Origin of the sequence: Rhizobium fabae (genome assembly GCF_003985135.1) — a bacterium.
Taxonomy (GTDB): Bacteria; Pseudomonadota; Alphaproteobacteria; order Rhizobiales; family Rhizobiaceae; genus Rhizobium; species Rhizobium pisi.
In genome coordinates this window covers 274,044-386,599 of the sequence record NZ_ML133650.1, presented here as the reverse complement: position 1 = coordinate 386,599, position 112,556 = coordinate 274,044, and the positions used below count along the sequence as shown (strand labels likewise).

General features: G+C 61.6%; 108 protein-coding genes and 2 pseudogenes (2 of these 110 cut by a window edge). 57 read left to right on the top strand and 53 right to left on the bottom strand.

Annotation, left to right across the window (positions count from 1 at the left end):
* Positions 1-622, bottom strand: the 5' portion of a protein-coding gene (gene glyS, locus EFB14_RS15415; RefSeq protein WP_126826594.1) for a glycine--tRNA ligase subunit beta. It extends 1,562 nt beyond the left edge of the window; the window shows 622 of its 2,184 coding nt (coding positions 1-622); the start codon lies at positions 620-622; the stop codon falls past the left edge of the window.
* Between the two features lie 218 nt (positions 623-840).
* Between glyS and EFB14_RS15410 the strand changes: the two genes are divergently transcribed.
* The 5 genes from EFB14_RS15410 (at position 841) to ubiA (ending at position 7,220) form a co-directional block, all read left to right on the top strand.
* Complete coding sequence (locus EFB14_RS15410) at positions 841-3,150, top strand: Tex family protein (RefSeq protein WP_126826590.1); 2,310 nt, start codon at positions 841-843, stop codon at positions 3,148-3,150.
* Between the two features lie 133 nt (positions 3,151-3,283).
* Positions 3,284-4,543: a cyclopropane fatty acid synthase gene (locus EFB14_RS15405; protein WP_126826587.1), complete on the top strand. Its 1,260-nt coding sequence runs from the start codon at positions 3,284-3,286 to the stop codon at positions 4,541-4,543.
* A gap of 49 nt (positions 4,544-4,592) precedes the next feature.
* Entirely contained in the window at positions 4,593-5,174 is a 582-nt protein-coding gene (locus EFB14_RS15400) for a histidine phosphatase family protein (protein WP_125843939.1), read from the top strand.
* Positions 5,175-5,285: 111 nt separating this feature from the next.
* Entirely contained in the window at positions 5,286-6,098 is an 813-nt protein-coding gene (locus tag EFB14_RS15395; RefSeq protein ID WP_126826584.1) for a MipA/OmpV family protein, read from the top strand.
* Between the two features lie 162 nt (positions 6,099-6,260).
* On the top strand, positions 6,261-7,220 hold the full coding sequence (gene ubiA / locus EFB14_RS15390) for a 4-hydroxybenzoate octaprenyltransferase (protein WP_125843941.1): 960 nt from the start codon (positions 6,261-6,263) through the stop codon (positions 7,218-7,220).
* Positions 7,221-7,336: 116 nt separating this feature from the next.
* Here the strand turns inward: ubiA and EFB14_RS15385 are convergent, their stop codons facing one another.
* Complete coding sequence (locus EFB14_RS15385; protein WP_125843942.1) at positions 7,337-7,903, bottom strand: DUF6101 family protein; 567 nt, start codon at positions 7,901-7,903, stop codon at positions 7,337-7,339.
* A 299-nt stretch (positions 7,904-8,202) separates the two neighbouring features.
* Here EFB14_RS15385 and EFB14_RS15380 point away from each other — a divergent pair, with 299 nt between their 5' ends.
* On the top strand, positions 8,203-11,538 hold the full coding sequence (locus tag EFB14_RS15380; protein WP_126826581.1) for a DUF1217 domain-containing protein: 3,336 nt from the start codon (positions 8,203-8,205) through the stop codon (positions 11,536-11,538).
* Positions 11,539-11,556: 18 nt separating this feature from the next.
* Here the strand turns inward: EFB14_RS15380 and EFB14_RS15375 are convergent, their stop codons facing one another.
* From EFB14_RS15375 to EFB14_RS15365, 3 genes are all read right to left on the bottom strand, one after another.
* The gene (locus tag EFB14_RS15375; RefSeq protein ID WP_126826578.1) at positions 11,557-12,993 is read right to left on the bottom strand and encodes an FAD-binding oxidoreductase; all 1,437 of its coding nucleotides are present in this window, start codon (positions 12,991-12,993) and stop codon (positions 11,557-11,559) included.
* Between the two features lie 34 nt (positions 12,994-13,027).
* On the bottom strand, positions 13,028-14,002 hold the full coding sequence (locus EFB14_RS15370; RefSeq protein ID WP_125843945.1) for an L-threonylcarbamoyladenylate synthase: 975 nt from the start codon (positions 14,000-14,002) through the stop codon (positions 13,028-13,030).
* Positions 14,003-14,172: 170 nt separating this feature from the next.
* Positions 14,173-14,781 (bottom strand): DUF6656 family protein, encoded by a 609-nt coding sequence (locus EFB14_RS15365; RefSeq protein WP_125843946.1) that lies wholly within the window; start codon positions 14,779-14,781, stop codon positions 14,173-14,175.
* Positions 14,782-15,196: 415 nt separating this feature from the next.
* Between EFB14_RS15365 and EFB14_RS15355 the strand changes: the two genes are divergently transcribed.
* Both EFB14_RS15355 and EFB14_RS15350 read left to right on the top strand, forming a co-directional pair.
* Entirely contained in the window at positions 15,197-16,441 is a 1,245-nt protein-coding gene (locus EFB14_RS15355) for an aromatic ring-hydroxylating oxygenase subunit alpha (protein WP_125843947.1), read from the top strand.
* Positions 16,442-16,585: 144 nt separating this feature from the next.
* Positions 16,586-17,026 carry a BA14K family protein gene (locus tag EFB14_RS15350; protein ID WP_126826576.1) on the top strand — a complete coding sequence of 147 codons (441 nt, stop codon included), beginning with the start codon at positions 16,586-16,588 and terminating at the stop codon, positions 17,024-17,026.
* A gap of 53 nt (positions 17,027-17,079) precedes the next feature.
* Here EFB14_RS15350 and EFB14_RS15345 read toward each other — a convergent pair whose 3' ends face one another.
* Positions 17,080-18,075, bottom strand: coding sequence for a transporter (locus EFB14_RS15345; RefSeq protein ID WP_125843949.1), 996 nt, complete (start codon positions 18,073-18,075; stop codon positions 17,080-17,082).
* Between the two features lie 262 nt (positions 18,076-18,337).
* Between EFB14_RS15345 and EFB14_RS15340 the strand changes: the two genes are divergently transcribed.
* Entirely contained in the window at positions 18,338-20,116 is a 1,779-nt protein-coding gene (locus tag EFB14_RS15340; protein WP_126826573.1) for an acyl-CoA dehydrogenase family protein, read from the top strand.
* Between the two features lie 9 nt (positions 20,117-20,125).
* Positions 20,126-20,878 carry a crotonase/enoyl-CoA hydratase family protein gene (locus tag EFB14_RS15335; RefSeq protein WP_126826570.1) on the top strand — a complete coding sequence of 251 codons (753 nt, stop codon included), beginning with the start codon at positions 20,126-20,128 and terminating at the stop codon, positions 20,876-20,878.
* Positions 20,879-20,892: 14 nt separating this feature from the next.
* On the opposite strand, the gene EFB14_RS15330 is transcribed toward EFB14_RS15335, so the two are convergent.
* Positions 20,893-22,143 carry a class I SAM-dependent RNA methyltransferase gene (locus EFB14_RS15330; RefSeq protein WP_126826567.1) on the bottom strand — a complete coding sequence of 417 codons (1,251 nt, stop codon included), beginning with the start codon at positions 22,141-22,143 and terminating at the stop codon, positions 20,893-20,895.
* The gene (locus tag EFB14_RS15325; protein WP_126826564.1) at positions 22,140-22,886 is read right to left on the bottom strand and encodes a TlyA family RNA methyltransferase; all 747 of its coding nucleotides are present in this window, start codon (positions 22,884-22,886) and stop codon (positions 22,140-22,142) included. Before EFB14_RS15325 ends, EFB14_RS15330 begins: the two co-directional genes overlap by 4 nt.
* A gap of 132 nt (positions 22,887-23,018) precedes the next feature.
* Here EFB14_RS15325 and EFB14_RS15320 point away from each other — a divergent pair, with 132 nt between their 5' ends.
* Positions 23,019-24,023, top strand: a complete 1,005-nt coding sequence (locus EFB14_RS15320) for a DUF4424 domain-containing protein (RefSeq protein WP_126826561.1) — start codon at positions 23,019-23,021, stop codon at positions 24,021-24,023.
* Between the two features lie 220 nt (positions 24,024-24,243).
* Positions 24,244-26,181: a methyl-accepting chemotaxis protein gene (locus tag EFB14_RS15315; RefSeq protein ID WP_126826558.1), complete on the top strand. Its 1,938-nt coding sequence runs from the start codon at positions 24,244-24,246 to the stop codon at positions 26,179-26,181.
* Between the two features lie 262 nt (positions 26,182-26,443).
* On the opposite strand, the gene dxs is transcribed toward EFB14_RS15315, so the two are convergent.
* The 5 genes from dxs to EFB14_RS15290 form a co-directional block, all read right to left on the bottom strand.
* On the bottom strand, positions 26,444-28,360 hold the full coding sequence (gene dxs, locus EFB14_RS15310; RefSeq protein WP_126826556.1) for a 1-deoxy-D-xylulose-5-phosphate synthase: 1,917 nt from the start codon (positions 28,358-28,360) through the stop codon (positions 26,444-26,446).
* A 165-nt stretch (positions 28,361-28,525) separates the two neighbouring features.
* Complete coding sequence (locus EFB14_RS15305) at positions 28,526-29,449, bottom strand: pirin family protein (protein ID WP_126826553.1); 924 nt, start codon at positions 29,447-29,449, stop codon at positions 28,526-28,528.
* A gap of 130 nt (positions 29,450-29,579) precedes the next feature.
* Positions 29,580-30,347: an SDR family NAD(P)-dependent oxidoreductase gene (locus tag EFB14_RS15300; RefSeq protein ID WP_126826550.1), complete on the bottom strand. Its 768-nt coding sequence runs from the start codon at positions 30,345-30,347 to the stop codon at positions 29,580-29,582.
* Between the two features lie 89 nt (positions 30,348-30,436).
* Entirely contained in the window at positions 30,437-30,688 is a 252-nt protein-coding gene (locus EFB14_RS15295; RefSeq protein WP_126826546.1) for an exodeoxyribonuclease VII small subunit, read from the bottom strand.
* A 2-nt stretch (positions 30,689-30,690) separates the two neighbouring features.
* Positions 30,691-31,626: a histone deacetylase family protein gene (locus EFB14_RS15290; protein ID WP_126826543.1), complete on the bottom strand. Its 936-nt coding sequence runs from the start codon at positions 31,624-31,626 to the stop codon at positions 30,691-30,693.
* Positions 31,627-31,845: 219 nt separating this feature from the next.
* Between EFB14_RS15290 and EFB14_RS15285 the strand changes: the two genes are divergently transcribed.
* On the top strand, positions 31,846-32,247 hold the full coding sequence (locus EFB14_RS15285) for an acyl-CoA thioesterase (RefSeq protein WP_126826677.1): 402 nt from the start codon (positions 31,846-31,848) through the stop codon (positions 32,245-32,247).
* A gap of 804 nt (positions 32,248-33,051) precedes the next feature.
* Here EFB14_RS15285 and EFB14_RS15280 read toward each other — a convergent pair.
* From EFB14_RS15280 to EFB14_RS15270, 3 genes are read right to left on the bottom strand one after another with little or no spacing between them, the layout of a single operon-like run.
* Positions 33,052-33,615, bottom strand: a complete 564-nt coding sequence (locus EFB14_RS15280) for a biotin transporter BioY (protein ID WP_125843962.1) — start codon at positions 33,613-33,615, stop codon at positions 33,052-33,054.
* A gap of 24 nt (positions 33,616-33,639) precedes the next feature.
* Positions 33,640-34,248, bottom strand: coding sequence for an energy-coupling factor transporter transmembrane component T family protein (locus EFB14_RS15275; protein WP_126826539.1), 609 nt, complete (start codon positions 34,246-34,248; stop codon positions 33,640-33,642).
* Positions 34,248-34,922: an energy-coupling factor ABC transporter ATP-binding protein gene (locus EFB14_RS15270; protein WP_126826536.1), complete on the bottom strand. Its 675-nt coding sequence runs from the start codon at positions 34,920-34,922 to the stop codon at positions 34,248-34,250. Before EFB14_RS15270 ends, EFB14_RS15275 begins: the two co-directional genes overlap by 1 nt.
* A 117-nt stretch (positions 34,923-35,039) precedes the next feature.
* On the opposite strand from EFB14_RS15270, the gene EFB14_RS15265 reads away from it, so the two are divergent.
* A complete protein-coding gene (locus EFB14_RS15265; RefSeq protein ID WP_126826532.1) occupies positions 35,040-36,230 on the top strand; it encodes a winged helix-turn-helix domain-containing protein in 1,191 nt (396 codons plus the stop codon).
* A 216-nt stretch (positions 36,231-36,446) separates the two neighbouring features.
* On the opposite strand, the gene ribB is transcribed toward EFB14_RS15265, so the two are convergent.
* The 3 genes from ribB to EFB14_RS15250 all read right to left on the bottom strand — a co-directional run bounded on the left by ribB (position 36,447) and on the right by EFB14_RS15250 (position 42,033).
* Positions 36,447-37,550 (bottom strand): 3,4-dihydroxy-2-butanone-4-phosphate synthase, encoded by a 1,104-nt coding sequence (gene ribB / locus EFB14_RS15260; RefSeq protein ID WP_125843966.1) that lies wholly within the window; start codon positions 37,548-37,550, stop codon positions 36,447-36,449.
* Between the two features lie 9 nt (positions 37,551-37,559).
* Complete coding sequence (gene aroC / locus EFB14_RS15255; RefSeq protein WP_125843967.1) at positions 37,560-38,657, bottom strand: chorismate synthase; 1,098 nt, start codon at positions 38,655-38,657, stop codon at positions 37,560-37,562.
* A 208-nt stretch (positions 38,658-38,865) separates the two neighbouring features.
* The gene (locus tag EFB14_RS15250; RefSeq protein ID WP_125843968.1) at positions 38,866-42,033 is read right to left on the bottom strand and encodes a bifunctional diguanylate cyclase/phosphodiesterase; all 3,168 of its coding nucleotides are present in this window, start codon (positions 42,031-42,033) and stop codon (positions 38,866-38,868) included.
* Positions 42,034-42,281: 248 nt separating this feature from the next.
* On the opposite strand from EFB14_RS15250, the gene EFB14_RS15245 reads away from it, so the two are divergent.
* Positions 42,282-42,542 carry a DUF1344 domain-containing protein gene (locus EFB14_RS15245; protein WP_018449305.1) on the top strand — a complete coding sequence of 87 codons (261 nt, stop codon included), beginning with the start codon at positions 42,282-42,284 and terminating at the stop codon, positions 42,540-42,542.
* Between the two features lie 74 nt (positions 42,543-42,616).
* On the opposite strand, the gene EFB14_RS15240 is transcribed toward EFB14_RS15245, so the two are convergent.
* From EFB14_RS15240 to EFB14_RS15225, 4 genes are all read right to left on the bottom strand, one after another.
* Positions 42,617-43,207 (bottom strand): histidine phosphatase family protein, encoded by a 591-nt coding sequence (locus EFB14_RS15240; RefSeq protein WP_125843969.1) that lies wholly within the window; start codon positions 43,205-43,207, stop codon positions 42,617-42,619.
* A 25-nt stretch (positions 43,208-43,232) separates the two neighbouring features.
* Positions 43,233-44,051 carry an enoyl-ACP reductase FabI gene (fabI, locus tag EFB14_RS15235; RefSeq protein ID WP_125843970.1) on the bottom strand — a complete coding sequence of 273 codons (819 nt, stop codon included), beginning with the start codon at positions 44,049-44,051 and terminating at the stop codon, positions 43,233-43,235.
* A 121-nt stretch (positions 44,052-44,172) separates the two neighbouring features.
* Positions 44,173-45,351 (bottom strand): DnaJ C-terminal domain-containing protein, encoded by a 1,179-nt coding sequence (locus EFB14_RS15230; RefSeq protein ID WP_126826528.1) that lies wholly within the window; start codon positions 45,349-45,351, stop codon positions 44,173-44,175.
* 286 nt (positions 45,352-45,637) lie between these two features.
* A complete protein-coding gene (locus EFB14_RS15225; protein ID WP_125843972.1) occupies positions 45,638-46,096 on the bottom strand; it encodes an RT0821/Lpp0805 family surface protein in 459 nt (152 codons plus the stop codon).
* Positions 46,097-46,161: 65 nt separating this feature from the next.
* On the opposite strand from EFB14_RS15225, the gene pdxH reads away from it, so the two are divergent.
* The gene (pdxH, locus tag EFB14_RS15220; protein WP_125843973.1) at positions 46,162-46,782 is read left to right on the top strand and encodes a pyridoxamine 5'-phosphate oxidase; all 621 of its coding nucleotides are present in this window, start codon (positions 46,162-46,164) and stop codon (positions 46,780-46,782) included.
* Positions 46,783-46,785: 3 nt separating this feature from the next.
* On the opposite strand, the gene EFB14_RS15215 is transcribed toward pdxH, so the two are convergent.
* Positions 46,786-47,823, bottom strand: coding sequence for a polysaccharide deacetylase family protein (locus EFB14_RS15215; RefSeq protein WP_125843974.1), 1,038 nt, complete (start codon positions 47,821-47,823; stop codon positions 46,786-46,788).
* A gap of 221 nt (positions 47,824-48,044) precedes the next feature.
* Here EFB14_RS15215 and EFB14_RS15210 point away from each other — a divergent pair, with 221 nt between their 5' ends.
* Together EFB14_RS15210 and EFB14_RS15205 are read left to right on the top strand one after the other, a co-directional pair.
* Positions 48,045-49,358 (top strand): D-alanyl-D-alanine carboxypeptidase family protein, encoded by a 1,314-nt coding sequence (locus EFB14_RS15210; protein WP_126826525.1) that lies wholly within the window; start codon positions 48,045-48,047, stop codon positions 49,356-49,358.
* 67 nt (positions 49,359-49,425) lie between these two features.
* Positions 49,426-49,743 carry a nucleoside triphosphate pyrophosphohydrolase family protein gene (locus tag EFB14_RS15205; protein ID WP_125843976.1) on the top strand — a complete coding sequence of 106 codons (318 nt, stop codon included), beginning with the start codon at positions 49,426-49,428 and terminating at the stop codon, positions 49,741-49,743.
* Between the two features lie 111 nt (positions 49,744-49,854).
* Here EFB14_RS15205 and EFB14_RS15200 read toward each other — a convergent pair whose 3' ends face one another.
* Together EFB14_RS15200 and tldD are read right to left on the bottom strand one after the other, a co-directional pair.
* Entirely contained in the window at positions 49,855-50,346 is a 492-nt protein-coding gene (locus tag EFB14_RS15200; RefSeq protein ID WP_125843977.1) for a GNAT family N-acetyltransferase, read from the bottom strand.
* A 15-nt stretch (positions 50,347-50,361) separates the two neighbouring features.
* Entirely contained in the window at positions 50,362-51,777 is a 1,416-nt protein-coding gene (gene tldD, locus EFB14_RS15195) for a metalloprotease TldD (RefSeq protein WP_126826522.1), read from the bottom strand.
* A 218-nt stretch (positions 51,778-51,995) separates the two neighbouring features.
* On the opposite strand from tldD, the gene EFB14_RS15190 reads away from it, so the two are divergent.
* Positions 51,996-52,547 (top strand): hypothetical protein, encoded by a 552-nt coding sequence (locus tag EFB14_RS15190; protein WP_126826519.1) that lies wholly within the window; start codon positions 51,996-51,998, stop codon positions 52,545-52,547.
* A 7-nt stretch (positions 52,548-52,554) separates the two neighbouring features.
* On the opposite strand, the gene EFB14_RS15185 is transcribed toward EFB14_RS15190, so the two are convergent.
* Entirely contained in the window at positions 52,555-53,229 is a 675-nt protein-coding gene (locus EFB14_RS15185) for an invasion associated locus B family protein (RefSeq protein WP_183604857.1), read from the bottom strand.
* 316 nt (positions 53,230-53,545) lie between these two features.
* On the opposite strand from EFB14_RS15185, the gene coxB reads away from it, so the two are divergent.
* The 6 genes from coxB (at position 53,546) to EFB14_RS15160 (ending at position 58,852) form a co-directional block, all read left to right on the top strand.
* On the top strand, positions 53,546-54,430 hold the full coding sequence (coxB, locus tag EFB14_RS15180) for a cytochrome c oxidase subunit II (RefSeq protein WP_125843981.1): 885 nt from the start codon (positions 53,546-53,548) through the stop codon (positions 54,428-54,430).
* Positions 54,431-54,448: 18 nt separating this feature from the next.
* The gene (gene ctaD, locus EFB14_RS15175) at positions 54,449-56,149 is read left to right on the top strand and encodes a cytochrome c oxidase subunit I (protein ID WP_125843982.1); all 1,701 of its coding nucleotides are present in this window, start codon (positions 54,449-54,451) and stop codon (positions 56,147-56,149) included.
* 67 nt (positions 56,150-56,216) lie between these two features.
* Positions 56,217-57,167, top strand: a complete 951-nt coding sequence (locus tag EFB14_RS15170; RefSeq protein WP_125843983.1) for a heme o synthase — start codon at positions 56,217-56,219, stop codon at positions 57,165-57,167.
* Positions 57,167-57,307, top strand: coding sequence for a hypothetical protein (locus EFB14_RS32915; RefSeq protein WP_164737535.1), 141 nt, complete (start codon positions 57,167-57,169; stop codon positions 57,305-57,307). The genes EFB14_RS15170 and EFB14_RS32915 overlap by 1 nt, the downstream gene beginning before the upstream one ends.
* A complete protein-coding gene (locus tag EFB14_RS15165) occupies positions 57,304-57,912 on the top strand; it encodes a cytochrome c oxidase assembly protein (protein WP_125843984.1) in 609 nt (202 codons plus the stop codon). Before EFB14_RS32915 ends, EFB14_RS15165 begins: the two co-directional genes overlap by 4 nt.
* Positions 57,913-57,973: 61 nt before the next feature.
* Positions 57,974-58,852 carry a cytochrome c oxidase subunit 3 gene (locus EFB14_RS15160; RefSeq protein WP_125843985.1) on the top strand — a complete coding sequence of 293 codons (879 nt, stop codon included), beginning with the start codon at positions 57,974-57,976 and terminating at the stop codon, positions 58,850-58,852.
* Between the two features lie 97 nt (positions 58,853-58,949).
* Here EFB14_RS15160 and EFB14_RS15155 read toward each other — a convergent pair whose 3' ends face one another.
* On the bottom strand, positions 58,950-59,591 hold the full coding sequence (locus EFB14_RS15155; protein ID WP_126826513.1) for a chloramphenicol phosphotransferase CPT family protein: 642 nt from the start codon (positions 59,589-59,591) through the stop codon (positions 58,950-58,952).
* A gap of 246 nt (positions 59,592-59,837) precedes the next feature.
* Between EFB14_RS15155 and EFB14_RS15150 the strand changes: the two genes are divergently transcribed.
* From EFB14_RS15150 to EFB14_RS15125, 6 genes are all read left to right on the top strand, one after another.
* On the top strand, positions 59,838-60,218 hold the full coding sequence (locus EFB14_RS15150; RefSeq protein WP_126826510.1) for a DUF983 domain-containing protein: 381 nt from the start codon (positions 59,838-59,840) through the stop codon (positions 60,216-60,218).
* A complete protein-coding gene (locus EFB14_RS15145) occupies positions 60,211-60,966 on the top strand; it encodes an SURF1 family protein (protein ID WP_126826507.1) in 756 nt (251 codons plus the stop codon). The genes EFB14_RS15150 and EFB14_RS15145 overlap by 8 nt, the downstream gene beginning before the upstream one ends.
* A 63-nt stretch (positions 60,967-61,029) precedes the next feature.
* On the top strand, positions 61,030-62,031 hold the full coding sequence (gene ispH / locus EFB14_RS15140; RefSeq protein ID WP_126826504.1) for a 4-hydroxy-3-methylbut-2-enyl diphosphate reductase: 1,002 nt from the start codon (positions 61,030-61,032) through the stop codon (positions 62,029-62,031).
* 75 nt (positions 62,032-62,106) lie between these two features.
* Positions 62,107-63,072: a homoserine kinase gene (locus EFB14_RS15135; protein WP_125843990.1), complete on the top strand. Its 966-nt coding sequence runs from the start codon at positions 62,107-62,109 to the stop codon at positions 63,070-63,072.
* Positions 63,069-63,524 carry a ribonuclease HI gene (gene rnhA / locus EFB14_RS15130; protein WP_017959271.1) on the top strand — a complete coding sequence of 152 codons (456 nt, stop codon included), beginning with the start codon at positions 63,069-63,071 and terminating at the stop codon, positions 63,522-63,524. The genes EFB14_RS15135 and rnhA overlap by 4 nt, the downstream gene beginning before the upstream one ends.
* 155 nt (positions 63,525-63,679) lie before the next feature.
* Positions 63,680-63,901 (top strand): hypothetical protein, encoded by a 222-nt coding sequence (locus EFB14_RS15125; RefSeq protein WP_126826501.1) that lies wholly within the window; start codon positions 63,680-63,682, stop codon positions 63,899-63,901.
* Here the strand turns inward: EFB14_RS15125 and EFB14_RS15120 are convergent.
* From EFB14_RS15120 to EFB14_RS15105, 4 genes are all read right to left on the bottom strand, one after another.
* Positions 63,890-64,408 (bottom strand): NUDIX hydrolase, encoded by a 519-nt coding sequence (locus tag EFB14_RS15120; protein WP_126826498.1) that lies wholly within the window; start codon positions 64,406-64,408, stop codon positions 63,890-63,892. The genes EFB14_RS15125 and EFB14_RS15120 overlap by 12 nt on opposite strands.
* Positions 64,409-64,580: 172 nt before the next feature.
* Positions 64,581-65,660 (bottom strand): zinc-binding metallopeptidase family protein, encoded by a 1,080-nt coding sequence (locus EFB14_RS15115; RefSeq protein ID WP_125843993.1) that lies wholly within the window; start codon positions 65,658-65,660, stop codon positions 64,581-64,583.
* A 95-nt stretch (positions 65,661-65,755) separates the two neighbouring features.
* Positions 65,756-65,947 carry a CsbD family protein gene (locus EFB14_RS15110; RefSeq protein ID WP_125843994.1) on the bottom strand — a complete coding sequence of 64 codons (192 nt, stop codon included), beginning with the start codon at positions 65,945-65,947 and terminating at the stop codon, positions 65,756-65,758.
* Between the two features lie 86 nt (positions 65,948-66,033).
* The gene (locus EFB14_RS15105) at positions 66,034-66,639 is read right to left on the bottom strand and encodes a YqgE/AlgH family protein (RefSeq protein WP_125843995.1); all 606 of its coding nucleotides are present in this window, start codon (positions 66,637-66,639) and stop codon (positions 66,034-66,036) included.
* 141 nt (positions 66,640-66,780) lie between these two features.
* Here EFB14_RS15105 and EFB14_RS15100 point away from each other — a divergent pair, with 141 nt between their 5' ends.
* The 6 genes from EFB14_RS15100 to EFB14_RS15080 all read left to right on the top strand — a co-directional run bounded on the left by EFB14_RS15100 (position 66,781) and on the right by EFB14_RS15080 (position 71,131).
* On the top strand, positions 66,781-67,620 hold the full coding sequence (locus EFB14_RS15100) for a protein-disulfide reductase DsbD domain-containing protein (RefSeq protein ID WP_126826495.1): 840 nt from the start codon (positions 66,781-66,783) through the stop codon (positions 67,618-67,620).
* A 95-nt stretch (positions 67,621-67,715) separates the two neighbouring features.
* Positions 67,716-68,201, top strand: coding sequence for a peroxiredoxin (locus EFB14_RS15095; RefSeq protein WP_126826492.1), 486 nt, complete (start codon positions 67,716-67,718; stop codon positions 68,199-68,201).
* A 270-nt stretch (positions 68,202-68,471) separates the two neighbouring features.
* Positions 68,472-68,600 carry a hypothetical protein gene (locus EFB14_RS33765; protein ID WP_281015409.1) on the top strand — a complete coding sequence of 43 codons (129 nt, stop codon included), beginning with the start codon at positions 68,472-68,474 and terminating at the stop codon, positions 68,598-68,600.
* On the top strand, positions 68,597-69,346 hold the full coding sequence (locus tag EFB14_RS15090; RefSeq protein ID WP_126826490.1) for a metal ABC transporter ATP-binding protein: 750 nt from the start codon (positions 68,597-68,599) through the stop codon (positions 69,344-69,346). The genes EFB14_RS33765 and EFB14_RS15090 overlap by 4 nt, the downstream gene beginning before the upstream one ends.
* Positions 69,343-70,215, top strand: coding sequence for a metal ABC transporter permease (locus EFB14_RS15085; RefSeq protein WP_126826487.1), 873 nt, complete (start codon positions 69,343-69,345; stop codon positions 70,213-70,215). The genes EFB14_RS15090 and EFB14_RS15085 overlap by 4 nt, the downstream gene beginning before the upstream one ends.
* Positions 70,216-70,231: 16 nt before the next feature.
* Positions 70,232-71,131, top strand: a complete 900-nt coding sequence (locus EFB14_RS15080) for a metal ABC transporter substrate-binding protein (protein WP_126826484.1) — start codon at positions 70,232-70,234, stop codon at positions 71,129-71,131.
* 37 nt (positions 71,132-71,168) lie between these two features.
* Here the strand turns inward: EFB14_RS15080 and EFB14_RS15075 are convergent, their stop codons facing one another.
* The 7 genes from EFB14_RS15075 to EFB14_RS32910 form a co-directional block, all read right to left on the bottom strand.
* Positions 71,169-71,477 (bottom strand): Dabb family protein, encoded by a 309-nt coding sequence (locus EFB14_RS15075; protein WP_125844109.1) that lies wholly within the window; start codon positions 71,475-71,477, stop codon positions 71,169-71,171.
* Positions 71,478-71,589: 112 nt separating this feature from the next.
* The gene (locus tag EFB14_RS15070) at positions 71,590-72,015 is read right to left on the bottom strand and encodes a hypothetical protein (protein WP_126826481.1); all 426 of its coding nucleotides are present in this window, start codon (positions 72,013-72,015) and stop codon (positions 71,590-71,592) included.
* A gap of 123 nt (positions 72,016-72,138) precedes the next feature.
* Complete coding sequence (locus EFB14_RS15065; RefSeq protein WP_125844002.1) at positions 72,139-75,051, bottom strand: sensor domain-containing phosphodiesterase; 2,913 nt, start codon at positions 75,049-75,051, stop codon at positions 72,139-72,141.
* Positions 75,048-75,662 carry a GNAT family N-acetyltransferase gene (locus EFB14_RS15060; RefSeq protein WP_125844003.1) on the bottom strand — a complete coding sequence of 205 codons (615 nt, stop codon included), beginning with the start codon at positions 75,660-75,662 and terminating at the stop codon, positions 75,048-75,050. The genes EFB14_RS15065 and EFB14_RS15060 overlap by 4 nt, the downstream gene beginning before the upstream one ends.
* Positions 75,663-75,691: 29 nt before the next feature.
* The gene (locus EFB14_RS15055; RefSeq protein WP_126826478.1) at positions 75,692-76,987 is read right to left on the bottom strand and encodes a M16 family metallopeptidase; all 1,296 of its coding nucleotides are present in this window, start codon (positions 76,985-76,987) and stop codon (positions 75,692-75,694) included.
* 3 nt (positions 76,988-76,990) lie between these two features.
* On the bottom strand, positions 76,991-78,415 hold the full coding sequence (gene thrC, locus EFB14_RS15050; protein WP_126826475.1) for a threonine synthase: 1,425 nt from the start codon (positions 78,413-78,415) through the stop codon (positions 76,991-76,993).
* Entirely contained in the window at positions 78,412-78,606 is a 195-nt protein-coding gene (locus EFB14_RS32910) for a hypothetical protein (RefSeq protein WP_164737534.1), read from the bottom strand. Before EFB14_RS32910 ends, thrC begins: the two co-directional genes overlap by 4 nt.
* Positions 78,607-78,677: 71 nt before the next feature.
* On the opposite strand from EFB14_RS32910, the gene EFB14_RS15045 reads away from it, so the two are divergent.
* Both EFB14_RS15045 and EFB14_RS15040 read left to right on the top strand, forming a co-directional pair.
* Entirely contained in the window at positions 78,678-79,322 is a 645-nt protein-coding gene (locus tag EFB14_RS15045; RefSeq protein WP_126826673.1) for a hypothetical protein, read from the top strand.
* Positions 79,323-79,507: 185 nt separating this feature from the next.
* Entirely contained in the window at positions 79,508-80,257 is a 750-nt protein-coding gene (locus EFB14_RS15040; RefSeq protein ID WP_126826472.1) for an MBL fold metallo-hydrolase, read from the top strand.
* A gap of 105 nt (positions 80,258-80,362) precedes the next feature.
* Here the strand turns inward: EFB14_RS15040 and EFB14_RS15035 are convergent, their stop codons facing one another.
* Both EFB14_RS15035 and EFB14_RS15030 read right to left on the bottom strand, forming a co-directional pair.
* Positions 80,363-81,052 carry an HAD family hydrolase gene (locus EFB14_RS15035; RefSeq protein ID WP_126826470.1) on the bottom strand — a complete coding sequence of 230 codons (690 nt, stop codon included), beginning with the start codon at positions 81,050-81,052 and terminating at the stop codon, positions 80,363-80,365.
* Positions 81,053-81,207: 155 nt separating this feature from the next.
* Positions 81,208-83,040, bottom strand: coding sequence for a methyl-accepting chemotaxis protein (locus EFB14_RS15030; RefSeq protein ID WP_126826467.1), 1,833 nt, complete (start codon positions 83,038-83,040; stop codon positions 81,208-81,210).
* 290 nt (positions 83,041-83,330) lie between these two features.
* On the opposite strand from EFB14_RS15030, the pseudogene EFB14_RS15025 reads away from it, so the two are divergent.
* A pseudogene (locus EFB14_RS15025) lies at positions 83,331-83,542 on the top strand (hypothetical protein).
* Positions 83,543-83,660: 118 nt separating this feature from the next.
* Here EFB14_RS15025 and EFB14_RS15020 read toward each other — a convergent pair.
* Both EFB14_RS15020 and EFB14_RS15015 read right to left on the bottom strand, forming a co-directional pair.
* Positions 83,661-83,747 (bottom strand): annotated as a pseudogene (locus EFB14_RS15020) (transcriptional regulator); the annotation flags it as partial.
* 78 nt (positions 83,748-83,825) lie between these two features.
* Positions 83,826-84,890 (bottom strand): MarR family transcriptional regulator, encoded by a 1,065-nt coding sequence (locus EFB14_RS15015; protein WP_126826464.1) that lies wholly within the window; start codon positions 84,888-84,890, stop codon positions 83,826-83,828.
* 10 nt (positions 84,891-84,900) lie between these two features.
* Here EFB14_RS15015 and EFB14_RS15010 point away from each other — a divergent pair, with 10 nt between their 5' ends.
* A complete protein-coding gene (locus EFB14_RS15010) occupies positions 84,901-88,515 on the top strand; it encodes an autotransporter domain-containing protein (protein WP_126826461.1) in 3,615 nt (1,204 codons plus the stop codon).
* Between the two features lie 27 nt (positions 88,516-88,542).
* Here the strand turns inward: EFB14_RS15010 and EFB14_RS15005 are convergent, their stop codons facing one another.
* Positions 88,543-89,229, bottom strand: coding sequence for an ArsR/SmtB family transcription factor (locus tag EFB14_RS15005; RefSeq protein ID WP_126826458.1), 687 nt, complete (start codon positions 89,227-89,229; stop codon positions 88,543-88,545).
* 70 nt (positions 89,230-89,299) lie between these two features.
* Here EFB14_RS15005 and EFB14_RS15000 point away from each other — a divergent pair, with 70 nt between their 5' ends.
* The 3 genes from EFB14_RS15000 to EFB14_RS14990 all read left to right on the top strand — a co-directional run bounded on the left by EFB14_RS15000 (position 89,300) and on the right by EFB14_RS14990 (position 91,239).
* A complete protein-coding gene (locus EFB14_RS15000; RefSeq protein WP_126826455.1) occupies positions 89,300-89,629 on the top strand; it encodes an NIPSNAP family protein in 330 nt (109 codons plus the stop codon).
* Positions 89,626-89,976 (top strand): antibiotic biosynthesis monooxygenase family protein, encoded by a 351-nt coding sequence (locus EFB14_RS14995; protein WP_126826452.1) that lies wholly within the window; start codon positions 89,626-89,628, stop codon positions 89,974-89,976. Before EFB14_RS15000 ends, EFB14_RS14995 begins: the two co-directional genes overlap by 4 nt.
* Before the next feature lie 120 nt (positions 89,977-90,096).
* Positions 90,097-91,239 carry a site-specific DNA-methyltransferase gene (locus EFB14_RS14990; RefSeq protein ID WP_126826449.1) on the top strand — a complete coding sequence of 381 codons (1,143 nt, stop codon included), beginning with the start codon at positions 90,097-90,099 and terminating at the stop codon, positions 91,237-91,239.
* A 112-nt stretch (positions 91,240-91,351) separates the two neighbouring features.
* On the opposite strand, the gene EFB14_RS14985 is transcribed toward EFB14_RS14990, so the two are convergent.
* The 3 genes from EFB14_RS14985 to mutY are packed head-to-tail and all read right to left on the bottom strand — an operon-like array spanning position 91,352 to position 93,431.
* Positions 91,352-91,717 (bottom strand): nuclear transport factor 2 family protein, encoded by a 366-nt coding sequence (locus EFB14_RS14985; RefSeq protein WP_126826446.1) that lies wholly within the window; start codon positions 91,715-91,717, stop codon positions 91,352-91,354.
* Between the two features lie 5 nt (positions 91,718-91,722).
* Complete coding sequence (locus EFB14_RS14980) at positions 91,723-92,337, bottom strand: HAD family hydrolase (RefSeq protein WP_126826443.1); 615 nt, start codon at positions 92,335-92,337, stop codon at positions 91,723-91,725.
* 2 nt (positions 92,338-92,339) lie between these two features.
* Positions 92,340-93,431: an A/G-specific adenine glycosylase gene (gene mutY / locus EFB14_RS14975; protein WP_126826440.1), complete on the bottom strand. Its 1,092-nt coding sequence runs from the start codon at positions 93,429-93,431 to the stop codon at positions 92,340-92,342.
* 109 nt (positions 93,432-93,540) lie between these two features.
* Between mutY and EFB14_RS14970 the strand changes: the two genes are divergently transcribed.
* Positions 93,541-94,029 carry a DUF721 domain-containing protein gene (locus EFB14_RS14970; RefSeq protein WP_126826436.1) on the top strand — a complete coding sequence of 163 codons (489 nt, stop codon included), beginning with the start codon at positions 93,541-93,543 and terminating at the stop codon, positions 94,027-94,029.
* A 189-nt stretch (positions 94,030-94,218) separates the two neighbouring features.
* Here the strand turns inward: EFB14_RS14970 and EFB14_RS14965 are convergent, their stop codons facing one another.
* Entirely contained in the window at positions 94,219-94,662 is a 444-nt protein-coding gene (locus EFB14_RS14965; protein ID WP_126826670.1) for an RbsD/FucU family protein, read from the bottom strand.
* A gap of 237 nt (positions 94,663-94,899) precedes the next feature.
* On the opposite strand from EFB14_RS14965, the gene EFB14_RS14960 reads away from it, so the two are divergent.
* The 9 genes from EFB14_RS14960 to ppdK all read left to right on the top strand — a co-directional run bounded on the left by EFB14_RS14960 (position 94,900) and on the right by ppdK (position 107,843).
* Entirely contained in the window at positions 94,900-95,904 is a 1,005-nt protein-coding gene (locus EFB14_RS14960; RefSeq protein ID WP_126826433.1) for a LacI family DNA-binding transcriptional regulator, read from the top strand.
* Position 95,905: 1 nt separating this feature from the next.
* Positions 95,906-97,393 (top strand): sugar ABC transporter ATP-binding protein, encoded by a 1,488-nt coding sequence (locus tag EFB14_RS14955; RefSeq protein ID WP_126826430.1) that lies wholly within the window; start codon positions 95,906-95,908, stop codon positions 97,391-97,393.
* A gap of 13 nt (positions 97,394-97,406) precedes the next feature.
* On the top strand, positions 97,407-98,339 hold the full coding sequence (locus EFB14_RS14950; RefSeq protein WP_164737533.1) for an ABC transporter permease: 933 nt from the start codon (positions 97,407-97,409) through the stop codon (positions 98,337-98,339).
* A 26-nt stretch (positions 98,340-98,365) separates the two neighbouring features.
* Positions 98,366-99,367, top strand: a complete 1,002-nt coding sequence (locus tag EFB14_RS14945) for a substrate-binding domain-containing protein (RefSeq protein ID WP_126826427.1) — start codon at positions 98,366-98,368, stop codon at positions 99,365-99,367.
* A 171-nt stretch (positions 99,368-99,538) separates the two neighbouring features.
* Positions 99,539-99,814 (top strand): type II toxin-antitoxin system ParD family antitoxin, encoded by a 276-nt coding sequence (locus tag EFB14_RS14940; RefSeq protein ID WP_126826424.1) that lies wholly within the window; start codon positions 99,539-99,541, stop codon positions 99,812-99,814.
* A complete protein-coding gene (locus tag EFB14_RS14935) occupies positions 99,807-100,106 on the top strand; it encodes a type II toxin-antitoxin system RelE/ParE family toxin (protein ID WP_245438248.1) in 300 nt (99 codons plus the stop codon). Before EFB14_RS14940 ends, EFB14_RS14935 begins: the two co-directional genes overlap by 8 nt.
* A 154-nt stretch (positions 100,107-100,260) precedes the next feature.
* Complete coding sequence (locus EFB14_RS14930; protein WP_376772342.1) at positions 100,261-101,031, top strand: DsbA family protein; 771 nt, start codon at positions 100,261-100,263, stop codon at positions 101,029-101,031.
* A gap of 96 nt (positions 101,032-101,127) precedes the next feature.
* Positions 101,128-104,589, top strand: a complete 3,462-nt coding sequence (locus EFB14_RS14925) for a chromosome segregation SMC family protein (protein WP_125844024.1) — start codon at positions 101,128-101,130, stop codon at positions 104,587-104,589.
* Between the two features lie 587 nt (positions 104,590-105,176).
* Positions 105,177-107,843 carry a pyruvate, phosphate dikinase gene (gene ppdK, locus EFB14_RS14920; RefSeq protein WP_125844025.1) on the top strand — a complete coding sequence of 889 codons (2,667 nt, stop codon included), beginning with the start codon at positions 105,177-105,179 and terminating at the stop codon, positions 107,841-107,843.
* A gap of 49 nt (positions 107,844-107,892) precedes the next feature.
* Here the strand turns inward: ppdK and EFB14_RS14915 are convergent, their stop codons facing one another.
* Complete coding sequence (locus EFB14_RS14915) at positions 107,893-108,174, bottom strand: hypothetical protein (protein WP_125844026.1); 282 nt, start codon at positions 108,172-108,174, stop codon at positions 107,893-107,895.
* Positions 108,175-108,431: 257 nt separating this feature from the next.
* The gene (locus tag EFB14_RS14910) at positions 108,432-108,629 is read right to left on the bottom strand and encodes a hypothetical protein (protein WP_125844027.1); all 198 of its coding nucleotides are present in this window, start codon (positions 108,627-108,629) and stop codon (positions 108,432-108,434) included.
* A gap of 104 nt (positions 108,630-108,733) precedes the next feature.
* Here EFB14_RS14910 and EFB14_RS14905 point away from each other — a divergent pair, with 104 nt between their 5' ends.
* Positions 108,734-108,979 carry a hypothetical protein gene (locus EFB14_RS14905; protein ID WP_126826415.1) on the top strand — a complete coding sequence of 82 codons (246 nt, stop codon included), beginning with the start codon at positions 108,734-108,736 and terminating at the stop codon, positions 108,977-108,979.
* Between the two features lie 185 nt (positions 108,980-109,164).
* Here the strand turns inward: EFB14_RS14905 and EFB14_RS32905 are convergent, their stop codons facing one another.
* On the bottom strand, positions 109,165-109,305 hold the full coding sequence (locus tag EFB14_RS32905; RefSeq protein WP_164737532.1) for a hypothetical protein: 141 nt from the start codon (positions 109,303-109,305) through the stop codon (positions 109,165-109,167).
* Positions 109,306-109,327: 22 nt separating this feature from the next.
* Here EFB14_RS32905 and EFB14_RS14900 point away from each other — a divergent pair, with 22 nt between their 5' ends.
* On the top strand, positions 109,328-109,711 hold the full coding sequence (locus EFB14_RS14900) for a phosphotransferase (RefSeq protein WP_164737531.1): 384 nt from the start codon (positions 109,328-109,330) through the stop codon (positions 109,709-109,711).
* 121 nt (positions 109,712-109,832) lie between these two features.
* Here the strand turns inward: EFB14_RS14900 and EFB14_RS14895 are convergent, their stop codons facing one another.
* Positions 109,833-110,222 (bottom strand): hypothetical protein, encoded by a 390-nt coding sequence (locus tag EFB14_RS14895; protein ID WP_126826408.1) that lies wholly within the window; start codon positions 110,220-110,222, stop codon positions 109,833-109,835.
* A 218-nt stretch (positions 110,223-110,440) separates the two neighbouring features.
* On the opposite strand from EFB14_RS14895, the gene EFB14_RS14890 reads away from it, so the two are divergent.
* A complete protein-coding gene (locus EFB14_RS14890; RefSeq protein ID WP_125844031.1) occupies positions 110,441-111,352 on the top strand; it encodes a DUF1499 domain-containing protein in 912 nt (303 codons plus the stop codon).
* Between the two features lie 360 nt (positions 111,353-111,712).
* Here EFB14_RS14890 and EFB14_RS14880 read toward each other — a convergent pair whose 3' ends face one another.
* Positions 111,713-112,556, bottom strand: partial view of a saccharopine dehydrogenase family protein gene (locus EFB14_RS14880; RefSeq protein ID WP_126826403.1) — the end only. 881 nt of this gene lie beyond the right edge of the window; only the last 844 of its 1,725 coding nucleotides appear in the window; its start codon lies beyond the right edge, outside the window; the stop codon is at positions 111,713-111,715.

Sequence of the window (112,556 nt, the reverse complement as noted above, 5' to 3'; positions counted from 1 at the left end):
AGTCGTCGAAGCGCCGCACGGTGATTGCCTCGGGCGCGTGAAAGCGATGGCCGTAAGTGACATTGGAGGCGGTGATGCCGTCGATCTCGAAGGGGATGACGACGGTCTCTTCATGCTCCGGGCCGAAGGTGCAGACGATCGATTGCAGCGGCCGCACCCAGCGCAATGCGCCGGGCTTGGAGGAGGCCTTGCCCCAGCGCATGGATTTCGGCCATGGGAAATCGCGGATGATGCCGGGCATCACCTCGGCGATGATCTCTTCCGTCGCGCGGCCCGGCTTGGAGATGACTGCGACATAGAAATCGCCCTTCTTCGGATCGCTCACCACCTGCGCCTCGGCCACCGAGGAAAGGCCGGCGCCGCGCAGGAAACCTTCGATCGCCTTCTCGTTGGCGTCGGTGCGCGGTCCCTTGCGCTCCTCGCGCACGTCGGCGGAACGCGCCGTCAGGCCGTGAATGTCGAGGGTTAGCCGCCGCGGCGTCCAGTATTCGCGCGCGCCCTCATAGGACAGGCCGGCTTCGACAAGCGCATCGGTGACGAGTTTCTTCAGATCGCCGGCAGCCTTGCGCTGCATGCGGGCCGGAATCTCTTCGGAGCGGAGTTCGAGAAGAAGGTTTGGCATGTCGAATTTCCTTGCCTCCCGCGAGAGGGGAGGGATGGCTTGGGCGCCGGGTCAAAACGTTGCTTCTGCTAGCAAAGAATGCCGCATCTGCACAACCGCAAAATCGCCGCCTTTCCGGCATGCTTTCCTGTGGATCGGCGCCGGGCAGCAAACTCCAACATTGCCTTGCCGCTTTTCGCCGTTATGGTCCCGCCACCTCAGTCGAAACAGGAAATCCCATGGCCGCTGACCTCCGTTTCCTCGCAGCCCGCATCTCTGCCGAAATCAACGCCCGGCCCGACCAGGCCAAAGCCGCGATCGAGCTGCTGGACGAGGGCGCCACCGTGCCCTTCATCGCGCGCTACCGCAAGGAAGTGACGGGCGGGCTGGATGATACGCAGCTGCGCAATCTGGCCGAGCGGCTGGTGTATCTCCGCGAACTCGAAGCCCGCCGCGATGCGATCGTCGAATCGATCACCGGTCAGGGCAAGATGACGGACGAGCTGATGGCCAAGGTCGCCGGCGCCGAAACCAAGGCCGAGCTCGAAGACCTCTATCTGCCCTACAAGCCGAAGCGCCGCACCCGCGCCGAGATCGCCCGCGAACGCGGCCTCGGCCCGCTCGCCGAGGCAATCCTCGCCGAGCGCGCCAAGGAACCGGCCGTGCTGGCCGAAGGTTTCATCACTGCTGATGTGCCCGACGTGAAGACGGCGCTCGAAGGCGCCCGCGACATCGTCGCCGAAGGCATTGCCGAAAATGCCGATCTGCTTGGCAGGCTGCGCGCCCATATGCGCCAGGCCTCGTTGCTTAAGGCCAAGGTCGTCGACGGCAAGCAGGCGACGGGCGAGAAGTTTTCCGATTATTTCGACCATTCCGAACGCTGGGCGACCGCACCCGGCCACCGCGCGCTCGCCATGCTGCGCGGCTGGAACGAAGAGGTGCTGACGCTGACGATCGAGGCGGATGCCGAGACCGTCTCTCCGAACAAGCCGGTCGAACGCATGATCGCGGCCGCCTATGAGATCGGCGCAAGCCGCCCCGGCGACCGCTGGCTGATGGAGGTCGCAAGCTGGAGCTGGCGCGTGAAGCTTTCCATGTCGCTTTCGCTCGACCTGATGCGGGAGCTGCGTGAGAGGGCGGAGGAAGAGGCGATCCATGTCTTCGCCCGCAATCTCAAGGATCTGCTGCTGGCGGCACCCGCCGGCTCGCGCGCGACGATGGGTCTCGATCCCGGCATCCGCACCGGCGTCAAGGTCGCTGTCGTCGACGGCACTGGCAAGGTGGTAGCGACATCGACCGTCTATCCCTTCCAGCCTCGGAACGACGTGCGCGGCGCCCAGATCGAGCTCGCATCGCTGATCCGCAAGCACAATGTCGAGCTGATCTCGATCGGCAACGGCACCGGCAGCCGCGAAACGGAAAAGCTGGTGGCCGACATGCTGGCCGAACTGCCGGCGCCGAAGCCGACCAAGGTCATCGTGTCGGAAGCGGGCGCCTCGGTCTATTCCGCCTCAGCAACGGCGGCCGCCGAATTCCCCGATCTCGACGTCTCGCTGCGGGGCGCGGTCTCCATCGCGCGCCGTCTGCAGGATCCGCTGGCCGAACTCGTCAAGATCGAGCCGAAGTCGATCGGCGTCGGCCAGTATCAGCACGATGTCGACCAGCAGAAGCTGTCGCGCTCGCTCGATGCCGTGGTGGAAGATGCCGTGAATGCCGTCGGCGTCGATTTGAACACCGCGTCCGCGCCGCTGCTCGCCCGCGTCTCCGGGCTCGGGCCTTCGATTGCCGACGCAATCGTCCGCCACCGCGACAGCGAGGGCCGTTTCGAAACACGACGCGATCTGATGAAGGTTGCTCGCCTCGGCGGCCGCACCTTCGAGCAATGCGCCGGCTTCCTGCGCATCCCCAATGGCAAGGAGCCGCTCGATGCCTCCTCGGTCCACCCGGAAGCCTATGGCGTCGCCAAGAAGATCGTCGCTGCCTGCGGCCGCGATCTCAGGGCGCTGATGGGCGACAGCGCCGTCCTGAAATCGATCGATCCGCGCCAGTTCATCGACGAGAAATTCGGCCTGCCGACGGTCAAGGACATCATCTCGGAACTGGAGAAGCCCGGTCGCGACCCGCGCCCGAGCTTCAAGACCGCGACCTTCGCAGAGGGCGTCAACGAAATTTCCGACTTGAAGCCCGGCATGGTGCTGGAAGGCACAGTGACCAATGTCGCCGCCTTCGGCGCCTTCATCGATATCGGTGTGCACCAGGATGGTCTGGTGCATGTATCCCAGCTCGCCGATCGCTTCGTTAAGGATCCCCACGAGGTCGTCAAGGCGGGCGATGTTGTCAAGGTGCGGGTCGTTGAAGTCGATGCCAAGCGCAAGCGCATCGGTCTTTCCATGCGGCGCGATGACGGTTCTTCAGCGCCGCCGCCGCGTGGTGATTCTCGCGGGAATTCCGGTTCCCGGCCGCAGAACGAGCGTCGGCCCGCCACACCGAAGCCGGAAAGTCAGGGTGCCTTCGGCGCGGCACTTGCCGAAGCCATGAAGCGAAAATAATGGCTTAGCCACCACATCGGCAAAAATGCAACAGTTTGGCAGCGTTCTGAACGGAGTGCTAAATCCGGCGCTTGTAAGGCGAAAGAGATCGCCTAAGTTGATGTGACCATCCTGTCACATTTGCGAGGCGTCAATGGCGTCGGCATTCTTATCGATCGTCCAGCAAATCATCCGCAAGGGTTCTTTGAAACTTACCCTTGCCAATGGCGAGACTCACGTGGTCGGCGACGGCACGGGTGAAACCGTTGTGGCCCGCCTTGCCGATCAGGAGGCGGAAGACGCCATCCGGCGCGACCCGACCATGAAGCTCGGCGAAATGTACATGCAAGGCCGGTTCATTCTCGAACAGGGTAACATCTACGATTTCCTGTCGCTGGTGAAGCAGAACACCACCAACGAAATCTTCGATTTCAAGATGGCGGCACTACTCCTCGGCCGCATTGCCTGGCAGCAGCTGAAAAGCCGCGTGCCTGTCAATCGCAACAAGCACAATGTCGCCCATCACTACGACCTGTCGGCCAAGCTCTTCGACCTTTTCCTCGATGAGGACTGGCAATATTCCTGCGCCTATTTCGAGCCGGCTGGTATCGGCCTTGACGAGGCGCAGCTTGCCAAGAAACGGCATATCGCCGCCAAACTCCTGCTCGAGCCGAACCAGCGCATCCTGGAGATCGGTTCCGGCTGGGGCGGCATGGGCATGTACCTGACGGAGGCAACGGAAGGGGCTGACTTCACCGGCATCACGCTCAGCGAGGAACAGCTCAAGGTTTCCCGCGCGCGCGCCGAAAAGCGCGGCCTTGCCGACCGCGTGCGTTTCGAGCTGCAGGACTATCGCAGCATGACTGGCAGGAAGTTTGACCGCATCGTCTCGGTCGGCATGTTCGAACATGTCGGTATCGGCAACTACGGCAATTTCTTCCGCAAAGTATTCGACCTGCTCGACGACAACGGCGTCATGGTCCTGCACTCGATCGGCCGTCCGAAGCCGAGCTTCGCCACCAATGCCTTCATCGAGAAGTATATCTTCCCCGGCGGCTATATTCCCTCGGTGGGCGAGGTCGTTCCGCCGCTCGAAAAGGCGGGGCTCCTGGTCAAGGATATCGAAATCCTGCCAATGCACTATGCCTATACGCTGCGCCACTGGCGCGAGCGTTTCGTAGCGCGCAAAGCTGAGGCCGTAGCGCTTTACGACGAACAGTTCTTCCGCATGTGGGAATTCTATCTGGCGGGTTCCGAAATGGGCTTCCGCTGGGACGAGCTCTTCATCCTGCAGATCCAGATCGCCAAGAACCAGTTCGCCGTTCCCGACAATCGCAATTACATCGCGCGCAACGAAGCCAAGCTGAGGGAATTCGAGGCGAGGCGTGCGCCGCTCGAGAAGGTGACGTTCTGATCCAGCAACGCCTTCGCCGAGAGACCGGCCATCATGAAAGGACGTGTCGATGAGCAGCCCATTTCCCGAGATCTATCTGGTTCGTCATGGTGAGACCGAATGGAGCCTGTCCGGGCGCCATACCGGACGCAGCGATATTCCCTTGACGGCGAACGGCGAGGCCGCTGCCGGCAAGCTTACCGAACGGCTGGCGGGCCTCTCCTTCTCCGCCGTCTGGTCGAGCCCCTCCGAGCGGGCCCGGAAGACCTGCGCGCTTGCCGGATTCGGCTCGGGTGCGGTGATCAAAGGGGATCTCGCCGAATGGAATTACGGCGCGTATGAAGGCATCACGACGAAGGAGATCCTTGCGGGTCGCCCCGGCTGGCAGCTTTTTCGCGACGGCTGCCCGAGTGGCGAAACGGCAGCCGATGTCGGCGCACGGGCGGATGCTGTCATCGATGCGCTTCGCGCGGAGGCCGCTACCATCCTGATCTTTTCGAGTTCGCATTTCCTGCGTGTGCTCGCCGCCCGCTGGCTCGGCCTGCCGCCGCAAGACGGCGCGCGTTTCGTGCTCGATACCACAAGCATCAGCGTGCTTGGCTACGAGCACGACCTGAGCGAACCGGTCATCCGCCGCTGGAACCAGCGTTAGAAAGCCGTCCTCATCTCGCTGCCGTGGTTAACATTGGGGTAACGAGATCGGGATAAGTGTAGCGGCTGCCGCCCTCCGCGGCTTTGTTTTTGCGTTTTCTGGAGTGCGGACGTGTTTCATCGATCAGTCGTATCGATTTCTTTGGCTATTGCCCTTTCTTCTTTTGGATCAGCCGCCGCGCAGGAAAGCGGCCAACATTTCTGGTCCGGCGACTGGTATCTGAACGTCGGCGTCGCCGGCTTCTCCGCTCCGAAATTCGAGGGCTCGTCGCGTAACGAATTCAAGTTCAGCCCGCTGATCTCAGTTGGCCAGCAGGGCTCCGGCCCGCGGTTTTCCTCGCGCAACGACAATCCTTCCTTCGCTCTCATCGACAACGGCGCCTTCCGCGCCGGCATTGTCGGCCGGTTCGTACCGTCGCGTGACGACGGCGATGGCCATGAACTGAAGGGTATGAAGAAGGTAAAGTGGGGGGCGGAAGCCGGCGGATTCGTCGAGGTCTATCCGACCGATTTCCTTCGCGCCCGCGCCGAGGTTCGCCAGGGCATCCGCGCCCATGACGGCGTCGTCGCCGATCTCGCCGTCGATGCCTTCACCGATATTGCCCCGGACCTGCAACTATCCGGCGGCCCGCGCGCGACATTCGCCACCAGCGGCTATTACGACGCTTATTACGGCGTCAACGCCAAGCAGGCGGCGGCAAGCGGGCTTGATCCTTATAAGCCGTCGTCGGGCATCCAGTCCTACGGTGCAGGTACGGCGCTCACCTGGAAGGCGACGGAAAACCTCTCGGCGAGTTCCTTCCTGGAATATAAGCGGCTGGCCGGTCCCGCCGCCGACAGCAGTCTCGTGCGCGAGCGCGGCTCCAAGAACCAGGTCCTGATCGGCGTCTCGGCGACTTACAAGTTCAATTTTTCGCTGCAGTGATTGACACCGCTTGCGCGTCCCTTTGGGCGCGCAAGCGGCGCTGTATCGCTTTGAATTGCCACGGGATATGCCCTTGGATTGATTCCGATTTAAGGAATTATGCGGTCGCGGCGCGGTGATCGCTTCTTGACCGGATTGCCGGCCCATCGCTAGATGGGCGGCATGGAAGATACCGACAACTTCAATGACCGCGTCTCCGACGCGCCTTCCGACAACTGGGTCTACCGGATCCTGCCGCAATGGCTCTGGCCCTATGCGCAGCTTGCGCGCTGGGATCGCCCTATCGGCTGGCAACTCCTGATGTGGCCGTGCTTCTGGTCGGCGACACTTGCCGCCAATGCGGCGATTGACGAGGGGCTTTATTCCGGCAGCCTGCTAGTGTCCCATCTTTTCCTGTATTTCATCGGCGCGGTCGCCATGCGCGGCGCCGGCTGCACCTACAACGATCTCGTTGACCACAAGATCGACATGGAAGTGGCCCGCACGCGCTCGCGTCCGCTCCCCTCCGGCCGCGTCACGCGCGCCCGGGCGAAGATCTTCATCGGCCTGCAGGCGCTGGTCGGCCTTTTCGTGCTGCTGCAGTTTAACTGGCTCACCGTCTTCCTCGGCGTGCTTTCGCTGGGCATCGTGGCGCTTTATCCCTTCGCCAAGCGCTTTACCGACTGGCCGCAATTCTTCCTGGGACTTGCCTTCTCCTGGGGCGCGCTGATGGGCTGGGCCGGCATTTTGGGCGGCCTCTCCTTCGCCGCCATCCTGCTCTACGCCGCCTCCGTCGCCTGGACAATCGGTTACGATACGATCTATGCGCATCAGGACAAGGAGGACGACGAGCTGATCGGCGTGCGCTCCACCGCCCGCCTCTTCGGCGACAAAACGCGGCAATGGCTGATCTGCCTTTACGGGCTGACGTTGGTGCTAATGTTCCTGGCTTTCGCGCTCGCGGGCGCCAACCTGATTGCCTTCCTGGGCCTCATCGGTGCGGCTGGCATGTTCGGCTGGCAGATCATCCGGCTCGATATCAACGATCCGGCCCAATGCCTGGCGCTCTTCAAGTCGAACAACCGCGTCGGCCTCATCATCTTCTTCGGCCTTTTCCTCTCGCTGCTCTTCGCCATTCCCTGAATGGGACGATGCATGAAACGATAAACCCGGCGCAGGCGCCGGGTTTCAAAATGGTTCCGAAGCATGTCGCCCGGAAGTGCGCAGCGTTGCGCGCATCAAGTTCGATGCGTGGCGCTTTAGTTGCGGGCGATGATTTCCTTGCCTTCGATCTTCATGGCGACGCCCAGCCGGCCGGTGGTGCGGCGCACGAGGAAGCGCGGACGGCGGTTGGCGAAGTAGGAATGGCGGCGGCGCGGCTTGAGGTCGCTGGTGCGCAAGGCCCCGATATGGTCTTCGAGCGGACGGGCGACGCCGTCGGCCTCGACCATCAGCATCGGGATGCGGAAGGCTTCGGACCAGCTGCGCCAGTCGGCGGCGATATCGCTGAGATCATGGGCGACAAGCAGTGGAACGCAGAGTTCCGGGTCTGCGTGGTGGAGTTCGAGCGTCACGGTGACCTCGCCGTCACCATGGTCGATGGCGCGGGCGGCGACACCCTTGAAGACGCGCTTCGGCAGCGCAATCGAGAGTGGTAGGCCGCTGGAGGGAAGGACCTTGCGCAGGACTGCGCCGCGCTCGTCTATGGTGATGTTGACGTCATCCGAACAATCATGGATGGCGTAGCTGACCTGCTGGGGAAAGCGGGACGGATCGAGGCGCAACGTCGTACCAGCCCATGCGGGCTTCATAACGGGATTGTTCATTTCATTCTACCCTTGTCTTACCTGAGAGCCGTTTCCGGTCTTCTCCTTGGGACTTTTCGTCCTCTATGGCCGACAATAGGCGTGCCCCGTTCCGTACAGCTTAAAAATTGCGGTTAAGAAAACTTTGCCTCCTGCGATGGTTATCAAAACCGAATCCGGCAGGGTTTCCGGAAGGTGAACGGTGTGGTGTCCTGAAGCGGCACATCCTGGGGTAAGCCTCAGGTAAGTTTTTCGTGGCAAAATGCCGTCACCAGCAGTGCGTGATTCTCTTAAAGAATTTGCCGAAAAGGGCGCTTTTCATGATTACGGCTTCCCTCGCATATTCGATTTTGTCGAAGGATATGACGTCCAGCCTCGCCAAGGTTGCGTCGCAGTCGACCGTCAAGAAGGAAGCCCAGTACTATGCGGACAATATCAATAAGGTCAAAACCGTCGACGACTTCCTCGGCGATTACAAGCTCTACAGCTATGCGATGAAGGCCTATGGCCTCGAGGATATGACCTACGCCAAGGCCTTCATGAAGAAGGTGCTGGAAAGCGATCTCACCGATCCCAACAGCTACGCCAACAAGCTCTCCGACACGCGTTACCGCGAATTCGCCGCTGCCTTCAATTTCAACTCGCCTGAAAAGGATGTGCAGACGGATGCGCAGGAGGACGATCTCATCGGCCTCTACAAGCAATCCTTTGTCGATGCCGACAACGCCGCCACTGCCGAAAGCACCTATTACAGCAACAATATCGACTCCGTGCAGACCGTTGACGATCTCGTCAACAACACCCGGCTGCGCACCTATGTGCTGAAGACCTTCAAGATCGATCCCACCTATGCGTCGAAGGATTTCCTGCGGCAGGTGCTGACGAGCGATCTCAGCGACCCCTCGAGCGTGGTCAATACGCAAGGCGGCGACAAATACAAGGCGCTGGCCGCCCAGTTCAGCTTCAACGCCGACGGCACGGTCACCGGCACGGCGCAGACCGCCGCGCAGAAGTCCTCGGTCATCGAGACCTACACGTTGAACTCCCAATCGGTCATCATCGACAATTCGGTCGGTTCGGATGTCTACTACGTCAGCAAGACGGCGGCCGACTACAACAAGGCCTATTACACCGCCAAGATCGGCACGATCACCAATGTCGACGATCTGGTCGCGGACAACCGTCTGACCTCCTACATCAAGACCGCCTACAGCATGGGGGCTGACTTTACGGCCCCAGCGCTGCGCATGGTGCTCACCGATCCAAGCTATGCCCAGCTGATGGGCTTTACCAATGTCTATAACGCCTTCAATTTCAAGGCTGACGGCACGACCTCGAACACCGTGCGTGTTCAGTCGATCGACCAGGCGAACAAGCTGCAGTCGGCTGCCTCAAGCACGAACAAGTATTACACCGTCACCTCGCAATCGAGCAGCATCACCAATGTCGACGACCTGCTCGCGGACAACGTGTTGGCGCGCTACATCAAGGATGCTTACGGTCTCGGCACGAGTTTCAGCAATGCCGATTTGAAGAACATCCTGACTGATCCATCCTATGCCGCGGCTCAGGGACATGCCAACATCAACGCTGACTTCAACTTTCAGGCGGACGGCTCGATCAACGGATCCGCGATCCAGACGGCGGCGCAACAGAAATCGACCACCGACAAGTCGGCGGCGAACGCAGCACACTTCAACAGCATGATCGGCAATGTTACCAATGTCGATGACATCATGTCCGATCCGGTTTCGGTGAGCTACATCCGAAACAGCATGCAGATCGCAGACAGCGTCTCCGATGCGACGTTGAGGACCTTCCTGGTCGATCCTTCGGCCGCTGCCGCGCAAGGCTATGGCGACGTTCACGACCTCTTCAATTTCAAGGCGGACGGATCGGTTGCGACCCTTCATGCCTCCCAGAGCGCCTCTCAGAGCGCGAGCACTGCCAGCAAGGCCGACAGTGCAGCAGTCTACTACCAGTCGACGATCGCGGGCATCTCCAACGTTGATCAGTTGCTGGCGGATCGCAAACTGAACAATTTCGTGCGGAACGCCTATGGCATCCCGTCGACGGTCAGCGACGTCGCTCTTCGCGCTATCCTGACCGACCAGAGCGGCACCGGCACTTATGCCGACGTCGCCGCCGCCTTCAATTTCAAGGCGGATGGCTCGCTCAAGGACGGCATGGCTGCGCAGACCGCCAGCCAGATCAACAGCACGAAATTCAGCGCCTCGGCACGCACGGACGACTATTCTGCCCGGATGACGTCGATCGGCAACGTCGACGAGCTGCTAGCTGATCCCGCCATCACCAATTTTCTGAAAAGCACCTACGATCTGCCTTTCGATATCTCGGACGCCGATCTGAAGAGTATTCTGACCGATCCCACGGCAGCTGCCGCGGCCGGCCATGCTGATCTCAACGCGGACTTCAACTTTGCCGCCGACGGATCGCTTCCGGCTCTCAGCTCGGTTCAGAACGCCGATCAGGCCCAGGCCACCAACGACAACTATGCTGCACGCTACGACGACGAGCGCGACGAGGCGATCAACGAGGTAGCGTCCAACTATAAAAGCATGCTGGCCCCCAGCAACAGCCTGCTGGACTTTTCCGATATCAAGACCGTCAATGATTTCCTGCGCACCAATGCGACGGCTGATTTCACTAAGAGCAATGATAATCTGCCGGATCCCTATCACGTGGCGCTGCAGGCCTTCGGCCTGACGGAGCAGGACGTGCCGCGGTCGATGATGCGCAAGATCCTGACCAGCGATGCCTACGATCCGAAGGGATATATCGCGTCCCTCAAGGATGACCGCATCACCAAGATGGCCCGCGCCTTCAACTTCGGTCCCGACGGCAAGGCGGCCTCACCCTTCCAGGCGCTGCCCGACGCGACCATGGCCAAGTACGCCACCGACTACAAGTCGCATATGACCATGCTGCTGAAGGCCGGGCCGGTGAAGGACAAGGCATCGAAGGATGCGACGGCCGAAGTCGATTATTTCGCCAAGGGCATGGCGAAAGTGAAGTCGCTCGACGATTTCCTGAACGACAGCCGACTGACTGGCCTGGTGCTGAAGGCGAACAACCTCGACCCGAAGAATTACGACAGGGCCACGCTGAAGAAGATCTTCACCTCGGATCCCGATGACAAGAAGAGCTACCTCAACACCAAGGCTGACGCGCGCTTCAAGGATATTGTCGCTGCCTTCAACTTCGACAAGGACGGCAACCTCACCCGCGCCAAGATCGGCGCCATCCAGAACAAGGCGGCCGAGGACCACACTCAGCAGCTTTTCGTCCAGCAGACGATGGAAAGCCAGCAGGGCCAAAGCAATGACGGTGTCCGTCTCGCCCTCTATTTCAGCCGCAAGGCCCCGAGCATCACCTCGATCTATTCGATCCTCGGCGACAAGGCGCTCTACCAGGTGATCACCACCGCCTACAGCCTGCCGACGCAGATATCGGGCATGGATGTCGCCAAGCAGGCCGATCTCGTTGGCCGCTTCGTCAAGCTCGAGGATCTTCAGGATCCGAAGAAGGTCGACAAGCTGTTGCGGCGGTTCACCGCGATGTACGACGTCAAGAACAATACGCAACAGTCACCGGCACTACAGCTCCTGACCGGCGGCGGTACGCAGAAAAGCTGATCGTCCTGACCGTCGGCCTCAAGGATCGAGGCGGACCACTTTTCCCGGGTTCATGATATTTGCCGGATCGAAGGCGCGTTTGATGCGGCGCATCAGCTCGATTTCGATCGCCGGGCGGATTGTCGCCAGCTCGTCGCGCTTCAATTGGCCGATGCCGTGTTCGGCTGAGATCGAGCCGTTATGAGCAAGCACCAGCCCGTGAACGATGTGGTTCATCTCGTGCCAGCGGGCGATGAAGGCGTCCTTGTCGGCGCCGAGCGGCTGGGAAATATTGTAGTGGATGTTGCCGTCGCCCATATGGCCGAAGGCGCAGATGCGGGCTCCGGGCATTGCCGCCATCACCGCTTCTTCAGCTTCAGCCATGAAATGCGGAATCTTTGACACCGGCACGGAAACATCGTGCTTGATCGAGCCGCCTTCCGGCTTCTGGGCTTCCGACATGCTCTCGCGCATGTGCCACAGCGCCTTCTGCTGCGCCACCGACGAGGCGATCGCGGCATCCAGCACCAGCCCGGCCTCGAATCCCTGTTCCAAGAGAGCGTTCATCATCCGCTCCGCCGTCTCGGCTGAGTCCGACGTTGAAATATCGATCAGCACGTACCAGGGATAGGCCGTTTCCAGGGGATCGCGGACACCGTCGATGTTACGCGCGGTAATCTCCACGCCGAAGCGCGGCATCAGCTCGAAACCGGTGAGCGAGGCGCCGCAGAGGCTGGAGGCGAGGTTGAAGAGGGCAAGCGCGTCTTCGACCGAATTCAGGCCGGCAAAGGCCACCTGATGGCCGAGCGGTTGCGGGAAGAGCTTCAGCACCGCGCCGGTGATGATGCCGAGCGTGCCTTCGGCGCCGATGAAGAGGTCGCGCAGGTCGTAGCCGGTGTTGTCCTTCTTCAGGCGGCGCAACCCGTCCCAGATCTCGCCGGTCGGCAGTACCACTTCAAGGCCGAGGCAGAGCTGGCGCATATTGCCGTAGGCAAGCACGGCCGTGCCGCCGGCATTGGTGGAAAGGTTGCCGCCGATGCGGCAGGAACCCTCCGAGCCAAGCGACAGCGGAAAGAGCCGCCCATGCTCCTCGGCCGCCTTCTGAACCTCGGCAAGGATGGCCCCGCCATCGACCACCAGCACGTTGGCCACCGGATCGACGTCGCGAATCCGGTTCATGCGCTCGAGCGACAGGATGATATCGGACTTGCCCTCACGCGGCGTCTGGCCGCCGACAAGGCCGGTATTGCCGGTTTGCGGCACGATCGCCGTTCCGGTCTCCGTCGCAAGCTTCATGATCGCTGAGACTTCGGCGACCGAGCCTGGTTTCAGGAGGAGAGGGGAGGAGCCGTGATAGAGCCCACGGTTTTCGATCAGATGCGGAGCAAGGTCGGCCTCGCCGCGAAGCGCGTATTTGTCGCCGACGATGGCGGCGAAGCGGTCGAGATGCTCGGTGGAAATGCTGGCGTTGGTCATCGGCTCGCTTCTCTATCTCTATGCTTGGCGGTTTTCAGTCGCGGGGAGCGGCCGCCCGCAGCAGGCGGTCGTTGATGGCTTCGCCCAGTCCCTCTTCGGGGATTCGCGAAAAGGCGATGCTCGACGCCCCGCTGGCATCGGCCCGCTTCATGTAGTCGAAAAGATTTGCCGCCGCTTCGGCAAGGTCGCCGCGCGGGCTGAGGTCGAGAACGATCCGCGCACCGTCCGCGCCGGATACAGCAGCGCTGCCGAAGGCGATCAACGCCTCGCCCGGTTCCACCGCCGTCGCATTGAGGCGCACGGAAGCGCCGGGCGCGTAGTGTGAGGCGAGCATGCCGGGCGCCTCGATTGCGGCCGATGCCTTGTTCGCACGCAGCAGCGGCTTGCCTGCGACGCGTTCGATCTCACGTGCCGCCAGCCCGCCCGGCCGAAGCAGTCTCATCTGCCCGTCCTCCACCTTGACGATCGTCGATTCGACGCCGACGGCGCTCGCTCCTGCATCGAGGATCAGCGGGATCTTCGCTCCGAGATCGGCTTCGACGTGAGCGGCACTCGTTGCGCTGATTCGGCCTGATGTATTGGCGCTGGGGGCTGCGAGCGGCCGTCCGAAGGCGCCGATCAACGCGCCTGCGAAACCCTTCGGCACGCGGACGCCGACGCTGTCGAGCCCGGCGGTTGCCAGCGAATGGATCGGGCTTTGAGGTTTCAGCGGCAGCACCAAGGTCAGCGGGCCCGGCCAGAAAGCTGTGGCGAGCACCCGCGAAACCGGATCGAATTCGGCGTACTCCTCGGTCATCGCAAGATCGGCCATGTGGCAGATCAGCGGATTGAAGCGCGGCCGTCCCTTCGTCTCGTAGATGCGGGTGATGGCTGCCGGATTGGTGGCGTCGGCGGCAAGACCATAGACGGTCTCCGTCGGCACGGCGATTGCAAAGCCGTCGGCAAGAGCCGCGCAGGCCGCTTCGAGCGCTGCCTGTCTATCTGCCGTAATGTCGATTATGCGTGCCATGTCCCGTCCGGTGGTTTCCCGGCAGTCATTAGGCTTTCCGTCGCCCGCGATCAATCGCGATGTTCGTCCAATGCATGTCGCCCAAAAGTGTGGCGCGGTTTTGGGACAACGACATGCATCGAATGAAGACCCAAAGCGCGCCGCATGAATCCGATTTGGCGCGACGCGCTTTAGAGTTGGCGGATGATTTCGCGCAGCTGTTCGTTGCGAGCGCCGAGCAGCAGGATGTTGCGGATCGCCGCCTGCGGATCATGGGTGCGGAAGAGCAGCCCGTTGCCGCGCACGGACCTGTCGATGGTCATCCTTTCCGCGGAGTTGTCGCCCGGTTTGATGGCGACGGCGAAATACATGCGGGAGTAACCGACATCGATATGTTCGAAGAAGTTGTCGTTCTCGCCGATGTCGGAATAGAAATTGGCGATGTAGAAGGCCCAGCTCACCTCTTCGTAGTGGGCGAATTTCGTGCGCGCGGCGGTGACGTGGCAATAGCCGAGATGCGGGCTGTCCTCCAGCGTCCGGTGGAAGATCATCTTCGGAAACTGGATCGACCGGTGGAAGCCGTTGATGTGCTGATGCGTCTTCTCGCCGGCCACCTGCAGTTTGCGGCCGGTTTTTGCCGCCACCTCCTCATGGGTGAGGTAGCGTTTTTCCTCGGCCAGCCAGTGCCGCCGCTCGCGTGTGATGCGGCCGGTGCGTAAGAATTCGGAATGCGCCGCAATCAGCTGCGGTTCCTGCAGTTTGCCTGCTTCTTTCGCATCGAAATAACGGAGTTTGGCCATGGTTCGCGTTCTTCGGTCAGTCTGCAATCACCACGAGGATAGAGCGGTATGCTTAACGCGATGTTAAAGCGGCCCGGCAACCCAGGGAATGCTAAGGCAAGCACCGGCATATGTCGCAGATGCGACGACTGTCGGTATCAGGCAGCGGATCTCTTTGCCGAACCGGTCTTTACGCCATGGCGCAATTGACGATAATTGCCTGAAGAGTCGGGCGATGCGATCGACCAGGATAAGCCAGTGGCGCCTTGCGGCATCCTGTCGTCAATTTCGAAGCCGATGTCGCATTATAACCAAGCGGCAGACATGCTCGGTGATTAAATGACGCCGTGAACAATTCTCCCGAGGAGAAGGAAGCGGGCGCGCTTCCGCCGGCCTTCTTCTCAAGGCTGGCAGCCTGATGCACGAGGACACAAAGATGGATATTCGCAGCAACGTTTTGCGTCAGCTCAAGAACCGCCGTGAGGGCTTCAGCCTCGAGCAGCCGTTCTACACCGACGAGGATTATTTCCGGCTTGATATGGAGATGATCTACTATCGCGACTGGCTGTTTATCGGTCATGATTGCGAGCTGCCGAAGCCGGGCGCCTATTTCACCGTTCAGATCGGCACTTATCCTGTGGTTATCGTCCGCGGCCGCGACAATGTCATCCGCGCTTTCCACAATAGCTGTCGCCATCGCGGCTCGCGCGTCTGCACAAAGGAGCATGGCTCCTCCGTGCGTCTCGTCTGCCCCTATCATCAGTGGACCTATGATCTCGACGGCAAGCTCGCATTCGCCCGCCATATGGGCGACGATTTCGACAAGAGCGGCTTCAACCTGAAGCCCGTCCATTGTGAGAGCGTGGCAGGCTACATTTTCATCTGCCTTGCCAACACCGCCCCGGATTTCCAGCCGATGCGCGACAAGATCGAGCCCTATATGGCGCCGCATCGGATCGGCGAGACCAAGGTAGCCTTCCAGAGCACGATCATAGAGAAGGGCAACTGGAAACTCGTCTGGGAAAACAACCGCGAGTGCTATCACTGCGCCGCCAACCATCCCGAACTCTGCCGCACCTATCCCGAAGCCCCGAGCGTCACCGGCACGGACGGCGGCGCCGACGATCCGGAGATCGCGGGCCATTGGGAGCGCTGCGAAGCCGCCGGACTGCCCAGCAAGTTCCAGATTTCGCCGGACGGTCAGTTCCGCACCGCCCGCATGCCGTTGATCGAGGATGCCGAGAGCTACACAATGTCGGGCAAGCCCGCCGTCAAGCGCCGGATGTCCGACGACATCTCGATCAACCGTATCGGCACCATGCTGCTCTTCCATTATCCGACGACGTGGAACCACCTGCTCGGCGACCACGCCATCTCCTTCCGCGTGCTGCCGCTCAGTGCCAACGAGACGGCGGTAACGACCAAGTGGCTCGTCCACAAGGACGCGGTCGAAGGGGTGGATTACAATCTGGAAGAGCTGACGCACGTCTGGACGGAGACCAACGACCAGGATCGCCGCATCGTCGAGGAAAACGCCTTCGGCATTCACTCGCCGGCCTACGAGCCCGGTCCCTATTCCGCCGTGCACGAGGGCGGTGTCATGCAGTTCCTCGAATGGTATTCGAACTTCATGGTGAACCGCCTGCAGGGCGATCAGGCGAAAATCTCGGCCGTTGCCTGATTTCGCTGTCCGCACCAGTTAATGTCTGGTTCAGTTCAGCTGATCTAAAAGGAAAAGCAGCCGGCCCCGGCTGCTTTTGGAACCATTCTGGCGTCAAAGCATTGCTGGGCAGGCGGTGATCGCTGTTGAATGGGAGATGAAGCAATGATCGGGCTGAGAAACAAGATCGCGACCGCAGTGCTGGCCGCCGCCGTCGTTCTGACAGGTTTCGTGCCGTCGCAAGCAATCCAGATGCCCACTGCTCCGCAGGTGGAAAAATCCTCCGCGGTCGAGAGCGTCCAGTACCGCCGTTATTATCGCGGCGATTATTACCGGCCCGGCTGGTATGGCGGTTATCGCGGATATAGCTATTACCGTCCGGGATATCGCCATTATAACGGCTACTGGTATCCGCTCGCTGCCTTCGGCACCGGTGTGATCATCGGCGGGGCCATTGCCGCGCAACCGCGTTATGTCGCGCCCGCACCTAGCATGGGCTCGGCTCACGTGGCCTGGTGCGCAAACCGCTACCGTTCCTATCGGGCCTACGACAACACGTTCCAGCCCAATAACGGCCCGCGCCAGCAGTGCTATTCGCCTTATTGATGCCTGCCTGCTGAACTGCCAAACGCCCGGCGGTCACGCCGGGCGTTTTGCATTCAAAGAATATCCACGCGCCTCAGCAGCCACCACGCGAAAGCGATGGAAGCGATGATGAGGGCGACGGCGTATTCCGTGCCGTAGTCGCCGACGGCGAAGGGCAGGTTTGCCGTGTTCATGCCGAAGAAGCCGGTCACCAGGGTCGGCGGCAGCAGGAAGGCCGTCATGATCGACAGCAAATAGAGGTGGCGGTTGGTTTCGGAGGATTGTTTCGAATCGATTTCTTCGTGCAGCAGGCGTGCCCGGTCTTGCAGCGCATAGATATCGTGGTCGACCGTTTCCAGCCGGCTCGTCAGTCGCCGCGCTACGTCGTCGAAGCCGAAGGGCATCTCATCGTCATCGGTCGCTGCGGCCCGGCGCATCAGCGCCAGCACCGTGCGCAGATGCCGATGCAGCCTGACCACGGTACGCCGCACCGGCGCCAGGCGCCGGCGTTCGTCGCGTGGTGCGTTGTCGTAGACGATGTCCTCGATCAGGTTCAGCTCTTCGGTGAGTTCGATGACGATCGCAATCAGCGTGCGCTGGAATTCGATGACCAGCAGTTCGAAGAGATCGACCGGCCGCGAAAATTTGCCCGGATTCTTCTCGATCAACGCGCGCGCCCGTTCGACGCTGCGCAGCGGCTGCAGTCTGGTGGTGATGATGAAGCGGTCGGACATGGCGAAATGCAGCCAGCCGAGATTGTTGGTATCCTGGGCGAAATCGCGCTGGCAATCGACGAGCGTGCCGTAGAGCATCTGCTCGTCGACGGTGATGGCCGCATGCGTATCGCGCGTCGTCAGCGCCGATTTCGCGTCCTCCGTCAATCCGTCCAGGGTATCGAGCAGTGCCGGCACGCGGGCGTCGACAAGGTTGAGATGCAGCCAGTAGAAACAATTGTCGGCGGTCAGCTCTGCCACGGTCGCGCTGTTGTTCAACCGCACCGCGGTCTTTTCCTCAGGCGAGAAACGATAGGCCCAGACGAAACCGGGTATGTTGACGGGCAATGTATCCATTGTTCGCCGATCCTTTGCGAAGGCGATTTCATTTCTCAGGGCGCAGCGCGTCTAGTCGGACGCGCTAAGCACCCTCTATCACGTTATGCACTAGAGATTCTCCATGACGTTCATTTGTGCAAGGGCGCAAGAGCCAAGCGCCATGGCGGGCGAATTATCGCACAGCGGTTGCGGAAATCGAAATTGACGTTTACGTAAAAATCAATTAGCTCTGAACCCGGAGGGTTTGCCTTGCGCAGGCGATCTCAGGAGGAAAAATAGCATGTATAAAGCGCCCGTCGAGGAAATCGCGTTTACGTTGAAGCACGTAGCCGGCATGGGCGAGGCGCTTTCAAAAGGACTGCTCGGCGATCTCGGCGAAGATCTGGTCGACGCCATTCTCGCCGAGGCGGGACGTTTTGCCACAGAGGAAGTGGCCCCTCTCGCCGAAATCGGTGATCGCCAGGGTGCCCGTCTGGCCGATGGCGAGGTCAGGCTGCCGGACGGCTGGCGCGATCTCTATCGCAACTGGATCGCCGGCGGCTGGAACGGCCTCACGGCGCCGGAGGCATTCGGCGGCCAGGCCTTGCCGCATATGTTGAACGTCGCGGCCCTCGAAATGTGGAATTCCGGTTCCATGGCCTTTGCGCTCGCCCCGACGCTGACGATGGGGGCGATCGAGGCCGTGAGCGCCCATGGCAGCGCTGCGCTGAAAGACAAATATCTGGAGAAGATGGTGTCAGGCGAATGGACCGGCACGATGAACCTAACGGAACCGCATGCCGGTTCCGATCTCGGCGTGCTGAAGGCCCGCGCCGAGCGCCGCTCCGATGGCAGCTACCGCCTCTTCGGCCAGAAGATCTTCATCACCTGGGGCGAACATGACGCGGCCGAGAACATCATTCACCTGGTGCTTGCCCGCCTGCCGGATGCGCCGGCCGGCACACGCGGCATCTCGCTCTTCCTGGTGCCGAAATTCCTGGTGAACGACGACGGTTCGCTCGGTGCCCGCAACGATCTCTTCTGCCATTCGCTGGAGCACAAGCTCGGCATCCACGGTTCGCCGACCTGCACGATGATCTATGGCGACGGAAAGTTCGGCGACGAAAAGGGCGCTGTCGGATGGCTGATCGGCGAGGAAAACAAAGGGCTGGCCTGCATGTTCACGATGATGAACAATGCCCGCCTTGCCGTCGGCATGCAGGGTGTCGCGATCTGCGAAGCCGCCACGCAGAAGGCTGTCGCCTATGCCAGGGAACGCACGCAGGGCAGGGCGCCCGGCTGGAGCGGCGCCGGCATGAGCCCGATCGTTGAGCATCCCGATGTCGCCCGTATGCTGCTGACCATGAAAGCGTTGACGCAAGGGGCGCGCGCGATCTCCTATGCCTGCGCCCACGCGATCGACATGTCCCACCGGGCAGGCGAAGGTCACCGGCACTGGCAGGAGCGTGCCGCCCTGCTGACGCCGATCGCCAAGTCCTTCTCGACCGAGGCCGGCGTCGACGTCGCCTCGCTCGGCATCCAGGTGCATGGCGGCATGGGCTTCATCGAGGAGACGGGTGCCGCGCGTTATCTCCGCGACGCCCGCATCGCGCCGATCTACGAAGGCACCAACGGCATTCAGGCGATCGACCTCGTCACTCGCAAGTTGCCTTTATCCGGCGGCGATCAGGTGAAAGGCTTCATCGCCGAACTCCGCGAGATCGCCGATTCTGTCCGCTGCTCCAATCTCGATGGTTTTGGCGATACCGCTGCCCGGCTCGATGCTGGCATCGCCGACCTTGAGCAGGCGACCGACTGGCTGCTGAAGACGCTTGCTGATGAAAAGGCGGCCGAGGCGCTCTCCGGTGCCACGCCCTATCAACGCCTGTTCGGCCTCGTGCTCACCGGCTGTTATCTCGCCAAGGGCGGGCTCGCCGAAAGCGGCGATGGCGGAAGTGATGGCCGCATCGCGCTCTGCCGCTTCGCCGCCGAAAACCTGCTTGCCGAAACCGCAGCCCTTCGCGACCGGGTCGTCAACGGCGCGGCAAGCCTTGCCGCCGCCCGCATCCTGCTTGCCTGAGGAGATCCCATGACCGACCACATCGTTGTCGAGCAGCCTCCCGCCTATCCCGGCGTTCAGTCCATCCGCTTCAACCGGCCGGAAAAGAAGAACGCCATCACCCGCGCCATGTATCGCCGGATGACTGATGCGCTGAATGCGGCGAACGCGAATCCCGATATCCGCGCCACCGCCTTTCTCGGCACCGAAGGCTGCTTCTCGGCCGGCAACGACCTGAACGATTTTCTCACCGCCGCGATGGGCGACGGCATGGTGACGGAGATCATCGATTTCCTCTATGCACTGGTGAATGCCGAAAAACCCGTCGTCTCGGGCGTCGATGGTCTTGCGATCGGTATCGGCACGACGATCCAACTCCATTGCGACCTGACCATAGCCTCAAACCGCAGCCAGTTCCGCACGCCTTTCGTTGACCTAGCGCTGGTGCCGGAAGCCGGCTCCAGCCTCGTCGCGCCGCGCCTCATGGGCCATCAGCGCGCCTTCGCCCTGCTTGCGGCAGGCGAAGCATTCTCGGCCGCCGAGGCAAGGGAAGCCGGCCTGATCTGGAAGATCGTCGAACCCGGCGAGGTCGATGCGACAACCCTTGCCGCCGCCGCCCGGCTCGCCGCCAAGCCGCCGGAGGCGCTGCGCATCGCCCGCGACCTCATCCGCGGCGACCGGGGTGAGATCATCGCCCGCATCGACGAGGAGGCCCGCCATTTCTCGGCGCGCCTCAAAAGCGCGGAGGCCCGCGCCGCTTTCGAAGCTTTCATGCGTCGTTGATCTGCTGGAGAAATCTATTTCTCCAACGTTGCGACCACCTCGACATGCGAGGTCCAGAGGAACTGGTCGATCGGCGTCACACCGGTGATCCGGTAGCCGCCCTCGACGAGGATTGCGAGGTCGCGCGCCAGCGTCAGCGGATTGCAGCTGACGGCCGCGATCTTCTTCACCGCCGAGCGGGCAAGCTCCTTGCACTGAAACTCCGCGCCCGCGCGCGGCGGGTCGAAGACGACCACATCATAGGGCTTGAATTCCTGCGTCATCAGCGGACGGCGGAAGAGATCGCGCTTCTCGACGGTGACCGGTTTCAGCCCCTGCGTATTGCGGGCGGCATGGTCGAGTGCGGCAAGCGCTTTGCCCTCGGCCTCGACGGCGTGGACGCGCCCGATCCGCGCCAGTCTCAGCGAAAACGTACCGGCGCCGGCGAAGAGATCGGCAATCCGCTTCGATTTGCCGGCATGGGCGAGCACCAGTTCCGCCATCGCCTCTTCGGCCGGCTTCGTCGCCTGGGTGAAACTGCCCGGCGGCGGCGAAACCTGGACGCCGCCGAAATCGATACGCGGCTTGGACGGTTCGACGAGGATTTCGCCGTTCAGCGAAACACAGGCGATACCGCGCAGGCTGAGCGCCGTCTCGATTGCCTTGCGCCGCTGTGGGTCGGGCAGTTTCTTGATTTCGTCGACCGATATATCGAGGCCGGAGAGCGTTTCGAGCACCGAAACGCGGAAAGGCTCGGCATTGGTCGCAAGCGAAGCCGCAATCGCCTTGATCGCCGGCAGCCGTGCGATGATCCCAGCCGAGGAGATCGGACATTCCTCGATCGCGACGATATGATGGCTTTCGGCCTGGTTGAAGCCGATGAGCATGTCCTTCTCGGTCTTGCGCGCCGCAAAGACCACGCGCCGGCGTTCGCCCGGCCGGGCAGGAACGATCTCGCCGACCTCTGGCGTCAGCCCCTTGGATTTCAGCGCATCGACGACCAGCTGGCGCTTGAAGGCGCGGTAGGGATTATCCGCCAGATGCTGCAGCGTGCAGCCGCCGCAGGTGCCGTTGAGGCCGTCGGGGCCGAAATGACGGCAGGCCGGTTCCTGCCGATCGGGCGAGGATGTCGTAATCGACATGATCGTGCCATGGCTTTTGACGCGGGCGATCGCCACGGTTTCCCCGGGCAGGGAAAAGGGTACATAGACCGGTCCACCGGCGCTGCTGGTGATGCCGTCGCCCTGGGCGCCGAGCTTCTCGATCGTGACGGTTTCGGTGCTCATGGTTTCAATCCTGCCAGGAGGAATTCCTGATTGCCGTCGCCGCCGGAAATCGGGGAGGGAATGAGGCCGAGGCTCTTCCAGCCCATGTCCTCGACGAACCAGCGTTCCAGCTCCGCAGCAACAGTGGGAGCAGACGACGGGTCCTTCAGCAGCCCACCCTTGCCGATCGCCTCGCGCCCCGCCTCGAACTGCGGCTTGACCAGGAGCACGGCGACGGCGCCCGGCCCGGCGATCTCGAGGGCCGGCGCAAGCGCAAGCTTCAGCGAGATGAAGGAGACGTCGGACACGATGAAGGTGGCGGGATGGCCGATATCATCTGCCGTCAGGTTGCGGGCGTTGAGGCCTTCTTTGTTCGTTACGCGTGGGTCGGTCGCGATACGCGGATGCATCTGCCCGTGGCCGACATCGATCGCGGTGACATGCGCGGCACCCCGTTGCAGCAGCACCTCGGTGAAGCCGCCTGTGGAAGCACCGATGTCGAGACAGTGATGCCCTGCGGGATCGAGCCGGAAGTGGTCGAGCGCGGCGGTCAGCTTAAGTGCGGCGCGCGAAACATAGTCCTGCGCCGGATCGTCGATCTCGATGAAGGCGTCCTCGCCGAAGAGCGCACCGGCCTTGGTCACCACCTGGCCGCCGATCCTGACGGTGCCGCGTTGCACGGCGTCGCGGGCACGCGAGCGGCTGGCGAAGAGGCCGCGGGAGACGAGAAGCTGGTCGAGGCGTTGGCTGTTTTGATCGGACATCGGCTGTGAATGACCGGCAAAGCCGCCGGTTGCAAGTATTTTGTTCCGGAAACCGTCATTGACCCTCAAAAGCTTTAGGCGATAATCCTGCCGCGGCGAAATGCGGGGCGGCCGCAGGCACGGGGGTGTTTTATGCTGAAGCTCTTCACTCTTCTTGTCGCGGCGGGGATCGCATCGCCTGCGCTTGCGAACGATACGATGGCCGAGGTCAAGACCGGCGGGCTGATCTTCGCCCAGTCCGACGATGTCAGCATGGCGGAGGAGGATCTTTTCATTTCCGCGTCCGACGTGCGCGTCGACTACGTGTTCGAGAATACGTCCGACAAGGATGTCGAAAGCCTGGTCGCCTTCCCGATGCCGGACATCACGGGTCAGGTGGACAACAATTCCGCCATCTCCGACTATGACAGCGATAATTTCCTGCATTTCTCCACCGTACAGGACGGCAGCCCAATCACCGCCAAGCTGCAGCAGCGCGTCGTCTCGCTCGGCATCGACGTGACGGACGAATTCGCCAAATATGGCATTTCCGTCCTGCCTTTCAGTCAGAAGACGACCGAGGCGCTGGCAAAGCTTCCCGAAACCGTCCGGAAGGACTGGATTGCGCGCGGCCTCGTCTATCCCATGGCGGAGGGCGATGGCGACGGCGCCGAGAAGGTTACTCTCGTGCCGCTCTGGACGCTGCGCTCGACCTATTGGTGGCGCACCACCTTTCCGGCGAAGAAGAAGGTCAACGTTGAGCATCGTTACAAGCCGGCCGTCGGCGGTACCGTGGCGATCAGCTTCCTCGAAGACGGTGAGCCGAAAGGCGAGCGCTTCGAGGAGTATTCCCGCAAATACTGCCTGGATGGTGATTTTACCAGGGTCGCCCAGCAGCGCGCCAGGGAGGCCGAGGCCGGAGGCGCGAACTATACGGAAAGCTGGATCTCTTATGTTCTGTCGACCGGCGCCAACTGGGCGGGACCGATCAGGCGCTTCCAGCTGACGATCGACAAGGGCAAGCCCGGCAATCTCATCAGCTTCTGCGGCAGCAATGTTCAGAAGATCGGTCCGACGACTTTCCGGATGACGGCGGAGGATTTCGATCCAGAGAAGGACCTTGATATCCTGATCCTCAGCCCTCCGGAAGCGCAATAAATCTGGGGCTTCGGCGCTGCTGCGCCGCACAATTTAAACAAATTTAAAGCCTGCCCGCATAGGTTCGGCTCGATTGCAGCGGTTCGTGCGAACTGCTTCACGCCATGAAGGCGCAGGCGTTTTTCCGCCAATCATGTTCCCAATTCAGACGTCCCTGCGGTTGCGCGTTTCGCGCGACCCGCCTCTCGCCGCGTAGACTGTCGTCAGGAGAAATTCATCGATGTCCGCTAAAAACATATCCTTGAATGGTAAGCTTGCGGCCACGTTCGCAGCTCTCATCCTTATCTTCATGTCCGTTTCCGTCTTCGTCTATTCCAAGGCGACGGCGTCCGCAGCCGCTTCTGCCGAGCAGGAAAAGTCCGAGCTGCTCGTCAACCAGATCGACGATGCGCTGCAGGCGATGCTCGAGCAGGCCGTCAATCTGCGCGGCTTCATCCTGTTCCGCAGCGACAGCACCTACGGCGATATTTTCGCCAATCGCGAGCGCATGTTGAAGGCGATCGCCGCCGCCAAGCAGACGGCCGCCGCCGAGCCCCAGCTGGTCGAGATGATCGACGGCATGCAGAAGGCGGCCGACCTCTATTTCCATGAGCTCGCCGAGCCGCAGGCCAAGGCCCGCAAGGAGACCGACACGCCAATCGAGGAGGTCGTCAAGATCGGCGTCAACGCCGCCAAGGGCCAGCTCGACGGTTTCCGCCAGGCCTCCGCCAAGATCAAGGCCACCGCGCGCGAAAAGTCGGATGCGCTCGCCACGGTCCAGGCCGATGCCAATAGCGATCTGAAGACGACGCTGCTTGCCGGCGGCATCATCGCCTCGTTTGCCGCCGCCGTGCTCGCCTGGCTCATGTCGCGCACCATCGTCGGCCCGATCGTCGGCATGACCACCGCCATGGATCGCCTTGCCGGCGGTCAGAACGATATCGAAGTTCCCGCCACCGATCGCGGCGACGAAGTCGGCCGCATGGCCCAGTCGGTGCTGGTCTTCAAGCAGGCGGCGATCGAAAAGCTGCGGCTTTCCGGCGAAACCGACCGCATGCGTGACGAAGCCGAGCGCCAACGCCAGGCAAGCGACGAGCAGAAGGCGCGCGAGGAAGGCGAGATCCGCCATGCCATCGACGCCCTGGCGGGCGGTCTTGCCGGCCTTGCCGTCGGCGATGTCGCCGCGCGTATCCAGATGCCGTTCGCGCCGCAATATGACAGCCTGCGCAACGACTTCAACAATGCCGTCGAAAAGCTGCAGGCAGCTCTGCAATCGGTCGGCCGCAATGCCTCCGCAATCAATGCAGGCGCCGGCGAGATCCGCTCGGCGGCCGACGATCTTGCCCACCGCACCGAACAGCAGGCTGCCGCCGTCGAGCAAACCGCCGCAGCACTCGAGCAAGTGACGACGACTGTCCGCGACAGCGCCAAACGCGCCGAGGATGTCGGCAATCTGGTCGAGCGCACCCGCCTTGGCGCTGAAAAGTCCGGCGATGTCGTCCGCAAGGCCGTCTCCGCCATGCAGCAGATCGAGAAGTCCTCGGGCGAAATCTCCAACATCATCGGCGTCATCGACGACATCGCCTTCCAGACGAACCTTCTCGCGCTCAACGCAGGCGTGGAAGCGGCCCGCGCCGGTGATGCCGGCAAGGGTTTTGCCGTCGTGGCCCAGGAAGTGCGCGAGCTCGCCCAGCGCTCGGCCAATGCTGCTAAGGAAATCAAGGCGCTGATCACTACGTCAGGCGAGCAGGTCATTGCCGGCGTCTCCCTGGTCGGCGAGACCGGCAAGGCACTGGAGGCGATCGTCGCCGAGGTGCAGGAAATCAACCGCCATGTCGGCGCGATCGTCACCGCTACACGCGAACAGTCAATCGGGCTGCAGGAGATCAACACCGCCGTAAACAACATGGACCAGGGCACGCAGCAGAACGCCGCGATGGTCGAGGAGCAGACCGCGGCAAGCCATGCGCTCGCCCAGGAGGCAAACGCTCTCGACGAGCTGCTGCATCAGTTCAAGCTCGGCCAGATCGCCCCAGCCCTCCGCGCAGCCGTCGCCGGCACGAACGCCCGCCCGGTCGCCTCTCCGGCCCGCGCGCTGACCCGCACCGTCGCCAAGGCCTTCGGTGGCAGGCAGGCGAGTGCCGCGGCTGTGGTTCAGGAAGACTGGACGGAGTTCTGACGGCGCGTCTGTTTAAGGAAAAGGACGTTAAATGGAAGGGCGGGCAGAGATGCGCCGCCCTTTTTTATTGGGCGAAACGGCGCACTCGGGAGCAAGAACTGCCCCTCACCCTACCCTCTCCCCGTAAACGGGGCGAGGGGATGTGCCCTGCGAGATGCTGGCGAGGAACGGGGAGGCCGCGGCATATACCCTTCGCCCCGTTTACGGGGCGAAGGTGCCGGCAGGCGGATGAGGGGCACTTACGGCACGCCCGTCAGTTGCGTTATCCCGCAACACCAACGGCAACACCGCGCCCAAGCGCCCGGAATACCGTCGAGACGATGCCAGCGCGGTCGAGCCCGGCATGGGCGTTCATCGCCTCGGGCTTGGCTTGCTCCATCCAGATGTCCGGCATGACGAGCGAGCGCACCTTCAGCCCGTTGTCGAGCAGGCCTTCGGTCGCCAGGAAGTGCAGCACCTGGCTGCCAAAGCCGCCGATCGAGCCTTCTTCGACGGTGATCACCATCTCGTGGTGGCGGGCGAGCTGGCGGATCAGATCGTGATCGAGCGGCTTGGCGAAGCGTGCATCGGCGACCGTCGTCGAAAGCCCGGCAGCGTCGAGATCCTCGGCGGCAAGCAGACAATCGGCAAGACGTGTCCCGAAGGAGAGCAGCGCCACCTTGGTGCCTTCCTTGACGATGCGGCCCTTGCCGATCTGCAGGATTTCACCGCGCGCCGGCATGTCAACGCCGACACCTTCGCCGCGCGGATAGCGGAACGAGATCGGTCCGGCGTCATAGGCCACCGCCGTACGGACCATGTGCTTGAGTTCGGCCTCGTCGGCCGCTGCCATCACCACGAAGCCGGGCAGGGTGGTGAGGAAAGCGGTGTCGAAGGAACCGGCATGCGTCGGCCCGTCGGCGCCGACGAAGCCGGCACGGTCGATCGGAAAACGCACCGGCAGGCCCTGGATCGCCACGTCGTGCACGACCTGGTCATAGGCGCGCTGCAGGAAGGTGGAGTAGAGCGCCGCAAATGGCTTGTAGCCTTCCGCAGCAAGGCCGGCGGCGAAGGTGACGGCATGCTGCTCGGCGATGCCGACGTCGAAACAGCGCGACGGAAAGGCCTCGGCCAACTTGTCGAGGCCGGTGCCGTTCGGCATGGCGGCGGTGATGCCGACGATCTTGTCGTCGAGGGCGGCTTCCTGCACCAGCGCTTCGGCAAAGACGCTGGTATAGCTCGGCGCATTCGGCTTGACCCGTGCCTGGGCGCCGGTGATGACGTCGAACTTGTTGACGCCGTGGTATTTGTCGGCCGCAGCTTCCGCCGGCGGATAGCCCTTGCCCTTCTGCGTAACGACATGGATCAGCACCGGTCCACGCGCATTGTCGCGCACGTTGCGTAAGACCGGCAGCAGGTGGTCGAAGGAATGCCCGTCGATCGGCCCGATGTGATAGAAGCCCATCTCCTCGAACATCGTGCCACCGGTGACGTAGCCGCGCGCATGCTCGACGGCGCGGGTGATCGCCCGGTCGATATTCTTGCCGAGATAGGCCGTCAGCTTCTTGCCGAAGTCGCGGAAGCCCATATAGGTGCGACCCGAGGCGAGGCGGGCGAGATAGGCACTCATCGCGCCCGTCGGCGGCGCGATCGACATGTCATTGTCGTTGAGAATGACGATGAGCCGCGCGTCGAGCGCGCCGGCATTGTTCAGCGCCTCATAGGCCATGCCGGCCGACATCGCCCCATCGCCGATGACGGCGATGACGCGGCGGTCTGTTTTGTCGAGATCGGCGGCGATCGCCATGCCGAGACCGGCCGAGATCGAGGTCGAGGAATGCGCCGCCCCGAAGGGATCATATTCGCTCTCCGCCCGGCGGGTGAAGCCGGAAAGCCCGTCCTCCTGGCGCAGCGTCCGGATGCGATCGCGCCGGCCGGTCAGGATCTTGTGCGGATAACATTGATGGCCGACATCGAAGATCAGCCGATCATCAGGCGTGTCGAAGACACTGTGGATGGCGATCGTCAACTCGACCACGCCGAGACCGGCGCCAAGATGACCGCCGGTGCGTGACACCGCATCGATCATTTCGTCGCGGACCTCGCGTGCAAGCTGCGGCAGGTCGCGATCCTCGAGCTTGCGCAGGTCAGCGGGATAATTAACCTGGTCGAGCAGAGGGGTCTTCGGCAGTTGTGTCACGGGCGGGCGCTCTTTCTTGCTTTTCCTTGTCTCGCTTTATTCGATTAGAATACGGCAAAACAAGTGCATTTCAGGAACCGAAGGTTTTCACCTTAGAGCATGATACCGAAAAGTGTGAGCGGTTTTCGAAGGATATCCTGCTCTAATTCGTCAGCGCGGGGCGGTTCAGCTTTCCGGCAAAGGCACGAATTCCTCTTCGTCGCCAGGAACGATATCGAAGCGGCCGGTGCGCCACTCCTCCTTGGCTTTTTCGATCCGCTCCCTCGAGGAAGAAACGAAATTCCACCAGATATAACGCTTCGAATTCAGGGCCGCGCCGCCGAAGAGCATCAGGTGGCAACCCTCGCCGCCGGCTTCGAGTGTGATCGCATCGCCCGGCCGGAAGACCAGCAGCTGGTCGGCGGCGAACCGGTCGCCCGAGATGACGACTTCGCCGGAGAGCACGTAGACGGCGCGCTCCTCGTGGCCCGCGCCAAAGGGAAATCGGGTGCCCGGCTGCAGGTTAAGATCGACATAGAGCGTGTCGGAAAATACGTGGACGGGCGACGTCATGCCTTCGAACGAGCCGATGACGACACGTCCGCGCACGCCTGTTGTTTCGATCAGCGGCATTTCGGTCTTTTCCGTATGGGCGAAGGAAGGATCGATCTCCTCCTTGTCGTCGGGGAGCGCCAGCCATGTCTGCAGCCCCGACATCAACAGCGGATGACCGCGCAGATTGTCGGGCGTACGCTCCGAATGCACGATGCCGCGCCCCGCCGTCATCAGGTTGATATCGCCGGGCCGGATGACCTTTTCAGTGCCGAGGCTGTCGCGATGGCGAATCTCGCCGTCGAAGAGATAGGTGACCGTCGATAATCCGATATGCGGATGCGGCTTCACGTCGAGCGCCTCATCCGGCTTCAGGATCGCCGGCCCCATGCGATCGAAGAAGATGAACGGGCCGACGAGCCGGCGCTGGCGGCTGGGCAGCGCGCGTCGCACTTGGAAGCCGCCGATATCGCTGGTGCGTGGAATGATCAGGTTCTCGATCGCGTCGCAGGCGAAGGCATCGCCGGGCAGGGGGTCTTTACCGGGAAAGAAGGACATGACGGATCTCCAGTCGCTACAGCGCCGCGCGTCTTTCAGACGCGCAGAAAACGCTGTAGCATTTTGAGTTACGCAGCAGGCGCATCGATCAGAAATAGCGCCTTGCGGTTCATTGCGAAAGAGCGTCGGCTCAGATCGCAGTAAAGCCATTGTCGACGAAGAGATGGGCGCCGTTGACGAAGTTCGATTCGTCGCTTGCCAGATAAAGGGCGGCCCGCGCCACATCTTCGGGTTCGCCGATCCGCCCCTGCTGCGCGGCGATGGCGGCATCGGAAACATCGACGCCGAGTGCCTGCAGGTCGGCGACCTCGCGCAGGCCGTGCGGCGTGCGGATAAAGCCGGGGCAGACGGCGTTGCAGCGAATATTGCGGTCGCGGAATTCGACGGCGATGGCGCGGGCAAACATGTGTACGGCACCCTTGGTCGTGTCGTAAAGCACTTCCATCGGTGTGGCGGCGACCGCGGAGATGGACGATGTGCAGACGATCGAGCCGCCGCCCGCGGCAATCATCTTCGGCAGCACAGCCTTCGTCATCAGGAACATCGAGCGCACGTTGACGGCGTGCAGCCAGTCCCATTCCTGAAGCGTCGTTTCGAGGAAGGGTTTGATGACGATCGTACCGGCATGATTGAAAAGCACAGTGACCGCGCCGTAGCGTTCTTCCACACCTGCAACGGCGGCATTGACGGCGGCTTCGTCCGAGACGTCGGCCGTCCAGCAGTCTGCCTCACCGCCGGCATCACGGATCGCCTTGACGGTCTCATCAGCCGCCTGGCCATTGCGGTCGATAATCGCAACGCACGCCCCCTCCGCCGCAAAAAGCTTCGAGGCGGCACCACCCATGCCGGTCGCGCCGCCCGAGATGATAGCGACCTTGCCCTTCAACCTGTCCGTCATTTCCTTGCCCCCCCTTTGTTTTCGCAAGGGGATCATAGAGCGGTCGGAAGCCGAACGCCAAGCGCCGTCAGAGGGAGTTTTGCTGCGCCTCAGGCGCCGTCCAGCGGCCCGACGCCCTGCGGCTTGCCGGCACGGTCGAGTCGGATCTTCTCGATGCGGTTTTCCGCGGCCGAAAGCAGGGTCTCGCAATGCTTCTTGAGCGCTTCGCCGCGCTCATAGATCTCGATGGATTCATCAAGCGCCACGTCGCCGCGTTCCAGCCGGGCGACGATGCTTTCGAGTTCGGCAACCGCCTTTTCGAAGGAAAGGCCTGATACATCAGGCTTGGCGCTGTCAGTCATTCTCAACCCTTCATCATTCTCAGAATATGCATGCCCGCCGATTCGGCGAGGCCTTCGAGATCATAACCGCCTTCGAGCAGGCTGACGACCCGGTTCTTCGCGTACCTGTCTGCCAGTTCGAGGATGCGCCCGGTCGCCCAATCGAAATCCTCGCCCGTCAGATTGATCTGCGCCAAGGGATCGCGGTGATGCGCGTCGAAGCCGGCTGAAATGATGATGAGATCCGGCCGGAAATCGGCGACGGCCGGCAGCACACGCGATTTGAACGCCTCGCGGAAATGGTCGCTGCCGACATTCGGCGAAAGCGGCGCATTGACGATGGTGTTGTGCGTGCCCTTCTCGTCCTTGGCGCCACTGCCGGGATAAAGCGGCATCTGATGCGTCGAGCAGAACAGCACCGAGGCATCATCCCAGAAGATATCCTGCGTGCCGTTGCCGTGGTGCACGTCCCAATCGATGATGGCGACGCGCTCGGCGCCGTGCGCCTTCTGCGCGTGGCGGGCGGCGATCGCTGCATTGTTGAAAAAGCAGAAGCCCATCGCCGTCATCTTCTCGGCATGATGCCCCGGCGGGCGGGCGGCGACAAAGACATTGTCGGCCCGGCCGGTAAAGACGTCGTCCACCGCCGCCATCGCCCCGCCGATGCCGGTCAGCGCCGCCTGGAGGCTCTTTTGACTGGCATAGGTATCGGCTTCGAGCTGGTTGATCTCTCCCTCTTCCTCGGGAATCTCCCGCATGACGGCGGTCAGATGTTCCTCGGGGTGCGCAAGCAGCACCGCATCCTCGTTCGCCTGCGGCGCCTGCCTGCGCTCCAGCCGCTCGAAATTAGGGTGTTCCAGCGCCATGTTGATGGCGCGGATCCTGTCCGACCGCTCCGGATGGCCGGCGGGCGTCACGTGTTCCAGGAAGATCGGATGTTCATAAAGACGGGTGCTCATGGAGACATTCTATCGATCGCTTATGTCATGTTCCACAGCAGATGGGGCATCGCCAGGCGATTTCAACAAGCGCTCTTGTCGCGCCTCATCTTCATACAGCTGCGTAAACTATGCTGTAACGCTTTGAACTACTGTATGATTTCGTCCTTAAATCGTTTCCGGTTTGAAGATTTATGCAGTAATGTCGGGTTTGGGGACTATTGTAAGGCAGTTTTGTTGATGAGTAAGTCGAAACGCCCTGGTGTGGCGGAAATACACGTGCCGTTTCGCGATGTCGATATGAACGGCCAGATGTTTCTGGCATCCTATATCTCTTATGCAGAGTCCGCTCTTTCAAGCTTCTGGTCGTCACGCCCCGACGTGGAGGACGAACCGCTCTACATAGCCAGTAAAGTCTCCTGCATTCTCCACCGGCCGCTGCACTTTGACGAACCGGCTACCTTCACCGCCGCCGTCGACAAGATCGGCGTGCGTTCCATCGGCTTCCTGATTTCCATCGAGACAGGGGAGGAGCGCGCCGCCGAGGTAGAAATCATCTGGCAGGCCCGCGCCCGCGAAGACCAGTCGCCAGCTTCGTTGCCCGAAGAAACCCGCGACTGGCTCTATCGCTTTTTGGATTAGGATGCTGTGCGTCTGGCAGGACGCGTTGCGCACGCCTCGATCTCTCGCTGATCAAGCTGGCTGCATTGCGCCAACTAGGATCACAAAGTCAGAACGTTATGGTTTAGATCAGATCTTTTGACGTGATCCAGAACGTCATGAAAGTTTCATATTTCGATCTATTGCGAGGATCAATAAAATAATCCACTATTTCAATAGGAAAAGAGATTTCCTGAGGCAAATGAAGGAGACTGATTGGATACTTTTTTTTCGACTGACGGGCTCGTCGTGGGCTTGGTCTTGGTTTTTGCTCTGATCGCGGGTGTAGGAGGAGGAAAGCACGGGTCGGACAATTGGGGAGATCCTAGCGACGGCGGTGATGGCGGCGGCGGAGATTGTGGGGGAGGAGATTAAATCAAGTAAAATAGACAGGATGCCCGACCGCCTTAAGGCGGTTTTTTGTTGCCCGGATTCCGGGTCATGCAAATTGGGAGTGCTCCATCGCGCCGTTATTTGCGCTTGGTCTTCGATGGTTTCAGACGCGTAGCCGGCGTTCAGTCGAAGGAGCACCGTTTGACATTTAGCGCTTTCGGCAGCTTGTCATAGTGTCCACTGTGAATGTGGCACTGCGCTCGACCCATTCCGGCAGTATGAATGGTTCTTGCCTTAGGGCTTACTTTACACTCGCTCCTACCCGAGGATCCACGATGCCTCCCGCGGCGGCGGGCATAGATTCGAGGCTCCGGGGGTGGAATGACGATGGCCGCCTACAAACCGAAGGCGGCCACTGATGGCATTCGCCGGACAAGCCCGGTCCCTACGTGCTCAGGCGCGCGCCGGCAGCAGCGGGTAGCCGACCATGACGGCGCGGCCGAGGAGAGCGGCGACGACAGCTTTGGTCACGTCGCCCGGGAGATAGACCATCGAGCCGACGAAGGCTTTCGGGAAGCCCATGCCGCCGGCGGTCGCCAGATAGGTGATGCCGAAGGCGTAAAGCACGACGATGCCGCCGACCATGGCGGCGAGGAAGAAGCTTACTGTCTGCACCAGGCCGGATTGCTGCTCATTGACAAGCCGTTCGCTCAGATAGCCGGTGACGAAGGCGCCGAAGATCCAGCCTACGAGGAAGCCGGCCGATGGCGAGGCGAAGATGGCAAGCCCGCCGCGGCCGCCGGAGAGAACCGGATACCCGAAAGCGACCAGCAGCAGCACGATCAATACAGCGATCGCGCCGCGCCGGGCGCCGAGGACCACGCCGGCCATCATCACGCCGAGTGACTGGGCGGTGATCGGCACCGGGATGAAGCCAAGCGTGATCGGCGGCAGCAGGCCGAGCGCCACGATGATCGCGGCAAAGAGGGCGGTAAGAACGAGGTCGCGGGTGCTCATCATGAACTCCGTAATTTTTAATGGTTAACTCACATGCCGCCGAATGCCGCGCGCGTCAATCGCCGCTGCGACATTATCCGCATCCCTGAGCGTCAGGATGATCAGCGGTGCAAGCAGCGTTGTCGGCCGGACCTTCAGGCCGCGCGCCTCATGTGCCTCGCGGATTGCCTGATACCGGCCGAGAATTTCCGGCACGAAGCGCAGGACGAGCCCGATGGCGAGACCGATATCGTCGGCCTGCACCCAGCCGGTGCGTTCCAGCGGGCGGGCAAGCGCCGTCACCTCGTCGATGAACTGCGCAATGGTCGTCGTCGCCGTCACGGCGGCGGCCAGCAGCATCAGTGCCGTCAGCCGCAGCAGGGTCACCAGTGCGTCGTGCCAGGGGTTGAAGATGAGGTTGAAGAGCGCCACGATGACGATCGTCAGGAAGATCGGCCGCAGTCGTCTCAACGCTTCCACCACGGGCATGCCGACCGTGCGGCAGACGATCGCCGCCAGCAGCATGGCGATCGAAAGCAGAGCGATATCCGTGCTGATGAAAAGCACGACGCTGAAGATCGCAAGAGACAATAGCTTTACCCGCGGCGAAAGCCGGTGCATCGCGCTGTTGCCTTCGACGTAGAGCGACTGCATCAGGCGGCGATCTCCTTGTAGCGGGCGATCGCTTCGGCAGCCGGCGCATCCGCGGCAAGCCGCCCTTCATGAAACAGCAGCACCCGCTCGAAATCGGCGACCAGGTCCAGATCGTGGGTGATGACGATGGCGCTTTCCGGGAGCCCGGTGATGATCTTCTCGACCAGCGCCCGGTTCTTGAGGTCCAGCTGGTTGGTGGGTTCGTCAAGGATAAGAATGCTCGGCCCCGTCGCAAGCACCGAGCAGAGGGCCGCCACCTGCAGTTCGCCGCCGGAAAGCTCGTGCGCCCGGCGATCGGCCAGCGCCTGCGCGCCGAAACGGGCAAGCACGCCATCGACCTTCGCCTCGATCTCCGCCTTGGTGAAGCCGCGCCGCTTTAGTCCGAAGGCGATGTCGTCCCTGACGATCGGCAGGATGATCTGGTTCTGCGGCGACTGGAAGATGAAGCCGACATCGGGTGCCGCGGCCTTCTCGTCGGCCATGTCGCGGCCATTGACGGTGACACGGCCGACCGACGGCTTGGTCAGCCCGTTGATGAGGCGCGCGAAAGTGGTTTTGCCCGAGCCGTTCAGCCCGATGACGCCGATGCGTTTGCCGCTGATGCCGAGTGTCAGCGGTTCCAGCGCCACCCGCGCCCCAAAACTGACCCCGGCGCCTTCGAAACGAATATCCAAACCAATCCTCGCATCCAGATATTCCTGCTTCTATACGGGTAATCGAGCATGATGAAAGAGCAAAACTCGCTGTCGATATCGGGTGGCTAGGAAGATTTTCCGGATTATGATGCTGATATGACGAATCTGCTTTCCAATTCCGACGCCCGCCGTGTCTTTCTTGCCAAGCAGGGGCTCAGCGCCCCACCGAACCGCGCCTTGACCAAGGCCGGGCTGCTGCAACTCATCCATGATCTCGGTTTCGTTCAGGTGGACAGCATCCAGACGGTGGAGCGGGCGCATCATCAGATCCTGTTTTCCCGCAATCAGACCTACAGACGCGAGCATCTGACCACGCTGCTCGAAAAGGACGGGGTGCTGTTCGAACACTGGACGCATGACGCCTCCATCCTGCCGAGCGCCTTCTTCGTCTATTGGAAACACAAGTTCCGCCATCAGGAGAAGGTAATTATCGAACGCTGGCGCAAATGGCGGGGCGAGGGCTTCGAGGCGGCGTTCGAGGAAACCTATGAGCGGGTGCAGCGCGACGGCGCGATGCTGGCGCGCGACGTCAAGGCCGACGGCCACGTCTCCGGCGGCTGGTGGAATTGGCACCCGAACAAGACGGCGCTCGAATATTTCTGGCACACCGGCAAGATCGCCATCGCCGGCCGCTCGAACTTCCAGAAGATCTACGATCTCACGGAGCGGGTCATACCGGACAAATTCCGCGAGCCGGAGGTGAGCCGCGATGAATTCGTCGACTGGGCCTGCCGCAGCGCTCTCACCCGCCTCGGTTTCGCGACCCACGGCGAAATCGCCGCCTTCTGGAACCTGGTTTCGCCCGATGAAGCCAAGGCCTGGGTCGCAGCCCGTCGCGACGAACTGATCGAGGTGATGATCGAACCGGCACTCGGCGGCAAGGCGCGCCCTTCCTGGGCCTTCGCCGATTTCCTCTCGTCGCTCGACGGCTACCCCGGCGCTCCGCCCCGCATCCGCGTGCTTAGCCCCTTCGATCCGATGATCCGCGACCGCAACCGCACCGAACGCCTCTTCGGCTTCTTCTACCGCATCGAGATTTTCGTTCCCGAGCCGAAGCGCGAATACGGCTACTACGTCTTCCCGCTGCTCGAAGGCGATAAACTGATTGGCCGCATCGACATGAAGGCCGACCGGAAAAAATCGACGCTCGATGTCAAGCGACTCTGGCTGGAACCGGGCGTGAAGCCGTCGGCCGGGCGGCTGGAGAGGCTCGAAGCGGAGCTGGAGCGGGTCGCACGGTTCGCCGGCGTGGAGAAGGTCGTGTTTTTGGACGGGTGGAGAGGGTAGAGTCTTCGTCCGATATATCTTGCTCCTACCGAGAAGAAAGGGATTGAGACGTTACCACGGCTCCGCTTCTCCCCAGCGGGGAGAAGATGCCGGGGTAAGCGGCGAAGCCGCGAATGCACGGAGCGTAAGCGAAGGGCAACGGATAGGGTGTGCCGGGCCGCCCCCTCATCCGACCCTTCGGGCCACCTTCTCCCCGCTGGGGAGAAGGGAAAACCTCTAGCAGATCTCCGTCTTGCTGATCTTGATGCCGAAACCTTCCAGGCCGACATAGTGCCGTTCGCGGCTGGTCAAAAGCGTGATCGAGCTGACGCCGAGATCTTTGAGGATCTGTGCGCCGAGACCGATTTCCAGCCATTCATTGTCACGGGTCTGGGCTTCGGCATGGGCCTCGCGGCCCTGGCTGCGGGCCTTGCGGCCGTTATCGTAGTGGCCGACCCCGACCGAGCCCTCGCGCAGATAGACGATGACGCCGCGACCGATCTCGGCGATCTTCTTCATGTAAAAATCGACCGGGCTCTTCTTGCCGAAAAGATCCTCGGCGACATTCTCGGGATGCAGTCGGACAGGGATGTCGACGCCGTCGCGGATGTCGCCGAAGACGACGGCGAGGTGCTGCATCGGGTCCCAGGGCAGGGAATAGGTGTGCGCCTTGGCTTTGCCGAACGGCGTTTCGATGTCGAAGCTCGTGCCGAGTTCGATCAGCGTTTCCTTGCGCTGGCGATAGGCGATGAGATCGGCGACGGACACGAGCTTCAGCCCGTGCTGTTCGGCGAAATCGACCACCTGCGGGCCGCGCGTGACGGTGCCGTCATCATTGACGAGCTCGCAGATGACGCCGATCGGCGGCAGGCCGGCAAGCTTGCAGAGGTCGACGGCCGCCTCGGTATGGCCGGAGCGCATCAGCACGCCGCCTTCGCGGGAAACCAGCGGGAAGATATGCCCGGGGCGGACGAAATCGGCGGGACCAACATTCGGATTGGCGAGGTTGCGCACCGTCATCGTCCGGTCGTCAGCGGAAATGCCGGTCGTCGTGCCGTGCTTGAAATCGACCGAGACGGTGAAAGCCGTCGTATGGGCGGAATCGTTTTCCGCCACCATGGCGTTGAGGTTGAGGCGCCTGGCCTCTTCCTTCGGCATTGGCGCGCAGACGATGCCCGAAGTATGACGCACGATGAAGGCCATTTTCTCTGGCGTGGCGTGCACGGCGGCGACGATCAGGTCGCCTTCGTTCTCGCGGTCGTTGTCGTCCATGACGACGACGATCTCGCCGGCCTCGAAGGCCCGGATGGCGTCGACGACGCGCTTCTGGTCATAAGACATAGGGCACTCCTATTTCAGACGGCCGGTCTGGCCGCGGTCGCGAAGATAATGGTCGGCGATAGCGCAGGCGACCATCGCCTCGCCGATCGGCACGGCGCGGATGCCGACGCAGGGGTCGTGCCGGCCCTTGGTGCGGACTTCGACATTCTTGCCATCGGCATCGATCGACTGGCGCTCGGTCAGGATGGAGGACGTCGGCTTGACGGCGAAACGCGCCACGATCGGCTGCCCGGTGGAGATGCCGCCGAGAATACCGCCGGCATTGTTGGAAAGGAAGATCGGCGTGCCGTCATTGCCCATGCGCATCTCGTCGGCATTGTCTTCGCCTGAAGTTTCGGCGGCGGCAAAACCATTGCCGATCTCCACACCCTTGACGGCGTTGATCGACATCAGCAGCGAGGCGATGTCCTGATCGAGCTTGGCATAGATCGGCGCGCCGAGGCCGGCCGGCACGCCCTCGGCGATCACTTCGACGACCGCGCCGATGGAGGAGCCGTTCTTGCGGATGCCGTCGAGATACTCCTCCCAGACCGGCACGATCGCGGCGTCGGGCGAGAAGAACGGGTTTTGCCCGACCTGGTCCCAGTCCCAGTTGCGGCGGTCGATCTTGTGCTTGCCGATCTGCACCAGCGCGCCGCGCACGGTAACACCCGGCACGACGAGGCGGGCGATGCCGCCGGCCGCGACCCGCGCTGCGGTCTCGCGCGCCGAAGAGCGGCCGCCGCCGCGATAATCGCGAATGCCGTATTTGAGGTCATAGGTATAGTCGGCATGGCCGGGGCGGTATTGCCTGGCGATTTCGCCGTAATCCTTGGAGCGCTGGTCGGTGTTTTCGATCAGCATGGAGATCGGCGTGCCGGTGGTGGTCATCGTCTCGCCATCGGCGTCCAGCATCACGCCGGACAGCACCTTGACGAGATCGTCCTCGCGCCGCTGTGTCACGAAGCGGGATTGTCCCGGCTTACGCTTGTCGAGCCAGACCTGCAGGTCCTCGAGCTTGAAGCGCAGCCCGGGAGGGCAGCCGTCGATGACGCAGCCGAGTGCCGGACCATGGCTTTCGCCCCAGGTGGTTACGCGGAAGAGGTGACCGAATGTATTGTGCGACATGTGTTCCCACGGTGGCGCCCCAGGGCCGGTCGCCGCCGGCCGCGCCATTGCTTGAAAAGGCGCGACACTCATAGGCCAAAAAACCGTCGAGGCAAAAGCCTTTCTTTGCGTCAAACCGGCAGCGGCGGAAATGCTGTTTCCGTCTTTTGTGAACGATGAACGACCCCAGCTCTTTCCGCGAGCGGGGAGACCGGCCGGCCGGCGGCGATCATGAGGCCACCCGCCACCCCGTTCCGGTCGCTTCCGCGGTGAAATCGTCGAAGGAGAGCGGCCGCGAGAAGGCATAGCCCTGCAGGATGTCGCAGCCGAGATCGCGCAGCAGTTCGGCATGGGCTGCGGTCTCCACCCCTTCAGCCACTGTCTCCACGCCGAGCGAGCGGGCGATCTCGATGATCGAGCTGACCAGCGCGCGCTCCTGTGAGGATGCGATGATGGGCTGCACCAGCTGACGATCGATCTTCAGCCGCTTGGGTTTCAGCTTCAGCAGGCTGACGATCGACGTATGGCCGGTGCCGAAATCGTCGATCTCGATATCGATGCCAAGCGCCTTGATGCGCTCGAGGTTGTGCGAGACGACATCCTCGCTCTCGTCGAGAAAAATCGATTCCACCAGTTCGAAAGAGAGTTCGCCCGGACGAATATGCAGGCCGGCGAGCGATTCCAGCAGGCTGCCGTCATGCAGCCGCCGTGCCGAAACGTTGACGGAAACCTTGGGAACAGCGATGCCACGCGCCGCCCAGCGCATCTTGTCGTGCAGCGCCGTTTCGAGGACGATCCGGTCGAGGGTCTGTACGACATTGATCTCGCCGGCGATGCGCAGGAACTTGTCGGGCGAAAGCAGCCCCTTGGACGGATGCACCCAGCGTACCAGCGCCTCCACACCGGTCAATTCCATCGTGCGGGCTGAGAATTGCGGCTGATACCAAGCGGTGAATTCGCCATTTTCGATGCCGGCGAGGATCTCGTCGGCCGTACGCTTGGTGTTGACGATGTCGGCCTGGAGATTGTGATTGAAGAATTCGAAGCGGTTCCGGCCAAGGCTCTTTGCGCGGTAGAGCGCGATATCGGCATTGATCAGCACCTTGCGCGCATCGACATGAATGCCGTTGGCGAGCGCCACGCCGATCGACACGCCGCAGCGGCAGGAAAAACCCTGGAAGTCGATCGGCAGGCGCATCTCTTCGATGATCCGCGTCGAGAGCTCGGCCATATCCCTGTCGCCGACGTCGAAGGCGAGGATGACGAATTCGTCCCCGCCGATGCGCGCGACGACGTCGCTACCGCGAACGTTCTTGGCGAGCACCTTGGAGGCATGCACCAGCATCGCATCACCGGCGGCATGGCCGAGCGTGTCGTTGATTTCTTTGAAGCGATCGAGATCGATGTGCAGGATCGCAAATTTCTGCCGCTGCCCGCGACCGTCATGGGTCAGGTTCGCCAGTGCGATGTCGAGCTTGCGGCGATTGGCGAGCGCGGTCAGCGGATCATGCAGCGAATTGTGCTCGATCCTGTTCTTGGCAAGCTCGAGCTCGATGTTTTTGGCGACCGCCTCGTCCTTGGCCGCCTTCAGCCGGATCGTCATCAGCACGTCTTCAGTGGCGTCGAAGGCGATGCCCATGATCTTCATCTCGCCGCTCGCCGTCTGGTGGACCTTGCCGACCGAGCGCACATAGCGCACCGAACCGTCATCGGCGATCACGCGGCAGACGAGAGTATGGGTATCGCCGCTTTGCTTGAAGTAACGGGCGCTTTCGAGCGCTAGGCTGCGGTCCTCCGGGTGGATGCGGCTCAGCCAGGTTTCCTCGGTCATGAAACCGTTGCGGGGCGGGAGGCCGTAGAGCTCGTGCATCCGCTCGTTCCAGATCGAGCCGCCTCGGCCGGGTCGCGCCTCCCATATGCCGCATTGATAGGAATTGAGCGCAAGGTCGAGCCGGCTCGAAAGCTCGGCGAGCTGCCCTTCGCGGCTCGAGAGTTCTTCCAGCGCCAGCTCGAGCTCGGCATTCTTGACCTCGCTCGTATCCTTGGCCTTGCGCAGCGTGTCGGTAGTCTCCGCATCGGCGGTTACGTCCCAGACGATGCCGATCGTTTTGCCGGTGCCGCCGGCATCCGTATAGAAGGCGCCGGCCGAGCGCAGGTAGCGAATGCCGCCGTGGGCAAGCATGATGCGGTATTGTCCCGTGCAGGCAGCACCGGCGATGCTGCAGCTGAAGAAATGCACTTCGGCGATTTCACGGTCCTCGGGCAGGATTGCCGCCAGCCATTCGTCGAGCGGCCAGCTTCCTTCCGTCGCCGGCTTGCCGTGCAAGGCTGCGGCGCGCGCGTCCCAGAGCACGCTGCTTGAATGGTCCTGCAGCTCCCAGATGCCGATATTTGAGGATTGGAGCGCCAAATTGAGGCGCTGCGACAGTTCCAGCAGTTTCGCCTCGCGCGCCACCAGTTCGCTGATGTTGCGGTTGCGCTCGCCGAGCAGGAGTGTGGCGAAGAAGATCGGAATGATGATGATGCAGCTGGCGGCGGCGATGATCAGGCGCAGCTCAGTGCGGTTTTCGGGTATTGCCTCCCAGCCGTTTTTCGGGACGACGGAAATCTCCCATCTGCCGCCGGCAAAGCCGATTTCCCGGTGCACCGGATCCTTGTCGTAAATATCGGGCGAACCGAAGAAAGGCGCCGACGCGGCGGCAGGCGAAGCCATATCCCTGATGGCAATCGAAAGATGGTCGAGATGCGAGTAGCGTTCCCGGTTCTCGCGGTCATGGGCGGGCTTCAGTCCTGTCGCCTCGTAGAACATGTCCTGATCGATGACGACCTCGACCGCCCCCCAGATGCGCCGCTGGCCGTTCTCCTTGGCGAAAACCGGGAAGAAGATGGCAAAGGTGTTCCGTCCGTCCGTCTTGATAGGGCCATAGAAGCGCGCCGACTGGTCGCCGGCCGCGCGCGTGATCGCCTGGCGCAAGAAGAGAGCCTCGCGCACGTCCCGGCCGATCCCATTGTCGGATTGTGGCGGGTAGATGCCGCTGACGATGAAGTCAGGGGCGACGGCGATATGAATAAAAGGCGGGTTCTGGATCAGCAGCCAGTTGATCTGGCGCTCCATCTCCTCGCTGTTTGCAGCGCTGCTGACGGAGATCAGGTTCGAAAGATCGCGGACGATGCTGAGGTCCATGTTGATCTGCGCCATGACGCGGGCGCGGATGAGATTCGTCTCGTTTTCGGTGCGGATATGAAGTTCGCGCACATAAGACGCAGTATTGGCGCGGTCGAGTCCGACGCCGATCATGATGACGACGAGGGCAACAAGCGATGAAACCAGAAACGAAACGCGGGTATTCTTCAACACGCGCCGCAACTGCTTGCTGTCGCTAAGCCTGGATAGCAAAATTAAACCCTCATGTTCGAAGCGACTGTAGGGCGCAGGGGTTAATTTACGATTGCCCGATGGATGTCGAAAAGTCGTGAGGCGGGAGAGGCAGGGTTAACGCGGCATCTTGATTATGTTTAAAATCCTATTCATCAATTGGGCGGGAAAAGCCATTCTTACGGGCAATTTTCGCCATATTCAGGAGCTTATCTGTGGCCAGTCATTTTTCCGTGCAGATCGTGCAGCGTTTCAAAAGGATTGTCGCCATGCGTTTCGTCGTCGCCACGCTCTTGGCAACAGCAAGCTTCCTGTCGCCGATGAGCGGTTTTGCCGAGAGCGCCGATGTCGAGGCGACGATCAAGAAGGTCGACACAACAAATCTCGTGCTGACGCTCGATGACGGCAAGACCTACCAGGCGCCCGAAGAATTCAATTTCGACGGCCTCGAAGCCGGCGTGAAGGTAATCGTCTTCTATACCGAGGTCGATGGAAAGCGCGTCATCAACGATCTCGATATCGTCAAGTAGGCGGGCCTGATTGAAGCGCGTCGCGCTCGAACAGGATCATGCGACGCACTTTCTTTTGTTCTGTCCCCGGGTGCTTACAGCCAGACGATCGTCCGCTCGGCGGTTTCGATCCTGACAATGCGGTCCTGCGGGATTTCGCCTTCCGCGGCGCTGCTCTTCGGCAGATCTGATATCGCCTGGAAAAGCGTGCGGATGACGCCGCCATGCGTCACGCAGACCGTCGGTCGATCGACGGAGGCGAGCCATGAGCCCGTGCGCCAGGAGAGGATTTCATAGCTTTCAGCGTCGTCGCCGGGCGGAATGAAATCCCATTTCGAGGCGTTGCGCTCCGCCACCCGCTCGCGCTGTGTCGCCTTCAGTTCCTTGAGGGTCGAGCCCTCCCAGTCGCCGAAGGATATTTCCACCAGCCGGGGATCGGTGCGGTAGGCAAGCGGCGGCAGGCCCATTGCGGTGCGGATGATCTCCATGGTCGCCCGTGTCCGCTTGAGCGGGCTTGCGACGAAATCGAATTCGTCAATCTTCTCGCCGAGAATGTCCAGGAGTGCGAGGCCGTTGCGACGGGCCTGTTCCAGGCCCGTCGCGTTCATCGGGATATCTTTCTGACCCTGCAGGCGACGCTCAGCGTTCCAGTCGGTCTGGCCGTGTCTGATCACGTAGATAAGCACGGTCTCGGCTCCGTTTATGGAGTGGTCAGTCCTTGATGACGGAAATATCAGGCGCGTCGACAGCCTTCATGCCGATGACATGGTAACCGCTGTCGGCATGATGCACTTCGCCGGTGACGGAGCGCGAGAGATCGGACAGCAGATAGAGGCCGACATCGCCGACTTCCTCGATGGTAACGGTACGGCGCAGTGGTGCGTTGTATTCGTTCCACTTCAGAATATAGCGGAAATCGCCGATGCCCGAGGCGGCAAGCGTCTTGATCGGACCGGCCGACACGGCGTTGACGCGGATGTTCTTCGGTCCGAGGTCGACGGCGAGATACTTGACGCTCGCTTCGAGCGCGGCCTTGGCGACGCCCATGACGTTGTAGTTCGGCATCACCTTTTCCGCACCGTAATAGGTGAGGGTGAGCATCGAGCCGCCTTCCGTCATCAGCTTCTCGGCGCGGCGAGCGACCGAAGTGAACGAATAGACGGAGATCTGCATCGTCTTGGTGAAATTATCGGGTGTCGTGTCGACATACCGGCCGGTCAGTTCGTCCTTGTCGGAAAAACCGATCGCGTGCACGATGAAATCGATCTTGCCCCAGAGCTTTTCGACATTCTCGAAAACGGCATCGATCGTGGCTTCGTCGCTGACATCGCAGTGGCCGACGAGCGTCGCGCCGATTTCGGCGGCGAGCGGCTCGACGCGCTTCTTCAGTGCATCGCCCTGGTAGGTGAATGCAACTTCTCCGCCCTGCGCATGAATGGCCTTGGCAATACCCCACGCAATCGAACGATTGTTGGCGACACCCATGATGACGCCGCGTTTGCCTGCCATGAGGCCGGATGCTTGAGCCATATTTCGCTCCCTAGGAATCTGATCGATCCTGCCTATGGCATAGGCCGTTAATCGGTTCAAGCTTGGCCTGGATCATCAACTGTTAGGGATCGTAACAAAGGGTGCGAATGTCATGAAAATTTCACAAGAACAGGCCTTCGCGCATGCTTCTCATGAGATCGGTGACCTTATCGTCGGGTTTTTCCCACAACATAATGCGCAATTCGGCCACGAGATCGCCTCTTCCACCTTCTTCGCGGGGCAGTCCCTGGCCGGGAATCCGGATGGTCTTGTCCGAGCCGGACCATGCGGGAATGGTAACGTTCAGCGGCCCGTTCGGTCCGTCGATGCGGGCCTCGGTGCCGAGCACCGCATTTTCGATGCTGAGCGGCAGCACGGCGTGCAGATCGAAACCGTCGACTGTGAAGCGCGGATCGGGCGCGATGCGGATATTGACCACTGCGTCGCCGCGCTGCATGCCCGGCAGCTTGAAGCCCTGTCCCTTGAGCCGCACTTCGTGACCATCCGTCGTGCCTGCCGGCAACGCAAAGCCGATTTCGCGGCCCTCCGGCAGTGACGTTGTGATCCAGCCGCTCTTCAATACGTCGTCGATCGTGACCGTCGCCGTCGTCACCTCATCTGGGGCTTTTTCCAGGCCCGTATCCTTGGCGCCGGTGAAACGGCGGACCAGCGACGTCAGGATGCTAAGCGGCAGCGAAAGGTTGGCGCCGGCATTCGCCGCGCTCTCGCCGGGCTCTTCCTCGCCCTTGATATCGGCCTCGGCGGCCTCGCCATCCATGCGCTTGCCGGCTTCGGCCTGCGTCTGCTGGTTCTGTGTCTGTTGGGTTTGCGCCTGCCGGGCGCGGGGCTGCGCCTGGCCGCCTGCCGCAGCGCGGGCCTGAGCGCCGAAGATGCGATCGACTATCTCGTCGGCTGCTTCGCCTGTACCTGCCTGTTGCTTGGAGCCTTCGGCGGCCGCCTTCTGGGCGGCCCGTGCCAACTCTTCCATCACGCGCTCGGCATTGGCCTGCGCCGCCTTGGCGCGTATCGCCGCCTCGCGCGCAGCCTGCCGCTGCTGCATGATCGTCTGTTCCTGTTTCTTGGCTTCCGCCATCCGCACGGCGCTGTCGAACAGGCTGCGTTTGCGGGGGTCCTTCAGCGTTTCATAGGCGCGGCCGATCTCGGCGAACCGGGCCGTCGCCGTCGGGTCGCCCTGATTGTGGTCGGGATGGGCTGCCTTGGCCATGTTGCGCCAGGCCGCCTTGATCTCGTCTGCCGCCGCGTCGCGCTTGACGCCCAGAATTTTGTAAGGATCGCGCATGTCAAAACCGCCGGTGTTGCGATGCGGGAAGCCTTATCCTTGCCCGGCATCCCGAAACTCCAAATATCACTTGCGCGGCGCCACCCGCCGCAAAGGCAGGAAGAGCCACTCTCGACACTGATCGTGCGGCCGAGTTGCTAATCACTTCTTATTTCTGTGGAGAGATGTGGGGTGTTTTGTCGTAAATGGTTAGCTCTTTGCTAAGCATTCGCCCGAACAGGGCCGGATATTAACCTGTCGGCCGGCCCGATCAGCTTTCCCGTCGAAATTAGCTTTCCGGCTGGAATTAACTTTCCGGCTGGAAACTCAAGAGCTGCCAGTTGCCGCCGCCGACGAGGCACGTCTTGCCGTAGAATTTGGCGATGCCGACATAGGAATGCCGTGTCGTGCGGAACTGGCGGCAGACCTGGCCTGCTTCATTGTTCTCGACGATCGTCTCGATGACACCGGCGCTGCCCGTCGATGCGTTCGCCCAGGGAAGCGGCTGGCCTTCGAGCCTTTGCACGTCGGCCGAGGTCACGGCGTTGCGCACGGTCATCTCGTCGGAGAGCGTGTCCGTGCTCGGCGGTGTCTGCGGCACGGTGCCGGTTGCCACCGACCGGTCCACTTTGGCCTCGCTCAGAAAATCCATGCCGGTGCCAACGCAACCGGAAAGCGACAGCATCGCGACGGCCATGACGAAGAACGAACTGCTGCGTTGCCGCAGGCCCTTTGTATGGCGATTTGACTTTGCTATGACTTCCACCCTGCATCCTGTCCAGTTATCAAAAGCTGGGCGAGTTTTGAATAATCCGGGGCATTTGAGCTAATATGTCGGCAAACGAGTTAACAAGCGGTGACTTTACCGAAAGCGGCGAACCCTTCAAGCTTTTTGCTGAATGGCTCAGGGAAGCGGAGGCTTCCGAACCAAACGACCCGAATGCCGTGGCTCTCGCAACCGTCGACGAGGATGGTCTTCCCAATGTCCGCATGGTTCTCCTGAAAGGATTCGATGACGACGGATTCGTCTTCTACACCAATTTCGAGAGTCATAAAGGTCGCGAAATCTTGGGGCAGAAAAAAGCGGCCATGTGCTTTCATTGGAAAAGCCTGCGCCGCCAGGTGCGGCTGCGCGGTCCCGTCGAGATCGTGAGCGATGCCGAAGCGGATGCTTATTTCAAGACGCGTGCGCGCGGCAGCCGCATCGGCGCCTGGGCCTCCAAGCAGTCGCGTCCGCTCGAAAGCCGTTTCGCACTGGAAAAGGCCGTGGCTGAATATACTGCTCGTTATGCCATCGGCGACATTCCGCGCCCCGCCCACTGGTCCGGCTTCCGCATTCGCCCGACCTCGATCGAATTCTGGAAGGATCAGAAATTCCGCCTGCACGACCGCATCGAATTTCGCCGGCCCTCGCCGGAAGGTGAATGGACAAAAGTGCGAATGTATCCCTGAAGGTTAACGGCCCATGAGCTTCAGCGGTATGCCGGAGGCGAGTGCGGAAACGTAACGTCGCTTCTGATAGAAGCCATTGAGCGAAATGCGCGGCAGATAGGCGGTTCTGCCCGCCGCCGGCAATCCGGGTTGCGTGGTGACCGCGACAGCAAAGCCGAGTTTGCCTGATATGCGCGCCTCGCGGCCAGTCGCGGCATCCGGTGTACCGTAGGGATAGGCGATCGTAGCGGGACGGATGCCCGTCAGCGCCTCAACATAATCCGCCGAAACCTGCATCTCGATTCGCGCTTCGGCTTCCGGCAGGCGGGCAAGCGCGCGATGGCTGATCGTATGGGCGCCGAGCGCTGCGAGCGGACGTCTGGCGAGCCATTGCAATTCGTCGGGCCTCATCGCCAGATCTCGCACGATATCCGTCGGCTCGATGCCGGTTTCCCGCGCCAGCGTATCGATGGCGGTGACGGCATAGGCCTCGTCGGAGCGGTGGATGTAAGCGGCGAATCGGTCGAAGGCATCCCATTGCTGCCGCGGGCTGTCGAGCGCCAGCCGCTCCATGCCGCGGCCGAAATCGAAGCGGATTTCTCGCATCTGGCGCAGCAGCACGGCGAGCGTCTCCCACCAGATGCTGTGCGAGGCCTCGGCAAAACCCTTGGTGACGAACACCGTGAATGGCGCCCGGTGCCGCTCGAAGACCGGCAGCGCATGCTCCAGATTGTTGAGGTAACCGTCGTCGAGCGTGAAGGCCGCGAACGGTCGCCCGTCTTCAGGTTCCGCCAGCAGCGCCGGCACCGCATCGAGCGGTACGAAGCGATAGCCCTCCCGCGTCAAGCGCTGCAGCGCAGTGTCGAGAAAGCGGGGGGTGATTTCAAGATGCGCATTCGGCTCGAAGGCCTGGGGCACGTGCGGGCGGACATGATGCAGCGTGAAGACGACGCCGCGCCCACGCGCAGCTCGCATCAGGCCGGCAGAGGCGAGCAGCCAGGAGGCTTCCAGCCCGGCGCCGATCGCCGCGCGTTTTGCCAGTCGCTTCCATTGTCCCGTCATGCGGCGTTCGTCCCCTGCGTTCGCCGGAAGTTAGCAGGCTCGACTTAAGCCTTGCTGAATCCCGGAGCTGCACAGGTCTTTTTATGTCCGGTTAACCAAGACGATGAAAAGACTAGAAAAATGGTAGGCGTTGCCTCAAAGTCGCGCCAAACTTGCGGCTTCTGTCACATTACGGGACAAATGCCGGCCGTGTCGGGAGCCGGAGCATCAAGGGGAAGTGCATGAGAAAGCTTTTGGCGGCTGTTTTGACCGTGACGCTTGCCGTTTCGGCGCCTCTTGCTGCGCTTGCCGGCAGCGCTTCACTGGTTCTTGATGCCCGCACCGGCAAGGTTCTCGCCGCCGAAAACGCCGATACGCTGAACCATCCGGCGTCACTGACGAAGATGATGACGATCTATCTCACTTTCGAGGCCTTGAAGCGTGGCAAGATCGCTTGGGATACGCCGATCGCGGTGTCGAAATACGCCGCCGCGCGGCCGCCGACCAAGCTTGGCGTCAAGGCGGGCGGCACGATCACCGTGCGTGAAGCGGTCTATGGCATGATCGTCAAATCCGCCAACGATGCCGCCTCCGCCATGGCTGAGAAGCTCGGCGGCTCGGAAAGCGGCTTTGCCCGGATGATGACGGCAAAGGCCCGCCAGCTCGGCATGAGCCGCACCGTCTTCGTCAACGCATCAGGTCTGCCGGACAGCAGCCAAGTCACCACGGCGCGCGACATGTCGACGCTCGCAATCGCCCTGATGAAGAACTATCCGAACGAATACCGGCTGTTTTCGGTGGCAAGCTTCAATTTCCGTGGCCGCATCGTGCGCGGTCACAACAATCTCATGTACCGCTACCAGGGCATGGACGGCATAAAGACGGGTTACACCAATGCATCCGGCTTCAATCTCGTCAGTGCCGTGAAGGATGGCAACCGCCGGGTGGTCGGCGTCGTGCTCGGTGGCCGTACTGCCCGCAGCCGCGACGACAAGATGGCGGCATTGCTCGACCGTTATCTCGGCCGCGCTTCGTCTTCCGGCGTCGCCGGGCTGATGGCGAGCGTCGGCGCCAAGGAATCCGTTGAAGTCGCGTCCGCCGCCGATGCTTCCGATGCTCCGGTGCCGCTGAACGCACCGCGCTCGGCCGGCAAGGCCGAGCCGAAGAACCTCGCCCCCAAGAGCCTGGCGGCAAACAGCCTGGCCTATGCCGACGATGCCGTCGTGCCGCTGGACCGTCCCGCCGCAATGGACGAGATCCTGGCGGCCGGCAAGGCGCCGAAGACTTCGGCAGAGAAGGCTGATGGAAACTGGCAGATCCAGATTTCGGCCGCGCCGAGCGCCGATGCGGCGCGCGCGCTTCTCGCCCAGGCGCAGTCGGAAGGAGGCGCACCGCTCGTTTCCGCCTCGCCCTATACCGAGGCGGTCGGGCAGGGGGCAAACAAGATCTACCGCGCCCGCTTCGTCGGCTTCGCCAGCAAGGACGCTGCGGAGTCGGCCTGCGATGCGTTGAAGCAGCGGTCTTACGATTGCATGCTGCTGCCGGACCACGGCTGACCGCCGCCGCGCTCTGGACAATCATCGGGAATCAGCGTTCTCCTTCACAAACAAAAGGAGAACATCCATGTTGCGCCGTCTCGCCGATCAGTTCGAAAAATCATCCTCTGTCCATGTCGCCGCCAACGGTATCGAGCGCGACGCAGACTGGTTTCTCCTGAAACTGCAGGAGGAAATGGGCGAGCTGACGCAGGCATGGAACCGGCTGACCGGCCGCGGCCGTGCGAAGGGCCGCTCAGCCGAAGACATGCAGCGCGACCTCGCCGACGAGACCGCCGACGTTCTCGGCCACCTCCTGCTGTTCGCGCGCCGCAACGACATCGACCTTGCCGCCGCAATCGAGCGGAAGTGGCTGTTTCAGCCCGGCGCAGACGTCGGAAATTGAGCGTAAAGAGTAAAAGTGCCCGCGCTTTTGAAGGCGAATAGCCGTCGATAGCGATGCAACACGACAATGTGGATCGAGCGGCTATATTCGAGGCGTTTTCAGAGCTTCGAGTCAGCCGACCTTATACCGGTAGAACTTGCTGTCCACCGCCATCAGCGGGAAAGAGCGGGGCAAGGCGCTCTTGGCGATCTCGGTAAAGCCGTTCTTCTCGTAGAAGCGATGCGCGGCGACGAACTTGTCGGTTGTGCCGAGAAAAATGTCGGTGAGGCCGGCGTCCCTGGCATGGGTGAACAAGCGATCGAGAAGCCGCGCCGCCACCCCGTGCTCGCGGCCGCGAACTTCGGCTGAGACGAACATCTTGCGCAGCGCCGCCTGACTGTTGCCGATGTCCTTGAGCCCGACCGTGCCGACGACGGCGCCGTCCTTGACGGCGACCCAGAACTGACCTTTGCCGGACTGATAGAAATCCGGGATGACCCTCAGATCCGGCTGCGCATCGGCGGTGATATCGATGCCGAACTCCTCGCGCTGGATCGGCAGGATCACCGACAGCACGGCATCCGCGTCATCAACGGCAAAGGGTCTGATTTCGATGTCCGCCATCAGGCTCCTCCCGCCTCAGGTCTGCGTGCCGCCGACCGTCACCTGATCCATGCGCAGATGCGGCTGGCCGACGCCGACCGGCACCCATTGGCCGGCCTTGCCGCAATTGCCGATGCCGGTGTCGAGTTTCATGTCGTTGCCGATCATCGACACCCGCTTCATCGCATCCGGCCCGTTGCCGATCAGCATCGCGCCCTTGATCGGCGCGCCGACTTTGCCGTTCTCGATGAGATAGGCTTCGGTGCAGCCGAAGACGAACTTGCCGGAGGTGATGTCGACCTGGCCGCCGCCGAAGGAGACGGCATAAATGCCCTTCTTCACCGAGGCGATGATTTCCTCAGGCGTCTTGTCGCCACCGAGCATATAGGTGTTGGTCATGCGCGGCATCGGCACATGCGCATAGCCCTGGCGGCGGCCGTTGCCGGTCGGCGCCATGCCCATCAGCCGGGCATTCTGTCGATCCTGCATATAGCCGACGAGCTTGCCGTTCTCGATCAATACGTTATAGCCCGACGGCATGCCTTCGTCGTCGATGGTGATCGAGCCGCGACGGTTGTCGATCGTGCCGTCGTCGACGACGGTAACACCAGGAGCGGCCACCATCTGGCCGAGAAGGCCGGCAAAGGCCGACGTCTTTTTGCGGTTGAAATCGCCTTCCAGCCCGTGACCGACTGCCTCGTGCAGCATCACGCCTGGCCAGCCGGAGCCGAGAACCACGTCCATCGTGCCTGCCGGCGCATCGATCGCTTCGAGGTTGACGAGCGCCTGGCGCAACGCCTCGTCGGCGCCGTACTGCCAGCTGCCTTCGGCGATGAAATCGCCGAAGCCGATGCGCCCGCCACTGCCGTAGGAGCCGCTCTCCTGCCGCTCGCCTTCGCCAACCACGACCGAAATGTTGATGCGTGTCATCGGCCTTATGTCGCGAACGCGGTGCCCGTCGGCCCGCAGGATATCGACGACCTGCCAGCTCGCCGCGACCGAAGCCGTTACCTGGCGCACCTTGTCATCCTTGCCTCGAAGATAGGCGTCGATGTCCTGCAGGACCTTGACCTTCTCCTCGAAGCTCGGCTGGCCGATCGGGTTCTGGTCGCCGTAGAACTTCTTGTTGGTGCCTTGCGGGGCGGCGGCATAGGTGCCGGAATAGCCGCGGGTCACCGCGCCGACCGCATCCGCCGCCCGCTTCAGCGCCGAGACGGAAAGATCGCCCGCATGCGCATAACCGACAGCTTCGCCGGCAACCGCGCGCAAGCCGAAACCCTGTTCGGTGTTGAAGCTGCCGCCCTTCAGCCGGCCATTGTCGAAGGTCAGTGCTTCTGCCTGAGCATGCTCGATGAACAGCTCGCCGTCATCGGCGCCGGAAAGCGCCTCGGCGACGAGGCCGCGCATCGTGGCTTCGTCGGCATCGAAAAGCGTCAGGAGATCGGTGGTCATGGTTTTCTCCGGCTGAGTATCAAAATTCATGGCTACCCTTAAATAGGGTCTGATTTAAGGGAGAGTGAAGGCCTGCCAGAGAATTATCCTTTGCGCGGGCGGACAACCTATGCAGGAATGGGATGCCCGTCACGGGGAACTTGGCCTGATTTGCATTCCGTATTCTTCTTGCCGATGGCATATAGTGATTTGTTCGGGGGCAATCCTTGTTAGGATTTATGAGGCGCATTTTCTGCGGAGCCGCTCTGGCTTTGCTATTTCCAGTCGTTGGTCTGACTGCAGATAACTGGCTTGAAAAAGTCTTCCCCGACCCCGAGGACTGTCTGTCGCAGACGGGGAATATATTCTTCAGTTTCGACGAGGGGAAACTGGTTGTGATGGGTTTTCCGAATGCCGAAATCGAAGAGACAGTTAAAAACAACATCGCTTCCGCAGATGTGGTTTTGAAGGGACAGTGCAAAGGCGGTGCGGCGCTTGATCAGCTTAGGCTGAAGACGGAAGGAAGTTTTTTCGGAAATCAATATTTCGGATTCGAGGTGCCGGTCTCGGGGTATTCGAACGGAGGATGCGATTCATCCGCATCGTATTCGATCCTCTTTAGAAAGCCAGCGGTTGCTGTCAGGGGCGAAATCGAAAAGCAAACTGGCAAGAGGCTGGAAATATATTCCCCCAGCAGCCCGCGTACCGGCGATGTAGACGAGATGCCCGGGTACATATTCGACCGGGGCGATCGCAGCGAATACGTCTGTAGCTTTGCTGAATCGAATTAGCCCCACCTCACGGCAGTGCGTCGAAGCCTTCGGCGAAGCCCTTGAGGTCGACGGGGATGCCGATGCCTTCTTCCGGCGTCTGGAAGACGATGAAGGTCGCCTGGGCGCCGCTGCGGAAGGTCTTCAGCAGTTCGTCCTCGAGCACGACTTCGGCATAGCAGCCGTCGGCGAAGCAGCGCACGAAATAGGCGCGGCCGATATCCTTGCCGTCGACATTGAGCCCGAGCCCGTTCGGCAGGAGCACGCCGAGGGGGGCCAGCACGCGCAGGATCTTCGACTTGCGGTCGGCCGTCTTCAAGACGACGACGGAAAGGCCGACCTCCGGCCGATCCTCGGCGATGACGTTCTGCATCAGCGCGCATTGTTCGGTGGAGGCACCCGCCGGCTTGTCGCAGACGACCGACCATGCGCCGTGGTTGGATTTCACCGTGCCGGGCGCCTGCGGTTGCGTCTGGCCGGGTGTCACCTGTTCGATATTCGGGCTGGCCGGATTCGGATTGATCGGCGTCGGATGTTGCTGGGCGGGAGCCGGAGCCGGCGCGGAAGCGGGCGGCTTGGCCTGTGACGGCGTGGGTTGCTGTGCGAAAACGGGCGTCGTCGCTGCGGCCGCGATGCTGGCAGTCACGAGAAGCGACTGCGCGAGGGAACGGAAACCCATGGAAACCTCTGGATATCGAATCATTGCGGCTATTGTTGAAGCTGCCCACCAAAAATGAAAAGCCCCACCCCGTGAAAACCGGGGGACTGCGGCGGAAATTGGACCTTTCGGAAAGAATGTGCAGCACTCGGATTGGCCGGAAAGCTGATTTTTCATATGCTGATGAAAAACTTGGGGTGTTTTGCCGTTCTGGCCTGCCTACACTTTGAGCAAAAATGCCGCATAGACAATTGCTCTGGCCTGTTGCGGCAAATGCCAAACTGTGGTTTGAAGCGCTGAAGATGGCAAGGATTCTGCGTTCGATTTTGCAGGTCAAGCGCTCGAGGGAGATAATAAGGTGATGAAGAAGGCTTATGCAGCTCTGACCGCGCTGGTCTGTCTGCTTTTTGCTTCCGGCACATATGCCGACCAGCCGATGCCGTGGCAGGCGACGTTGCAGCCGGCGGCGACGCCGATCATGCGGGAAATTCATTGGTTCGAACAATATACTCTTTGGTTTATCGTTCCGATTACGCTCTTCGTTCTGATCCTGCTTGTTGTCGTCTGCGTCAAGTTCCGCGCCAGCGCGAACCCGGTTCCGTCGAGGACGAGCCACAACACGCTGATCGAGGTCTTCTGGACCGTGGGGCCGGTCTTGGTGCTTCTTCTTCTCGCAATTCCCTCGTTTAATCTTCTGACGGCGCAGTTGACGCTGCCCGAAAACCCCGATGTGACGATCAAGGCGACCGCCACCCAGTGGCAGTGGAACTATGAATACGAGGGTTCGGGCGATAGCCCGCTCGCTTTCGATTCCTACCTCCTGAAGGACCAGGACCGCGCCGCCGCCGGCAAGGAAGACAAGTCGATCTACCCGCGTCTTCTCGCCGTCGACAACGAACTGGTCCTGCCGGTCAACAAGACTGTGCGCGTTCTCGTCACGTCAGCACCGACCGACGTCATCCATGCCTTCGCCATGCCGTCCTTCGGCGTCAAGATCGATGCCGTGCCGGGCCGCTTGAACGAAACCTGGTTCCGGGCCGAGCGCGAGGGCCTGTTCTACGGCCAGTGTTCCGAGCTCTGCGGCAAGGACCATGCGTTCATGCCGATCGCCATCCGCGTCGTCTCCGAGGACAAGTACAAGCAGTGGCTGACCACGGCCGCCAGCGACCTGCCCGGCGCCTACAAGACACTCATGGCCGCAACCGATGGTCCCGCAAAGACCGTCGACGTTGCCGAAGCACAGTAATTAAAGGGGACCGGGACAATGGCTGGACCTTCCGCTCACGACGATCATTCTCATGATCACGCCCACCACGATCACGCGCATGATGATCACCATGATCACTCGCACAAGCCGAGCTTCGCCAATCGCTGGCTGTTCTCGACGAACCACAAGGACATCGGCACGCTCTATCTGATATTCGCGATCATTGCCGGCATCATCGGCGGCGCGCTTTCCGTCGCCATGCGCATGGAGTTGCAGGAGCCGGGCATCCAGATCTTCCACGGCCTCGCCTCGATGGTTTATGGCTATGAGGGCGATGCCGCGATCGACGGCGCCAAGCAGATGTTCAACATGTTCACGACAGCGCATGCGCTGATCATGATCTTCTTCATGGTCATGCCGGCGATGATCGGTGGCTTCGCCAACTGGATGGTGCCGATCATGATCGGCGCGCCCGACATGGCCTTCCCGCGCCTGAACAACATCTCCTTCTGGCTGATCGTGCCTGCCTTTGCTCTCCTGCTGCTGTCGATGTTCGTCGAAGGTCCGGCAGGCGCCTATGGTGCAGGCGGCGGCTGGACGATGTATCCGCCGCTCGCCACCAGCGGCACGCCCGGCCCGGCAGTCGACCTTGCGATCTTCGCGCTCCACATTGCCGGTGCGTCGTCGATCCTCGGTGCGATCAACTTCATTACGACAATCCTCAACATGCGCGCCCCGGGCATGACGCTGCACAAGATGCCGCTGTTTGCCTGGTCCGTGCTGATCACCGCCTTCCTGCTGCTGCTGTCGCTGCCGGTTCTGGCAGGCGGCATCACCATGTTGCTCACCGACCGTAACTTCGGTACGTCCTTCTTCTCGCCGGAAGGCGGCGGCGATCCGATCCTGTACCAGCACCTGTTCTGGTTCTTCGGTCACCCCGAGGTCTACATCCTCATCCTGCCGGGCTTCGGCATGATCAGCCACATCATCTCGACCTTCTCGAAGAAGCCGATCTTTGGCTATCTCGGCATGGCCTATGCCATGGTCGCGATCGGTGCTGTCGGCTTCGTCGTCTGGGCGCACCATATGTACACGGTCGGCCTGTCGCTCGACGCGCAGCGCTACTTCGTCTTCGCGACGATGGTCATCGCTGTTCCGACAGGCGTGAAGATCTTCTCCTGGATCGCGACGATGTGGGGCGGGTCGATCTCGTTCCGCACGCCGATGCTCTGGGCGATCGGCTTCATCTTCCTGTTCACGGTCGGCGGCGTCACCGGCGTCCAGCTCGCCAATGCCGGTCTCGACCGCTCGCTGCATGACACCTATTACGTCGTGGCTCACTTCCACTACGTTCTGTCGCTCGGCGCCGTCTTCGCGATCTTCGCCGGCTGGTACTACTGGTTCCCGAAGATGACCGGCTACATGTACAACGAGTTCGTCGGCAAGCTGCATTTCTGGATCATGTTCATCGGCGTCAACCTGGTGTTCTTCCCGCAGCACTTCCTTGGCCTCGCCGGCATGCCGCGCCGCTACATCGACTATCCGGATGCCTTTGCCGGCTGGAACTATGTTTCCTCCGTCGGTTCCTACATCTCGGCCTTCGGTGTGCTGATCTTCCTCTACGGCGTCTTCGAAGCCTTCGCCAGGAAGCGCGTCGCCGGCGACAATCCGTGGGGTGAGGGGGCAACGACGCTCGAATGGCAGCTGCCTTCGCCGCCGCCCTACCACCAGTGGGAACAGCTTCCGCGCATCAAGTAATACGCGCAAGCATCAGGACGCCGCATTCAATACGGCGTCCTGACATTGAGACATTCAGGACGGAATGATGACGGTTATCGACAATCACGAGGCGCTTGCGGAGGACGGCGAAATGTCGGAAGCAAGTGCGCGCGATTATTTCGAGCTTTTGAAGCCGCGGGTCATGTCGCTCGTGGTCTTCACCGCTTTTGCCGGCCTCGTGCTGGCGCCGGGTCACATCAATCCCGTCCTCGGCCTGATCGCCATCCTTTGCATCGCCGTCGGCGCGGGTGCCTCCGGCGCGCTTAACATGTGGTACGATGCCGATATCGACGCCGTCATGAGCCGCACGGCCAAGCGCCCGATCCCGGCCGGCCGCATCGCGCCGTCCGAAGCGCTGGCTTTCGGCCTCGTGCTTTCAGGCTTTTCTGTCGTCATTCTCGGCCTTGCCGTCAATTGGCTCTCGGCGGCCATTCTCGCCTTCACCATCTTCTTCTATGCCGTCGTCTACACCATGTGGCTGAAGCGCTCGACGCCGCAGAATATCGTCATCGGTGGTGCCGCCGGCGCCTTTCCGCCGATGATCGGCTGGGCCTGCGTCACGAATTCGGTGACGATTGAGAGCACCGTTCTCTTCTTCATCATCTTCCTGTGGACCCCGGCGCATTTCTGGGCGCTCGCGCTCTTCAAGATGCGCGATTACGAGGCTGTCGGCGTGCCGATGCTGCCGAACGTCGCCGGCGAGCGCGTGACAAAGCATCAGATCGTTGCCTATGCGGTGCTGACCGCCATCTGCGCAGTGTTGCCGTTCTTCCTCGGTTTTGCGAGCTTCGGCTATGGCCTTGTCGCCGCCGTCCTCGGCGCGGTCTTCATTTACTGTTCCATCGCCGTCTGGCGCATGCCCGACGGCGATCTGAAGATGATCCCGGCGAAGAAGCTCTTCGGCTTCTCGATCTTCTATCTCTTCGCCGTGTTCTCCGCCTTGATGTTCGACCGGCTGGCCTCGATGCTCGCCTCACACGCTGGAGGTTGGCTCTGATGGAATTGGTCAAGCTCACGGAATCGCAGCGCAAATCGCGCCGCAACCGGAACGTCGCCCTCGGACTGGTGCTTGCCGGCCTCGTCATCCTCTTCTACGCGATCACCATCGTGAAGTTCAGTGGGGGAATGGCTGGATGAGCGAAAACGCCGGCGCGCCGAAGAAGCAGGGCCGCAACAACGGCGCTGTCGTTATGATGTGCCTGAGTTTCGTCTTCGGCATGGGGGCGATGAGCTATGCCGCCGTGCCGCTCTACCGAATCTTCTGTCAGGTGACGGGCTATAACGGTACGACGCAGCGCGTCGATCAGGTATCGAGCGTCGTGCTCGACCGCACGATGCGCGTCACCTTCGATGCCAATGTCGCTCCCGGCCTGCAATGGGAATTCAAGCCGGTCGAGCGCGAAGTCAATCCGAAGATCGGCGAGACCATAAAGGTCAATTTCATCGCCGAGAACCGTTCGAACGAAACCCAGCGCGGCCAGGCGGTTTTCAACGTCACCCCGGGCGAAGCGGGCGTTTATTTCAACAAGGTGCAATGTTTCTGCTTTACGGAAACGGACCTGAAGCCGGGCGAAAAGCTCGAAATGCCGGTGGTGTTCTACATCGATCCGGAGATCGTCAAGGCCGTGGAATCGAAGGATATCCACACGGTCACGCTGTCATATACGTTCTACCCGAAAGAGGGACCGAAGCCGGTGGCTTCGAATGAGGGTGGTGCGGTGAAGATTGAAAAGAAACTTTGATCAAGGCTCGTTTCCGGTTATGCCGGGAACGGAGTGAAGGAAGACATCCGGGGATAGCTACATGGCCGATGCTCATCAGAAGAACCACGACTACCACATCATAGATCCGAGCCCGTGGCCGATTCTCGCCTCGCTTGGCGCCTTCATCATGGCGATCGGCGGCGTCTGCTACATGCGCTATCTCAGCGCCGGCTCGTTCAAGCTCGCGGGAATGGAACTCGCCAATCCCTGGCTCTTCTACATCGGCCTGGTGCTGGTTCTCTACGTCATGTACGGCTGGTGGGCCGATACGGTGAAGGAAGCCCATGAGGGCGCCCATACCCGCGTCGTGTCGCTTCACCTGCGCTACGGCATGATCATGTTCATCGCTTCGGAAGTGATGTTCTTCGTCGCCTGGTTCTGGGCCTATTTCGACGCCAGCCTCTATCCGAACGAAGCGATTCAGGCTGCCCGCATGCTCTATACCGGCGGCACCTGGCCGCCGAAGGGCATCGAAGTTCTCGATCCCTGGCATCTGCCGATCTACAACACCGTCATCCTGCTGCTCTCCGGCACGACGGTCACCTGGGCGCACCATGCGCTGCTGCACAACGACCGCAAGGGCCTGATCCAGGGCCTGACGCTGACGGTGCTGCTGGGCATCTTGTTCTCCTCCGTGCAGGCTTACGAATATGCCCACGCGCCCTTCGCCTTCAAGAATTCGATCTATGGCGCGACCTTCTTCATGGCGACCGGTTTCCACGGTTTCCACGTTCTCGTCGGCACGATTTTCTTGGCTGTTTGCCTGATCCGCGCTCTGCGTGGTGATTTCACCCCGAAGCAGCATTTCGGCTTCGAAGCAGCTGCCTGGTACTGGCACTTCGTCGACGTCGTCTGGCTGTTCCTGTTCTTCTGCATCTACGTCTGGGGCGGTTGGGGCGCTCCGCTAGCCGCAGGCTGATCGGAACGAAATTTGAGAAAAGGCGGGAATGGTGCCCGCCTTTTTGTTGCCGAGTGTCGTTTACTTGGCCTGGTGCTACGGCTGTCAGGTTATCGGCTCAGCGCATACCTGCGATCCGTTCGAAGGCCGAAGGCTCGGGAATACCGAGATCCAACTGATGGCGGATCGCCTCGGCGCATTCGAGCGGTGTCAGCACCGAGGTATCGACCTCCATATCGTAGATGCCAGGCCGATGCACTTCGTCCTGCCAGCGTTGTACCGGTTCTGGAACGGGCACTTCCTCCGTGGCGTTGAGATAAAGCGTCTCGCGCCCTTCTTGGGCAATTTCGCGCCGCCGCATGATCGTCTCGATCGGACAGCGCACGCCGACGAACAGCACCGGAAAATCTTCCAGTCGCCGGGCGCAATCGGCAAGAATGCCGAGCGGCCTGGAATAGCTGTCGTGATGGCCGAGATCGGCGACGACGTTGAGGCCGAACCCGGCATGGATGGCGATCGATTCGTAAAGGGCGGCATAGAGGAACGGCACCAGTTCCTCGAGTTCCGGCCGCTCGCCGCCTGGGCGAAGGCCGATGCCGGGCAGGTAGCGCTTCGGTGTCATGGCATTGTAGCCGTCGACGCCGAGGTTGATCCACGGCCCTTCGAAGTGTTCCTGTACTGCACGCACGATGCTTGATTTACCGCTCCGCGGCGCGCCGTTCAGGATAATGATCTGTGCGGAATGGCTATCTCTCGTCATCAGTCTTCTTCTTCTGTTTGGCGCGAATCACTACAGCGCCGTGCGTCTTTCAGACGCACAAAGGACGCTGTAACACCTTGAATTGCTGCATAATTCCCTAAATCGTTTCTGATTTAGGGAATTATGCAGCGGCGAAATCGCGCAGGCATTTCCCTTCGTCCTGCGAATAATTTATGGGAGAGTTAAGGCAGCATCGAAAAAGCTGTGGCCGCCAAGCTGCCGGAAAGAATGGCCAGAAGGAATGCTATGAACGAGGACAGCGCCCATTTCCCGCCTGTGGATCCGGTAAAGACCGGCATCAAGGGCTGCTGCCCGCGCTGCGGCCAGGGCAAGCTTTTCGACGGCCTGCTAGGGCTGAAGCCGCGCTGCGCCTCGTGCGGTCTGGATTATGCCTTCGCCGATTCCGGTGACGGCCCCGCCGTTTTCGTCATTCTCATCGTCGGCTTCATCATTATCGGCATGGTGCTGTGGCTACAGGTGAATTACGGGCCGCCGATCTGGGTGCATATTCTGCTCTTCGGTCCTTTGACGATCATCCTGTCGCTGCTGACGCTACGCTGGTTCAAGGGCATCCTGATCGCCATGCAATACCGTCATAGTGCCCGCGAAGGACGTCTGAGTGACTGATATCGAACATGCCGCGCCGCGCCGCCGGCTGCCTGTCTTCACCGGCATCCTCGTGCTGATCGCACTGGCGATCCTGATCTCGCTCGGCACTTGGCAGGTGCAGCGCCTCTACTGGAAGGAAGGCCTGCTCGCCGATATCGCCGCGCGGCAGGCAGCAAGCCCCGTGCCACTGGCGGATATCGAGGCGATGGCAGCGACAGGTGGCGACATCGAATATCGCAAGGTCACCGCGACCGGCCGCTACATCAACAATGAGGAGCGGCACTTCTTCGCCACCTGGCGCGGCCAGACGGGTTTTTACGTGTACACCCCGCTGGAGCTTGCCGACGGGCGCACGCTCTTCGTCAATCGCGGCTTTGTTCCCTATGAGAACAAAGAGCCCGAAATGCGCATGCAGGGCCAGTTGACGGATCAGCAGACCGTCACCGGCCTGGCGCGCAGCAAGCTTCCCGGCAAACCTTCCTGGGTGGTGCCCGACAACGATGTTGTCAAAAACATCTTCTACTGGAAGGATCTCGACGTCATGGCGGAGAGCGTCGGGCTGGACAAGGCCCGCGTCATTCCCTTTTTCGTCGACGCCGATTCCACCCCCAATCCGGCCGGCTTGCCGATCGGCGGCGTCACCCAGGTGGATCTGCCGAACGACCATCTGCAATACGCTTTCACCTGGTACGGACTTGCCGCCGTGCTCATCGTCGTGGTGGCGCTCTCCTGGTTCCGCAAGGGAGCCAAGGCGGCTGCGCAATAGTATTGCTTCAATTCTCACTTATATTGGGCTAGAGGTCCATAAATCTCTCAACCCGGACCAGACATGAATATTGCGGCGAAACCTCCTTTGACGATCAGGCTCTGCGGCCCGCGCGGCTTTTGCGCCGGCGTCGACCGTGCCATCCAGATCGTCGTGCTGGCGCTGAAATCCTATGGCGCGCCGGTCTATGTGCGCCACGAGATCGTCCACAATCGTTATGTCGTCGAGGGGCTGGAGGCCAAGGGCGCCGTCTTCGTCGAGGAGCTGGACGAGATCCCGGCCGAGCATCGCGCCCAGCCGGTGGTCTTCTCCGCCCATGGCGTGCCGAAATCCGTGCCGGAGGATGCGGCGAGCCGCAATCTCTTCTATCTCGACGCCACCTGCCCGCTGGTCTCCAAGGTCCACAAGCAGGCGATGCGTCACAACCGCCTCGGCCGCCACGTCATCCTCATCGGCCATGCCGGCCATCCCGAGGTGATCGGCACGATGGGGCAGCTGCCTGAGGGTTCCGTTTCGCTGATCGAGACCATCGAGGATGCAGATGCCTATGCGCCTGCTGATCCCGACAATCTCGGCTACGTCACCCAGACGACGCTTTCGGTCGACGATACGGCCGGCGTCATCACCCGCCTGCACGAACGCTTCCCGAACCTGACGGCGCCGGCGGCGGATTCGATCTGCTATGCGACGACCAACCGCCAGGAAGTAGTGAAGCAGGCGGCCCCCGGCTGCGATCTTTTCATCATCGTCGGCGCGCCGAATTCCTCCAATTCCAAACGCCTGGTCGAAGTGGCTCTCAGGGCAGGGGCGAAGAAATCGATCCTCGTGCAGCGCGCCGCCGAGCTCGACTGGGACGAGATCGGCGCAATTTCGACGCTCGGCCTTTCTGCCGGCGCCTCCGCGCCTGAGGTCATCGTCAACGAAATCATCGAGGCTTTCCGCGCCCGCTTCGACGCCCGCGTCGAACTTGCCGAAACGGTCCAGGAAAACGAGCATTTCCTCGTCAACCGCGAGCTGCGCAGTATCGAACTGACGACGGCCGACATGGCCTTCGTCAATGGGTAAGCCGGACCTTATCCCAGCCCGGACGTCCGGTCCGGCACATCCAGTATCAACAATGCACGAAGGCGAGACCCCCACGTGGCAGTCTATACCGATATCGCGGAAGACGATCTGAAATGGTTTTTGACGGAATATGATGCGGGCACACTGCTGTCCTACAAGGGTATCGCCGAAGGCGTCGAAAACTCCAACTTCCTGCTCCACACTTCGAAAGACCCGCTGATCCTGACGCTCTATGAAAAGCGCGTGGAAAAGAGCGATCTGCCCTTCTTCCTCGGCCTGATGCAGCATCTTTCCGCCCGCGGTCTTTCCTGCCCGCTGCCGCTACCGCGCAGGGACGGCGCGCTGCTCGGCTCGCTCTCCGGCCGCCCGGCCGCGCTGATCTCCTTCCTCGAAGGCATGTGGTTGAGAAAGCCGGAGGCGAAGCATTGCCGCGAGGTCGGCCGGGCGCTTGCCGCGATGCATGTGGCAGGCGAGGGCTTCGAACTGAAGCGGCCGAATGCGCTCTCGATCGACGGCTGGCGGGCGCTCTGGGAAAAATCCGAGGATCGCGCCGACGAGGTCGAGCGCGGCCTGCAGAACGAGGTCCGCAGCGACCTGAATTTCCTCGCGGCTTACTGGCCGAAAAGCCTGCCCGCCGGCGTCATCCATGCCGATCTTTTCCCCGACAACGTCTTCTTCCTCGGCGACGAACTCTCGGGCCTGATCGACTTCTATTTCGCCTGCAACGACCTGCTCGCCTATGACGTCTCGATCTGCCTGAACGCCTGGTGCTTCGAGAAGGACGGCGCCTACAACATCACCAAGGGCACGGCGATGCTCGAGGGTTACCAGAGCGTCAGGCCGTTGAGCGATCCCGAGATCGCTGCCTTGCCGGTGCTGTCGCGTGGGTCCGCGCTGCGTTTCTTCCTGACCCGGCTCTATGACTGGTTGACCACGCCTGAGGGCGCCATGGTCACCAAGAAGGACCCGCTCGAATATCTCCGCAAGCTGCGGTTCCACCGCCAGATCAGCTCGCCGGCCGAATATGGATTAAGCCTATGAAACACGTCGATATCTTCACCGACGGCGCATGCTCCGGCAACCCCGGCCCCGGCGGCTGGGGCGCGGTGCTGCGTTACGGCGACGTCGAGAAGGAGCTTTGCGGCGGCGAGGCGGATACGACCAACAATCGCATGGAGCTGCTGGCGGCGATCTCAGCCTTGTCGGCGCTGAAGACACCCTGCGAGGTCGATCTCTATACCGACAGCGCCTACGTCAAGGACGGTATATCCAAGTGGATTTTCGGCTGGAAAAAAAACGGCTGGAAGACCGCTGACAAGAAGCCGGTGAAGAATGCCGAGCTCTGGCAGGCGCTGGAGGCGGCCCGTGACCGCCACAAGGTGACGCTGCACTGGGTCAAGGGTCACGCCGGCCACCCGGAAAACGAACGCGCCGACGAACTCGCCCGCCGGGGCATGGAGCCCTTCAAGAAGGGCAAGGCGGTTTCGTTTTAAGTCAGCACCGTTGAATGTGGACAATGTTTCCATGCAGATTTTTGACTTATCGGACGTTCCGCCTGGCTATGCGTGGAGCGACCCGACCCTTGTTACGTCTAAACTGCGCGCATATTTTTTCTCAGGCTTGGGATCATTTTGTTCAGGAGGTCAGTGTGGCGTCTATCCCGACCATAGCCGAGTTGAGGTCAACGATCGTTCGCATGGAGGGCAGATATCGTCGGCACGATGAGGCTGAGCTTCTTTTCGATGTCTATGAAAAGCTCGGCGAGCGCTTCGAACAAGATTTGGCCGACGAGCGCGATCTGTTACTCAGCAAGGCAGCAGCGATGATGATGATAAAATACTGGGTTGAACAGAGCGGATCACACCCTTAGTGCGCTTGAAGGAGCGCGGCGCACCAGATGTTGGACGCCGTCGGGCATCCTCTCGATGAGGTCACGCAGCGGCATCGGCTGCAGATCGAACCGATCGAGGACAGACCGGCTTGGGAAAGCCCAGCGAAATTCCAGATCGGCGGTACCGTCGCGGACACGGTGGATAATATCGGTCTCATGGAAGGGCAGGGCGACTGAAAGCTCCGCCTCATAGTAGAAGCCGACTTCATGCACCCTTCGATCCGCCAATGCGAAAAAATTCTCGATGATGAAGCGCAGCGGCCCGATTGTAGCCTGACAGCCGATCTCCTCTTCTATCTCGCGTGCAAGCGTTTCGGCACTCGCTTCGTGAAATTCCACCCTTCCGCCGGGCAAGACCCAGAACGTATCGCCAAGGGCGCGGTGAATGAGGATGTGGCCATTCGAGCGGATCAAGGCGCCGGCACGCAATTGAAAGCGGGAATCGCTGGCATCGAGCACGATCATAGTTCGCCCGGCATCGTCCATATCTCTGCATCCTCCATAACTCTCGCAAACCTACGGAGTCGACTGCCGGATTGTCGAGTACTTCCCGTCGCATTCCTATGTCGGTCACGGGAAGGGATATGGCTCGCTTCAGCGTAGTGAGGCCAAGCCGCCGGCTCTGGCGTCGCCGCGCCGCATCCACGCTTCCAGCAACTCAGCCTACCTGTTGCCGCGCCGCAGCGCCTTGGATCAGCCGGTGCAGATATTCAAGCTTTGCCACGACGGGCGAGGACAGCACGAAGGGGTAGGAGTCCGGCTGTCCCATGCTGCGTTGGATGGCGTTGATCGCGAGGCTGAGCGGCACCCAGGCGCTGACCAGCTGTTCGGCGCTTCTTGCCCTGTAGGGGATGAAATCCACCTCGCCTGATATTTCCTCATGGCCGCTCGGATCGATCGCTATGCCGAAGGCGCGCGCCGTCTCGAGTGTGTCGACGATATGGAGGTAATGCGCGAAACATTCCGCGAAATCCTCCCAGGGGTGCGATGCCGCATAGGCGCTGATGAAATTGTCCTGCCAGTTCTCGGGCGCCCCGCCGGCATAGTTTCTTTCCAGAGCTGCTGCATAGTCCTGCCGTTCGTCGCCGAAGATGGCGCGAAATTCCTGAAGGGCATTGCGGTCGCGCACCAGCTTGTTCCAGATGAAATGGCCGGCCTCATGCCGGAAATGGCCGAGCAGCGTGCGATAGGGCTCGTTCATTAGGGTGCGGGCCTGCTCGCGGGTCGCGTCGTCGGCCTCGGCGGCGCGGATGGTGATCAGGCCTTCCTCGTGGCCGGTCATGGCAGGAACGATATAGCCGTTGCTCTCTATCGAATCCTCGAGGAAATCGAAGACGAGGCCGCCCTGCGGGTCTTGCGCCCGATCCGGATGCGGCAGTTTCCAGCGTAGGAGGGAATAGAACAGATGCCGCTGCGCCTGGCTGATGCGCCGCCAGCGATCGATGCCGTCCTGGGTGTTGGTGTTCGGCACCAGCCGGTTATGGCGGCACGCCACGCAGAATTCGCTCTCACCGCCGCCATCCACCAGCCAGTTGCAGATGTCGAGGCCGGCATTGGCGCAGAAGCGCACTTCGCGGTCGGGATCGGAGACGAGCTGCCACATCGTCTCGTCGCGCGGCTCCAGCGCATGCATGGCGAGGTCGCCGGGCAGGAAACCGAGGCGATGGTTGCAGCGCACGCATTGACGATTGTCGAAGTGGACGACCTGATCGCAATTGTCGCAGGCGAAAAGCTTCATCGTGTCTGCCTTCTGCAAAGCATGAGGACGGCGGATTAAAAATGCCCGCCGCGCAAGGCGCGGCAGGCATAGGTCATAAAGAATGAGCTTCTTTCTCAGAGCCGGTCGATGGCGCCCTTGAGCTTGTCCTTGACCTTGCCGGCTGCGACTTGTCCCTTGCCTTTTGCTTCCTGGACGGCGCCCTTGGCCTGCAGGTCGCGATCGTTGGCCGCCTTGCCGACAGCCTGCTTGGTCTTGCCGGCGATTTCGTTCGCCTTGCCTGAAATCTTGTCGCTGGTGCTACCCATGTCTGATGTCTCCTTCGTCGGCGCGGGACCTTTGTCCCTGTTTGCCGAGAGAGAACGTCAGTCGAGACTATTCGTTCCAGCCGCCCTCAGGCGTGGCCGGCCTCTGCCGAAAGCATGGCAGCGGTCACGCCCATGCCGGCGAGCGCCCGTTCGTATTTGTCGTCGAGGCTGCGGTCGAAGATCAGTTCCTCATTGGCCGGGCAGGTGAGCCAGCCATTGTTGACGACCTCGTTTTCCAGTTGGCCTGCTGCCCAGGAGGAATAACCGAGCAGCATCGTCGCGCGCGTCGGGCCATTGCCCTTGGAGATGGCGCGCACGATGTCGAGCGTCGCCGTCAGGCAGATATCGTCGCTGACGGGGATCGAGGAGTCGCTGGCATAATCGTCTGAATGCAGCACGAAACCGCGGCCGCTTTCCACGGGGCCGCCGGTCTGGATCGGAAATTCCCGCGCGCGCTTCGGCAGCACGATGGAATCTTCCTGCTTGATCATGTCGAGATGCAGCAGCACATCGGTGAAGGTGAGGCTCTGCGGCCGGTTGATGACGAAGCCCATGGCGCCGGCATCCGAATGAGCGCAGATGTAAATCACCGTGCGTGCGAAGTTGCGATCTTCCATACCCGGCATGGCGATGAGGAACTGGCCATCGAAGAAGCCACGTTCCCGTCTGTTCTTCAGCGTCGATAAGGACATCGTTCCTCCTGCTGCCAGACCGCACCAAGGCCTCGACAAAAGAAACATGGGCCAATGTCACACATCAATCAACTGAAAATGAAGATTTAAATCGCCGTAGCTTCTGGCGGCCAAACGCCACTTTCGGTAAACCGTTGTTCCATGATGATTATTTCCGTGGCTCCGCGCCGCTTTTTAATTGCGGCCATTTCGGTGGCCGCCGTACTCGTCGCCTTTCATCGGGCTCATGCGGAAATGAGCGCCTGGGCGGAAAACGAGGGCGGCCGCATGCGCCTTGTGGCCTTGCCGGCCGACGCCGGCGGCAAAATCCGCGCCGCTCTGCAGATCGAGCCGAAACCCGGCTGGATCACCTATTGGAAAGAGCCCGGCGGCAATGGCATTCCGCCCCAGGTCACCATCGCGCCGGGCAGTGGCGTCACGCTCGATGCTATGGGTTATCCCGTCCCGAAACACTTTTTCAACGGCGCGATCGAGGATATCGCCTATGACGCGCCGGTCACGCTGCCGCTGTCGCTGAGTGCGGCAGGCAAGGCTCCGGTCGATATCGGTGCCGCCGCCTTTATCGGCATTTGCAGGGATATCTGCATTCCCTTCCAGGCGAATTTTCAGCTGAAACTCGGCCCCGCCATCCAGTCGCGTCCGCAGGAGGAGGCGATCCTTCAGACGGCCGATGCGACATTGCCGAAGCCACCATCGGCGGATTTCGCCGTCACGGACCATGCGATGTCACCCGACATGAAGGTGCTGTCGCTGACACTCGTTTTGCCGGGCGAGGCGAAGAATGTTCCCGATATCATCGTCACCGGCCCGAGCGGTTATGCCTTCACGAAGCAGATCGGCGGCAAGCGCGACGGTTTGACGTTCAAGACCGAAATGTCGATCGGCAAACTGCCTCAGAATTACGATATCCACGGCAAGCGCTGGGGCGTGCTGGTCATCGACGGCGATAAGGCGATGGAGACGACTCTTGCCTTTGAATGACCGGGTCTTATAGTCGCCTGCGATCCCGCGCGGCGCTCGCCGCCAAGCCAGACCCATGCGGTGCCGTCCGCAAGCCAAAAGCCAAGGAGAGAACCATGACCATCGCGATCGGCGACAAGCTTCCTGCCGCCACCTTCAAGGAAAAGACGGCCGACGGCCCTGTTGAAATTACCACCGATCAGCTCTTCGCCGGCAAGCGCGTCGTGCTCTTTGCCGTGCCGGGCGCCTTTACGCCCACCTGCTCGCTGAACCACTTGCCGGGTTATCTCGAAAATCGCGACACCATCCTCGGCAAGGGCGTCGACGACATTGCCGTTATCGCAGTCAACGACTGGCACGTCATGGGCGCCTGGGCGCAATCTTCCGGCGGGTTTGGCAAGATCCACTTCCTCGCCGATTGGGATGCCGGCTTCACCAAGGCCGTCGGCCTTGATGCCGACCTCTCCGCCGGCGGCCTCGGCCTCCGCTCAAAGCGCTATTCGATGCTGGTGGAAGACGGCGTCGTCAAGGCCCTCAACGTCGAGGAAAGCCCCGGCCAGGCAACGGTCTCGGGTGCTGCCGCGATGCTGGAACAGCTCTGATCTTTCGAATAACAATTGCCCTTACCTAACCCAACCGGGGTCGAGCCACTCGTCTCGACCCAGGCAGAGGTGCCGGCCAGGCGGATGGGGGGCCGCGCCAACGAGAGGTCGAGCGGTCGCAACGTCCAAAACATCACACAGACATCGCGACACATGAAGGGCGGCCGTTCGGTCGCCTTTTTCAATTGCGTGAATAGCTTCAATCCTCGCCTCAATCTCGCCGCAATTGTTATAACATGACAGTAATGTTATTACATTATAGGATGTGCCATGCCCACGAGCCCCGACCGCCCCTCCGTCAGCCTGCTGGGACAGTCGGCTTTTTCAAGGGTGATCGGCATGGCGCCGGTCCTTGCCGTCCTCTGGCTGGTGATCCATTGGGCGGTTCTGCTGCCATGACGCCGCTGATCCGTCTCGATAATCTCTCGATCGCCTATAACAGGCACCCCGCCGTCCATCATGTCTCTGGTGCCTTCGCCTCGGGTAGCCTGACGGCGATCGCCGGGCCGAACGGGGCGGGCAAATCGACGCTGCTGAAGGCGATCATAGGTGAGCTTCGTCCGGCCGAGGGCAGGGTCGAGCACCGGCTGGGGCGGGCGGAATTCGGTTACCTCCCGCAGGCGGCTGAGATCGATCGCCGCTTTCCGATCTCGGTGATCGACACCGTCATGCTCGGCGCCTGGAAGAGTGCCGGCGCCTTCGGTCGTATCGCCGCCGCCGACGTGAAAAGGGCAGGCGAGGCGCTTGCTGCCGTCGGCCTTGAAGGCTTCGGCCGGCGCCATATTGGCTCGCTCTCGGCCGGCCAGTTCCAGCGCGTGCTCTTCGCCCGGCTGCTGTTGCAGGATGCGGGCGTCATCCTGCTCGACGAGCCGTTTACGGCGATCGACGCCCGCACGACCAAGGACCTTATCGATATCGTCATCCGCTGGCACGGCGAGGGCCGCACGGTCATCTCGGTGCTGCACGATTTCGAACTCGTTCGTGCACATTTCCCGCAAACCCTGCTGCTCGCCCGCGAATTGGTTGGCTGGGGCGCGACCACTGAGGTCATGTCGTCAGCCAATCTCCTGAAGGCGCGCGCCATGGCCGAGCGGTGGGACGAGGACGCCGAGGCCTGCAAGCCTGAAGAAGCGCCGGCGGCATGACGGCTTACGATCTCTTCCTCGCGCCCTTTGCCGATTTCGGTTTCATGCGCCGCGCGCTCGTCGCCTGCCTTTGTCTCGGGCTCGGCTCCGGTCCGATTGGCGTCTTCCTGATGCTGCGGCGCATGAGCCTGATGGGCGATGCCATGAGCCATGCCGTGCTGCCGGGAGCGGCAATCGGTTACCTCATCGCCGGCTCGCTGTCGTTGACGGCGATGGGCCTCGGCGGCCTGATAGCCGGGCTATCGGTGGCGCTGCTGTCCGGCGCCGTCAGCCGAATGACCGTGCTGCAGGAGGATGCGAGCTTTGCCAGCTTCTATCTCGCTTCGCTGGCGCTCGGCGTGCTAATCGTCTCGCTGCGCGGCTCGAATATCGACCTGTTGCATGTGCTCTTCGGAACTATCCTGGCGATCGATGCGCTAGCCCTTTATCTAATCGGTGCGATCACCTCGCTGACGCTCATCGTCCTCGCTTTCATCTACCGGCCGCTGGTGGCCGAATGTTTCGACCCGGGTTTCCTGCGCGCCGTCGGCGGGCGCGGGCCGGTCTATCACGTACTCTTCCTGCTGCTCGTGGTGCTGAACCTGGTCGCCAGTTTCCAGGCGCTCGGCACGCTGATGGCGGTCGGCCTGATGATGCTGCCGGCGGCCGTCTCCCAGCTCTGGTCACGCAACCTTCCGTCCATGATCGTGATTGCGGCTGGCAGCGCCGCCGCATCTGGCTATCTCGGCCTGATCGCCTCCTACCATCTCGAACTCGCCTCCGGCCCGACGATCATCATGACGGCGGCGATCCTCTACGCCTTTTCGATCCTTTTTGCGCCCTCCGGCTTGGCCCGGCGCTTCTTTCCCCGCCCGCATTTGAAGGGCTGATCCCAAGGAGACTTCGATGAACCCGCACAGACTGCTTCTCTCCGCAACAATTCCCGCTTTGGTGGCGCTGTCGGCCATGCCCGCCTCCGCCGAAACGCTGAAGGTGGTGGCGTCCTTCACCGTACTTGCCGATGTCGTCAAACAGGTCGGCGGCGACCACGTTGATGTGAATAGCCTCGTCGGGCCGAACGGCGATCCCCATGAATTCGAGCCGTCGCCGGCCGATGCGAAGAATTTGAACGCGGCTCAAGTCACCTTCGTCAGCGGCGAGGGGCTGGAAGGCTGGATGGATCGGCTGATCACCGCCTCGGGTTATAAGGGAAAACCGGTCACCGTCTCTGAAGGCATCAACACCCGCACCATGGAGGAGGACGGCGCAGAGATTACCGATCCGCATGTCTGGAACAGCCCCGTCAACGTCAAGATCTGGGTAGCCAATATCGAGAAGGCGCTATCCTCAGCCGATCCGGCCGATGCGAGCGCTTTCAAGGCCAATGCCGAGAAATACGCCAAGACGCTGGATGAACTGAACGCCTACGCCCATGCGAAATTCGACAAGATCGCCGATGATCGCCGCAAGGTGCTGACGAGCCACGATGCCTTCGGTTATTTCGGACGCGAATATAAAGTCAGCTTCCTCGCGCCTCTTGGTTTGTCGACCGAAAGCGAAGCATCCGCAGCCGACGTCGCCAAGCTAATCGAACAGATCAAGAGCGAGCGCGTAAAGGCCTATTTCTTCGAGAATTCCAACGATCCGCGCCTGGTCAAGCAGGTCGCCAAGGCAACCGGTGCCGAGCCCGGCGGCGAGCTCTATGTCGAATCCCTGTCCGACGCCAAGGGACCGGCGCCGACCTATGAGAAGATGTTCAAATACAATGTCGACCAGCTCGCCGCCGCCATGGCGAAATCGAGCTGAGAATCTCGGGTGGCCGCAGGCTGAGCCTGCGGTCGCTCTACAGATTGAGGTCGAAGACCAGGATGCCGGCAAGGCCTCCATCCGTCGACGAGACGATGCGCTCGCCCACAGCCACATGCTCGGGATGGATGAGATAGGCATCCCGAGCCTCGGCGCTTTCGAAGGTCACGGCAAAACCGTCGACGAAGCCACCATGCAGACCCTCGGGCGAAACGTTCGGCCCGTATTTGATATCTAGTATGCCGGGAATGACCTGTTTCAGGGCGACGATCGCCGCAAACAACGACTGCTTGTCGTCGGCCGTCATCGCGGTTTTCAGCCGCAGGAATACGCAGTGCAGGATCATCATGGTCCTCCCAATTTTCGTGGGAGGAGAATAGCGGCGAAAGCGGCAAGGGCAATGAGATTATTTCACGCAAACGCTGCGTCGCGCCGGGAGCCGGCCTGGATCGGCCAGACTACATCTGGTCTGTCTTGACCAGCGGGCGCTTGTATATCTTCTGGACGAGGCCGCTCGCCAGCGCGCGGGCTTCGTCCTTCTGGGGTGCCGTCATCGGCCGGCAGGTGTTCCTGGTGTTGGAACCGTCGAGCACGGTTGTAGAACCGGAATTGGCGATGACGAGATGCCAGCTGCATGATGCGACCTGGTCAATGGTTACGGCGCCATGACAACCCGTAGACAGGCAAAAGGCGACGGTCCGCTGCGCACCGTTGTCGCCTTTATAGGCCAGTTCAAAGGCAGTCTTGAAATCCTTTGCCCAACGCTCGCAGTTCGGCTGATTTTCCCCCGATGGACAGCTCTTGGTGACGGGGATGATGTCACCGGCTTGAAGCGGCGAGACGCTGAAAACGCCGATCGCGAGGGCGAGCAAAAACTTGAGCATCAAATTCTCCTTATGCAGTGGAGAAGAGGCGCACATCGTAGGCCCTTGGTCAATGGCTATCCACAAAGAGGAAGCGGCGCGCCCCCGGCGCGCGCTGGAAGCCGATAGGATCGGCCGGGTCGCTCAGGCGCGTTTGGTCAACGGAAACCGGTCCCGAAGCAGGCGCAGGACCGATTCGGAAGGCATCGGCGGTCCGAAAAGATAGCTCTGTCCGTAGCTGCACCCCATCTTGGCGAGCTCGATCGCATCCTCGTTGGATTCGATCCCCTCCGCCACCACCTTCATCTCCAGCTCACGTGCCATTGCGATCACGGACTTGAGCACGGTCGCCTTCTTGTCGCTGCTGTCGCGCACCAGCGCCTTATCGAGTTTGATCGTGTCGAAGGGAAAACGCGTGAGATAGGCAAGTGACGAATATCCGGTGCCGAAATCGTCGAGCGCGAGCCCGATGCCGGCTTCCTTCAGCTTCTGCAGCACGAGGCGGGCCTGTTCCGGATTTTCCATCACCATGGATTCCGTCAGTTCAAGCTTGAGGCGCGAGGGCTCGCAATGCGTCTTAGCGAGAACCGAGCGCACGTCGTCGTAGAGCTCGTTGTTGAGCAGCTGCACGCTGGACAGATTGATCGACACGAAGATCGGCAGTTCGCCGGTCTGCTGCTGCCAGCTCATCAGATCGTTGGTCGCCTGTTCCAGCGCGAACATGCCGAGCGGGCCGATGATATCGGAGGCCTCCGCAATCGGAATGAATTCGGACGGCGGGATATTGCCGCGCTTGGGATGCTCCCAGCGCATCAGCGCCTCGAAACCGGCGATCTCGACATCTTCCAGCCGCGCGATCGGCTGGTAGACCATCGACAGTTCCTTCCGCTCGATGGCGCGGCGCAGATCCGTTTCGAGTTGCAGCCGGTCGGTGCCGAATTCGCGGAAAGCCGGCTGAAATGGTTCGACGCGGTTGCCGCCGGCCCGTTTTGCCCGGTACATGGCAAGCTCGGCGTCGCTGAGCAGTCCGGTGGCGCTCTCCTGCCGGTCCACCCAGGAGGCGAGGCCGACCGAAGCCGTCAGGATGATCTCGCGGTTGGCGAAGTTGATCGGCACCATGATCGCCTTGCTGATCGCATCGGCAAAATCGGCGACCTTGGTCGGATTGTGCTCGGAAACGAGGATGAGGCCGAACTGGTCGCCGGCAAGCCGCGCCAGCGTGTCCTGCGGCTTCAAGAGCCGGCGCAGGCGCCGCGTCAGTGCGATGAGGATGTTGTCGCCGGCAGCGACGCCCAGCGAATCGTTGACCAGCTTGTAGCGGTCGATGTCGATCACCATCACGGTCGGCCGCAGCGTGTCGCCGCCCGGCGCCAGAGCCAGCACGGATTGCAGGCGGTCGAGAAAGACCTGCCGGTTCGGAAGTCCCGTCAGATTGTCGTGCAGCGCATCGTGAAGCAGCCGCTCGACGGAATTCTTCTGCTCGGTCACATCGACGATCGTGCCGACGCAGCGGATGATCTCGCCGTTCGAGCCAAGCACCGGCCGGGCGCGGATCAGCAGCCAGTGGAAATGCCCGTCCTCGGCGCGGATGCGGAACTCGTGGTTCAGCCGCCCGCGCCGGTGTTCGAGCAGCACGTCGAGTGTGGCGCGGAACCGGTCGCGATCGTCGGGGTGCAGCCGCGGCAGCCAGTTGCGTGCTGCGCCATGCATGGTGCCGGGGGAAAGGCCGAGCTTGGTCGAGACGTCGGGAATGGTGACGACGCGGTCGCGTGCCACGTCCCAGTCCCATACCATGTCGCCGGAGCCGGTGAGCGCCAGCGACTGCCGTTCGAGATCGGAAAACAGTCCCTGCTGGAAGGCGCCGCCGGCAAAAGCGTGCTGCATGACGGTGAAGCCGATCAAAAGCACGATGAGGACGAGACCGCCGCCGAGTGCGGGCTGGATGATGTCGTTGTCGAGCCGCCCGGTGACCGTCAGCCACGCGCCGAACAGCCAGACGAGCGTCAGCGCCCATGCGGGCACGAGCAGAATGGCGCGGTCGTAGCGGTTGAAGCCGAGATAGATGATGAGCAGCAGGCCGGTCGCCGCCGTCAGCGCGAAGGAAAGCCTGGCGATGCCGGCCGCAATCGATGGATCGTAGATTGCGACGCCGAAGAGCAGGGCAAGGCCGAGCACCCAGGCGAGTGTGGCGTAACCGAGATGCGCATGCCAGCGGTTGAGGTTCAGATAGGTGAAGAGGAAGATGACGAAACTCGATGCCAGCGCCACCTCCGCGCAGGCGCGCCATATTCGCTGGTCGGCGGAAGCGACGCTGATGAGCTTGCCGAGAAAGCCGAAGTCGACGCAGATATAGCCGAGCACCGCCCAGGCGAGCGCTGCCGTCGCCGGCAGCATCGAGGTGCCCTTGACGACGAAGAGGATCGTCAGGAACACGGCGAGCAGGCCGGCAATGCCGAGCACGATGCCGCGATAGAGCGTGAAGGCGTTGATCGTGTCCTTGTAGGCGTCCGGTTCCCAGAGATAGATCTGCGGCAGCTCCGGGGTCGACAGTTCGGCGACGAAGGTGATGACGGCGCCGGGGTTCAGCGTGATGCGGAAGACGTCGGCCTCGTCGCTCGGCTGCCTGTCGAGCGCGAAACCTTCGCTCGGCGTGATCGCGATGATGCGCTGCGAACCGAGATCCGGCCAGAAGAGCTTGGAATTGACGAGGCGGAAATGCGGGGCGACGATCACGCGCTCGAGCTGTTCTTCCGAGACGTTGGCGAGCGCGAAGACAGCCCAGTCGCCCTGATGGTTCTCCGAGCTTGCCCTGACTTCGATGCGGCGGCGGATGCCGTCGGCGCCAGCCGCCGTCGAAACCTGGAAGGCCTCGCCCTGGTTGGCATAGATTTCGGTGGTCGCCGTCAGATCGAGCGCGGTATCGTCGCGGGAAATCTTCACCGGTTCGGCCGCCTGGGCAACACTCGCCATCAAGGCGAAGGCTGCCAGGAAAAGGGCTGCGATCACCGCGATCACTCGTCCGGACGGTGATTTGGGCAGCATGCGGTCTCTGGTCATCGGCTGTCGGTTTTCCTGCCTTTATCCGTATCGGTGGCGAGACGTGAAAACATCACATGGTCATGCCACTGACCGTTGATCTTCAAATATCCACGCAGATAGCCTTCCTGCTGAAACCCGGCCTTTTCAAGCAGGCGGATGCTGCGCGCGTTATCTGGAATACAGGCTGCTTCGATACGGTGCAACTCAAGCCCGGAGAAGATGTAAGGAATAACCATTTGAAGGGCTGCGAACATATGCCCCTGGCCGGCATGGCGTTCACCCATCCAGTAGCCGATCATGCAGCTTTGTGCCGCGCCCCTTCTGATGTAGCCGATGGTGATGCCGCCGACGAGCGTCATGTCGCCCTTCAGGAAAATGAACAGCGGGACCGCCTGGCCCGAAGCATATTCCTGCTTTCCACGGATCACGCGGGCGCGGTAGGCGCCTTCCGTCAGCTCGTCGCGCCGCCAGGTCGGCTCCCAGGGTTCCAGGAACTTGCGGCTTTCGGCGCGCAGCCGGTGCCACTGGTTGAAATCCTGGTAGCGCGGCAGGCGCAGGAGATATCTGTCGTTCTCCAGCTCCACCGCTTCCGGCTGCCGCGACAGAAACCGAAAAACGGATTTTGCCATCGATTGCTCCCGGCAGGACGAACGTCAGCTCAGCTTGCCTGCAGCGTCTTCGACGCCGGGACGGAAAGCGAGGCGGTGATGTCTTCCATCGGCGCGAGCTGCTCCAACGGCCCGATCGCCGAAAGCGTCGGCACCGTGTCGTAGAACAGCCGGCCGGCAAGGTCGGTCAGCCGCTCGATGGTGATGCCTTCCAGGCGTTCCATCATCTCCGGATTGGAGATCGGCCGGCCGTAGAGCATCATCTGCCGGGCGATCTGGCCGGCGCGGGCGGCCGGGCTTTCCTGGCCCATCAGCAGCTGGGCGCGGATCTGGGCGCGGGCGCGCTCGATTTCCTTCTGGTGGATCGCATCGGCGGATTTGTGCAGCTCGTCAATAATGACGGGCACCAGCTCCGGCAGGTTTTCGCCGCCGGTCGCGGCATGGATGCCGAAGATGCCGGTGTCGGAAAAGCCCCAGTGGAAGGCATAGACGGAATAACAGAGGCCGCGGAACTCGCGCACTTCCTGGAAGAGCCTGGAAGACATGCCGCCGCCGAGGATATTCGCCAGAATCTGCGAGCAGTAGAAATCGCGGGCGTGGTAGGGCTTGCCCTCGAAGCCGAGCAGGATCTGCGCATCCATCAGGTCGCGCGGTTCGCGCACGCTGCCGCCGATATAACGCGCCGCTTCCATGACCGGCGGGGCGGAAGGCTGGGTCGGCAGGCTTGCGAAACGATCCTCGACCATGCGTAGGAATTCTTCGTGCTCGACGGCCCCAGTCGCGACCACGAACATGCGGTCGGTCGTGTAGTTGCGGCCGAGATAGGTGCGGATTTGCTGCGGCGTGAAAGAGACGACGGTTTCCGGCGTGCCGAGAATCGGCCTTCCGAGCGTCTGGTCGCGATAGGCAACCTCGGAGAACCGGTCGAACACCACGTCGTCGGGCGTATCGTTGGCGGCGTTGATCTCCTGCAGGATGACCTGCTTCTCGCGCTCCAGCTCTTCCTCCTCGAAGGCGGATTCCGTCAGGATATCGGCAAGGATGTCGACGGCGAGCGGTACGTGGTCCTTGAGGACGCGGGCGTAATAGGACGTCGTCTCGGTCGACGTTGCGGCATTGACTTCGCCGCCCACATCTTCGATCTCCTCGGCGATCTGGCGGGCCGTGCGACGCGCCGTACCCTTGAAGGCCATGTGTTCGAGCAGGTGGGCGATGCCGTGCTCGTCTGCGGTCTCGTTACGCGACCCTGATTTGATCCAGACTCCAAGCGCGACGCTTTCAAGGTGCGGCATGGTCTCGGTGACTACTGTCAGCCCGGATTTCAGCCGGGTGCACTCAACTGTCATTGGCTATCTTTCTGCGCCTGCCGTCGTCTCGCCGCGGGCGTGCTTGCCGATAAAGGTTTCTACGGCCTTAAGCTCCGGTTTGACGATCTGGAAGCGCTCCTCCCTATCCATCAGATCAGCAAGCCACGTCGGAAGCGCCGGGTCAATACCGCAGGCGGATTTTACGGCGACGGGGAATTTTGCCGGATGTGCGGTCGAAAGCGTCACCATCGGCGTATTCGGTTTCTCTTTCTTGGCCGCGACGAAGACGCCGATCGCCGAATGCGGATCAAGGAGATAGCCGGTCTCGGCATGGGTTTTGCGGATCGTTTCGGCCACTTGGCTTTCCCCAGCGCGCCCGGCGCGGAAGTCGCGGCGAATCGCCTTCAGCGCTTCCGGCGCAATCTCAAAACCGCCCGACTGCTTGAGGCTCTCCATCGCAGCGCGCACCTTCGAGGCGTCGCGGTCATAGGCTTCGAAGAGCAGGCGTTCGAAGTTCGACGAGATCTGGATGTCCATCGAGGGCGAACTCGTCGCCTTGACCGCCTTCATGTCGTAGCGGCCGGTCTTCAGTGTCCGCGTCAGGATGTCGTTCTCATTGGTGGCGATCACCAGCCGGTCGATCGGCAGGCCCATACGCTTGGCGCAGTAGCCGGCGAAGATGTCGCCGAAATTGCCCGTGGGCACGGTGAAAGAGATCTTCCGGTCCGGTCCGCCGAGCGCCACCGCCGCCGTGAAATAATAGACGATCTGGGCCATGATGCGCGCCCAGTTGATCGAGTTGACACCTGATAGACGGACCTTGTCGCGGAAGGCTGCGTCGTTGAACATCGCCTTGACGAGGTTCTGGCAGTCGTCGAAATTGCCCTCGACAGCAAGCGCATGCACATTCGCCGACGTTGAGGTCGTCATCTGTCGTTGCTGCACCGGCGAGACCTTGCCGTGCGGGAAAAGGATGAAGATGTCGGTGCGCTCGCGCCCGGCGAATGCGTCGATCGCCGCCCCGCCGGTGTCGCCCGAGGTGGCGCCGACGATCGTCGCCCGCTCGCCGCGTTTCTCCAGCGCATAATCCATCAGCCGTGCGAGCAGTTGCATCGCCACGTCCTTGAAGGCAAGCGTCGTGCCATGGAAAAGCTCCATCACGAAGCTGTTCGGCCCGGTCTGGACGAGCGGCGCGATCGCCGGATGGCGGAAGGTGCCGTAGGCCTCGTCGATCATCGCCCGGAAGGTCTCGTCGGGGATCTCACCATTGGTGAAGGGCGACAGGATGGTAAAGGCGATCTCCTGATAGGTCTTGCCCCGCAGGCTGCGGATTTCCTTCTTGGAAAAGCTCGGCCATTTCCTGGGAACGTAGAGCCCGCCATCGCGCGCAAGCCCTGTCAGCAGGGCGTCGCAAAAGCCGAGGGAAGGGGCCTCGCCGCGGGTCGAGATATAGTCCACGTTCGTCATCCTTGATTTATCGCTGGAGGAAGTTCGGCTCGGCGCGACCATGGCCGGGTTCTGCCGGAAACAGGGAAGAGGCCGCCTTTGAGGCGCGCATCGCGGGTATCCTGTTGAAGTTGCCCGCGTCCGGCGTCGAAAAGTGCATCAAAACGGTGCTTACCCAATCGATTTTTCTTTGCGCCGCTGATATAGACCATCGCAAACCGTCATGAAAGGCCCTGTGAAAAAGACATGGGCCTCCAAGAAACGCTTGCACAAGGGATGGAATATGGTGCTCGGCAAGGTCTCGCGTCTCATCGTTTCCGCATCTTTTCTTGCCCTGCTCTCTAGTTGCAATTCGCTCGGTATCGGCGGCGACAGCAAGTCGGCGGCGCCGACGCAGCCGAACGGCACCGCCCAGATCATGCCGCTCGCGCCCGCCAATCCATCCTCGAACAATCCTTCGATCGGCACGGCTACGACCGCGCAGGGCACCGTCGCCCCCGTCGTCCAAGGCGCCTGCCCGCAAATCTTCATGCGCGACCAGGATGCGATCTTCCGCACCTACGCCAAGGGCAAGAAGGATGATCCGCAGCAGATCGTCTTCCAGGCTTCCTTCGGCGATTACACCCGCCAGTGCACGCTGAGTGACACGAACCTGACGATGACGGTCGTCGCCCAGCTGCGCCTCATCACCGGCCCGGCCGGCGCGCCTGGTTCGGTGACCCTGCCGATCCGCATCTCCGTCGTCGACGGCGACAACGTGCTTTATTCCGAAGTCACCAAATTCCCGACCGAAATCCCGCAGGGCGCCACGAGCGCGCAGGTGATCTTCCGCAAGGACGGCATCAAGATGCCCGTCGGCTCCGGCTCATTGGTGCGCGTCAATATCGGCTTCGACACCCAGCCGGCAAAGAGCAAGAAAAGCAGCTAGAGCAACGCGGCTTCGATCTCTGCACGTTAAAATGCACCCCACGCACATGTCGTGGCGGCTGACGAAAATCGGAGATCTTTCTCGAGCATTCGATCACATCGATCAGGTTCTTGATCGGGACCGCAGCTTGGTGATGTTGAAGACCCTCAACGGTCATCTCAGGACAATTGCCGCAGGAGAATGTAATGAAGCTTCAGTTGATCCGAAATGCGACCTTGAAGCTCGACTACGCCGGTCGCACGCTGCTGGTCGATCCTTATTTCGCTCCGAAGCACAGCCAGCCTTCTTTTGCCGGACGCTCGCCGAACCCATTGGTCGAGCTTCCTCTTGGCGTCGATGAAATCCTCGCCGGCGTCGAACTGGTGATTGTTTCGCACCTGCACGAGGATCATTTCGACGAGGTGGCGATGGAGCTCGTGCCGAAGCACCTGCCGATTATCTGCCAGCCTGGCGACGAAGCGCAAATTCGCGGAGCAGGGTTCACCGAGGTCACGCCATTGACCGATAGTGTGACGTGGGAAGGTCTGACGCTCACGCGCCGCGAAGGGAGCCATGGGCTTGGTCCTGTTCTCGAAGATATGGGCTCGGTCATGGGTTTCAGCCTTGAGGCAGCGGGGGAACCTTCGATCTACTGGGCTGGCGACACCGTGCTCTATCCGCCGGTTGCCGATGTCATCAGCGCGACGAGTCCCGATATCATCATCACCCATTCCTGCGGCGCGTTATGGAACGGCGACCTCATTGTCATGGATGCCGAGGAAACGATCGCGGTTTGCGAAATCGCCGCGTCCAGCCTCGTTATATCAACCCACATGGAAGCGCTCGATCACGCAACGATTGGCCGTGAGAATTTGCGTGGCGCGGCAGAGGCACGGGGCATTCCTGCTTCCCGATTGCTGATACCCGCCGATGGGGAAGTGCTGGCGGTTGGGTGAAGCGGCTTTCCGCTGACCAGGCGCATAACTTACGGGGTCAAAGGCTCGACGGCCTGATGTCCGTAATTCGTGACATTGACGACGGCAGGCTCAGCGCAGGTCTCTTTAGAAAACCTGTTCCCAGGCCGCCAGCGCGGCGACGACACCAGGCAGATCGTTCATGCGCGAGATGACCGTTTCGGCGCCGGCATCCGTCAATTTGTCGGCATGGGCGGGGTAGCTGTGCGAGGCGCCGGTGAAGCCGATGACGCGCATGCCGGCGGCGCGAGCCGCATGCACGCCGTGCACGGAATCTTCAACCACAATGGTCTTGGCAGGCGCCACACCCATCTGGCTCGCGCCATGCAGGAAGATGTCGGGCTTCGGCTTGGCGCGGTCGGGGCCGAGATCCTTGGCGGAGAAGATGTTGGGCGCAAACAGCGGCTTCAAGCCCACCTTGGTCAGCATCATCTCAAGCCGTTTGGTGCTCGAATTCGAGCAGATGCAACGCTTCATCGGCAGCCGGGAGACCGCGAATTCGACGCCTGGTATGCCTTTGACGTCGCTTGCCAGCCTGGCGTCGAGCAGCTTTTCCGACTTATCCAGCAGCGAGGCCGAAAGTGGGATGCTCGCCTCGCGCTCGATCTGGAGCAGGATGTTTTGCCATGTCATGCCGGCAAAACGCTCGCCCATTTCCTCGACGCCGATCGGATATCCGGCTTCCATCAGAAGCGCGGATTCGACTTCCGCGGCGATGATTTCGGAATCGACGAGAACGCCGTCGCAGTCGAAGATGATGAGGTCGAAGCCGTTCATGTGTTCACGCCTTGCTGGGAGTCTGGTCTTGTCCGGGAATGCTGCGGCTTTACACGATGGCCGCCCAAAGCTCAACCTGATCTCAAGCATGGCTGCGATGCGGCCTGCGATGGGCTGCAGACCGGACCACACTGATCTTGTCGTTGGAGAAGCCGTCAGGCCGCCAGCTGCCCGTTCCGTCGTGCCGTCGCAGATTGGGTTGAAGGCGCCGCGCCGAGCTTGAACCGAGAGACGAGTTCACGAAGCTTGGCGGCCTCCTGGGCGAGATTGACGGACGCCGCGGTCGACTGCTCGACCATTGCCGCATTCTGCTGGGTCACCTGGTCCATGGAGTTGACGGCGGAATTGACTTCGGCAAGGCCGGTCGACTGTTCACGCGCCGAGATGGCGATTGCATCCATATGCTGATTGATGCGGGCGATCTGTTCGCTGATCGCGTTCAGAACCTCGCTCGTATCGAGGACCAGCTTGACGCCGCTTTCCACTTCCTGCGACGATTTCTGGATGTGGCCTTTAATTTCCTTGGCCGCCTGAGCCGATCTCTGCGCGAGTTCGCGCACTTCCTGGGCGACCACGGCAAAGCCCTTGCCCGCCTCTCCGGCGCGAGCGGCTTCGACGCCGGCGTTCAGGGCGAGCAGATTGGTCTGGAACGCGATCTCATCGATCACGCCGATAATGCTCGAGATCTGCTGGGACGAACTCTCGATGCGGCGCATGGCTTCTTCGGCATGCGACACAACCTCGGCAGACTTGGCCGCATTGCGATTGGCGTCGGTCGCCTCCGTTCGTGCCTCATCGGTCCGCTTGCTGGAGTTCGACACGTTGGCGGTAATCTGATCAAGCGCTGCGGCGGTTTCTTCGAGCGAGGCTGCTTGCTGTTCGGTGCGCTTTGACAGATCGCCGGCGCCGGACGCGATTTCCCTGGTGCCTTCGTCGATCGCGGCAATGGCGGTGGCGATAGCGCCGAGCGTCTGATCGAGCTGCCTGATCGACATGTTGAAATCATGCCGGAGGCCCTCGAAATCGGGCGCGAAGGGTTCTTCGATCTGGAACGCGAGATCGCCTGATGCAAGCCGCTTCAGGCCGGCGGCGAGGCCTGATGTCGCCGCCCGCAACCGTTCGGTGGCATCGTCGTCAGCCTGTTTGCGGGCCGTGACCCGCTCGGCTTCGCCCTGCAATCGGGCTGCCTCGGCGTCTTGCTCAAGCTGCTTGTTGGCAATCGCCGCCTGGCGGAAGATTTCGACAGCCGATGCCATCGTTCCGATTTCATCGGTGCGGCCAATCCCGGTGCAGGCAATCGCGGTGTCACCGCCGGCAAGCCGTTGCATGTCGTTGGAAAGCACAAGGATGGGCTTGGTTACTGTCTTACGGGTCAGGAAATAAAGACCGATGGCGAAGATCGCGGCCAAGGCCAGAAGTGCTTTCAGAATGAGATCGACCGAAGCTTTGATTTCAGCGCTACGTTTGGAAATCTCGTCCGACGCAGCCGTGATCTGATCCCCGGCCTGTTCCATAGCCGTTTCCAAGACGGAGAACTGCTGCATGAATTCGGGCAACGCCTTCAAAGCCGCCGATGGATCCTTGCTGGCGAGATCGACAATCTTCGTGGCGCTTTCAATATAGACAATGAGCGGACGTTCGACGTTAGCAAGGATCGCCTTGGTCTTTTCGTCTGTGGCCAGGGCCTTGTTGGCTTCAATCATCTCCCGGAACGACGCCTCGTGCTCCACCAGATCCGCCTTCACCGCTGCAGCTTCTATACCTGCTGCCGGATTGGAGGACAGCATTGAAGCGAGCACGTCGGCGCGCAGCGCGTCATGCATCATATCTGCCTGCATATGGTTGCGCAGAATTTGCGCTGACTGGGCGACATCGGCGCTGTTTGCGGAGAGGGCGGCCGCGGACCAGATGCCGACGCCCGTGGCGCCGGCTGCCAAGCCGAAAATCGCGATGCTTGCAAAGATGATTTTATGCTGGATCGACGCCATAGCGGGACTCTCACGTTAATTTAGAACTTGAGAGTATCGAAACATGCTTAATTATTTCTCAGTGCCATGTCGCTTAGTGGCGCGAAAACAAAAGGTTGCAGCGGATGGTTCATTTTCGATGAAAGGTTGAGCTCTTTGTGGCTCGTGCGGATGCCGGTGCGACGATTTAGTCCCCGACATCGATGCCGATAGAATGATAGACTTGCGCGAGTGCCGGCGCATCGACAAGGCCCAGCCCATTGCTGCTTCACGGTCTCGGGCGTAGCATTCATGTGCTCAGGGAGGGGACCATGGGGCTTTCAGCTGTTGTCCGGCCGGCGGCGGCCGTTGTGCTGTTGTTTGCCTTCACATCCACCGACGTCATCGCCAAGGGCAACCACCACCGAAGCTGTGCGCAGTTGCAGGCGATGATGGATCATGGACTGACCGGCGGAAAGCATGCCGGGGATGGGCTGACAAGAGAGCCAAGATCGAACGGAAGATGAGGAAGAAAGGCTGCTAGAGGCAAGCCGCCGATAGCTCGCGAGCGCCGATAGAACGCGGTCTGGCAGCTGGTGAGCCTGTTACCGAGACGGAGAAATGCGCCTTCGTCCACGACGGCGCGACATCCCCGCAATAACCTACGCGTCGACCGGAAAAAGCCTCAAAAACTGCCGGTCGCCTTCCGGCGAGAAGATGACGGAGCGGCTTTCCGCCGTGCGCCGTGAAGGCGCCGGCTAACATCATTTGCAGTCTTCGGCGCCGGCGGCGTCCTTTTGACCTGACCGAACGCACAGCCCTTCTTGCTATGGTTGTCGTGCGCGGTGCCTTCCGTCGGACAAGGCGCCGGACCTTGCACCGATCTCGCTCCCGGACGTGGAAGCCCCTGTCGCTTTGCCGGCGATCACCAGGGCCAGGCGGCGATAATGCACCATCTGTCCGGCCACCCAGGTCTCGAACTGTAGCAGCGTTTCGTCGGGCATCAGCGCCAGCTCACCGCCCGGAGAAACCCGGTACCAGCCTTTCTCTGCCGCCTCGTCGAGGATGTTGCTGATATGCTGACGCGACACGTCGAAGCGATCAGCAAGCGCCCGGTAGGTCAGGCTCCCGGAGACCTTCGCGCCGGCAGAACGCTGGCTGAGCGCCGCCGACATGACGGCGCAGAAGACGAGATGGCCGGCATCTCTTTCGCTGTGACGGACGATGGCCGGGAAAGGGCCGAACAGGTCGTCTTTCACCGCGTAGCGCTCGGCGGAGAGCGCCAGCCAGCGCGCCATCAGATCCTCGTCTCTGGCAATCTCGTCCGGTCGGAGAGGCGGGGCAGGCGCAAAGCGTTCGGAGGACCTCAAAATGGCGAGGGGCGAATGGCCAATCTCCTGCATCAATTCCAGACTTGGCTTCAGAATTTGCGTACGGCGATCCGTCTCCAGTGACGTCGCGGTGATAAGGCCGCGGTCGCGCAATCCGCTGATGAAATCGGCAATCTGGCGCGGGCTGCCTGGCGCCGATCGCTGGAGAAACGCAAGCGTTGGCGGCGCTCCCCGGGATTCAAGCCATTGAACATAGAAGCAAATGAGCAGGAAAGAGATGAGATAGCGCTGCTTCTGGGCAAAAAGCTTGTTTGCAGGCAACAGCTTCGGCACACGCGCAATCATTGCCTCGCAATAGGACAGAAGCGCCTCAGTATAGGAGGCGTAGCGCATCAGCTCTGCTGCTTCGACCCACAGACTGTCCGCAGCGAAATTCTCCACTCCGGGATAAAGGCGTATTTCGCTCATGCTTCTTTTATCTGTCCGGGTGATCGATGCAAAGTTTGGACTCGCGGCGCGGGCGACGTGACCTATACAGCTTCTGCGATTAATTTTCAGCAAAGCCTTCCCCATGATATCACACAGCCGATTTTCAGTTCATTTTGCCGTCGCCGGATCGGCCATTGCCACCTTTCTCTTCCCGATTGCCGCTCATGCGGACTCTTCCCTCAATTCTTATGTCGAGATCAGCACCGGCGACGAGCTGGGAACGGATCAGGTCGACATGTCCACCGGCGGATGGATACGAACGGTGGCCACCGGAACGATCGATCTGGTCCCGGAAATCGATATTATGGACGGCGCCACGGTGCGTTTCTCGGCCGTTCCGGGAAGCGATCTGAATCTCAAGCTCTATCGGGTCGGCACGGGTGCCGAACTTCATTTCGGCGGCGGCGCCGACAGCGGCACCGTCACTCTTGCGGATTTCTTCTTTTCCGGCGGAAACCAGGACGTTTTTGTCGATTCCGGCACGCTGCTGGTCCCGGGGAGTGGTCAAGGGGCGCTTTTACGCGCCACCACGACAACCGTCGCGTCGGGTGCGACCGTGGACCTCGGGACACACAGCGATTGGATAGCCTTCCTTGCCGGCAGCGGCACGATCCGTCTCAACGACGCCGATCTCGAGATTCGAAACTTCTCCTTCGATGGCACGATTGACGGCGCAAACCGCGTGACCTTTAGCCGGGGCGGAACCTGGCGGGGTAGATTTGCCGACGTCGACGAGGTCGCGCTCTCCGCCAATCAGACGCTGACCATTGTCGACGCCGGGACCGCCGCCAACCTTTCGACGCTCGATTCGCTTCGATTGTCATCAGGCTCGATCTTCGATCTCACCAGCTATGACGCCTCGCTCAACAGCCTTTACGGCGCAGGCCTGATTGGCACCACGGAGACGCTGGTGATCGGATCCGGAAATTATTCCGGTGGAATCGTCGCGGGTCGCGGGCTGACGATTTCCGGTGATTTCCGGTGGTCGGGACAGTCGCAGGGGGCATTGTCGATCAATGTCCTGTCCGGCGCGACACTGACCGCCGATGGCGGCAATGTGTTCGGGGGCTCGGCCGATATCAGCCTCGACGGCGCGCTGCACGTCAATGCGAGTGAAGCAGTCGACGCCTTGACCGGCAGCGGGACCGTCGAGGTCGCCAATAATGCCATTCTGTCGGTCGGCGCCGGTGATAGTTCCACGACCTTCGACGGGGAAATATCGGGTCAGGGCGGCCTTACCAAGGCCGGCACCGGCACCTTCATTCTGAGCAGCCGACAGTCCTATACCGGCGCAACGACCGTCTCGGCGGGCACATTGCAGCTGATGTCGGCCAACGCTGTTTCCGCCACCTCGCCGCTTGAGGTGAGAACAGGCGCGCAGTTGAACTTGGCCGGCTTCAACCAGGCTTTTGCGAGCCTGACAGGGAGTGGCAACATTCTTCTCGGCAATGCAATCCTTTCCATTGGCGGGGCGGGTGGCAGCGGCTCCTTCAGCGGCGTCATCTCCGGCAGCGGGTCCGTTACGAAATCCGGCGCAGGTACGTTGGGTCTCTTCGGAAATAACAGTTTTTCGGGCGGGATGACTGTGGTCGGTGGAACGCTTGCAGTGTCCTCATCCGCGTCGCTTGGCGATGGAAGCGCCACCAACACCCTGACCCTCGACGGCGCGACGCTGCAGACATTCGGAAGCGTTGCTTCTCCGGCCGCCCGGGGTGTGGTCATCGGAAGCGCCGGCGCAACCGTGGATATGAACGGCAATGCGGTGACCTTCGCCGGAAGAGTGTCCGGCGCCGGCCAGTTGACCAAGACCGGCGCGGGCACGCTGACCCTCTCGGGCAACAACACACGCTCGGGGGATACCGAAATCGATGAGGGGCGGCTGGCGGTGCAGAACGGCGACGCATTGGCCGACGGCGCCCGCGTGAATATTGCCGATCTTGCCGGCGCGGGGCTCGACGTCGCCACTTCCGAAACCATTGGATCGCTCTCGGGCGGCGGCTCGTCCGGCGGAGGTGTAAGCCTGTCCAATGCGGCGATCCTGGCGGTCGGTGGCGACGACAGCTCTTCCACGTTCGGCGGCTCAATCACCGGAGACGGCAGTCTCGTCAAGACCGGTAACGGCCTGTTTCGATTGACCGGCAACAGCACCTATGCCGGCAACACCGACGTGCTCGACGGAACACTTTCGGTCAATGGCAGCCTGACCGGTGCGATCAACATCGGTTCCGGTGCGAGACTTCAGGGAACGGGAAGTGTTGGCACGACCTCTCTTGCTGCAAGCAGCGTCCTTGCTCCCGGCAATTCGATCGGGACGCTGACGGTCACCGGCGATCTGAACTTCGATTCAACCAGCCTTTTCGAGGTCGAAATCGGCGGCACCGGGCTCAGCGACAGGGTCGATGTCACAGGCACCGCCTTCCTGAACGGCGCCAAGGTCCGGACAATCCTGTGGGACCCGGCCGTCAGTTACGTCAACGGCCAGTCCTACACGATCGTCTCCGCCGGCGCGGTCTCGGGCACGTTCGGCGATCTGGAGATCGATTCCGCCTTCCTGAAGTCTTTCCTCAGCTATTCCGCCACCGACGTAACCTTGACACTGCGCACTGTGCTGAGCCCCGGTTTGCTGTTTCCGAGCGCGGCCCTGACGGAAAACCAGCAACAGTCGGCTTACGGCCTCGACTTTCTCGATCAGACGAGCGGCTCCAGCAGCCTCGCGCTCTATAATGCCATCCTTTATAGCGACGGGGCAGAAGCAAGGGATGCGTTTGACCAGCTTTCCGGCGAGATCCACGCCTCGCTGCAAAGTGGTCTTTTCAGCGAGGCCAATGACGTGCGCAATGCGGTGTTCGACCGGCTGGACGAGGCGTTCGAGACCGGCGGCAAGGCATGGACGAGCGCCTATGGCAACATTTCCTGGCTGAAGGGCGACGGCAACGCCTCGAGCGCGAGCGCAGCACGCGGCGGTGCGCTTTACGGCGTCGACTGGGTAATCGACGATCGTTCGGTGGGCGTTTTCGCGGGCGTCGGACAGTCCTCTTTCGAAATCGCCGACCTCGGCTCCATGGCCAATGTCGACAGCGTGCATCTCGGTCTTTATGCCGCGCACAGATCCGGCGGCCTCCAGGTCAAATTCGGGGCGTCGAATAGCTGGCACGACATCGAAACGCGCCGTGACATCGCCTTTACCGGTTTTTCCGACAGTCAGACGGCAAGCTATCATGGCAGTACGGCTCAGTTTTTCTCCGAGGCATCCTACGACTTCGATCTCTCCCGCAACCTGGTCGTCACCCCGTTCGGCAGAGTGGATTACACAATCGGTCAGCGTGACAGCTTCCATGAGAACGGCGGCGCGGCCTCGCTTTCCGGAGAAAGCGCGCGCGAAGACATGTTTGCAACGACGGTCGGGCTGCGGGCAAAACAGCAGGCCTCCATCGCCGGCAAGAACGTTACCACCGGTTTTGATGTGGCTTGGAGACGGATAGCCGATCAGGAGACGCCGTTCTCCGACCTCACATTCGAAAATGGCGGCAGTTTCGTCGTGAAAGGGCTGCGGAATACGGAAAACAGCGTCGTCGCAGGCGGGTCCGTCGCCTGGCAACTGACCGGACAAGCGGATGTAGCCCTGTCCTACCGGGGAGAATTCGCCGACGGCTTCAACCGCCATAGCGCCAACGTCCGGCTGGATGTCAGGTTCTAAGGGCGCTGAAACCCGCAGACACGGAACCTACGCGTCGACCGGAAAAAGCCTCAAAAACTGCCGGTCGCCTTCCGGGGAGAAGATGACGGAGCGGCTTTCGGCCGTGCGCCGTGCCCAGCCTTTGTCGAAGAAGTTTGATAGCAGGGCCTTGCCGAGACTGCCGGCAAGATGCGCCCGCCTTTCGCTCCAATCGAGACAGGAGCGACAGAGCGGCCGCCGTGACGAACGGAGCGCGCCGACATCGATGCCGATGCATTTGAGATCGCTTTCGCCCTTTTCCGTCAGCGCCAGACCTTCTCCGACCGTGTCGATCGATCCGGAAGCAATCAGGCTGTCGAGCATGCGCACGCCGTAGTCGCCGGCAAGATGATCGTAGCAGATGCGCGCCTTACGCAGCGCCGGCTCCTTCGGTCCTGGCCGGTGGCGCAGATGGCCGCGTCCGGCGGCAAAGCCCATCATGCTTTCGATCAGTCGGGCGACGGCCTCGTCGGCGAGCGTGAAATAGCGATGGCGCCCCTGCTTGCGCTGGGTTAGCAGCCCGCCGGCTTCCAGCTTGGCAAGATGTGTGCTTGCCGTTTGCACGGTAATGCCGCCGATGCCGGCAAGCTCGGTCGCCGTCAGCGCCCGGCCGCCGGTGAGTGCTGCCAGCATGTTGGCGCGGGCGGGATCGCCGATGAGCGCGCCGATCTGCGCAATGTCAGGACCTTCCTTCATACTTCGATCGTAACCGAAGCATCGCCGTCGGGCAATGTGCGAAAAAGGGTGGGCAGTAAAGGAGAACACCATGATCACCTGCTTCATCCGCTATGAGATCGATCCCTTCAAGAAAGAGGCTTTCGCCGAATATGCCCGCAACTGGGGCCAGGCGATTCCGAAAAATGGAGCGGACCTCATCGGCTATTTTGGTCCGCATGAGGGATCGGCAACGACGGCCTACGGCGTCTATAATGTCGAAAGCCTCGCCGCCTATGAGACCTATCGCGCCCGGCTGGCTTCCGACCCGCTCGGCCGGGAGAATTATGAATTTGCCAGACGCGAGCGTTTCATCCTGAAGGAAGACCGCATCTTCCTGAAGAACGTTTCCGCCCCTCACGCCAAGCTGGTGCTGCCATGATCGCCGTCATCTTCGAAGTCGTTCCTTCTGTAGGCGAACGTCACAAATATCTGGATCTCGCCGGCGAGTTGCGCGCCGAGCTCGAAAAGATCGACGGCTTCATCTCGATCGAGCGTTTTGAAAGCCTGACGAACCGCGGCAAGCTGCTGTCGCTCTCCTTCTTTCGTGACGAGGATGCCGTCAAGGAATGGCGCAACCGGCAGGCCCATCGGGCAGCGCAGCAGGCCGGACGCGGCGGCATCTTCGCCGATTATCGCCTGCGGATCGCCAGTGTCGTCCGCGATTACGGCATGTTCGAACGCGACGAAACGCCGGAGGACAGCCGCAAGGTTCACGGCGCGGCCTGATGTTTTCTAGCAGCGGTGACCGAATAAATTCCCGAAATCGGCCACCGCTTCAGGCTTTGGTAACTAAGTTGCGTAACCATAACGGACAGTTAAGCGTAGAGCGTATGAGTGAGTATCAGAATGGCATCAGTTTTTCCGCTTGCCGACCTCAAGGCTTCCGTCAAGTCGGATTCCCGGCCGGGCTCCTGGGTTGACACCATCATCAAGGGCGATTGCGTCAGCGCCCTTGAAGCTTTGCCCAGCCACTCCGTCGATGTCATCTTTGCCGATCCGCCGTATAACCTCCAGCTCGGCGGAACGCTGCATCGTCCGGACCAGTCGCTGGTCGATGCCGTCGACGACGAATGGGATCAGTTCGCCTCCTTCGAGGCCTATGATGCCTTCACCCGCGCCTGGCTGCTGGCCTGCCGTCGTGTCTTGAAGCCGACCGGTTCGATCTGGGTGATCGGCTCCTACCACAATATCTTCCGCGTCGGCGCCACGCTGCAGGATCTGAACTTCTGGATCCTCAACGACATCATCTGGCGCAAGACCAACCCGATGCCGAATTTCAAGGGCCGCCGTTTCCAGAACGCCCATGAGACGATGATCTGGGCAAGCCCCAACGCCAAGGCGAAGGGCTATACCTTCAACTATGACGCGATGAAGGCCGCCAATGACGATGTGCAGATGCGTTCCGACTGGCTTTTCCCGATCTGCAACGGCGGTGAACGGCTGAAGGGCGATGACGGCAAGAAGGTGCATCCGACGCAGAAGCCGGAAGCGCTGCTTGCCCGGGTCATCATGGCCTCGACGCGGCCCGGCGATATCGTGCTCGATCCCTTCTTTGGCTCCGGAACGACGGGCGCCGTCGCCAAGCGTCTTGGCCGTCACTTCGTCGGCATTGAGCGCGAGCAGGATTATATCGACGCGGCCTCGGCCCGCATCGCCGCCGTCGAGCCGCTCGGCAAGGCGGAACTGACAGTCATGACGGGCAAGAAGGCTGACGTCCGCGTGGCCTTCAACGTGCTCGTCGAAAGCGGTCTCATCAAGCCGGGTCAGGTTCTGACCGACGCCAAGCGCCGCTACAGCGCCATCGTACGTGCCGACGGCACAGTAGCCTCAGGCGGCGAGGCCGGCTCCATTCATCGTCTCGGCGCCAAGGTGCAGGGTCTCGATGCATGCAACGGATGGACTTTCTGGCACTTCGAAGACGGGCAATCCCTGCGTCCGATCGACGATCTCAGGTCCGTCATCCGCAGTGATCTGGCGAAGGTGGAGTGAGCAGCGCCTCTGACAGATCGAAATACCTTCTTCCGATTTCCCTCCAGTTGCGGGAGAAGGCCAAGGCGCCCGGAGTTCGAGCTCCGGGCGTCCTCTATTCAGAAACCCTGTTTCAAAAGTCCTGATAGTCGGTGACGTCGACGCGTGTGATGCGGCCTTCCGCATTGAAGGTGATCGTCTCCTCGCCTTCGCGGATCAGGGGCTTGCCGGTCTGGCTGTGGGTGGCGCGAAGCGACCAGACCGCGCGGCCGGATTGGGCCGTCAGCCTTTCCACCAACGAATTTTCCGCCGTCTGATCGGGATAGTCGTCGAAATATCTCCTGAAGGCGGCCATGATTTCGTCGCGGCCGGCAAGGCTGCCGACGCCGTTCGAGACGTAGGTCGCGTCCTCGGCGAAATAGGCCTCGATCGCGGGAAAATCGAGGGCGTTGATCGCGGCATGAAAGCGTTCGATTTCTTCTGCGGGGTCGAAAGCCATGGGTCTCAGACCTTCAATCCGTAAGCGGCGAGATCGCTGCGCAGCTTTTCCGCGCCTGAAAAGAGCAGGGCATTCCAGCCGGCAGCCTTGGCGCCTTCGACATTGGCCGGTGCGTCATCGATGAAGATCGTCGCGGCCGGATCGAGGCCGAATGTTTTCGTATGCGTCTCGTAGATCGCGATATCCGGCTTGATCAGGCCGACATCGCCGGAAACGGTGACGCCGCGCGGCTTGGTCAGGAAGGGAAAGCGTTGCTGCGCCTCGCGGAAAGTATCGGAGGCGAAGTTGGTAAGCATCGTCACGTCGCGGCCCTCGGCGATCAGCCTTTCCATGATGGCAACGCTGTCCTCATAGGCATGCGGCACCATCTCGTGCCAATATTTGCGGAAGGCGCGGATATGCTCTTCGCGGGCAGGGTGCGCTTCGATCAGCAGCGCTTCGGCCTCCGCCCAGGTGCGGCCGCGGTCCTGCTCGATGTTCCAGTCGTGGGTGCAGATGTTGGCGAAGAACCAATTGCGCTCGGTCTCATCAGGGATGAGGCGGGTGAAGGGAAGATGCGGATCGTAATGAATAAGGACTTTGCCGATATCAAAAACGATATGCTGTATGTCGGTCGTCATGGTCATCCTTTGGATGTTTTGAACGCGAGAGGAATAGCCGTTGCGATCGCTTTTTTCATGACGGTCGGCAAGGCCTGCGCTTCAAGATTTATAACCGGTTCCCACCATCCGTCATTCGTGCCCACCTTGGCGGCGATCGCCGCGCGCCAGATCGAAAGCCTGAGCTCGAAATGGGTGAAGACATGGATGACGGTGCCGCAAGCCTGCCAGGCGGCATCGAATGGAGCGGCTTCGGCCGAAGTCTCGCCGTCGATGCGCGCCGTCCACGCCGTCGTCGGCACCTCGGTCATGCCGCCGAGCAGGCCGCTGGCAACGCGCTGCCGCAACAGGATCTCGCCATCACCGGTCACCGCGATGAACGCCGCACCATAGCGTACCGGCTTCTCCTTCTTAGCCGCCTTGACGGGAAAGAGTTCGGGATCGGAAAGCTTGAGCGCCTGACAGGCATCCCTGAACGGACAGAGCGGACACGCCGGCCGCTTCGGCGTGCAGATCGTGGCGCCGAGATCCATCATTGCCTGGGCGAAATCGCCGGGCCGATCGGCGGGTGTCAGCAGCGCCACTTTCTGCTTCATTGCGGGCTTGGCGGCCGGAAGCGGCGTCGAGATCGCATAGAGCCTGGAGATCACCCGCTCGACATTGCCGTCCATCACGGCAGCCTGCCGGTTGAAGGCGATGGCGGCGACGGCGGCAGCCGTATAATCGCCGATGCCGGGCAGGGATTTGAGCCTCTCTTCAGTGTCGGGAAAGACGCCGCCATGCCCGCGCGCCACGGCCTCGGCGCATTTCTTCAGGTTGCGGGCGCGGGCGTAATAGCCGAGCCCGGCCCAGGCGGCCATCACCTCGTCGTTATCGGCGTCGGCAAGACCGGTAACATCAGGCCAGCGCTGGAGAAAACGGGCGAAATACGGCTTCACCGCCTGCACCGTCGTCTGCTGCAGCATCACCTCCGAAAGCCAGACATGATAGGGATCGGCCTTGACGCCGCGGGCGGCCATGCCAGGCGATACCCGCCAGGGCAGGTCGCGGTGGTGCCGGTCGTACCAGTCGAGCAGGGGCTTTGCTGAGGGCGTGTCGAGTGTCTTGAGCGTCATGATTTGCCGCGATGAGGGGAAGTGGCCTATACTTGGCGAAGCAATGCCGCGCGATCAAGTCGACTATCCGAATTGCCTGCACGATTGGCAGCGGCGCTTGAAGGTTTCGATGAGTTATCCACGCAAAGATGTGAAGCAGATTTCCGAACTGGCGAACGGGCTGATCGATCCCGTCCTTGCCCGTCGCGCCGGCATCAACACCGCGCTGCTCGGCTCATGGAGCGAAATCGCCGGCGAGGATTTCGCCGATTGCACCCGGCCGGAAAAGATCGCCTGGGCACGTGGCGGCGATGAGGGCAGTTTCCGCCCCGGTGTTCTCACCATTGCCTGCGAGGGCGCTCGCGCGCTCTTCCTCACCCATGCCCAGGGTGAACTGATCCAGCGTATCAACAGCTTCTTCGGCTTTGCCGCCGTCCACCAGATCCGCATCGTCCAGAAGCCGGTCTCCCAGGCCGTACGACGCTCCCGTGCTCCCGTGCCGCTGAAGGGCGAGGCCGCCCGCAAACTTGAAGGCATGATGGAAGGCATCGAGGGCGACAAGCTGCGCCAGGCGATCCAGCGCCTGGGCACGGCGGTGATGGGCAAACGGGGACGATAAAGCGGCGCGCGCAAACATCCGACTTGATCGCCAACGCGGATTGACTGCAACCCCGTTCATCAAACTCGAGCCTCTTGATTCTTTGAATCGAAATCGATCCAAAGAGAAATATTTAGCGGTTCAAGGTGTTGCCGGATCTGACACCTCTGAAAACACCTGCGACGCTGGAGAGCAATTCCAGCGTCGCCGCTAAATCACACCCTTCTTCAGGATGAAATTTCCGTAAGGCCGTGTTTCGCCCGTCTGAACCACCGCGAAACAGGCTTCTGCCATCGGATAGTAGGCGAAGCGCTCGACGGGCTTGCTCTTGATGCTGCGCTTTTCGGCCGTCGCGCAAAGCAACTCCACGTCCGAATGAACGGGCAGCAATATCCCGGCCTGATCCGGATCCTCCATATGCATGAGCGGTTGCTCGACGAAATGATCGAGCGGCATGACCGCCAAAATCGCCGCTATGGTGTCTGAGGCGCTGGCCGCGTTCATCGATACGAGTTTGCCGCTGACGGTCTTTTTCGACACGCGGCACGCCGAGAAATTCTTGTCGACGATGGCGATCTCATCGCCGTGGCCCATCGCGCTCAATATCCACAAGAGATCCGGGCAAAGAATGCCGGGGATGTTTTTCAATGCCATGTTCATTCCTCCCTTTGCATCCGTATACCACCATAAATCATCGAAGAAAACGCTTGCGCAAACGTTTCGATAGCAATACATCTGTTTCCACCATTTCATTGGAGGATGAAATAGGTCGGTGACCGCCGAGGCTGGGGAGGCTTGTTCGGGGTCGGTTGAATCTTCGATTTTGTTCTGGGAGTTGACGCGGCGGTAGTCTGAAGCTGTGCGTCAGGCGTGACGGGGAGGTCTGCAATCATGGCGACAATCACTGACGTTGCACGCGCCGCCGGCGTCTCGGTCTCGACCGTGTCGCACGTCGTCAACGGCACCCGGCATGTGAACGAAGCGACGGCGGCGCTTGTCAAGAACGCGATCGAAAGCCTCGGATTCGTGCCGAACGCTGTGGCCCGCTCACTGGTGCGATCCTCGACCGACGCCGTGGGGATCGCGATCTCGATCAGCACCAATTACTATTTCAACGATATCGTGTCTTCTATCGAACGAGCCTGCGCGGCCATCGGCCAGCTGGTTTTTCTCTGCGATACGCAGAACGATCCGGAGACCGAACTGCGGCTGGTCCGCGAACTCGTCCAGCGGCGGGTGGATGGGGTGATCCTGGCTCCATCAGGCGATCCGGAAAACCGCGCCATCGACTATCTCAGATCGTCTCGCATGCCCTTCGTGCTCGTCGACCGTCTGACCGTTGACGATGCGGACGGGGTCTGCCTGGACAACGAGGCAGCGATGGAAACGCTGATCGACCACCTTGCGGGCCACGGTCATCGCCGTATCGGCCTCATCGCCGGTGAGCCGGGGCTGCGTTCCACGATCGAACGCGTGCGCGGATACGTCGGCGCCATGCGAAAGCACGGGCTCGAGATCGATCGCAGTTTGATGAGCGAAGGCAATGCGAACAGCGCGGATGCCCGTCAATCCGCGCTTGAGATCTTAAGCAGGGCGGACCGACCGACGGCAATCGCCTCGGGCAACAATCTTGCCACAATCGGCGTCATGCGCGCAGTGCGCGACCTTGGATTGCGCATCTCCGAGGATCTGGCGCTGATCGGCTTTGACGATTTCGACTGGGCCGATTGTTTCGAGCCGCGGCTGACCGTCATGGCGCAGCCGAGCGAGATGATCGGCATGCAGGCTGCGGAAATGCTGTCCAGGCGGATCAAATCGAGCACGGAGAATGTGCGGCAGGTCCGCCTGCCGGCAAAACTGGTAGTTCGCCGCTCCTGCGGCTGCGGAGGGCATTGAAATGACGTCGGCACTGGCTCTCGCTGGGATCACCAAATCCTTTCCGGGCGTGCGCGCCCTGCGGGGCGTGTCATTTTCTCTGCAGCCCGGAGAAATCAGGGCATTGGTGGGGGAGAACGGAGCCGGAAAATCGACGCTGATGAAGATCCTTTCCGGCGCCTATTCGGCCGACGAGGGGCGCATCGAGCTTTTCGGCGAAGAGGTCCTTGATCCGACGCCTGCAGGAATGATCGCGCGCGGTGTTGCCGTTATCTATCAGGAGCTGGCTCAAGCGCCGCACCTGACCGTCACCGAAAACGTTTTGATGGGGCGGTTGCCACGCAAGGGCGCCTTGATCGATTGGGGCGAAGCAAAGCGCCGGACGATCGAGGTTGTCGACCGGCTCGGTTTCGATGTCGATCCCACGGCTCGGATCGGAACGCTCTCCGTTGCGAAGCGGCAGATGGTCGAGATCGCCAAGGCGCTTGCTCGCAACGCGAAGATCATCGTTCTGGACGAGCCGTCGGCCGTGCTGGCGCAGGCGGAGATCGACCAGCTGTTCCGGGTTGTCAGGCAGCTGGCGCGCGAGAGCGGCGTAGCCTTCGTCTATATTTCGCATCGCCTGCGCGAAGTTTTTGAACTGAGCGACACGGTCACCGTTCTGCGTGATGGCACAGTCATCCACAACGGACCTTCCAACGGCCTGACGACGGATGATCTCATTCGCAGCATGGTGGGCCGGGAGGTGGGCGACGTCTTTCCCAAGCGCACGCCCCGGATCGGCGAGCAAGCCCTGTCCGCCAGGGGTATTTCGACGTCGGCGCTGCTCAAAGATGTCAGCATCCATGTTCGAAAGGGCGAGATCGTCGGTCTTTTCGGACTGGCGGGCGCCGGCCGCACGGAGCTTCTCCGCGCCATCTACGGCGCGGACCCGCGCGATGCCGGCGAGGTTAGCATCAACGGCGCGATGACCAGCATCGGTTCGCCGCGCGCGGGTATCAACAAGGGGCTCGGCCTCGTGCCGGAAGACCGCAAGACGGAGGGCCTCTTCCTGATACAGAGCGTCGGTTTCAACATCATGTCGGCCAGCCTCGCGCAGATCGTCCGTTTCGGGCTCTTGTCCCTTGGCCGCGAGCGCAAAATTGTGAGCGGTCTGATCGAGCGGCTGCGGATCAGGACGCCGAACGCCGCAGCGGCGGCGCAGAACCTTTCCGGCGGCAATCAGCAGAAATGCGTGCTGGCGAGGCTCGTCAGCGCCGGATGCGAAATCCTGTTGGCCGACGAGCCCACACGCGGTGTCGATGTCGGGGCCAAACGGGAGATCTACGATCTGCTGGTCGAACTGGCGGAAGCCCGCGGGCTGGCAATCGTCATCGCCTCTTCCGAATTGCCGGAAATCCTCGGTCTGTGCGACCGGCTCTACGTGTTGAGAGAGGGCGAGGTAACGGCTGAACTCGACGCACGCACCGCAACGGAAGAAGAAGTCATGCACTTTGCGGCGCTACATTAATGAGGGGACTATCATGAAAAAACTTCCGCGAGGGACGGGTCTTGCCGGTGCACTGATCGTACTGATCATAGCCGCCTCGCTGATCTCTCCTCATTTTCTCAATCCCATCAATATTCTGAATGTTCTGAGGCAGGTCGCGCTCTATGGGATCCTCGGCATCGGCATGACATTCGTGATCTTGACCAAGGGGATCGATCTTTCGGTGGGCTCGATCGTCGCGCTGGTCGGCGTCACCGGCGCTGTCCTGATGGAGCAGGGCATGCCCGTCCCCCTGATGGTGCTGATCTGTCTCTCCATTGGCGCCCTTGTTGGCTGCGTCAACGGCTTTGGCGTTTCTCATTTTCGCATTCCGGCCTTCATCATGACGCTAGGCTGCATGGTGATGGTGCGCGGCTTCGCGCTGATGATTGCCGATGGCGGGACCGTCAATCCGGGGAAGCTCGCCGACAGCTTCTTCGTCCTCGGCGGCGGTTACATGCTGGGCGTACCGACGCCGATCTACGTCTTTGCGATCGTCTGCATCATAGCGGCCGTCGTGCTCAGCTTCACGCCGTTCGGCCGGGCGATCTATGCGGTCGGCAGCAATGAGGAGGCGGCGAGGCTGTCCGGTATCAATGTGCCGCTCGTCATCTTCAGCGTCTACATCATCTGTGGCGTGCTGGCGGCGCTTTCCGGCCTGATTTTTCTGTCCCGACTTTCCGTTGGCGACCCGAATTCCGGCCTCGGCCTCGAACTGGAAGCGATCACGATCGCGGTGATCGGCGGCACATCGCTGTTCGGCGGCGAAGGCACGGTTCTCGGTACGGTCGGGGGCGCCATGGTGTTGGCCATCATCGCAAACATTCTCAATCTCGCAGGCGTTTCACCATTCTCACAACAGGTGGTGAAGGGCGCGATCATCGTTCTTGCCGTGCTGCTCGAAGCCGGAAGAAAACCACGCACCTAGCGTGTTCAACAGAGGGAGGACTTAAAATGCTCAACATCACCAGACGCATGCTCATTATCTCCGCCGGGCTCGCCACCGTCCTGACAGCGGCGCCCGCCTTTAGCGCGGACAAGATCGTCATCGGCTTCTCGCAGGCGAGTTCGAACTCGGCGCATCGCAACACGATGACCAAACGCAACCAAGCCTATGCCGCGGAGCACTTCAAGGATGTCGATCTGATCGTCACCAACGCGGAAGGCAAGTCCGCAAAGCAGATTTCGGATGTCGAAAGCCTGATGGTACAGGGCATGAAGGTTCTGATGATCTCGGCTCAGGATGGCGCCGCGATCGCTCCGACCGTCAAGCAGGTGCTGGCCGCCGGCATTCCGGTCATCACGCTCGAGCGCAGCCTCGATATTCCCGTTACGCTGCATGTCGGCCCGCATAACAAACCCATCGGCACGCTTGCAGGCAAGTACATAGCTGAAGCGCTGAAGGGCAAGGGCAATGTCGTGGAGATCAAGGGCGACCCGGCTGTCGCTCCCGCGGTTGAGCGCCATGAAGGTTTTGCCGAAGCCATCGCCGGCACCGATATCAAGGTGATCGCAGAAACCCACGCCGACTGGGATCAGGAAAAGGCGTTGAAGTTCATGGAAGATACGCTTCAGCGTTTCCCGCCCGGGCAGATCCAGGCCGTCTACGCCCACAACGACAACATGGCGTTTGGTGCGCTGCGGGCGATCCAGGCTGCCGGCCGTGACAAGGAAGGCATCCTCATCATCGGCATCGACGGCGAGAATGCTGCCATCCGTGCCGTTGCCAAGGGCGACCTGACCGCGACCTTCACCTATTCCACCGTCGCGCCTGAAGGCGTCATCGCCGCACACGCGCTTGCCACCAACGACACGGCAGCATTGGAGAAGCTCGGAACTTTGACGAAGAAGGACGACGGCTCGATGGAAATCGAGATTGCGTCGAAGATGATCACCAAGGAAAATGCCGCCGAGTTCTTCTGCAAGGGCTTCGGCGACGACCCCGAATGCAAATGATCAGGTAGACTTCGAAGTCCGGCGCGACAACAGAAGCGCCGGACTTTGGTTCAAGCCGCCGGTCGACGGGTCGAGCAGCCGAACTTCAGTTAAAAAAGCTTGAGCATAAAGCCTGTCTTGAACTCTGTCGCGAGCGTATTACACTGTAATCACTTGATGGGAGTGACAGGAATGCGTAGCAGCAAACCCATTACGGTTACGCTCGGCAGCCAGCAGAAAAGCTTGGAAGCACGGCTGCAATCGGGCGCCTATAGTTCGGCGAGCGAGGTCATCCGCGCAGCATTGCGCGCGCTCGACCGGGAAGAGGATGCTATCGACGAAATCATGCGTCGGAAAATCCGCGAGGCGATCAACGATCCGGGCTCGGATATTGATGCCGATGTAGTCTTCGAGCGGCTCGAACATCTGCATGCCGAGCGGATGAAGGCTGAGGGCGGTGGTGCCTAAGGTCGTATTTCGCCCCAGGGCGGAGAAAGATCTGCTCGATAGCTACGAATTCATTGCCGCGGACAATCCTGCAGCGGCGATGGAGTTCATCCGCAGGCTGAGGCAGTTCGCTCATGGCCTGGAAGACATGCCGGAAAGGGGAATGCAGCGCGAGGATTTTGCGTCAGGTGTTCGCATTCTGGTTTTCGAGCGGCGCGTGACCATCGCCTACCGGGTCGTGAACGATCGGGTGCAGATATTGAGGCTGTTCTATGCCGGCCGGAACACGCCCTCGGCATTCCTTGGAAACTGAGAATCGTTCATTTCGGGCGCAGCGCTCGCTTTCGGTCCCATCACGGTCACAATTCTTTGAAGGAAGTTGGTGAACCGTGGCTTGTGAGCGGCCGTCAGCCGTTATATCGCACAGTCATGCCGTCACTCTCATTACTTATGGGGAACCCATGCAGATGTCCGAAATGCAACTGACGAAACGCCGCCTTCTCGGTGGTATCGCCATCGCCGCAGCTGCCGCAGCGCTTGTCGCCTGCAATGACAGCAAGGACGCTGCCGATGCTTCGTCCTCCGGCAAGACCATGGCTGACGGCACCAATGTCGACACCATCCAGACGGCGGCGATGTCTTCGACCGAAATCCCGAAGCCCGATGGCGATGTCGACATGGCTGAGGTGCTGAAGCCCGGCGCGCTGCCGGAAATGGCGCTCGGCAAGGCTGACGCCCCGGTCAAGATCGTCGAATACATGTCGATGACCTGCCCGCATTGCGCTCATTTCCACAACACTACCTTCGACGCCATCAAGCAGAAGTATGTCGACAGCGGCAAGGTGCAGTTCATCATCCGGGAATTCCCCTTCGATCCGCGCGCGGCCGCCGCCTTCATGCTTGCCCGCTGCAGCGCCTCCAATCCGGAGCAGTTGAGCACGCCGGAACAGTATTTCCCGATGGTCTCCATGCTCTTCAAGCAGCAGCAGGTCTGGGCTGCCGCCGACGATGGCCGGGCCGCACTGCTGCAGATGTCGAAGCTTGCCGGATTTACTGAGGATAGCTTCACGAAATGCTTGACGAACCAGAAGCTTCTGGATGAAGTGAACGCCACGCGGGAAAGAGGTTCCAAGGATTTCGGCGTCAACGCCACGCCGACTTTCCTCATCAATGGCAAGCGCTACTCTGGAGACATGCCGGTTGAAACCATGTCGGCGCTCATCGACAGCCTGCTCTGAACCGGACCGTTTCGAAATGACGGGCGACGGTGAAAGCCGTGCGCCCGTTTTTTTGTGGCTGCGTGACAAGCCCGCAGAGCGCTGCGGAGCTTCTGCATGAAGTTCAACAAGCTGCGCCTGGTCGGCTTCAAATCCTTCGTCGAGCCGACGGAATTCATCATCGAGCGGGGGCTGACCGGCGTCGTCGGGCCGAACGGCTGCGGCAAGTCCAACCTCGTCGAAGCGCTGCGCTGGGTGATGGGCGAGAATTCCTACAAGAATATGCGCGCCTCCGGCATGGACGACGTGATCTTCTCGGGCTCGGGAAACCGCCCGGCGCGAAACACCGCCGAAGTGGCGCTCTATCTCGACAATGGCGAGCGCACCGCGCCTGCGGCCTTCAATGACAGCGATGAGATCCAGGTTACCCGCCGCATCGAGCGCGAGCAGGGCTCTCTCTATCGCATCAACGGCAAGGAAAGCCGCGCCAAGGATGTGCAACTGCTCTTTGCCGACGCCTCCACCGGCGCGCGTTCGCCCTCCATGGTCGGGCAGGGCCGCATCGGCGAGCTCATTCAGGCAAAGCCGCAGGCCCGCCGTCAGCTGCTAGAAGAGGCGGCCGGCATTTCAGGCCTGCATTCGCGCCGCCACGAGGCCGAACTGCGGCTGCGTGCCGCCGAAGGCAATCTGGAACGTCTCGACGACGTCACCTCGCAGCTCGAAAGCCAGATCGAGAGCCTGAAGCGGCAGGCCCGGCAGGCAAACCGCTTCAAGACGCTGTCTGCCGATATCCGCGCCCGCGAGGCCATGCTGCTGCATATCCGCTGGGTGCAGGCCAAGGAAGCCGAGGCCGAGGCCGACAGCGCGCTCAACCAGGCGACCGTCATCGTCGCCGAAAAGGCGCAGCTGCAGATGGAGGCGGCCAAGAACCAGGGCATCGCCAGCCTGAAGCTGCCGGAACTGCGCGAAGGCGAGGCGCGTGCCGCCGCCGCTCTGCAGCGCCTGCAGATCGCCAGAAGCCAGCTGGAGGAAGATGCCGGCCGCATCCTGCGCCGCCGCGACGAGCTGACCCGCCGCCTTGCTCAGCTTGCGGAGGATATTCGCCGTGAGGAACGGCTGGTGGCCGACAATGCGGTCATCCTTGCAAGGCTCGACGCAGAAGAAGCCGAGATTTCGGAAATCCTCGCCGATTCCGGCCGTTATGCCGAGGAAACCCGCGAGGCCTTCGAGGGCGCGGCGGCCAAACTTGCCGACAGCGAGCGCATCTTTACTGCATTGACGGCCGAGCGTGCCGAGGCGGCTGCCGGCCGCAACCAGCTGGAGCGCGCCATCCGCGATCTCACTGATCGCCGGATGCGCCTCGAGCGCCAGATGGACGAGGCCAACCACGAGCTATCGGCCATCGGTGAGAAGATCGCCGGCCTGCCCGATCCCGACGAGAAACGCGCCGTGGTCGAGGCCGGCGAGATCGCGCTTGCCGACGCCGAGGCCGCCGTCCAGGCAGTCGAACAGGCGCTGACTGCAGCCCGCCAGACCGAGGCGCTGTCGCGTGCGCCTGTCGATCAGGCCCGTTCCGCGCTGAATGCGCTGGAGACGGAGGCTCGCACCATTTCCCGCATGCTCGCAGCCGGTGCCGCGGCCGGAAAATTTCCACCGGTTGCCGACGAGCTGAAGGTCGATCGCGGCTTTGAAACCGCGCTCGGTGCCGCGCTTGGCGACGATCTGGAATCGCCGCTCGATGCCGAGGCACCGGCCTATTGGTCGGACAATGGCGATGGCGCCGCCGATCCGACATTGCCGTCCGGTGCTGCGCCGCTGCTTGATCATGTCCGCGCCCCCGCCGCACTGACTCGTCGCCTGCGCCAGATCGGCCTGGTCGCCGAGGGCGATGCAGCACGACTGATGGTAGCGCTGAAGCCCGGCCAGCGGCTGGTGACGAAAGAGGGCGTCGTCTATCGCTGGGACGGCCATGTCACCGGCGCCGACGCGCCGAGTGCCGCGGCCTTGCGCCTTGCCCAGAAGAACCGACTGGCCGAGCTCGAAGGTGAAACTATCCTCGCCCGCGACGTTTTCGCTGAAGCCGAGGAGCGGCAGGCAGCCGCCGCCGAAGCGATCGGCGCCGAGGAGCGACGGCTTGCCGAGGCGCGCGATATGAGCCGCCTGTCGGCTCGTCATCTCGCCGAAGCGCGCGAGGTGCTTCTCGCTGCCGAGCGTGCCTCCGGCGAGCTGATCCGCCGCCGCGATATCGTGAGCGAAGCGGCCAGCCAGCTGCGCGCGCAGCTGGAGGAAATCGCCGTCCAAGAAGAGAATGCCCGCATAGAGCTCGAGGACGCGCCTGATCTCACCGCAATCGACGAGCGGCTCCGTTTCCAGCAGGCGGAAGTTGCGACCGATCGCGGCGCGCTCGCCGAAAGCCGGGCGCGCCATGAAAGCCTGGCCAGGGAAAACGAGGCCCGGCAGCGGCGCATCGTTGCGATCGCGCAGGAGCGCGAGACTTGGCGCCAGCGGGCGGCAAGCGGCGAAGATCATGTCGCGACGCTCCGCGAGCGCGAGGAGGAGGCGCGCGACGAGGCCGCTGAGCTCGAAATGGCGCCGGATGAATTCGACGACAAGCGCCGTGCCCTGCTCAATGAATTGCAGAAGGCCGAGGAGGCGCGCCGCCATGCCAGCGATCTCCTGGCTGAGGCCGAACGCATCCAGCGCGAAGCCGACCACAAGGCGACAACGGCGCTGTCGGAACTTGCCGAATGCCGGGAACGCCGTGGCCGCGCCGAGGAGCGCCTTGTCTCCGCCCGTGAGAAGCGCCAGGAAAGCGAAGGCCGCATCCGTGAAGTCCTGAACGTCGCGCCGCACGAAGCGCTGCAGCTGACCGGTCGCCCGACCATGCAGGCTCTTCCCGATCCGCGCGAAGTCGAGCGCGAACTGGAGCGTCTGAGGATCGAGCGCGAGCGGCTCGGCGCCGTCAACCTGCGCGCCGACGAGGAACAGAAGGAGCTGAGCGAGAAGCTCGAGGCGCTGATCAAGGAGCGCGATGACGTCATCGACGCGATCCGCAAGCTGCGCGGCGCCATCCAGAGCCTCAACCGCGAGGGCCGCGAACGCCTGATCGCCGCCTTCGACATCGTCAACGCCCAGTTCCAGCGGCTGTTCACCCATCTTTTCGGCGGCGGCACGGCCGAGCTTCAGCTGATCGAATCCGACGATCCATTGGAAGCCGGCCTGGAAATCCTCGCCCGCCCGCCGGGCAAGAAGCCGCAGACCATGACACTGCTATCCGGCGGCGAACAGGCGTTGACGGCAATGGCGCTGATCTTCGCCGTCTTCCTCACCAATCCGGCGCCGATCTGCGTGCTCGACGAAGTGGACGCGCCGCTCGACGACCACAATGTCGAGCGCTACTGCAATCTGATGGACGAGATGGCGGCATCCACCGAAACCCGTTTCGTCATCATCACCCACAATCCGATCACCATGGCCCGCATGAACCGCCTCTTCGGTGTCACCATGGCCGAGCAAGGCGTCTCCCAGCTCGTCTCGGTCGATCTCCAGACGGCCGAGCGCCTGCGCGAAATTGCCTGAAGCAATTCCGGCAAAGTGGCTGGTGAGGCAGCGTCCTAGGGTTGCGTGAAGAAAATAGTGCAAGCCCATGGCGGTTTTCCGGGAATTGCGTAAAATCAAAGGACGGAGCAATTTCAGCGAAGCTGGCGAGCGGTCTTGCGTCCGGAAATTGCGGAAAATCAAAAGACTGGCAATAAACACCAAAAAAGGTCGGCTCTTGGACGGCCTGTACCCCATTTGGGTGATGCTCTTTGCGATGACTTGCATTAGAAGTTGTTTCAACGCAACCTGATATTTTTGCTGAAAAGCGGGCAGTCAGCGGTGCGCATATCGAATTGGCGATGCGGTGTTCCGGGCAGAGGGCAAGTGCCGGAATGCTGAGGCGTTGAGGGACCCCCCGTCCGGTTTTCCTGGCCGGACGGAAACAAGGCTTTGCGGGACATTGTTGCAGTCCCGCAAAGCTTTTTTTATGCCTTGCGATGTTTCAATCGTTTCGACGGCCGGTCGCACTGAGATTTATTGTGCGGCGCAACATTTTGCCGCATTTGTCGATTTTCATTTCAACACCAAGGGATTAAGCTAATCCCCGATTTGGTGTTGGGGGGAAGATGACCAAGTGGGTCTATACGTTTGGCGACGGGCAGGCTGAGGGCCGGGCGCGCGATCAGGAGATTCTGGGGGGCAAGGGCGCTAATCTCGCTGAAATGTGCAGCCTGGGGCTTCCGGTGCCGCCGGGGCTGACGATCGTCAGCGATGCCTGCCATACCTATTACAAGAACGGCCGCCATATCGAAGATGGGCTGAAGGCGCAGGTGCGCTCCGGCATTTCGGCGATCGAGGCGATCACCGGCCGACATTTCGGTTCCGTCAGCCAGCCGCTGCTGCTCTCGGTGCGCTCCGGTGCCCGGGTCTCCATGCCTGGCATGATGGATACGGTGCTCAATCTCGGCCTCAACGACGAGACGGTGCAGGCGCTGGGCCATGATGCCGGCGATGCGCGCTTTGCCTGGGACAGCTACCGCCGCTTCATCCAGATGTATGCCGATGTCGTCATGGGTCTCGGCAACGACGCCTTCGAGGAGATACTGGAAGACGAGAAGGCCAAGCTGGGCCACGAATTCGATACCGATCTTAGCGCCTCCGAATGGCAGCATATCGTCTTTCTCTACAAGCGCCTGATCGAGGAGGAGCTGAATCAGGAGTTCCCGCAGGATCCCGAAGTTCAGCTCTGGGGCGCCGTCGGCGCCGTCTTTTCCAGCTGGATGAGCGCGCGCGCCGTTACCTACCGACAGCTTCACAATATTCCGGAGGGATGGGGTACGGCGGTCAACATTCAGGCCATGGTTTTCGGCAATCTCGGCAATGCCTCGGCGACCGGCGTCGCCTTCACTCGCAACCCCTCGACCGGCGAGAAGGCGCTTTACGGCGAATTCCTCGTCAATGCCCAGGGCGAGGATGTTGTGGCCGGCATCCGAACGCCGCAAAGCATCACCGAGGAGGGGCGGATTTCCTCCGGCTCCGAAAAGCCTTCGATGGAAAAGCTAATGCCGGAGGCGTTCCACGAGCTTCTTCGCATCTGCACCGAGCTCGAGATCCATTACCGCGACATGCAGGATATCGAATTCACCATCGAGCGCGGCAGGCTGTGGATGCTGCAGACCCGTTCGGGCAAGCGCTCCACCCGGGCGGCGATGAAGATCGCCGTCGACATGGTCGATGAGGGAGTGATCACCGAGGACGAGGCAGTGCTGCGCATCGAGCCATCGAGCCTCGACCAGCTGTTGCATCCGACGATCGATCCGCGCGTCACCCGCCAGGTGATCGGCACTGGGCTCCCGGCTTCGCCGGGCGCCGCGACCGGCGCCATCGTCTTCACCGCAGAAGAGGCCGTCGAGGCGGAAGCCGAAGGCCGCAAGGTCATCCTGCTCAGGGTCGAGACCAGCCCCGAGGATATTCACGGCATGCATGCCGCCGAAGGCATTCTGACGACGCGCGGCGGCATGACCAGCCATGCGGCGGTCGTCGCCCGCGGCATGGGCATCCCCTGCGTCGTCGGCGCCGGCACCATGCGCATCGATCAACGCAACGAGCGGCTGCTTGGCGTCGGCGTTACCCTCAAGAAGGGCGATATCATCACCATCGACGGTTCGGCCGGTCAGGTGCTGAAGGGCGAGGTGCCGATGATCCAGCCGGAATTGTCGGGTGATTTCGGCCGCATCATGGGTTGGGCCGATCGCGCCCGGCGCATGACGGTGCGCACCAACGCCGACACGCCGGCCGATGCGCGCGCTGCGCGTTCCTTCGGCGCCGAGGGCATTGGCCTTTGCCGCACCGAGCACATGTTCTTCGAGGGCGAGCGCATCCATGTCATGCGCGAGATGATCCTTGCCGAGGACGAGAAGGGCAGGCGGGTGGCGCTCGACAAGCTGCTGCCGATGCAGCGGCTCGATTTCACCGGCCTCTTCACCGTCATGCACGGCCTGCCGGTGACGATCCGCCTGCTCGATCCGCCGCTGCACGAATTCCTGCCGAAGACCGACGACGAGGTCGCCGAAGTCGCTTTTGCCATGGGCATGGAGGCGACAGTGCTTCGCCAGCGCGTCGATGCGCTGCATGAGTTCAACCCCATGCTCGGCCATCGCGGCTGTCGTCTGGCGATCTCCTACCCTGAGATCGTCGAGATGCAGGCCCGCGCCATCTTCGAGGCGGCGGTCGCCGCAGCGCAGGAGACAGGGGCGGCGGTCGTGCCGGAGATCATGGTGCCGCTCGTTGGCCTCCGCTCCGAACTCGATTACGTCAAGGCGCGCATCGACGCCGTTGCCGGCAATGTCATGAGCGAGGCCGGTATGAAGATCGATTATCTCGTCGGCACCATGATCGAGCTGCCGCGTGCCGCCCTGCGCGCCCATGTGATTGCCGAAGCCGCCGAATTCTTCTCCTTCGGCACCAACGACTTGACGCAGACCACCTTCGGCATCTCGCGCGACGATGCTTCCGCCTTCATCCCCACCTATCAGCGCAAGGGCATTATTGAGCACGATCCCTTCATCTCGCTCGATTTCGACGGTGTCGGCGAATTGATCAGCATCGCCGCAGAACGCGGCCGGCGCACCCGCAACGACATGAAGCTCGGCATCTGCGGCGAACATGGCGGCGACCCGGCCTCGATCCGCTTCTGCGAGAAGATCGGGCTCGATTATGTCTCCTGCTCGCCGTTCCGCGTGCCGATCGCCAGGCTCGCGGCGGCGCAGGCAGTTATCTCAGGCGGTCTTTAAAAACGCCGGCGAGGTCTTTGACGGGGAGCCCAGAAGACGGCTGCGGCATTCAGTGATGATACCGCCAGCGATCGCGATAGACGTACGGACCATTGTTGAGATCCCAGGCCATGCTGTCCATCAGCTCCGCGCTCTGCGCTCGCGATTCGGCCCGCCTGTCGAGATCGATGCGCTGCAGGCAGGTGGCAAAGCCATCCGTGCCGCGCCGGAAGCCGTAACTCAAGCAGCGCTGCTCATCCGCCGCCCGCCGCTCCTCCGGCGTCATCGTCTGGCAGGCGGAGAGCCCGGCGATGATGGTGGTCATGACGGTGATGAGAAGAGGATAGCGCATTGGTTCATTCCTTGAGGCAGGCTCGCTCCGAGCAAAGTCCATTCGGGTGAGGCCGTCAAGCCACCCTTGGCCTAGGAGATCGCCGCGAGACCTGCTCCTCATCCGGCTGCCGCCACCTTCTCCCCGCCCGCGGGGAGAAGGTGATATGCCGCGACCCCTCCGATCCCATCTGCGCTCTCGGGACGGGGTCCGAAGGACGGCTCGACCCCGGTAGGTTAGGGTGAGGGGCAGTTGTTGCCCAAGCGGGCGATGACGTCCTACGCCGCCCCGGCCGGATCTCCAATCGGCAGCAGCGCCGGATCAAGCGGCGGATCCTCCGGGTTCTTCGTATCGGCCGGATCCTGCGCCGGCGTCAGTGGCGGTTTTTCCTGGACGCGATCGGGAATACCGGGTGTCGGCGTCGGGCCGCGTGGCGTATCGGCATTCGGGATCGGCATTGGGTCTCTACTGGGCATGATCGCCTCCTTTGAAAAAGGAACGGCATCGCCAGCACTTGGTTCCACTTCCGTCGCAGGGCATTCCTCTGTATGAGGAAGTCTTGCAAAAAACTGGAACGAGCATGGCCATTCGCGATCGATTTTCGAAAAAACTGAGCTGTCCGCAATGCGGCAATGAGGGCTTTGCCGAAGCCTCGGAAGTGGATGATCCCAAGCGCAAGCACCCGGATTTCAAGGTCGATCAGCTGCCGCGCGGCTTTGGCGTGCAGCGGCCCGCCAATCACCAGGAAAATTTCATGATCAAGTGCGAGTGCGGGCGCAAGTTCCCCTTCCGCAGCGTCGCGGAAGCCGGGGCCGAGCGCCGGTAGCGGAAAAGCGGACGTTGCGATTAAAAGTGCCAAGCCGACATTTTCAGTGAGATGTCAGATCTCCCATCCCGGCATTGTTAGGTAGACGCATGAGCAAGCTAACGGACGTTCCCCTCGTGGGTGGTCGAACCAATCCTGAGGTAGTTCAAAGGGGCAACAGAGTTCATCGATCCAGGCACATAAATTCAGAGTTCGTGCGGCTCCTTCTGACGCATTTCCAGCGGGTGGGATTTCACGCTGTACCTCGCAGCTTCGGCATGGACGAGCTCGGTCGTGATGTATTCGAATTTGTTGAAGGAGATGTGCCAACTGATCTGACCTATCATTCACGACGCTTCGGAAGGATTGTTGAGCGCACAGGTACACGAAGCTGGGTTTGAGGTGGTCTACCACAATGATCTTTCGCCCTGCAACTTCGTGTTCCGGCAGCAAATCCCGGTCGCCATAATTGATTTTGATGCAGCCTCCTTCGGCCGTCGCGTGTACGACCTGGGATATGCCGCATGGCTTTGGTTGCAAATTGGCGACGAGGAAATTTCACCGCGTGAGCAGGTTCGACGGCTAGCGTTGTTTGCAAACGCATACGGGGAGTTGGAATGCTCGGCAATTGTTGAGGCGATGTTGGTTCGCCAGACCATCATTATCCAGCAAGGAAGGCGTGTTGCCAACAATGCTATGGCGGAATGGGCGCAGGCTGCGAGAATCTGGACGCTCAGAGAACTGGCTGTTTAGCGGGAATGCGGCGCGCCTTTCTATCGTGCGGCCAACTGGCGATGAGGATCTTGTCGCTTCACAATGAGAAGCGAAAACAGGAACTGCACCTGCCGTTTCAGGGGCCGCCCATCCTCAAATCTCAGATCCGCTCCAGCAATTCGATGAAGGCATCGGCAAAACGCACCAGGGGCGCGGTTTCTTCATCGGGCGCCTGCATGCGGATTTCAGTGCCGTTATCGTCAAGCAGCGCCAGCACGACGCGCATCTCCTGGGCGCCAGCCGGAATGCGCAGCACGGCGATGCGGCGGCAATCCTGGACGAGGCCGGCGGCCGGCAGGTCGAACAGCAGTTCGCCGCCGGAGCGTTCCGCTGCCCGGCGCACCGCCTCGCAGAAACCGGCATCGCCGCCCGCGTAACCTTCGAGCGAAAGTTCGAGCTCGAGCAGCTCCATCGGCAGCATCGGTTCGGACTGGTCGATTCCGCCAAGCGCAGACGCCTGCGGCATTGCTGCTATGTCGGGTGAAATCATCCCGTCTCTCCTGTCTCTATGTCGGAGATGAAACCGCGCCAGAATGACCTTTTTTTGGCATATCAGCAAGGTCTTATGAAGTGGCGTTCCTCTTCGTCGTGGATTCCAACGCATTGCTTCAGACAAGAGTTTCAATTTAGACGAATCTTGCACTAAACAGGGTGATAGCGATTTGCGTGGTTGAGGACGTGGGCGCTGACGAGCAACCGGTAAGTTTGATGGCCATCCGCTTCGACCGTCCCGTTTCCAGCGCCGCCCGCTTTTCGCGGCTGCTCGGGGCGTTTTCCCTGGTTCTGGCGCTGGCGGTGATGATCGCCCACCGCTTCGGCGGGCTCGCCACACCCTATCTGGTGCTGCTGCTGATTGCGGCTGCCGGCTGTGCGCTTCTCGCTGCCCTGCTGGCGGCGGTCGGGCTGCGCAGCCTCTGGATGACAGGCGCCGAAGGCGGACTGGCGGCGCTGGCCGCGCTGATCTATGCCGCCTTTCCGCTGGCGCTCGGCGCCTTTGCTACCGAGCACTATCTCACCCTGCCTGCGATCTACGACGTCTCCACCGATCCAGTCTCCGCCCCGGACTGGCTTTCGCCGCCCAAGTCAGACCAGATCTGGCTGAAGCGCAACGTGCAGGTGACGCCTGAGGATCGCGAAAAGCAGATGGTTGCCTATCCCGAGCTGACCGGCCGGCGTTATGAGGGTGCGCTCGACCGCGTGCTGGAAGCAGTGCGCAAGGTCGCCAAGCAGAGCGGCATTACGATCACGAGGAGCAGCGGCGACACCGAGCCGGGCCGCGAGCCCGAAGACAAGCCGGTCAAGCCGCCGCAGCCGGGCGACGATGCCGTGGCCGATGCGCCCGATATCATCCCCGTGCCAACGCCGCGCCCTTATGACGATGATGTCGCCAAGCTCATCCGCGGCGCCAATGGCGTAACGCTGCAGGGCACCACCCGCACGCTGATCCTCGGCCTGCGCTTCGATATTCTCATCCGCCTGCGCGAAGAGGCCGAAACCACCTTCGTCGACATCCGCGTCGCCTCCCGCTACGGCCAGCACGACCTCGGCTTCAGCGCCGAAATCGCCGACGATTATCTGAAAGCGCTGGATGCCGAACTCTTGGGAATTGCGGGTGGGTGAGCCGCGGTGCCGCCAAAGGCGGCAGCAATCGATCCAGTGAATCGATTGCAGTGGCGAACGCCCTGAGCCAAAGCGAAGGGCCGGGATACGGTGCGGCAAACTCGACCACCTTATACCGTTTCAACGGAGGAGAGGGGGCTGCTATGGAAAGCGAGGTCCCCGGCCGAGGAACTCGTCGAGACTTGCCCCTCATCCGCCTGCCGGCACCTTCTCCCCGCACGCGGGGCGAAGGGGGATGCCGCGCCCTCTCCATTCCGCGCAGCCTCTCGCAGGGCACGTCCCCTCGCCCCGCGAGCGGGGAGAGGGTTAGAGTGAGAGCGCAACTATCCGAGCGAACCGACGGTCATCACCGCAGTCCCTTCACCCCTCCACCACCAACCACCCCGTATACCGCACCACCAACCCCGTCAGCCGCCCGCCGATCTCGACATGAAAGCAGAACCGCCCATCCCGCTCCTCCTCATAGGTATCCCCACCCGGTGCCAGAAACATCGGTAGCGGAATCCCTAAAAACCGCCATCCCCGCACGACGAGCCGCAGCCTCTGCCCATCCGGCGTCAGTGCCATCAGCACCCGGAACGGCCCGAAAACCTCGGTGAGCAGATGCCGGTCGCGGTCCTGCCCCTCGACTTGCCAGCTGCGGAAGGGCTTGCCGCCGAAATCCCGGGTCCAGATCTCCTTGTTTCCATCGATAGCGAAACGCACCGTGACCGGCACATCCTCGCCCGCCGGGGGAAAGCCGATGACACGCGCGACGATCCCGGCCAGAAGCCCGCCGCCGCGCTCGACCTGCGCGCGGCCGGAGGCAACGCGCGCGCCGCCCGCATGCATTGCGGCGATAGCAGGCGGCAGCCGCTCCCAGGCGGTGCCGAGGATCTGCCGGTAGAGCGGCAGGCGAGCCTCCTCGCATTCCATCCTGATGCCTGATGTGATCGAAAAACGCCGGAAAGCCGCCTCGAAATCCGCAAGCTGCAATTCCCCCGCCGCCGGCCGCGCGCCATTCTCCGGCTGCACGCCGGATAGCAGCCGGCGCACCAGCGCCTCTACGCCGATGACGGGAATGAACGGCCCGTCATCACCTTCGGCAATCAGATGCCAGCCTGATGTTAGCCGTCTTCCCTCGTGATCGAGGCCGCCGACGCGGACGAACATGCCGCCGCGATGTTCGCCGATCGCGAAGCTATGGCTGGCACGCTGTAGCAGC

Bases quoted from the DNA above. Each gene is read 5' to 3' on its own strand.
- EFB14_RS15410 (WP_126826590.1), top strand. From the start codon at position 841: ATGGCCGCTGACCTCCGTTTCCTCGCAGCCCGCATCTCTGCCGAAATC.
- EFB14_RS15405 (WP_126826587.1), top strand. From the start codon at position 3,284: ATGGCGTCGGCATTCTTATCGATCGTCCAGCAAATCATCCGCAAGGGT.
- EFB14_RS15400 (WP_125843939.1), top strand. From the start codon at position 4,593: ATGAGCAGCCCATTTCCCGAGATCTATCTGGTTCGTCATGGTGAGACC.
- ubiA (WP_125843941.1), top strand. From the start codon at position 6,261: ATGGAAGATACCGACAACTTCAATGACCGCGTCTCCGACGCGCCTTCC.
- EFB14_RS15385 (WP_125843942.1), bottom strand. From the start codon at position 7,903: ATGAACAATCCCGTTATGAAGCCCGCATGGGCTGGTACGACGTTGCGC.
- EFB14_RS15380 (WP_126826581.1), top strand. From the start codon at position 8,203: ATGATTACGGCTTCCCTCGCATATTCGATTTTGTCGAAGGATATGACG.
- EFB14_RS15375 (WP_126826578.1), bottom strand. From the start codon at position 12,993: ATGACCAACGCCAGCATTTCCACCGAGCATCTCGACCGCTTCGCCGCC.
- EFB14_RS15370 (WP_125843945.1), bottom strand. From the start codon at position 14,002: ATGGCACGCATAATCGACATTACGGCAGATAGACAGGCAGCGCTCGAA.
- EFB14_RS15365 (WP_125843946.1), bottom strand. From the start codon at position 14,781: ATGGCCAAACTCCGTTATTTCGATGCGAAAGAAGCAGGCAAACTGCAG.
- EFB14_RS15355 (WP_125843947.1), top strand. From the start codon at position 15,197: ATGGATATTCGCAGCAACGTTTTGCGTCAGCTCAAGAACCGCCGTGAG.
- EFB14_RS15350 (WP_126826576.1), top strand. From the start codon at position 16,586: ATGATCGGGCTGAGAAACAAGATCGCGACCGCAGTGCTGGCCGCCGCC.
- EFB14_RS15345 (WP_125843949.1), bottom strand. From the start codon at position 18,075: ATGGATACATTGCCCGTCAACATACCCGGTTTCGTCTGGGCCTATCGT.
- EFB14_RS15340 (WP_126826573.1), top strand. From the start codon at position 18,338: ATGTATAAAGCGCCCGTCGAGGAAATCGCGTTTACGTTGAAGCACGTA.
- EFB14_RS15335 (WP_126826570.1), top strand. From the start codon at position 20,126: ATGACCGACCACATCGTTGTCGAGCAGCCTCCCGCCTATCCCGGCGTT.
- EFB14_RS15330 (WP_126826567.1), bottom strand. From the start codon at position 22,143: ATGAGCACCGAAACCGTCACGATCGAGAAGCTCGGCGCCCAGGGCGAC.
- EFB14_RS15325 (WP_126826564.1), bottom strand. From the start codon at position 22,886: ATGTCCGATCAAAACAGCCAACGCCTCGACCAGCTTCTCGTCTCCCGC.
- EFB14_RS15320 (WP_126826561.1), top strand. From the start codon at position 23,019: ATGCTGAAGCTCTTCACTCTTCTTGTCGCGGCGGGGATCGCATCGCCT.
- EFB14_RS15315 (WP_126826558.1), top strand. From the start codon at position 24,244: ATGTCCGCTAAAAACATATCCTTGAATGGTAAGCTTGCGGCCACGTTC.
- EFB14_RS15305 (WP_126826553.1), bottom strand. From the start codon at position 29,449: ATGTCCTTCTTTCCCGGTAAAGACCCCCTGCCCGGCGATGCCTTCGCC.
- EFB14_RS15300 (WP_126826550.1), bottom strand. From the start codon at position 30,347: ATGACGGACAGGTTGAAGGGCAAGGTCGCTATCATCTCGGGCGGCGCG.
- EFB14_RS15295 (WP_126826546.1), bottom strand. From the start codon at position 30,688: ATGACTGACAGCGCCAAGCCTGATGTATCAGGCCTTTCCTTCGAAAAG.
- EFB14_RS15290 (WP_126826543.1), bottom strand. From the start codon at position 31,626: ATGAGCACCCGTCTTTATGAACATCCGATCTTCCTGGAACACGTGACG.
- EFB14_RS15285 (WP_126826677.1), top strand. From the start codon at position 31,846: ATGAGTAAGTCGAAACGCCCTGGTGTGGCGGAAATACACGTGCCGTTT.
- EFB14_RS15280 (WP_125843962.1), bottom strand. From the start codon at position 33,615: ATGAGCACCCGCGACCTCGTTCTTACCGCCCTCTTTGCCGCGATCATC.
- EFB14_RS15275 (WP_126826539.1), bottom strand. From the start codon at position 34,248: ATGCAGTCGCTCTACGTCGAAGGCAACAGCGCGATGCACCGGCTTTCG.
- EFB14_RS15265 (WP_126826532.1), top strand. From the start codon at position 35,040: ATGACGAATCTGCTTTCCAATTCCGACGCCCGCCGTGTCTTTCTTGCC.
- ribB (WP_125843966.1), bottom strand. From the start codon at position 37,550: ATGTCTTATGACCAGAAGCGCGTCGTCGACGCCATCCGGGCCTTCGAG.
- aroC (WP_125843967.1), bottom strand. From the start codon at position 38,657: ATGTCGCACAATACATTCGGTCACCTCTTCCGCGTAACCACCTGGGGC.
- EFB14_RS15245 (WP_018449305.1), top strand. From the start codon at position 42,282: ATGCGTTTCGTCGTCGCCACGCTCTTGGCAACAGCAAGCTTCCTGTCG.
- fabI (WP_125843970.1), bottom strand. From the start codon at position 44,051: ATGGCTCAAGCATCCGGCCTCATGGCAGGCAAACGCGGCGTCATCATG.
- EFB14_RS15230 (WP_126826528.1), bottom strand. From the start codon at position 45,351: ATGCGCGATCCTTACAAAATTCTGGGCGTCAAGCGCGACGCGGCGGCA.
- pdxH (WP_125843973.1), top strand. From the start codon at position 46,162: ATGTCGGCAAACGAGTTAACAAGCGGTGACTTTACCGAAAGCGGCGAA.
- EFB14_RS15215 (WP_125843974.1), bottom strand. From the start codon at position 47,823: ATGACGGGACAATGGAAGCGACTGGCAAAACGCGCGGCGATCGGCGCC.
- EFB14_RS15210 (WP_126826525.1), top strand. From the start codon at position 48,045: ATGAGAAAGCTTTTGGCGGCTGTTTTGACCGTGACGCTTGCCGTTTCG.
- EFB14_RS15205 (WP_125843976.1), top strand. From the start codon at position 49,426: ATGTTGCGCCGTCTCGCCGATCAGTTCGAAAAATCATCCTCTGTCCAT.
- EFB14_RS15200 (WP_125843977.1), bottom strand. From the start codon at position 50,346: ATGGCGGACATCGAAATCAGACCCTTTGCCGTTGATGACGCGGATGCC.
- tldD (WP_126826522.1), bottom strand. From the start codon at position 51,777: ATGACCACCGATCTCCTGACGCTTTTCGATGCCGACGAAGCCACGATG.
- EFB14_RS15190 (WP_126826519.1), top strand. From the start codon at position 51,996: ATGAGGCGCATTTTCTGCGGAGCCGCTCTGGCTTTGCTATTTCCAGTC.
- EFB14_RS15185 (WP_183604857.1), bottom strand. From the start codon at position 53,229: ATGATTCGATATCCAGAGGTTTCCATGGGTTTCCGTTCCCTCGCGCAG.
- coxB (WP_125843981.1), top strand. From the start codon at position 53,546: ATGAAGAAGGCTTATGCAGCTCTGACCGCGCTGGTCTGTCTGCTTTTT.
- ctaD (WP_125843982.1), top strand. From the start codon at position 54,449: ATGGCTGGACCTTCCGCTCACGACGATCATTCTCATGATCACGCCCAC.
- EFB14_RS15170 (WP_125843983.1), top strand. From the start codon at position 56,217: ATGACGGTTATCGACAATCACGAGGCGCTTGCGGAGGACGGCGAAATG.
- EFB14_RS32915 (WP_164737535.1), top strand. From the start codon at position 57,167: ATGGAATTGGTCAAGCTCACGGAATCGCAGCGCAAATCGCGCCGCAAC.
- EFB14_RS15165 (WP_125843984.1), top strand. From the start codon at position 57,304: ATGAGCGAAAACGCCGGCGCGCCGAAGAAGCAGGGCCGCAACAACGGC.
- EFB14_RS15160 (WP_125843985.1), top strand. From the start codon at position 57,974: ATGGCCGATGCTCATCAGAAGAACCACGACTACCACATCATAGATCCG.
- EFB14_RS15155 (WP_126826513.1), bottom strand. From the start codon at position 59,591: ATGACGAGAGATAGCCATTCCGCACAGATCATTATCCTGAACGGCGCG.
- EFB14_RS15150 (WP_126826510.1), top strand. From the start codon at position 59,838: ATGAACGAGGACAGCGCCCATTTCCCGCCTGTGGATCCGGTAAAGACC.
- ispH (WP_126826504.1), top strand. From the start codon at position 61,030: ATGAATATTGCGGCGAAACCTCCTTTGACGATCAGGCTCTGCGGCCCG.
- rnhA (WP_017959271.1), top strand. From the start codon at position 63,069: ATGAAACACGTCGATATCTTCACCGACGGCGCATGCTCCGGCAACCCC.
- EFB14_RS15120 (WP_126826498.1), bottom strand. From the start codon at position 64,408: ATGGACGATGCCGGGCGAACTATGATCGTGCTCGATGCCAGCGATTCC.
- EFB14_RS15115 (WP_125843993.1), bottom strand. From the start codon at position 65,660: ATGAAGCTTTTCGCCTGCGACAATTGCGATCAGGTCGTCCACTTCGAC.
- EFB14_RS15110 (WP_125843994.1), bottom strand. From the start codon at position 65,947: ATGGGTAGCACCAGCGACAAGATTTCAGGCAAGGCGAACGAAATCGCC.
- EFB14_RS15105 (WP_125843995.1), bottom strand. From the start codon at position 66,639: ATGTCCTTATCGACGCTGAAGAACAGACGGGAACGTGGCTTCTTCGAT.
- EFB14_RS15100 (WP_126826495.1), top strand. From the start codon at position 66,781: ATGATGATTATTTCCGTGGCTCCGCGCCGCTTTTTAATTGCGGCCATT.
- EFB14_RS15095 (WP_126826492.1), top strand. From the start codon at position 67,716: ATGACCATCGCGATCGGCGACAAGCTTCCTGCCGCCACCTTCAAGGAA.
- EFB14_RS33765 (WP_281015409.1), top strand. From the start codon at position 68,472: ATGCCCACGAGCCCCGACCGCCCCTCCGTCAGCCTGCTGGGACAGTCG.
- EFB14_RS15090 (WP_126826490.1), top strand. From the start codon at position 68,597: ATGACGCCGCTGATCCGTCTCGATAATCTCTCGATCGCCTATAACAGG.
- EFB14_RS15085 (WP_126826487.1), top strand. From the start codon at position 69,343: ATGACGGCTTACGATCTCTTCCTCGCGCCCTTTGCCGATTTCGGTTTC.
- EFB14_RS15080 (WP_126826484.1), top strand. From the start codon at position 70,232: ATGAACCCGCACAGACTGCTTCTCTCCGCAACAATTCCCGCTTTGGTG.
- EFB14_RS15075 (WP_125844109.1), bottom strand. From the start codon at position 71,477: ATGATCCTGCACTGCGTATTCCTGCGGCTGAAAACCGCGATGACGGCC.
- EFB14_RS15070 (WP_126826481.1), bottom strand. From the start codon at position 72,015: ATGCTCAAGTTTTTGCTCGCCCTCGCGATCGGCGTTTTCAGCGTCTCG.
- EFB14_RS15065 (WP_125844002.1), bottom strand. From the start codon at position 75,051: ATGACCAGAGACCGCATGCTGCCCAAATCACCGTCCGGACGAGTGATC.
- EFB14_RS15060 (WP_125844003.1), bottom strand. From the start codon at position 75,662: ATGGCAAAATCCGTTTTTCGGTTTCTGTCGCGGCAGCCGGAAGCGGTG.
- EFB14_RS15055 (WP_126826478.1), bottom strand. From the start codon at position 76,987: ATGACAGTTGAGTGCACCCGGCTGAAATCCGGGCTGACAGTAGTCACC.
- thrC (WP_126826475.1), bottom strand. From the start codon at position 78,415: ATGACGAACGTGGACTATATCTCGACCCGCGGCGAGGCCCCTTCCCTC.
- EFB14_RS32910 (WP_164737534.1), bottom strand. From the start codon at position 78,606: ATGGTCTATATCAGCGGCGCAAAGAAAAATCGATTGGGTAAGCACCGT.
- EFB14_RS15045 (WP_126826673.1), top strand. From the start codon at position 78,678: ATGGTGCTCGGCAAGGTCTCGCGTCTCATCGTTTCCGCATCTTTTCTT.
- EFB14_RS15040 (WP_126826472.1), top strand. From the start codon at position 79,508: ATGAAGCTTCAGTTGATCCGAAATGCGACCTTGAAGCTCGACTACGCC.
- EFB14_RS15035 (WP_126826470.1), bottom strand. From the start codon at position 81,052: ATGAACGGCTTCGACCTCATCATCTTCGACTGCGACGGCGTTCTCGTC.
- EFB14_RS15030 (WP_126826467.1), bottom strand. From the start codon at position 83,040: ATGGCGTCGATCCAGCATAAAATCATCTTTGCAAGCATCGCGATTTTC.
- EFB14_RS15010 (WP_126826461.1), top strand. From the start codon at position 84,901: ATGATATCACACAGCCGATTTTCAGTTCATTTTGCCGTCGCCGGATCG.
- EFB14_RS15005 (WP_126826458.1), bottom strand. From the start codon at position 89,229: ATGAAGGAAGGTCCTGACATTGCGCAGATCGGCGCGCTCATCGGCGAT.
- EFB14_RS15000 (WP_126826455.1), top strand. From the start codon at position 89,300: ATGATCACCTGCTTCATCCGCTATGAGATCGATCCCTTCAAGAAAGAG.
- EFB14_RS14995 (WP_126826452.1), top strand. From the start codon at position 89,626: ATGATCGCCGTCATCTTCGAAGTCGTTCCTTCTGTAGGCGAACGTCAC.
- EFB14_RS14990 (WP_126826449.1), top strand. From the start codon at position 90,097: ATGGCATCAGTTTTTCCGCTTGCCGACCTCAAGGCTTCCGTCAAGTCG.
- EFB14_RS14985 (WP_126826446.1), bottom strand. From the start codon at position 91,717: ATGGCTTTCGACCCCGCAGAAGAAATCGAACGCTTTCATGCCGCGATC.
- EFB14_RS14980 (WP_126826443.1), bottom strand. From the start codon at position 92,337: ATGACGACCGACATACAGCATATCGTTTTTGATATCGGCAAAGTCCTT.
- mutY (WP_126826440.1), bottom strand. From the start codon at position 93,431: ATGACGCTCAAGACACTCGACACGCCCTCAGCAAAGCCCCTGCTCGAC.
- EFB14_RS14970 (WP_126826436.1), top strand. From the start codon at position 93,541: ATGAGTTATCCACGCAAAGATGTGAAGCAGATTTCCGAACTGGCGAAC.
- EFB14_RS14965 (WP_126826670.1), bottom strand. From the start codon at position 94,662: ATGGCATTGAAAAACATCCCCGGCATTCTTTGCCCGGATCTCTTGTGG.
- EFB14_RS14960 (WP_126826433.1), top strand. From the start codon at position 94,900: ATGGCGACAATCACTGACGTTGCACGCGCCGCCGGCGTCTCGGTCTCG.
- EFB14_RS14955 (WP_126826430.1), top strand. From the start codon at position 95,906: ATGACGTCGGCACTGGCTCTCGCTGGGATCACCAAATCCTTTCCGGGC.
- EFB14_RS14950 (WP_164737533.1), top strand. From the start codon at position 97,407: ATGAAAAAACTTCCGCGAGGGACGGGTCTTGCCGGTGCACTGATCGTA.
- EFB14_RS14945 (WP_126826427.1), top strand. From the start codon at position 98,366: ATGCTCAACATCACCAGACGCATGCTCATTATCTCCGCCGGGCTCGCC.
- EFB14_RS14940 (WP_126826424.1), top strand. From the start codon at position 99,539: ATGCGTAGCAGCAAACCCATTACGGTTACGCTCGGCAGCCAGCAGAAA.
- EFB14_RS14930 (WP_376772342.1), top strand. From the start codon at position 100,261: ATGTCCGAAATGCAACTGACGAAACGCCGCCTTCTCGGTGGTATCGCC.
- EFB14_RS14925 (WP_125844024.1), top strand. From the start codon at position 101,128: ATGAAGTTCAACAAGCTGCGCCTGGTCGGCTTCAAATCCTTCGTCGAG.
- ppdK (WP_125844025.1), top strand. From the start codon at position 105,177: ATGACCAAGTGGGTCTATACGTTTGGCGACGGGCAGGCTGAGGGCCGG.
- EFB14_RS14915 (WP_125844026.1), bottom strand. From the start codon at position 108,174: ATGCGCTATCCTCTTCTCATCACCGTCATGACCACCATCATCGCCGGG.
- EFB14_RS14910 (WP_125844027.1), bottom strand. From the start codon at position 108,629: ATGCCCAGTAGAGACCCAATGCCGATCCCGAATGCCGATACGCCACGC.
- EFB14_RS14905 (WP_126826415.1), top strand. From the start codon at position 108,734: ATGGCCATTCGCGATCGATTTTCGAAAAAACTGAGCTGTCCGCAATGC.
- EFB14_RS32905 (WP_164737532.1), bottom strand. From the start codon at position 109,305: ATGATAGGTCAGATCAGTTGGCACATCTCCTTCAACAAATTCGAATAC.
- EFB14_RS14895 (WP_126826408.1), bottom strand. From the start codon at position 110,222: ATGATTTCACCCGACATAGCAGCAATGCCGCAGGCGTCTGCGCTTGGC.
- EFB14_RS14890 (WP_125844031.1), top strand. From the start codon at position 110,441: ATGGCCATCCGCTTCGACCGTCCCGTTTCCAGCGCCGCCCGCTTTTCG.